This is a genomic window from Bradyrhizobium sp. RD5-C2 (genome assembly GCF_019972155.1).
In the GTDB taxonomy this organism is placed as follows: domain Bacteria; phylum Pseudomonadota; class Alphaproteobacteria; order Rhizobiales; family Xanthobacteraceae; genus Bradyrhizobium.
Genome location: NZ_BOVL01000010.1, coordinates 215,985 through 329,201, shown reverse-complemented (window position 1 = coordinate 329,201; position 113,217 = coordinate 215,985). Strand labels below are relative to the sequence as shown.

At 64.0% G+C, this 113,217-nt stretch carries 99 protein-coding genes, 2 pseudogenes and 1 riboswitch (1 of these 102 cut by a window edge); of the genes and pseudogenes, 31 read left to right on the top strand and 70 right to left on the bottom strand.

The window, feature by feature from the left end:
• The 3 genes from BraRD5C2_RS12225 to BraRD5C2_RS12215 form a co-directional block, all read left to right on the top strand.
• Nucleotides 1-582, top strand: the 3' portion of a protein-coding gene (locus tag BraRD5C2_RS12225; protein WP_223968618.1) for a response regulator transcription factor. The gene continues 345 nt to the left of window position 1, outside the view; 582 of the gene's 927 nt are visible here — the last part of the coding sequence; the start codon falls outside the window, past its left edge; its stop codon occupies nt 580-582.
• Nucleotides 583-678: 96 nt separating this feature from the next.
• Nucleotides 679-1,557, top strand: coding sequence for a LysR family transcriptional regulator (locus BraRD5C2_RS12220; RefSeq protein WP_223968616.1), 879 nt, complete (start codon nt 679-681; stop codon nt 1,555-1,557).
• A 165-nt stretch (nt 1,558-1,722) separates the two neighbouring features.
• On the top strand, nt 1,723-2,397 hold the full coding sequence (locus tag BraRD5C2_RS12215) for a peroxiredoxin-like family protein (protein WP_223968614.1): 675 nt from the start codon (nt 1,723-1,725) through the stop codon (nt 2,395-2,397).
• 53 nt (nt 2,398-2,450) lie between these two features.
• Here BraRD5C2_RS12215 and BraRD5C2_RS12210 read toward each other — a convergent pair whose 3' ends face one another.
• Nucleotides 2,451-3,437 (bottom strand): AraC family transcriptional regulator, encoded by a 987-nt coding sequence (locus tag BraRD5C2_RS12210; RefSeq protein WP_223968612.1) that lies wholly within the window; start codon nt 3,435-3,437, stop codon nt 2,451-2,453.
• A gap of 129 nt (nt 3,438-3,566) precedes the next feature.
• On the opposite strand from BraRD5C2_RS12210, the gene BraRD5C2_RS12205 reads away from it, so the two are divergent.
• The 3 genes from BraRD5C2_RS12205 (at nt 3,567) to BraRD5C2_RS12195 (ending at nt 5,195) form a co-directional block, all read left to right on the top strand.
• Nucleotides 3,567-4,103 carry a carboxymuconolactone decarboxylase family protein gene (locus tag BraRD5C2_RS12205; protein ID WP_223968610.1) on the top strand — a complete coding sequence of 179 codons (537 nt, stop codon included), beginning with the start codon at nt 3,567-3,569 and terminating at the stop codon, nt 4,101-4,103.
• A 36-nt stretch (nt 4,104-4,139) separates the two neighbouring features.
• The gene (locus BraRD5C2_RS12200) at nt 4,140-4,646 is read left to right on the top strand and encodes a YkgB family protein (RefSeq protein WP_223968608.1); all 507 of its coding nucleotides are present in this window, start codon (nt 4,140-4,142) and stop codon (nt 4,644-4,646) included.
• A gap of 354 nt (nt 4,647-5,000) precedes the next feature.
• Nucleotides 5,001-5,195: a hypothetical protein gene (locus tag BraRD5C2_RS12195; protein ID WP_223968606.1), complete on the top strand. Its 195-nt coding sequence runs from the start codon at nt 5,001-5,003 to the stop codon at nt 5,193-5,195.
• A 36-nt stretch (nt 5,196-5,231) separates the two neighbouring features.
• Here the strand turns inward: BraRD5C2_RS12195 and cobF are convergent, their stop codons facing one another.
• Genes cobF through cbiE form a run of 6 tightly spaced genes read right to left on the bottom strand, consistent with a single transcriptional unit; the run spans nt 5,232 to nt 10,349 of the window.
• Nucleotides 5,232-5,981 carry a precorrin-6A synthase (deacetylating) gene (gene cobF, locus BraRD5C2_RS12190; RefSeq protein ID WP_223968605.1) on the bottom strand — a complete coding sequence of 250 codons (750 nt, stop codon included), beginning with the start codon at nt 5,979-5,981 and terminating at the stop codon, nt 5,232-5,234.
• Between the two features lie 7 nt (nt 5,982-5,988).
• On the bottom strand, nt 5,989-6,717 hold the full coding sequence (cobA, locus tag BraRD5C2_RS12185) for a uroporphyrinogen-III C-methyltransferase (RefSeq protein WP_223968603.1): 729 nt from the start codon (nt 6,715-6,717) through the stop codon (nt 5,989-5,991).
• The gene (locus tag BraRD5C2_RS12180) at nt 6,714-8,024 is read right to left on the bottom strand and encodes a cobyrinate a,c-diamide synthase (RefSeq protein WP_223968601.1); all 1,311 of its coding nucleotides are present in this window, start codon (nt 8,022-8,024) and stop codon (nt 6,714-6,716) included. Before BraRD5C2_RS12180 ends, cobA begins: the two co-directional genes overlap by 4 nt.
• Nucleotides 8,021-8,806 (bottom strand): precorrin-4 C(11)-methyltransferase, encoded by a 786-nt coding sequence (gene cobM / locus BraRD5C2_RS12175; protein WP_223968599.1) that lies wholly within the window; start codon nt 8,804-8,806, stop codon nt 8,021-8,023. The genes BraRD5C2_RS12180 and cobM overlap by 4 nt, the downstream gene beginning before the upstream one ends.
• Nucleotides 8,803-9,171: a cobalamin biosynthesis protein gene (locus BraRD5C2_RS12170; protein WP_223968597.1), complete on the bottom strand. Its 369-nt coding sequence runs from the start codon at nt 9,169-9,171 to the stop codon at nt 8,803-8,805. Before BraRD5C2_RS12170 ends, cobM begins: the two co-directional genes overlap by 4 nt.
• Complete coding sequence (cbiE, locus tag BraRD5C2_RS12165) at nt 9,168-10,349, bottom strand: precorrin-6y C5,15-methyltransferase (decarboxylating) subunit CbiE (protein ID WP_223968595.1); 1,182 nt, start codon at nt 10,347-10,349, stop codon at nt 9,168-9,170. Before cbiE ends, BraRD5C2_RS12170 begins: the two co-directional genes overlap by 4 nt.
• Between cbiE and BraRD5C2_RS12160 the strand changes: the two genes are divergently transcribed.
• Nucleotides 10,348-11,097: a cobalt-precorrin-6A reductase gene (locus BraRD5C2_RS12160; RefSeq protein ID WP_223968593.1), complete on the top strand. Its 750-nt coding sequence runs from the start codon at nt 10,348-10,350 to the stop codon at nt 11,095-11,097. The genes cbiE and BraRD5C2_RS12160 overlap by 2 nt on opposite strands.
• Here the strand turns inward: BraRD5C2_RS12160 and cobJ are convergent.
• The 7 genes from cobJ to BraRD5C2_RS12125 are packed head-to-tail and all read right to left on the bottom strand — an operon-like array spanning nt 11,073 to nt 18,980.
• Nucleotides 11,073-11,807, bottom strand: a complete 735-nt coding sequence (cobJ, locus tag BraRD5C2_RS12155) for a precorrin-3B C(17)-methyltransferase (RefSeq protein ID WP_223968591.1) — start codon at nt 11,805-11,807, stop codon at nt 11,073-11,075. The genes BraRD5C2_RS12160 and cobJ overlap by 25 nt on opposite strands.
• Entirely contained in the window at nt 11,804-12,535 is a 732-nt protein-coding gene (locus BraRD5C2_RS12150) for a precorrin-2 C(20)-methyltransferase (RefSeq protein WP_223968589.1), read from the bottom strand. The genes cobJ and BraRD5C2_RS12150 overlap by 4 nt, the downstream gene beginning before the upstream one ends.
• 2 nt (nt 12,536-12,537) lie before the next feature.
• Nucleotides 12,538-13,167, bottom strand: coding sequence for a precorrin-8X methylmutase (locus BraRD5C2_RS12145; RefSeq protein WP_223968587.1), 630 nt, complete (start codon nt 13,165-13,167; stop codon nt 12,538-12,540).
• The gene (gene cobG, locus BraRD5C2_RS12140; protein WP_223968585.1) at nt 13,167-14,330 is read right to left on the bottom strand and encodes a precorrin-3B synthase; all 1,164 of its coding nucleotides are present in this window, start codon (nt 14,328-14,330) and stop codon (nt 13,167-13,169) included. The genes BraRD5C2_RS12145 and cobG overlap by 1 nt, the downstream gene beginning before the upstream one ends.
• Nucleotides 14,327-17,575 (bottom strand): cobaltochelatase subunit CobN, encoded by a 3,249-nt coding sequence (gene cobN, locus BraRD5C2_RS12135; protein ID WP_223968583.1) that lies wholly within the window; start codon nt 17,573-17,575, stop codon nt 14,327-14,329. The genes cobG and cobN overlap by 4 nt, the downstream gene beginning before the upstream one ends.
• Nucleotides 17,575-18,609 (bottom strand): cobalamin biosynthesis protein CobW, encoded by a 1,035-nt coding sequence (cobW, locus tag BraRD5C2_RS12130; protein ID WP_223968581.1) that lies wholly within the window; start codon nt 18,607-18,609, stop codon nt 17,575-17,577. Before cobW ends, cobN begins: the two co-directional genes overlap by 1 nt.
• On the bottom strand, nt 18,606-18,980 hold the full coding sequence (locus tag BraRD5C2_RS12125) for a DUF1636 family protein (protein WP_223968579.1): 375 nt from the start codon (nt 18,978-18,980) through the stop codon (nt 18,606-18,608). The genes cobW and BraRD5C2_RS12125 overlap by 4 nt, the downstream gene beginning before the upstream one ends.
• Nucleotides 18,981-19,073: 93 nt before the next feature.
• A riboswitch (cobalamin riboswitch) is annotated at nt 19,074-19,290 on the bottom strand.
• 36 nt (nt 19,291-19,326) lie between these two features.
• On the opposite strand from BraRD5C2_RS12125, the gene cobO reads away from it, so the two are divergent.
• Together cobO and BraRD5C2_RS12115 are read left to right on the top strand one after the other, a co-directional pair.
• Nucleotides 19,327-19,980, top strand: coding sequence for a cob(I)yrinic acid a,c-diamide adenosyltransferase (cobO, locus tag BraRD5C2_RS12120; protein ID WP_223968577.1), 654 nt, complete (start codon nt 19,327-19,329; stop codon nt 19,978-19,980).
• Nucleotides 19,981-19,994: 14 nt separating this feature from the next.
• A complete protein-coding gene (locus BraRD5C2_RS12115; RefSeq protein WP_223968575.1) occupies nt 19,995-21,443 on the top strand; it encodes a cobyric acid synthase in 1,449 nt (482 codons plus the stop codon).
• Here BraRD5C2_RS12115 and cobD read toward each other — a convergent pair.
• Nucleotides 21,440-22,405, bottom strand: a complete 966-nt coding sequence (gene cobD, locus BraRD5C2_RS12110) for a threonine-phosphate decarboxylase CobD (protein WP_223968573.1) — start codon at nt 22,403-22,405, stop codon at nt 21,440-21,442. The genes BraRD5C2_RS12115 and cobD overlap by 4 nt on opposite strands.
• 11 nt (nt 22,406-22,416) lie before the next feature.
• Nucleotides 22,417-23,358: an adenosylcobinamide-phosphate synthase CbiB gene (gene cbiB / locus BraRD5C2_RS12105; protein ID WP_374707982.1), complete on the bottom strand. Its 942-nt coding sequence runs from the start codon at nt 23,356-23,358 to the stop codon at nt 22,417-22,419.
• A 149-nt stretch (nt 23,359-23,507) separates the two neighbouring features.
• Here cbiB and cobU point away from each other — a divergent pair, with 149 nt between their 5' ends.
• From cobU to BraRD5C2_RS12080, 5 genes are read left to right on the top strand one after another with little or no spacing between them, the layout of a single operon-like run.
• Nucleotides 23,508-24,011, top strand: a complete 504-nt coding sequence (gene cobU, locus BraRD5C2_RS12100; RefSeq protein ID WP_223968570.1) for a bifunctional adenosylcobinamide kinase/adenosylcobinamide-phosphate guanylyltransferase — start codon at nt 23,508-23,510, stop codon at nt 24,009-24,011.
• A 32-nt stretch (nt 24,012-24,043) separates the two neighbouring features.
• Nucleotides 24,044-24,676 carry a 5,6-dimethylbenzimidazole synthase gene (gene bluB / locus BraRD5C2_RS12095; protein ID WP_223968829.1) on the top strand — a complete coding sequence of 211 codons (633 nt, stop codon included), beginning with the start codon at nt 24,044-24,046 and terminating at the stop codon, nt 24,674-24,676.
• Nucleotides 24,654-24,998, top strand: coding sequence for a hypothetical protein (locus BraRD5C2_RS12090; RefSeq protein ID WP_223968568.1), 345 nt, complete (start codon nt 24,654-24,656; stop codon nt 24,996-24,998). Before bluB ends, BraRD5C2_RS12090 begins: the two co-directional genes overlap by 23 nt.
• A gap of 29 nt (nt 24,999-25,027) precedes the next feature.
• Nucleotides 25,028-25,207: a CbtB domain-containing protein gene (locus tag BraRD5C2_RS12085; protein WP_223968828.1), complete on the top strand. Its 180-nt coding sequence runs from the start codon at nt 25,028-25,030 to the stop codon at nt 25,205-25,207.
• 10 nt (nt 25,208-25,217) lie between these two features.
• On the top strand, nt 25,218-25,955 hold the full coding sequence (locus BraRD5C2_RS12080; RefSeq protein WP_223968566.1) for a CbtA family protein: 738 nt from the start codon (nt 25,218-25,220) through the stop codon (nt 25,953-25,955).
• A gap of 25 nt (nt 25,956-25,980) precedes the next feature.
• Here BraRD5C2_RS12080 and BraRD5C2_RS12075 read toward each other — a convergent pair whose 3' ends face one another.
• Genes BraRD5C2_RS12075 through BraRD5C2_RS12055 form a run of 5 tightly spaced genes read right to left on the bottom strand, consistent with a single transcriptional unit; the run spans nt 25,981 to nt 31,163 of the window.
• Nucleotides 25,981-27,252 carry a CaiB/BaiF CoA transferase family protein gene (locus BraRD5C2_RS12075; protein ID WP_223968564.1) on the bottom strand — a complete coding sequence of 424 codons (1,272 nt, stop codon included), beginning with the start codon at nt 27,250-27,252 and terminating at the stop codon, nt 25,981-25,983.
• 1 nt (nt 27,253) lies between these two features.
• Nucleotides 27,254-27,988, bottom strand: a complete 735-nt coding sequence (locus BraRD5C2_RS12070; protein WP_223968562.1) for a glutathione S-transferase N-terminal domain-containing protein — start codon at nt 27,986-27,988, stop codon at nt 27,254-27,256.
• A gap of 18 nt (nt 27,989-28,006) precedes the next feature.
• Nucleotides 28,007-28,624 carry a DsbA family protein gene (locus tag BraRD5C2_RS12065; protein ID WP_223968560.1) on the bottom strand — a complete coding sequence of 206 codons (618 nt, stop codon included), beginning with the start codon at nt 28,622-28,624 and terminating at the stop codon, nt 28,007-28,009.
• A gap of 20 nt (nt 28,625-28,644) precedes the next feature.
• The gene (locus BraRD5C2_RS12060) at nt 28,645-29,868 is read right to left on the bottom strand and encodes an ABC transporter substrate-binding protein (RefSeq protein WP_223968558.1); all 1,224 of its coding nucleotides are present in this window, start codon (nt 29,866-29,868) and stop codon (nt 28,645-28,647) included.
• 56 nt (nt 29,869-29,924) lie between these two features.
• Nucleotides 29,925-31,163, bottom strand: a complete 1,239-nt coding sequence (locus BraRD5C2_RS12055) for a CaiB/BaiF CoA transferase family protein (RefSeq protein WP_223968556.1) — start codon at nt 31,161-31,163, stop codon at nt 29,925-29,927.
• Between the two features lie 131 nt (nt 31,164-31,294).
• Here BraRD5C2_RS12055 and BraRD5C2_RS12050 point away from each other — a divergent pair, with 131 nt between their 5' ends.
• Both BraRD5C2_RS12050 and BraRD5C2_RS12045 read left to right on the top strand, forming a co-directional pair.
• Entirely contained in the window at nt 31,295-32,221 is a 927-nt protein-coding gene (locus tag BraRD5C2_RS12050; RefSeq protein ID WP_223968554.1) for a LysR family transcriptional regulator, read from the top strand.
• Between the two features lie 128 nt (nt 32,222-32,349).
• Nucleotides 32,350-33,396: a LacI family DNA-binding transcriptional regulator gene (locus BraRD5C2_RS12045; RefSeq protein WP_223968552.1), complete on the top strand. Its 1,047-nt coding sequence runs from the start codon at nt 32,350-32,352 to the stop codon at nt 33,394-33,396.
• Between the two features lie 11 nt (nt 33,397-33,407).
• On the opposite strand, the gene BraRD5C2_RS12040 is transcribed toward BraRD5C2_RS12045, so the two are convergent.
• Both BraRD5C2_RS12040 and BraRD5C2_RS12035 read right to left on the bottom strand, forming a co-directional pair.
• Nucleotides 33,408-33,818 (bottom strand): (R)-mandelonitrile lyase, encoded by a 411-nt coding sequence (locus BraRD5C2_RS12040; protein WP_223968550.1) that lies wholly within the window; start codon nt 33,816-33,818, stop codon nt 33,408-33,410.
• 177 nt (nt 33,819-33,995) lie between these two features.
• The gene (locus BraRD5C2_RS12035) at nt 33,996-35,627 is read right to left on the bottom strand and encodes a flavin-containing monooxygenase (RefSeq protein WP_223968548.1); all 1,632 of its coding nucleotides are present in this window, start codon (nt 35,625-35,627) and stop codon (nt 33,996-33,998) included.
• A 182-nt stretch (nt 35,628-35,809) separates the two neighbouring features.
• Between BraRD5C2_RS12035 and BraRD5C2_RS12030 the strand changes: the two genes are divergently transcribed.
• Nucleotides 35,810-36,988 carry an ABC transporter substrate-binding protein gene (locus BraRD5C2_RS12030; protein WP_223968546.1) on the top strand — a complete coding sequence of 393 codons (1,179 nt, stop codon included), beginning with the start codon at nt 35,810-35,812 and terminating at the stop codon, nt 36,986-36,988.
• On the opposite strand, the gene BraRD5C2_RS12025 is transcribed toward BraRD5C2_RS12030, so the two are convergent.
• Together BraRD5C2_RS12025 and BraRD5C2_RS12020 are read right to left on the bottom strand one after the other, a co-directional pair.
• Nucleotides 36,923-37,894: a tyrosine-type recombinase/integrase gene (locus tag BraRD5C2_RS12025; protein WP_223968544.1), complete on the bottom strand. Its 972-nt coding sequence runs from the start codon at nt 37,892-37,894 to the stop codon at nt 36,923-36,925. The two genes, BraRD5C2_RS12030 and BraRD5C2_RS12025, sit on opposite strands and share 66 nt — an antisense overlap.
• Nucleotides 37,895-38,016: 122 nt before the next feature.
• The gene (locus BraRD5C2_RS12020) at nt 38,017-38,163 is read right to left on the bottom strand and encodes a hypothetical protein (protein ID WP_223968542.1); all 147 of its coding nucleotides are present in this window, start codon (nt 38,161-38,163) and stop codon (nt 38,017-38,019) included.
• 1,083 nt (nt 38,164-39,246) lie between these two features.
• On the opposite strand from BraRD5C2_RS12020, the gene BraRD5C2_RS12015 reads away from it, so the two are divergent.
• Together BraRD5C2_RS12015 and BraRD5C2_RS12010 are read left to right on the top strand one after the other, a co-directional pair.
• Nucleotides 39,247-40,746, top strand: coding sequence for a hypothetical protein (locus tag BraRD5C2_RS12015; protein ID WP_223968540.1), 1,500 nt, complete (start codon nt 39,247-39,249; stop codon nt 40,744-40,746).
• 1,140 nt (nt 40,747-41,886) lie between these two features.
• The gene (locus BraRD5C2_RS12010; RefSeq protein ID WP_223968538.1) at nt 41,887-42,912 is read left to right on the top strand and encodes a hypothetical protein; all 1,026 of its coding nucleotides are present in this window, start codon (nt 41,887-41,889) and stop codon (nt 42,910-42,912) included.
• 347 nt (nt 42,913-43,259) lie between these two features.
• On the opposite strand, the gene BraRD5C2_RS12005 is transcribed toward BraRD5C2_RS12010, so the two are convergent.
• The 14 genes from BraRD5C2_RS12005 to BraRD5C2_RS11940 form a co-directional block, all read right to left on the bottom strand.
• The gene (locus BraRD5C2_RS12005; protein WP_223968536.1) at nt 43,260-43,889 is read right to left on the bottom strand and encodes a recombinase family protein; all 630 of its coding nucleotides are present in this window, start codon (nt 43,887-43,889) and stop codon (nt 43,260-43,262) included.
• 543 nt (nt 43,890-44,432) lie between these two features.
• Nucleotides 44,433-46,355, bottom strand: coding sequence for an adenylate/guanylate cyclase domain-containing protein (locus BraRD5C2_RS12000; RefSeq protein WP_223968534.1), 1,923 nt, complete (start codon nt 46,353-46,355; stop codon nt 44,433-44,435).
• 166 nt (nt 46,356-46,521) lie between these two features.
• Nucleotides 46,522-46,866, bottom strand: coding sequence for an HdeA/HdeB family chaperone (locus BraRD5C2_RS11995; protein ID WP_223968532.1), 345 nt, complete (start codon nt 46,864-46,866; stop codon nt 46,522-46,524).
• 138 nt (nt 46,867-47,004) lie between these two features.
• Nucleotides 47,005-48,474, bottom strand: coding sequence for an MltF family protein (locus tag BraRD5C2_RS11990; RefSeq protein ID WP_223968530.1), 1,470 nt, complete (start codon nt 48,472-48,474; stop codon nt 47,005-47,007).
• 88 nt (nt 48,475-48,562) lie between these two features.
• Complete coding sequence (locus BraRD5C2_RS11985; RefSeq protein WP_223968528.1) at nt 48,563-49,702, bottom strand: HlyD family secretion protein; 1,140 nt, start codon at nt 49,700-49,702, stop codon at nt 48,563-48,565.
• Nucleotides 49,699-49,893: an ABC transporter C-terminal domain-containing protein gene (locus BraRD5C2_RS11980; protein ID WP_223968525.1), complete on the bottom strand. Its 195-nt coding sequence runs from the start codon at nt 49,891-49,893 to the stop codon at nt 49,699-49,701. The genes BraRD5C2_RS11985 and BraRD5C2_RS11980 overlap by 4 nt, the downstream gene beginning before the upstream one ends.
• Before the next feature lies 1 nt (nt 49,894).
• Nucleotides 49,895-50,260 (bottom strand): DUF3302 domain-containing protein, encoded by a 366-nt coding sequence (locus tag BraRD5C2_RS11975; protein WP_223968524.1) that lies wholly within the window; start codon nt 50,258-50,260, stop codon nt 49,895-49,897.
• A 93-nt stretch (nt 50,261-50,353) separates the two neighbouring features.
• Nucleotides 50,354-52,795 carry an arylsulfatase gene (locus BraRD5C2_RS11970; RefSeq protein WP_223968522.1) on the bottom strand — a complete coding sequence of 814 codons (2,442 nt, stop codon included), beginning with the start codon at nt 52,793-52,795 and terminating at the stop codon, nt 50,354-50,356.
• Nucleotides 52,796-52,869: 74 nt separating this feature from the next.
• Nucleotides 52,870-55,239 (bottom strand): arylsulfatase, encoded by a 2,370-nt coding sequence (locus BraRD5C2_RS11965; RefSeq protein ID WP_223968520.1) that lies wholly within the window; start codon nt 55,237-55,239, stop codon nt 52,870-52,872.
• Nucleotides 55,240-55,348: 109 nt separating this feature from the next.
• Nucleotides 55,349-56,644: a DUF3300 domain-containing protein gene (locus BraRD5C2_RS39385; RefSeq protein WP_263009974.1), complete on the bottom strand. Its 1,296-nt coding sequence runs from the start codon at nt 56,642-56,644 to the stop codon at nt 55,349-55,351.
• Nucleotides 56,645-56,683: 39 nt separating this feature from the next.
• Entirely contained in the window at nt 56,684-57,655 is a 972-nt protein-coding gene (locus BraRD5C2_RS11955) for an HAD family hydrolase (RefSeq protein ID WP_223968518.1), read from the bottom strand.
• Between the two features lie 112 nt (nt 57,656-57,767).
• Nucleotides 57,768-59,387, bottom strand: a complete 1,620-nt coding sequence (locus BraRD5C2_RS11950) for an arylsulfatase (RefSeq protein ID WP_374707985.1) — start codon at nt 59,385-59,387, stop codon at nt 57,768-57,770.
• Between the two features lie 86 nt (nt 59,388-59,473).
• Nucleotides 59,474-60,448, bottom strand: a complete 975-nt coding sequence (locus BraRD5C2_RS11945) for a formylglycine-generating enzyme family protein (protein WP_223968514.1) — start codon at nt 60,446-60,448, stop codon at nt 59,474-59,476.
• 125 nt (nt 60,449-60,573) lie between these two features.
• Nucleotides 60,574-60,819: a hypothetical protein gene (locus BraRD5C2_RS11940; protein ID WP_223968512.1), complete on the bottom strand. Its 246-nt coding sequence runs from the start codon at nt 60,817-60,819 to the stop codon at nt 60,574-60,576.
• A gap of 720 nt (nt 60,820-61,539) precedes the next feature.
• On the opposite strand from BraRD5C2_RS11940, the gene BraRD5C2_RS11935 reads away from it, so the two are divergent.
• The gene (locus BraRD5C2_RS11935; protein ID WP_223968510.1) at nt 61,540-63,249 is read left to right on the top strand and encodes a tetratricopeptide repeat protein; all 1,710 of its coding nucleotides are present in this window, start codon (nt 61,540-61,542) and stop codon (nt 63,247-63,249) included.
• A gap of 330 nt (nt 63,250-63,579) precedes the next feature.
• Here the strand turns inward: BraRD5C2_RS11935 and BraRD5C2_RS39645 are convergent, their stop codons facing one another.
• A complete protein-coding gene (locus BraRD5C2_RS39645) occupies nt 63,580-63,708 on the bottom strand; it encodes an autotransporter outer membrane beta-barrel domain-containing protein (protein WP_223968826.1) in 129 nt (42 codons plus the stop codon).
• Nucleotides 63,709-65,405: 1,697 nt separating this feature from the next.
• On the opposite strand from BraRD5C2_RS39645, the pseudogene BraRD5C2_RS11925 reads away from it, so the two are divergent.
• Nucleotides 65,406-65,540 (top strand): annotated as a pseudogene (locus BraRD5C2_RS11925) (ABC transporter substrate-binding protein); the annotation flags it as partial.
• A 314-nt stretch (nt 65,541-65,854) separates the two neighbouring features.
• On the opposite strand, the gene BraRD5C2_RS11920 reads toward BraRD5C2_RS11925, so the two are convergent.
• The 12 genes and pseudogenes from BraRD5C2_RS11920 to BraRD5C2_RS11865 all read right to left on the bottom strand — a co-directional run bounded on the left by BraRD5C2_RS11920 (nt 65,855) and on the right by BraRD5C2_RS11865 (nt 79,971).
• Nucleotides 65,855-66,688, bottom strand: coding sequence for an inositol monophosphatase family protein (locus BraRD5C2_RS11920; RefSeq protein WP_223968508.1), 834 nt, complete (start codon nt 66,686-66,688; stop codon nt 65,855-65,857).
• 57 nt (nt 66,689-66,745) lie between these two features.
• The gene (mmsB, locus tag BraRD5C2_RS11915; protein ID WP_223968507.1) at nt 66,746-67,936 is read right to left on the bottom strand and encodes a multiple monosaccharide ABC transporter permease; all 1,191 of its coding nucleotides are present in this window, start codon (nt 67,934-67,936) and stop codon (nt 66,746-66,748) included.
• Nucleotides 67,933-69,513 carry a multiple monosaccharide ABC transporter ATP-binding protein gene (gene mmsA / locus BraRD5C2_RS11910; protein WP_223968505.1) on the bottom strand — a complete coding sequence of 527 codons (1,581 nt, stop codon included), beginning with the start codon at nt 69,511-69,513 and terminating at the stop codon, nt 67,933-67,935. The genes mmsB and mmsA overlap by 4 nt, the downstream gene beginning before the upstream one ends.
• A gap of 58 nt (nt 69,514-69,571) precedes the next feature.
• On the bottom strand, nt 69,572-70,645 hold the full coding sequence (gene chvE, locus BraRD5C2_RS11905; RefSeq protein ID WP_223968503.1) for a multiple monosaccharide ABC transporter substrate-binding protein: 1,074 nt from the start codon (nt 70,643-70,645) through the stop codon (nt 69,572-69,574).
• A gap of 603 nt (nt 70,646-71,248) precedes the next feature.
• A pseudogene (locus BraRD5C2_RS11900) lies at nt 71,249-71,966 on the bottom strand (HAD family hydrolase).
• On the bottom strand, nt 71,966-72,892 hold the full coding sequence (gene cbbX, locus BraRD5C2_RS11895) for a CbbX protein (protein WP_223968501.1): 927 nt from the start codon (nt 72,890-72,892) through the stop codon (nt 71,966-71,968). The pseudogene BraRD5C2_RS11900 and the gene cbbX overlap by 1 nt, the downstream one beginning before the upstream one ends.
• Before the next feature lie 109 nt (nt 72,893-73,001).
• Entirely contained in the window at nt 73,002-73,427 is a 426-nt protein-coding gene (locus BraRD5C2_RS11890; RefSeq protein WP_223968499.1) for a ribulose bisphosphate carboxylase small subunit, read from the bottom strand.
• Between the two features lie 12 nt (nt 73,428-73,439).
• Nucleotides 73,440-74,903: a form I ribulose bisphosphate carboxylase large subunit gene (locus BraRD5C2_RS11885; RefSeq protein WP_173641928.1), complete on the bottom strand. Its 1,464-nt coding sequence runs from the start codon at nt 74,901-74,903 to the stop codon at nt 73,440-73,442.
• Between the two features lie 34 nt (nt 74,904-74,937).
• Nucleotides 74,938-76,020 carry a class II fructose-bisphosphate aldolase gene (fba, locus tag BraRD5C2_RS11880; protein ID WP_223968496.1) on the bottom strand — a complete coding sequence of 361 codons (1,083 nt, stop codon included), beginning with the start codon at nt 76,018-76,020 and terminating at the stop codon, nt 74,938-74,940.
• Nucleotides 76,021-76,035: 15 nt separating this feature from the next.
• The gene (tkt, locus tag BraRD5C2_RS11875) at nt 76,036-78,057 is read right to left on the bottom strand and encodes a transketolase (RefSeq protein ID WP_223968493.1); all 2,022 of its coding nucleotides are present in this window, start codon (nt 78,055-78,057) and stop codon (nt 76,036-76,038) included.
• Entirely contained in the window at nt 78,054-78,929 is an 876-nt protein-coding gene (locus tag BraRD5C2_RS11870; RefSeq protein WP_223968491.1) for a phosphoribulokinase, read from the bottom strand. The genes tkt and BraRD5C2_RS11870 overlap by 4 nt, the downstream gene beginning before the upstream one ends.
• 10 nt (nt 78,930-78,939) lie before the next feature.
• A complete protein-coding gene (locus BraRD5C2_RS11865) occupies nt 78,940-79,971 on the bottom strand; it encodes a class 1 fructose-bisphosphatase (protein WP_374707984.1) in 1,032 nt (343 codons plus the stop codon).
• A 154-nt stretch (nt 79,972-80,125) separates the two neighbouring features.
• On the opposite strand from BraRD5C2_RS11865, the gene BraRD5C2_RS11860 reads away from it, so the two are divergent.
• Together BraRD5C2_RS11860 and BraRD5C2_RS11855 are read left to right on the top strand one after the other, a co-directional pair.
• Nucleotides 80,126-81,052, top strand: coding sequence for a LysR family transcriptional regulator (locus BraRD5C2_RS11860; protein ID WP_173641924.1), 927 nt, complete (start codon nt 80,126-80,128; stop codon nt 81,050-81,052).
• A gap of 157 nt (nt 81,053-81,209) precedes the next feature.
• The gene (locus BraRD5C2_RS11855) at nt 81,210-82,907 is read left to right on the top strand and encodes an ATP-binding protein (protein WP_223968489.1); all 1,698 of its coding nucleotides are present in this window, start codon (nt 81,210-81,212) and stop codon (nt 82,905-82,907) included.
• A gap of 23 nt (nt 82,908-82,930) precedes the next feature.
• On the opposite strand, the gene BraRD5C2_RS11850 is transcribed toward BraRD5C2_RS11855, so the two are convergent.
• Together BraRD5C2_RS11850 and BraRD5C2_RS11845 are read right to left on the bottom strand one after the other, a co-directional pair.
• Entirely contained in the window at nt 82,931-83,353 is a 423-nt protein-coding gene (locus tag BraRD5C2_RS11850) for a hypothetical protein (RefSeq protein WP_223968487.1), read from the bottom strand.
• Nucleotides 83,353-84,057, bottom strand: a complete 705-nt coding sequence (locus tag BraRD5C2_RS11845) for a TetR/AcrR family transcriptional regulator (RefSeq protein ID WP_223968485.1) — start codon at nt 84,055-84,057, stop codon at nt 83,353-83,355. The genes BraRD5C2_RS11850 and BraRD5C2_RS11845 overlap by 1 nt, the downstream gene beginning before the upstream one ends.
• Before the next feature lie 156 nt (nt 84,058-84,213).
• Here BraRD5C2_RS11845 and BraRD5C2_RS11840 point away from each other — a divergent pair, with 156 nt between their 5' ends.
• A complete protein-coding gene (locus BraRD5C2_RS11840; protein WP_223968483.1) occupies nt 84,214-85,401 on the top strand; it encodes an HlyD family secretion protein in 1,188 nt (395 codons plus the stop codon).
• A gap of 8 nt (nt 85,402-85,409) precedes the next feature.
• Nucleotides 85,410-87,023, top strand: coding sequence for a DHA2 family efflux MFS transporter permease subunit (locus tag BraRD5C2_RS11835; protein WP_374707981.1), 1,614 nt, complete (start codon nt 85,410-85,412; stop codon nt 87,021-87,023).
• 37 nt (nt 87,024-87,060) lie between these two features.
• Here the strand turns inward: BraRD5C2_RS11835 and BraRD5C2_RS11830 are convergent, their stop codons facing one another.
• The 3 genes from BraRD5C2_RS11830 to BraRD5C2_RS11820 form a co-directional block, all read right to left on the bottom strand.
• Nucleotides 87,061-88,704 (bottom strand): benzoate-CoA ligase family protein, encoded by a 1,644-nt coding sequence (locus BraRD5C2_RS11830; protein WP_223968481.1) that lies wholly within the window; start codon nt 88,702-88,704, stop codon nt 87,061-87,063.
• Between the two features lie 171 nt (nt 88,705-88,875).
• A complete protein-coding gene (locus BraRD5C2_RS11825) occupies nt 88,876-89,691 on the bottom strand; it encodes an alpha/beta hydrolase (RefSeq protein ID WP_223968479.1) in 816 nt (271 codons plus the stop codon).
• A 3-nt stretch (nt 89,692-89,694) separates the two neighbouring features.
• Nucleotides 89,695-90,189, bottom strand: coding sequence for a MarR family winged helix-turn-helix transcriptional regulator (locus tag BraRD5C2_RS11820; protein WP_223968477.1), 495 nt, complete (start codon nt 90,187-90,189; stop codon nt 89,695-89,697).
• 292 nt (nt 90,190-90,481) lie between these two features.
• Here BraRD5C2_RS11820 and BraRD5C2_RS11815 point away from each other — a divergent pair, with 292 nt between their 5' ends.
• Both BraRD5C2_RS11815 and BraRD5C2_RS11810 read left to right on the top strand, forming a co-directional pair.
• Complete coding sequence (locus tag BraRD5C2_RS11815) at nt 90,482-91,648, top strand: ABC transporter substrate-binding protein (RefSeq protein ID WP_223968475.1); 1,167 nt, start codon at nt 90,482-90,484, stop codon at nt 91,646-91,648.
• A gap of 21 nt (nt 91,649-91,669) precedes the next feature.
• Entirely contained in the window at nt 91,670-92,122 is a 453-nt protein-coding gene (locus tag BraRD5C2_RS11810) for a cupin domain-containing protein (RefSeq protein ID WP_223968820.1), read from the top strand.
• A gap of 136 nt (nt 92,123-92,258) precedes the next feature.
• On the opposite strand, the gene BraRD5C2_RS11805 is transcribed toward BraRD5C2_RS11810, so the two are convergent.
• The 10 genes from BraRD5C2_RS11805 to BraRD5C2_RS11760 all read right to left on the bottom strand — a co-directional run bounded on the left by BraRD5C2_RS11805 (nt 92,259) and on the right by BraRD5C2_RS11760 (nt 105,587).
• Nucleotides 92,259-93,500, bottom strand: a complete 1,242-nt coding sequence (locus BraRD5C2_RS11805) for a flavin-dependent oxidoreductase (protein ID WP_223968474.1) — start codon at nt 93,498-93,500, stop codon at nt 92,259-92,261.
• A 279-nt stretch (nt 93,501-93,779) separates the two neighbouring features.
• Complete coding sequence (locus BraRD5C2_RS11800) at nt 93,780-94,175, bottom strand: RidA family protein (RefSeq protein WP_223968472.1); 396 nt, start codon at nt 94,173-94,175, stop codon at nt 93,780-93,782.
• A gap of 1 nt (nt 94,176) precedes the next feature.
• Entirely contained in the window at nt 94,177-95,016 is an 840-nt protein-coding gene (locus BraRD5C2_RS11795; RefSeq protein WP_223968470.1) for an enoyl-CoA hydratase family protein, read from the bottom strand.
• 11 nt (nt 95,017-95,027) lie between these two features.
• Complete coding sequence (locus tag BraRD5C2_RS11790) at nt 95,028-95,807, bottom strand: SDR family NAD(P)-dependent oxidoreductase (RefSeq protein ID WP_223968468.1); 780 nt, start codon at nt 95,805-95,807, stop codon at nt 95,028-95,030.
• Nucleotides 95,804-98,119, bottom strand: a complete 2,316-nt coding sequence (locus BraRD5C2_RS11785; protein ID WP_223968466.1) for a bifunctional salicylyl-CoA 5-hydroxylase/oxidoreductase — start codon at nt 98,117-98,119, stop codon at nt 95,804-95,806. Before BraRD5C2_RS11785 ends, BraRD5C2_RS11790 begins: the two co-directional genes overlap by 4 nt.
• A gap of 539 nt (nt 98,120-98,658) precedes the next feature.
• Nucleotides 98,659-100,197, bottom strand: a complete 1,539-nt coding sequence (locus BraRD5C2_RS11780) for a sugar ABC transporter ATP-binding protein (RefSeq protein ID WP_223968464.1) — start codon at nt 100,195-100,197, stop codon at nt 98,659-98,661.
• Entirely contained in the window at nt 100,194-101,315 is a 1,122-nt protein-coding gene (locus BraRD5C2_RS11775) for an SMP-30/gluconolactonase/LRE family protein (protein WP_223968462.1), read from the bottom strand. Before BraRD5C2_RS11775 ends, BraRD5C2_RS11780 begins: the two co-directional genes overlap by 4 nt.
• Nucleotides 101,315-103,453, bottom strand: coding sequence for an ABC transporter permease (locus BraRD5C2_RS11770; protein ID WP_223968460.1), 2,139 nt, complete (start codon nt 103,451-103,453; stop codon nt 101,315-101,317). The genes BraRD5C2_RS11775 and BraRD5C2_RS11770 overlap by 1 nt, the downstream gene beginning before the upstream one ends.
• Nucleotides 103,454-103,551: 98 nt before the next feature.
• Complete coding sequence (locus BraRD5C2_RS11765; RefSeq protein ID WP_223968458.1) at nt 103,552-104,577, bottom strand: sugar ABC transporter substrate-binding protein; 1,026 nt, start codon at nt 104,575-104,577, stop codon at nt 103,552-103,554.
• Nucleotides 104,578-104,654: 77 nt separating this feature from the next.
• A complete protein-coding gene (locus tag BraRD5C2_RS11760) occupies nt 104,655-105,587 on the bottom strand; it encodes an ABC transporter permease (RefSeq protein WP_223968456.1) in 933 nt (310 codons plus the stop codon).
• A 172-nt stretch (nt 105,588-105,759) separates the two neighbouring features.
• Here BraRD5C2_RS11760 and BraRD5C2_RS11755 point away from each other — a divergent pair, with 172 nt between their 5' ends.
• Nucleotides 105,760-106,767: a LysR family transcriptional regulator gene (locus BraRD5C2_RS11755; RefSeq protein WP_223968454.1), complete on the top strand. Its 1,008-nt coding sequence runs from the start codon at nt 105,760-105,762 to the stop codon at nt 106,765-106,767.
• Nucleotides 106,768-106,785: 18 nt separating this feature from the next.
• Here the strand turns inward: BraRD5C2_RS11755 and BraRD5C2_RS11750 are convergent, their stop codons facing one another.
• Genes BraRD5C2_RS11750 through BraRD5C2_RS11740 form a run of 3 tightly spaced genes read right to left on the bottom strand, consistent with a single transcriptional unit; the run spans nt 106,786 to nt 108,902 of the window.
• Nucleotides 106,786-107,661: an SDR family NAD(P)-dependent oxidoreductase gene (locus BraRD5C2_RS11750; RefSeq protein WP_223968452.1), complete on the bottom strand. Its 876-nt coding sequence runs from the start codon at nt 107,659-107,661 to the stop codon at nt 106,786-106,788.
• 4 nt (nt 107,662-107,665) lie between these two features.
• Complete coding sequence (locus BraRD5C2_RS11745; RefSeq protein ID WP_223968450.1) at nt 107,666-108,223, bottom strand: carboxymuconolactone decarboxylase family protein; 558 nt, start codon at nt 108,221-108,223, stop codon at nt 107,666-107,668.
• Nucleotides 108,201-108,902, bottom strand: a complete 702-nt coding sequence (locus BraRD5C2_RS11740) for a TetR/AcrR family transcriptional regulator (RefSeq protein WP_223968449.1) — start codon at nt 108,900-108,902, stop codon at nt 108,201-108,203. The genes BraRD5C2_RS11745 and BraRD5C2_RS11740 overlap by 23 nt, the downstream gene beginning before the upstream one ends.
• Nucleotides 108,903-109,061: 159 nt before the next feature.
• Here BraRD5C2_RS11740 and BraRD5C2_RS11735 point away from each other — a divergent pair, with 159 nt between their 5' ends.
• The 3 genes from BraRD5C2_RS11735 to ilvD all read left to right on the top strand — a co-directional run bounded on the left by BraRD5C2_RS11735 (nt 109,062) and on the right by ilvD (nt 113,163).
• A complete protein-coding gene (locus BraRD5C2_RS11735; protein ID WP_223968447.1) occupies nt 109,062-110,273 on the top strand; it encodes an ABC transporter substrate-binding protein in 1,212 nt (403 codons plus the stop codon).
• Between the two features lie 7 nt (nt 110,274-110,280).
• A complete protein-coding gene (locus BraRD5C2_RS11730; RefSeq protein WP_223968446.1) occupies nt 110,281-111,174 on the top strand; it encodes an MBL fold metallo-hydrolase in 894 nt (297 codons plus the stop codon).
• 144 nt (nt 111,175-111,318) lie between these two features.
• Nucleotides 111,319-113,163, top strand: coding sequence for a dihydroxy-acid dehydratase (gene ilvD, locus BraRD5C2_RS11725; protein ID WP_223968445.1), 1,845 nt, complete (start codon nt 111,319-111,321; stop codon nt 113,161-113,163).
• The last annotated feature ends 54 nt before the right edge of the window (nt 113,164-113,217 follow it).

Below are 113,217 nucleotides of genomic sequence, written 5' to 3'. Positions count from 1 at the left end.
GAGGAAATGCTGGCGCGCATCCGGGTCCATCTCGCCAATGCACGGATGACCCAGAGCGCCCGCGCCGCGCTCGACGTCTCCGGCCGCTATCTGCTCGCAGTCAACAGTTCAGGCGCGCTGCTGTGGGCGACGCCGCAGGCACAAAGACTGCTGTCGGATACGCTCGCCGACGCCGCCGACAATTTCGTGCTGCCGGAGCCGATGCCGCAATGGCTAGACCAGGCTCAGAAAGGCAAGGCCGGAGCGAAGACCGCGGCCGTGGCGTCATTCCCCGGCAGCGAGCAGCTTCGGCTGCAATTCATGGGCAAGCTCGGGCCCAACGAATTCCTGCTGCGGCTGGCCAAGGACACCAGCGGTGACATGCCGGCCGAGTTCTCCAGCGAGCTCGGCCTGACCACCCGCGAGGGCGAAGTGCTGTCCTGGCTCTCCAAGGGCAAGACCAACCGCGACATCGCGCAGATCCTGGGCTTGAGCCCGCGCACCGTCGACAAGCACCTCGAGCAGATCTACGCCAAGCTCGGCGTCGAGAACCGCACCGCCGCCGCCGCGATCGCGGTCAATGCCAGGCATCGCAAGTCGTAGCCTGCCGTCTCCTCTGCCGACGCGCGTCCGGAAATGGCCAATCGCCTCGGACCGTGAGAGGATGGGGATGATCGCTCATTCCTGTGGAGAATAGCCATGGATCGTCTGGCGGCGATGGAGACATTCGTGCGGGTGATCGAGACCGGCTCGTTCTCCGGGGCGGCGCGACAGCTCCGGGTCGGCCAGCCGGCGGTTTCGAAATCAGTCGCGCAGCTCGAGGAATTTCTCGGGGTCAAGCTGCTCACGCGGTCGACCCATGGCCTCACCCCGACCGAAGCAGGGCTCGGCTATCTCGAGCGCGCCAGGCGCGCGCTTGAAGAGGCGGCCGAGGCCGAGATCGCGGCACGCGGCGCGGGTGCGGGCCTCAAGGGCCGATTGCGGATCTGCGCCGCCGTCACCTTCGCCCGGATCCATCTCATTCCGATGCTGCCGAAGTTTCTCGCGCAGCATCCGGAGCTGGAGCTCGAAGTCGTGCTCGACGACCGCCAGATCGATCTCGTGCAGGAAGGCATCGACGTCGCGCTCCGGATGGGCAAGATGCTGGATTCGACGCTGACCGCGCGCCGCGTCGCGAGATGCAAGCGCCTCGTGCTGGGTACGCCGGCCTATTTCGACCGCGTCGGCACGCCGGCCACGCCGAGCGAACTGAGCCGGCACCAGGCCGTCGTTTATCTCCGCGAGGGCAGCGTGTGGTCGTTTCAGCGCGAGAGCACGGAACTCGCCGTCACGGTGCGGAGCCGGTTGCGGGTCACCGCGGCCGAAGGCGTCCGGGCTGCGGTGCTCGCCGATGCCGGGCTCGCGATCGCCTCGGAGTGGATGTTCACCCCCGAACTCCAAGCGGGCGCTGTGCGTGCGGTCCTGCCGGAATGGAGCCTCCCCGCGCTCGATCTCTGGGCCGTGCTTCCGACCGGGCGCGCCGCGACCGCCAAGGCCCGCGCATTCGTGAACTTCTTCGAGCGCAGCTTCAATGCATGACGCGTGATCCGCCGGTTGAAGCGGTTCGCCCCCATTCCAGCTAGGAATAAACGCTAGTCCAGCGGTAGCGCTACCCTGCGCGGCCATCTCCTTTAGCTTCCTGTGTGTGATTTCAACAAACGGACGGCGCTGCCGTCCACCACGCAGAAGCCAAGGAGAACCGCCATGTCGCTGCAAGCCAAGCTCGACGCTTTCAAGGCCGATTTCGAGGCCGGAAAGCCGCCGTACAACGTTCCGCCAGCCGTCATCGAGATCATGCACCGCGCCACCGCGGAGCTGATCGCATCCGGTGCCGCCCAGCGCGCCAAAAAGGCGGGCGATGTCGCCCCTGCCTTCTCGCTCCGGGATCCCGACGGCAATATCGTCAACTCGGCCGATTTGTTGAAGCGCGGCCCGCTGGTGCTCAGCTTCTACCGCGGCGTCTGGTGCCCGTATTGCAACATGGAGCTGCAGGCGCTGGAGGCCGCCAAGCCGGAATTCGACAAATATGGCGCGTCGCTGATCGCGATCTCGCCGCAGACCGCGCCGAACAGCCGGAAGTCGGTGCGCCAGAACAAGCTCTCGTTCCCGATCCTGTCCGACGCGAAGGGCCAGATCGGCGACGCCTTCGGACTGCGCTTCCATCTGCCCGACTATCTGGTCGAGCTCTACAAGCAGCTGAAGAACGATCTGCCGACCTTCAACGACGATCCGAGCTGGACGTTGCCGATGCCGGCCCGCTACGTCATCGGACGGGACGGCGTGATCCTCTACTCGGAGGTGAACCCCGACTATACCCGCCGCCCCGAGCCCGAGGACATGATCGCAGTTCTCCAGCAGGCCGCTGCCGTGAAGGCGTGACAGCGCGCAGAGCGGCCGGTGGCGATCGCCCATCGGCCGCTGCCCGACGTGGGTCAGGCTTGTGCGGCGCCTGGCGGATCACCCGGTGCGGCGAGACCCATCACGGCATCCGGTTCGGACGGCTGCGTCTTCCGCCACTGCGCCGGCGTCACGCCCATGTGGCTCTTGAAGGCGCGCTGAAACGCGGCCTCGGATTGGTAGCCGACCTTCTCCGCAACGGCGCCGGTCGAAAGCGATGATCTCTTCAACTCGTTCGCCGCAAGCGTCATCCTGATATCGGTTTGCAGATCGCTCGGCGATCGCCCAAGCTTGTCCTGGAACTGGCGCGCTAGCGTGGCGCGCGACATGTTGCAGAGACGCGCAAGCTCCGGCAGCGACCATGCGCGCGCAGGCTGGTTGAACATGGCCGCCACCGCCGGCGCAAGTCGGGGATCGCCGACCAGTGCGAGCAGGCCGCTTGACCTGTCATCGGTCTCGCTCGCAAGCCGCAGCACAAGCGCAAACATCGCCGTGGACAGCGCGTCCAGCATGGCGCGGCCGCCCAGATGATCGTCGGCCGTTTCGCTGCGCATCAGGGACACGAGGCCAGCGAGCCGTGCGGCCGTACCCTTTCCCATACGCGAGCCGGCATGCACGACAAGACGCGGCGGAAGATAAGTGCGCAACAGACGGTCGTGCGGAGGTGCAATCGCGAAGTGTCCGCACAGCAGATCAAGCCGCTCGTCCGAACCCAGGTTTTCGCTGATCGTGAAATTCTGCGCCGCCCGGTTGCGCGCCGGCAGCGGTGTCGCGCCGCTGCCGTCATGCATCACGTGCCGGGGGTTGCCGGGCAGCAGAAGAATGTCGCCGGTCTTCAGCAGCAACGGCCGGCCGCCAGCGGGATCGTCAAGGATCGCCGAGCCGGCGAGCACCGCATGATAGGGGATCTCGTTGGTCGCGCCCGGCCCCTGGTCGATGCGCCAGGGCACGCTGTAGCTGCAACGAAGGTCGAGCCGCCCGCGCACCGGCATCATCTCGAATAGCCGGCTGAGCCAATCCATGGCCAATCCCCCGAAGCAGAGCATGAGACGATTGAGCATATAATCGAGCAATATGAACATTCAGTGTCTCACGTCTCGTTCCTATTGTCACTCCGCAATCGTTCACCACCCCAAACAAGGAGTGCCACCATGTCGCGTCTCTCAGTTCCCAATCTCGAAACCGATACCGGCCCGTCGGGCCAGATCTACGCCCAGATCAAGAAGGCTGCCGGCAGCGTGCCGAACGCCTACGCGGCAATCGCCGCCCACGGTCCGGCCGCCCTCAAGTCGATGCTCGCGGCCGATGCGGTGCTTGCCAGCGGAAGCCTTTCCAAGCGCGATCGGGAGATCATCAAGCTCGTGGTCAGCGCCGCCGGCGGCTGCGACTATTGTGTCGCCGCGCATTCTCATCTCGCCAAGCTCGCCGGTGTGAAGGCAGACGCACTGAAGCAGATTCGCGACGGCGCGCCGACCGGTGATGCCAAGTCCGACGTGTTGATCGGCTTTGTCCGCAAGCTCGCACAGTCGAGCGGCACCGTCAGTGCCGAGGACTTCGCCGCGATCAAGGCCGCCGGCTACAGCGACGCGCAGCTGGTCGAAATCAGCCTGGCGTTTGCGACCATCGTCTTCACCAACGTCTTCAACCGCATCAACGACACCGACATCGACTTCCCCGCGGTCGCCTAGAGCGACCGAACGATGTCGCACGAAGGGATCACGACCATGACCACGCTTACCAACACCACACAGAATCCACTTGTCCGCGCGCTCGACAGATCAGGCCTGCTCGCGGATGACCTCGACTACCACGTCGTTCGCGCCGCGATGGTGATCATGTTCCTGTTCTTCGGTTACCAGAAATGGTTTCCGTACGAATTCGAACGGCTGGTCCCGTTCATCAGCAACGGGCCGCTGATCTGGTGGCTCTATCCAGCCTTCGGCCATGCCGGCGCCAGCTACTTTCTGGGCGCCTCGGAGTGGACGTTCGGCTCGCTGCTGCTGGCGGGTTTCAGGGACAAGCGGCTCGGCGTTCTCGGCGCCCTCGGCTCGACCGGCACCTTCATCGCGACCGTCACCATCATCCCGTTCATGCCGGATGGTTGGGACGTTGCCGCCGGAGGCTTCCCCGCAATGACCGGCAACGTGCCCTTCCTGATGAAGGACGTCGTTCTGCTCGCTGTCTCGCTCTACCTGCTGAGGCAGGACCTGGTTCGCCTTATCAGGCAATAGGTGGCATCCGCTGATGGCGATGGATCGCCGGCGAACCCTGCGTTCGCCGGCGATCACGCGTTGATCGGGGGTCGGGGAAACCGCTGATGTCGCGACATCGCAGCCATTGTTGCGGTGCAGGCAAGGTCAGATCGTGTTTCGGCGCTACGCCATAAGCTGTTGCCGAGTTTGCGGAATGCGTTGCAGTTGCCGGTCCGTTCCTGTGCGGGATCGGGTTGGCGGTGCGGCATGTTCAATCTGGATCGCGTCGGCATTGCCATGCAGGAATGATCGGTCGCTCTCCCGGCCATGACCATAGTTCTGCCGTGCGGTCTAGGTTACAAAATACCGCCGGTGTTGTTCTGGGGTGGGTTGATGAAGAAGGACGACGTCACGTGTCCGCGCTGCGGGGCTGGATTCCGGCGCCTTGAGCTGTCATCCGGATCGGGAAGCAAGGGCGAGTATCGCTGCCCGGTCTGCGAGACAACCCTCGAGCAGTTCGATGGTGACAAGCTCGTGGCCTACCGCCTGACGATCCAACCCTCAATTCGCGGATTGAAGACCGGATAGCCCCCCGCTGCGTCGACTGCCGACGCAATCCCTCGATCACGATCGCCGCTTGAGGACATAACTGTCCATGATCCAGCCGTGCCGCTCACGCGCATCACGGCGCGTGGCAACGATGCGAGGGCCCACCTCGGCCAATTCACCCGCCATGAGGATCTGATCGGGCATACCGAGATAGGCGCCCCACCAGATCTTCAAGCCCTCCGGATCCAGCGTCTGGAATGCCGCGCCGCCGTCGAGCATCACGACGATTGTGTCGACGCCGGGCGGCCAGCCGGCCTCGCGGAGCCGCCGGCCGGTCGTGACCAGGAACGGCTCGCCGATCTCGTTGAGCGGCAGCGCATGCGCCGCGCACAGCGCCTGGATCGACGTGATGCCCGGGATCACCTCGATCGACGGCGGCGGATCGAGCCGTTGCGCGATCCGCAGGCTCGAATCGTAGAGCGAGGGATCGCCCCAGATCAGCAGGGCGACGCGACCCTCGCCGCCGAGATGGCGCGCGATTTCCTGTGACCAGGTTGCGGCGATCGCATCGTGCCAATCGTCGACACCCTTGCGATAGTCCTCCTCTCCGGCATCACGCACCGGCAGGTCGAACTCGGCAACGCGCGTGCGATCGTTGTTCAACGCCTCTGCGCAGATCGTTCGACGCAAGTCCGCGAGATCCGACTTCGCGGTCCCCTTGCGCGGGATCAGCACCAGGTCGGCGGCATTGATCGCGGCGATCGCAGCAAGTGTGAGCTGCTGCGGATCGCCGCAACCGATACCGATCAGGGAAAGCGTCAACATCGCCGTATCAACCTTGCTCCGGTGCCAGCGCACCGAACAGGATGACGGCAGCCGCAGTGGCAGCGTCGGCAAGCGTGAGCCGTTCGGCGAGTTCCGCGATCGTGGTGCGGACCAGCCGCTCGTCGGCGTGGCCGAGCGACTCCGCCAGCAGTGCGGGCGTCTCGGGGGAAAGGCCATGCGCGATCAGCTTCGCGGCCAAGGCCGGAAACGTCCGCCGGCCCATATAGACGACGGTGGTGGCTTCCGGATCGGCCAGCGCCGCCCAGTTCAGATCCGCGGGCAACTCGCCGGTGACATCGGCGCCGGTCACGAACTGGACCCGGCGCGAGGTCAGCCGCCGCGTCAGCGGAATGCCGGCTTGCGCCGCGGCGACCGAGGCCGAGGTCACGCCGGGAATGATCTCGTAGCCGATGCCGGCCGCGCGCAACGCCTCGATCTCCTCCTCGAGCCGTCCGAAGATGCCGGCGTCACCGGATTTCAGCCGCACCACGCGCACGCCGGCCGCCGCGTAATCGACCAGCAGCCGGCTGACATGATGCTGCTTCGCCGAGAGACGGCCGGCGCGCTTGCCGACTGCGACGAGATTGGCGCCGGAGCGCGCGAGATCAAGGATCGCGCCCGAGGCAAGGTCATCATAGAGAACCACATCCGCCTCGCGCAGCCGCGCGGCTCCCTTCATGGTCAGGAGCTCGGGATCGCCGGGGCCGGCCGAGACGAAGGAAACGAATCCGCTCATCGATCCTCCGCAATCAGATGGAAGAATGTACCCGTGGCGTTACCGCGCCGCGATCCGGTTTCGGCCACGATCGCGCCGGTCGCATCGCGCACCACCGCGAGCGGCGTGTCCGGCTGCGCGATGATCGTCGAATAGTGAAATTCGTGACCGCGCAGACGAGAGCCCGGACCGTGCCCGGGCATCGCCGCGGCAAGCTCGGCGAGCCGGTAGCCGAGGTGCATGCGGCGCTTGGCATAGCTGGTCTCGAGGCCGAGTAAGCCCGCCATCGGGTGGCGTGTGCCTTCGGCATCGGTCAACGCGGTGCCCAGCACCATGTAGCCGCCGCACTCGCCGTGCACCGGCCTCGTCTCCGCGAAAGCGCGCAATTGCCCAAGAAACCGCGTGTTGGAAGCAAGCCGGCCGGCATGCAGCTCAGGGTAACCACCGGGCAGCCAGCACACATCGGCGTCCGCATCGGGGCCTTCGTCGGCGAGCGGCGAGAACGTCACGATCTCGGCGCCGGCCGCGCGCCAGGCCTCCAGCATGTGCGGATAGACGAAGGAGAATGCGGCATCGCGCGCGAGCGCAATCCGCTGGCCGGGCGGCGTGATCTTGAGGCCCTGCGCGGCTGATTGCGGCGACCAGGCGCGCGCCGATTGCAACACGGCGTCGAGATCGACATGCTCGGCGACGAAGCGTGCGGCCTCGTCGATCAGACCGTCGATCTGAACCTGCTCTTCGGCCTGCACCAGGCCGAGATGCCGCTTCGGCAACGCGATCTCGGCGTGGCGGGGAAGCGCACCCAGCACCGGAATGCCCGCACCCGCCATGGCACTGCGCACCAACGCTTCGTGCCGCGGACTGGCGACACGGTTAAGCACGACACCCGCGAGCTGCACGCCGGCGCGAAAATCACGCAATCCCGCTGCAACCGCCGCCGCGGTCTGTGCTTGGCCGGAGGGATCGATCACCAGCAGCACCGGCCATCCCATCATCTCGGCAATATCGGCGGTGGCGCCGGTACCCGAGACGCCGCGCGTCGCGACCCCGTCGAACAATCCCATCGAGCCTTCGGCCAGCACGAGATCCGCGTCCGCGCCGCGGCCTGCCAGATGCGCGATCGCATCTGATGCCATCGCCCAGCTGTCGATGTTGACGGATGCGCGTCCCGTCGCGACCGCATGAAAGGCCGGATCGATATAATCCGGCCCGCTCTTGAGGCATTGTACGCTCAGCCCGCGATTGCGATAGGCGCGCGCCAGCGCCAGGGTCAGCGTCGTCTTGCCGACACCCGATGCCGGCGCCGAGATCACGAGCCCCGCGGTCATCGCGATGGTTCCGGAAAGCGTGGCTCGGCGCCGACCGGCCGGTAGCGGCGGTCGTAGTCGGCCGCATAGAGACGGCTCTCGGCGAATTCGCCGGCGCCGAGCGTCTTGCCGACCAGGATAAGCGCCGTCCGTTCGAGCTCCGGGCCGACCGCGGCATCAAGCGTTGCGAGCGTGGCGCGCACGATGCGCTGCTCCGGCCAACTCGCGCGCCAGACGATCGCCACCGGGCAATCCGCGCCATAGTGCGGCGTGAGCTCGGCGACGACCTTGTCGAGCAGATGGATCGACAGATGGATCGCCAGCACCGCGCCGGTCGCGGCAAAGGCTGCGAGCGTCTCGCCGTCAGGCATCGCGCTCGCCCTGCCCGGCGTGCGCGTCAGCACCACCGATTGCGCAAGACCGGGCAGCGTCAGTTCGGCCTCCAGTGCGGCCGCGGCCGCCGAGAAGGCCGGCACGCCGGGCGTGACCGAATAGGGAATCTGCAACGCGCGCAACCGGCGCAGCTGCTCGCCCATCGCCGACCAAATCGAGAGATCGCCCGAATGCAGCCGCGCGACGTCCTTGCCTTCGGCATGCGCCGCAGCGATCTCGGCGACGATGTCGTCGAGCGACAGCGGCGCCGTGTTGACGATGCGCGCATCCTTCGGGCAATGCGCCAGCACGCCCTCGGGGACCAACGACCCTGCGTAGAGACAGACCGGGCAAGCGGCGATGAGATCGCGGCCGCGCAAGGTCAGAAGGTCGGCAGCACCCGGCCCCGCGCCGATGAAATGCACCGTCATTCGCCGTCTCCTTCCGCGATCGCCGCAGTGGCCATCCGATCCTGCGACACGGCCCTCGCCGAAATCAGGCGCGCACCGCGCCCGGCGGCCGCGACCGCGGCAGCTTCCGCGACCGAACCCGTCCGAAATCTGGCCTTGACGAATTCGGATTGCGTCACGGTTTCTATCTCAGCCAACATTTCGGCGGGAATGCTCCGGATCGGCAATCCCAATTGCTGGGCCAGCGCCTTCAATGCCACCGCACCGGCCTTGTCGCTCACCGTCGCAACCGCCGCAAGGCCGTTGGGCCCGCCGGCCGCATCGAGGGCTTCGCGCAAGGACGCGACACTGGCATTGCTCCTGAACCCCAGACCCGCGACCTTCATCGGACCGCGCTCCATTGCACGATCGGCCGCACGGCCTTCCAGGAGCGATAGCGGCCCAACGGCTCGGCCTGCGCGATCTCCACTCGCATCAATTCGCCGCCGTGGCGCTGATGCAGATCGGACAGCAGCGCCTCGGTTTCCAGGGTCACTGCGTGGGCGACCAGCCGCGTTCCCGGCGCGATGCGCGACCAGATGGCATCGAACATATCAGCATCGAGGCCGCCACCGATGAACACGGCATCAGGCGCTTCGAGGTTCGACAGGACGCCGGGCGCATCGCCTTCGATGACGGTGATCCGGTGGGTTAAGCCGAAGCTTGCCGCATTGCCGCGGATGTTGGCGGCTCGTTCGCTGCGGGCCTCGGCGGCGATCGCCGTCCCGCCGCAGAGCGCCCATTCGATCGAGATCGAGCCCGAGCCGGCGCCGACATCCCACAGCCTCTCACCAGGCCGTGGCGAAAGCGCCGACAGCGCCAGCGCGCGGACCGGCCGCTTGGTCAATTGCCCGTCATGCATGAAGAGTGCGTCGGGAAGACCCGAGCTGCGCGCGATCCCCTGCGATCCCGCCGCCTCCAGCGCAACGGTGACCAGACTGTCGCCGGAATCGCCGGCATAGCCGTCGGCCCGATGCTGCGTGATGGATTCACGCGGTCCGCCAAGCGCTGAAAGCGTCCACATCGCCGACGAACCCCAACCGCGCTCGGTGAGCCGTTGCGCAAGATCGGACGCCGCACTGCCATCGCGCACCAGGCAGATGATCCGTGCATCGCGCACCAGATGCGGCAGCAGCCGTTCGAACGGTGCGGCATGAAGGCCGAGGCAGACGACATTCTCGAGACGCCAGCCGAGACGCGCGGCGGCCAGCGAGAATGTCGACGGCGCGGAATGCGCGACCCACTCGCCGGCCTGCAATTTCCCGACAAGGCTGCCGCCGACGCCATGCCAGAACGGATCGCCCGAGGCGAGCACCGCGGTCGGTCGCCCCCGGCATGCAAGCACGATGTCCGCATCGAACGGCACCGGCCAGACGCGGCCGCGGCCGGTGATCCCAGCCAACGCCAGATGCCGTTCACCGCCGAACACCGTTTCGGCTTCACCAAGCGCCTTTCGGCTTGCGTCGGAGAGGCCGGCAAGGCCATCTTCGCCGATACCGATGACGGTCAACCAGGGATTACCCATGATGCGCGCCCTGATCCTGGGCGGAACGGCCGACGCCAATTCGCTGGCCGCGACGATCGCGCGCGCGGGCATCGACGCGGTCTATTCCTACGGCGGGCGCACCACAGCTCCTGCCGAACAACCGCTGCCGACCCGGATCGGCGGCTTCGGCGGCGTCAGCGGTCTTGCCGACTATCTGCGTCGCGAAGGCATAACCCATGTGATCGACGCGACACATCCCTTCGCAGCCGAGATGAGCCGCAACGCGATCGCCGCCTGCGCGCAAACCGCAACGCCGCTGCTCGCGCTCGAACGCGTGCCCTGGAATAGAACATCCGGCGATCGCTGGATCGAGGTCGCGGATGTCGTCTCGGCGGTCGCGGCGTTGCCGGACGGCCGCGCCAACGTGTTCCTCGCGATCGGCCGCCAGCACGTCGCGCCGTTCGGCAGCCGGCCACAGCATGCCTATACGTTGCGGTTCGTCGACCCGCCCGACGAGAGGCTGCCATTGCCCGGTGCCGACGTCATCGTCTCGCGCGGGCCATTCACGCTCGACAACGAGCTGGAGATGATGCGTGCGCGCTCTATCGAATGGATCGTCGCCCGCAACTCTGGCGGGGCCGGCGCACGCGCCAAGATCGATGCCGCCCGCACGCTTGGCCTTCCCGTCATCATGATCACGCGGCCGCCGCTGCCCGAGCGGCCGCGTGTGGAACGTGTGAGCGAGGTGATGGAATGGCTCGGTCATCGGACCTGCCTCGGCGCATAGACCCAGCGGCCGACCCGCCGCGTCGTCGAATTACAGACGATCACAAGCGTCCGCATATCGGCCATCTCGGGCTTGGCGTCGCGCAGTTCGACGGTCTCGATCCGCTGCTCGGGCGTACTGACAGCGCGGGCGAAAATCACGATGCGCTCGCCGCAGCCCGCCTCTTTCAAAATCTCGAGCGTCCGCGCAAAGCCATGAGGGCGGCTCGCCGAGCGCGGATTGTACATCGCGATCGCGAAGTCGGCTTCGGCCGCGAGCCGCAGGCGCTGCTCGATCAGCGGCCATGGCTTGAGATTGTCGGACAGGTTGATCGCGCAAAAATCATGGCCGAGCGGCGCGCCAACACTTGCCGCTGCCGCCAGCATCGCGGTCACGCCGGGCAAAATGCGGATCGGCAGGTCGTGCCATTGCGGCGCGTCGTCGAGCGCCTCGAACACGGCAGACGCCATCGCGAACACACCGGGATCGCCTGAAGACACGACGACGACGTGGTGGCCTTCGGACGCCAGCCGCAGTGCCTCGGCGGCGCGCTGTAGCTCCACGCGATTATCCGAGGGATGCAGCGTGAGCCCGTCGCGCGGCTGCACGCGGGTCACATAGGGCGCGTAGCCGACGATGTCGGTCGCCATTGCGAGTGCAGCGGAGACCTCCGGCGTGATCAGCGCCTCGTCACCCGGCCCCAGTCCCGCGATGGTCAACGTGCCGGTCATTGCGCGGCCTCCCTGCGCCGCCCCTGCCCGTGCACCAGCACGATCGCAAAATACGGACAGTCCGCCTCAGCGAGGTCGGCGAGCCGGGCGACCCGCTGATCGGGCATGGTGCCGCGTTCGACGAGCCACGCATCGTCGAGGCGGCCCGCGGAGGCGAGCGCGCGGCGGATCTTCGTCAAGTTGCGGCCGGTCTTCATGACGACCAGCGCGTCGGAGCTGCGCATCCGCTGTTCGAGCTCAGCCTCCGGCAACGTGCCCATCAGCACGGTGGTCACATCGTCGGCAAGCGCGATCGGCTGGCCGACCGCATTCCAGCAACCGACCATGCCGGGAATACCGGCAATCACCTCGATCTCGACACGACCTTGCAAGCGCGCATGCAGGTGCATGAACGAGCCATAGAAATAGGGATCGCCCTCGCAGAGCACGACGATGTCGACCGCGCGCGCAAGCCGCGCCAGGCGCTCGGTCCATTCGTCGTAGAAGCCCGCCAGCAGCCGCGCATAGTCCGGACTGTCGAAACTGATCTCCGTGGTGACCGGATACTCCATCGGATATTCGCTGACGCCGGCGGCGAGCATGCCTTCGACGATGCGCCGCGCCTGTCCGAGCTGCCCCTTCTTGCGAAAATAGGCGACATGCTTCGCCGCGCGCACCGTCCGGTCGGAACGCACGCTCATCAGGTCCGGATCGCCTGGGCCAAGCCCGCAGCAGATGATGCGTCCCATCGCTATTCGCTCCGGCTCGCCAGCGCATTGACGGCGGCGACCGTGATCGCCGACCCACCGAGACGTCCCTCGACCGTCAGCGCCGGTACCGGCGGCGCGGCCATCAAGGCCGCCTTGGACTCGGCCGCTCCGACGAAGCCGACCGGACAGCCGATGATCGCCGCCGGTCGCGGACAGTCGGAATTCTCCAGCATGTTGAGCAGATGAAACAGCGCCGTCGGCGCATTGCCGATCGCAACGATCGCGCCGGCCAGATGTGGCCGCCACAGCTCGAGTGCCGCCGCCGAGCGCGTGTTGTGCATCGACTGCGCGAGTGCCGGAATCCTGACATCGCCGAGCGTGCAGATCACGGCGTTGCCGGCCGGCAGCCGCGCGCGCGTGATGCCCTCCGACACCATGCGCGCATCGCAGAGGATCGGCGCGCCGTTCTGCAAGGCGGTACGCGCGCGCGCGGCCATGCCGGATGTGAAGCGGACATGCGCTTCCAGACCCACCATCCCCGCGGCATGGATCATGCGCACAACCACCGGTTCCTCGTCTGATGTAAAGCGCGCAAGGTCGGCCTCGGACCGGATGGTGGCAAAGGACTGACGATAGATCGCCGCTCCATCAGTCTCATAGACATGCGGCATCAGCGGCCTCCCATCAGCGCGGAGGGATTTGCGAGTAGGTACGAACAGGTCAGCCCGCGCAGGACCGGCGCATCCCGCGTCGTGCCGCGACGGATCAGGTCAAAGCCCTCGCCTGACGCAACCAGGGTGACGTCAGCAGAACCGGACTGGGCGCAGCCCTTGGCGCAGCCGGACACGTGAAGCCGGGCATCGGCCGGGATAAACGACGCAAGCGCCGATGCCAATGCGCGCGTATCGGCATGCGCCTCACGACAACGCGGTGCGCCGCTGCATGCAATCACGCGGAGCGCCGGATCATAGGGATCAGTGACCAAGTCCGCCCCACGGGGCATCTCATGCATCCCCTCAACCAGCACCATCCGCCACGGCGTCATGCGGAGAGCCGGCCCGCACCCGGCGAGATAACCGAGCGCTTGCTGCGTCAGTTGTCCGAAGGTTACGCCAACCATCGCACCAGTCGGATAGAGGCCGGGCACAGGGTCCGGCGATCGGGCCGCGGGCTCCGCATCACCGCTAAGCGACTGCGGCAAGCTCGCGCCGCCAGCGAGATGAGCCGCCATCCGTCGCTTCTCACCCTTGGCTCCGCCGGAGGCGACGTACCATTCGGCCAACGCCAGCGCGATATCCACCGCCTCTCCGCGCGAGACAGAGCGGCCGCGCCGCGTGCCATCGGCACGCACTAGAAGTCCTCGGTTGCGATCGCGCTCGATCCTGATATCGGCAGACGCGCCAACCAAGACCCGCTCGTTGCCGTCATCGATTGCGAAACCGAACTTGGTCGGAAGATCGAGCGACGCGCCGGCGAGCGCCTGCTCAAGCTCGGCCGCGAGCGAACGCGTGTCGGCATCGGGCGTCCAGAACGGCGTCACCAGAATGTTGCGCTGCGCCTCGGTATCCGAATCCTGGTCCAGCAACGCGAGTTCGGCGAGCCCATCGATCAAGGCCGGATAACCTTCATCGCCGACGCCGCGGATCTGGAGATTGGCGCGGCTGGTCAGATCGATCAAGCCGTTGCCGTATCGCGCAGCGAGATCGGCAATTCCCGCCGCCTGCGCCGCATCCAACCGCCCGCCGCGCGGGCGGATGCGCACCACGAGGCCATCGCCCGACTGCATCGGCCGCAGCGCGCCGGGACACCAGCCCTTGATCGCGATGGCGCTCATGAGACCTCCTGCAACGCTGCCGCAATCGAATTACGCCGCGTCTGCCAGAGCGACGCGTCATGCAGCCGGGTGAAGCAGGTTTCGATCGCAGCCAGCGCCGCCGGATTCTCGCGCGCCATGAAGGCGCGGACATCGTCATTGCCAAGCGTCGCGTCGTAATAGAGGTCGAACAGATGCGGCGGCACCGCACCGGCGAGATGCGCGAACGCCGCCATGTGCTCCAGCGTTGCCGATATTTCGGCGGCGCCACGGAAGCCATGGCGCATCATGCCGGCGATCCATGCGGGATTGGCCGCGCGCGCCCGCACCACCCGCGAGATTTCCTCGGTCAACGAGCGGGCCTGCGGTTGATCCGGCCGCGTTGCATCGAGGTGATAGAGCGACGGGACCTTTGCGCCGAGCCGCCGCGCCGCCGCGGCGATGCCGGCCTCATGCGCGGCATAGTCCGCTGCGAGCAGCAGATCGGTCTCCGGCAAATCCTGGGTATGCACGAAGCTGTCGGCCGCGGCGAGCCGCGCTTCGATGCCGGCGCGGTCGGGCCGGATCTCGCCGTCCGATGCAAAGGCCCAGGACGATGCCGACAGCCACGCTTCGCCGGCCGCGTCGCGCGCCTCCTGTGTGAAAACGTCAAGGACAGACGCGATCCCGGCGCCATAATGTCCGGGGCGAGGCCCGAACACGCGCGAGATGCGTTGCCGGTAAGGATTCTCGTCATCCTCATCGCTGCGCTCGGACAATGCCTCCGCCGCAGCTTCGAACAACTGCGCAAGCCCGGAGAAGACGTCGCGGAACAGCCCCGACACGCGCAGCGTCACGTCGATCCGCGGCCGGCCGAGCTCCGCCGGCGCGATGATGTCGTAGCCCGACACCCGGCCCGATCCATGATCCCAGCGCGGCGCGATGCCGGCGAGATGCAGCGCCATCGCAAAATCCTCGCCGGCGGTGCGCATCGTCGAGGAGCCCCAGAGATCGACGACCAACCCTTTCGGCCAGTCACCGTGATCCTGCAAATGACGGCGCAGCAGCTCCTCGGCGAGCTTCACGCCTTGCGCATGCGCCGACGGCGTCGGCACCGCGCGCGGATCGACCGCAAACAGATTGCGTCCGGTCGGCAGCACATCTCTGCGCCCGCGATAGGGCGAGCCCGACGGCCCCGGCGCAACACGCCGGCCTGCGAGCGCATCGCGCAACGCCGCCCGCTCCGCCTCGCCGCAAGTGCCCTGCCCGAACACATGCAGGCCGTCGCCGAACTGGCTTTCCTTGAGATCGCATACAAAGCGATCGATCTGCGGAATGGCCTCGGCCGCGGAGACTGACGCCGCGAGACCGAGATCGTCCTCCAGCCCGGCGATGCGCGCTTCCTCGCGGATCGCCGCAATCAGGCGCTGCCGCCGCGCCGGATCGAGACCGTCCGCGGTCGAATACTCATCGAGCAATCGTTCGAGATTACGCAAGCCCTCCGGTACCGCCGCCTGCGCGAGCGGCGGCGGCAGATGGCCGATCGTCACGGCGCCGATCCGGCGCTTGGCCTGCGCGGCCTCGCCGGGGTCGTTGACGATGAAGGGATAGACGACGGGCAGATCGCCGATCAGCGCCTCCGGCCAGCACGCGGATGACAGCGCAACCGATTTGCCGGGCAGCCATTCCAGCGTTCCATGCGCGCCCATGTGGACGACGGCATCGATGCCTTGCTGCCTGAGCCACAGATGGAACGCAACATAGGCATGGCGCGGCGTGCGCGAGAGATCGTGATAGTCGGCATCACGCTGACCGACATCACCGCGCTCCGGCTGAACCGCGATGATCGACTTGCCACTCCGGATCGCCGCGAAATGAAATGCGCCGTCACGGCATTCGGGATCAGCCTCCGGCGCACCCCATGCGCGCGCAAGATCGTCCTGGAGCGGCTGCGGGAGGCTGGAGACCAGTGCGCGATATTCGGCAACGTCCCATGTCAGCCTCCGGTGCAGCAGCACGAGCCCCAGCGACTCCACCGGCTCAAGATCAAAGCCTGCAGCCGCGAGATCGGCCAGCAGCGTCTCAACCGAGGCAAGTGCATCGAGGCCGACCGCGTGCGCGATCTGGTGCGGGCGCCCCGGATAGTTCGAGAGCACGAGCGCGACCTGCTTGTCCTGCGCCGGCCTGCCGGCAAGCCGATGCCAGGCCGTGACGCGCGCAACGATCGCAGCGACGCGTTCGGCATCCGGCCGATGCGCAAGATGCGCGAATTGCAGATCGGGATCGCGATCGCCCGGTTGCTTGAAACTCACGACGCCCGCGAACAGGCGACCGTCGACCTCCGGCAACACCACATGCATCGCGAGATCGCCGGGCGACAGGCCGCGCAGCGACAAGTCCCAATCCTCCCGCCGCGCCGTCGACAACGCGACCTGGAACACCGGACACGAGGTGGCGTCGAACGGCGTCGTGCCGTCATCGCCGGCCGCGGAGAACGCGGTCGCATTGACGATGGCGGCCGGCGGGCATTGCGCGAATTGAGCGCGCATCCAATCGGCCACGCCCGCCGCCTTCAGCGAGGTGACGAACACGCCGTGGGCATCGAATCCCTTTTCGCGTAACGCATCGATCAGCGCATCGACCGGCGCGGTGTCGCCGGCCACCAGATAGGAGCGATAGAAGGTCACGAGAGCCCGCGGCCGGCCATCCGAAGCTGGCAGCGCCGCCACGGCGCCTCGCCTTGAATCGTAGACGCCGATCTCGGGAAGATCGATCTCACCGACGACAGGCCCGGCGTAGAGCCCGGACGCCAGCGCCAGTTGCGCGATCACGGCCTGCGCGGCAACCGGGCCGCCCTTGTCGCACAGCACCTTCAGGCGGCGCAGCGTCGAGACCGGCAAGGTCGAGAATTCATCCAGCCGCAAATCGTCGCGGCCATCCGCCGGCAGCACGACCAGGGCGATGCCGCGCTCCTTCGCCAGCCGATGCACTGCGGCCAGGCCGTATGACCAATAGGGTTCGCCGCCGATCAGCCGCACCAGGATGCCGCGCGCATGCGACAAGGTCCGCTCGATATAGGTATCGACCGACAGCGGATGGCGCAGCTCGGCGAGATTGGCGAGCCGCAACGACGGCAATGCGGCACGGCCCCGCCGCCAGCCGGCCGCGAACGCAGCGAGATCGCTGTCCGAAAACGACAACACCACGAGATCGGCCGGATCCTGGCCGAGGTCCCTTGGCGTCGCGGTCTCCTCAAGGCCGCGGCTCTCGCGGAAGACGACGTGCATCAGACACCTAGTCGTGCCCTGATCGCGGCTTCATCGATATCGCCGTGTTCGCCGATCACGACGAGCTTTGATTGTCTCGCCCGCACGCCCCAGGGCATGTCGAACTGATGCCTCACCCGCTCGCCGACCGATTGCACCAATAGCCGCATCGGCTTGCCTTCGACCGCGATGTAGCCCTTGGCACGCAGCACGTTCTGCTCGCGCGCCAGCCCCTTGATCGACGCGATCAGCGCATCGACATCCGCGATTTCCGGAAGATCGATCACGACGGAGTTGAAGTCGTTGTGCTCGTGCTCGTCCTCGCCGTCATGGTGGGACGGCCGCGACGCGAGGTCATCCTCCGCCGCAGCCTCAAGGCCCAGGATCACGCGGGCATCGATCGCGCCGTCGACGATGGGCAACATCGGCACCTCGCGCGGCATCTCGGCCGCGATCAGCTCTTTAGCCGCTTTGATCCCCTCCGCTCCGGCGAGATCGGCCTTGGTCAGCAGTACGATATCGGCGCAGGCGATCTGGTCCTCGAACACCTCCGACAGCGGCGTCTCATGATCGAGATTGTCGTCGGCCGCCCGCTGTGCATCCACCGCGGCGGGATCAGGCGCAAACCGGCCCGCCGCAACGGCCTCGGCATCGGCCAGCGCAATCACGCCATCGACCGTGATCCGCGAGCGGATCTCGGGCCAGTCGAACGCTTTCAGCAGCGGCTTCGGCAGCGCGAGGCCCGATGTCTCGATCACGATGTGATCGGGCCGCACAGGGCGTGCGAGCAATTGCTCCATCGCCGGGATGAAATCGTCGGCGACGGTGCAGCAGATGCAGCCATTGGCGAGCTCGACGATGTTCTCGGTCGGGCAATTGGCGTCAGCGCACGACTTCAGGATGTCGCCGTCGACGCCTTCGCTGCCGAACTCGTTCACCAGTACCGCGAGCTTCTTGCCGTTGGCATTGCGGATCAGATGCTGGATCAGCGTCGTCTTGCCGGACCCGAGAAAGCCGGTCACGACGGTGACCGGAACCTTGGCGAGCGTGGTCATTCTGCGGCCTCCGGCACGACGGCGATGGGTGGGATTCGGGCAAGCGATTGCTTGCGAAAGATTTCGGGACGGCTGCGCCACGGCACGATGCCGTCAGGCGCCGACGCATAGGCAGAGGCGCCGACGATCACATCCTTGGCATTGTCCGCGGACAGGCGGCCGTAGACATAGGACCACCGCCCCGGCGCGCTGAGTGCGACCGAGCAGCCCTGGCTGCAGGCCGACAGGCATTCGACGGGAACCAGATTGACATCATCGGGCACGCCGGCCTCAACAAGCGCGGCATGCAGGCGCGCACCGGGCGCGACCTCACCGTCCGCGAGCGTCTGGCCCGCGCGACAGGTGATACAGACATGAAGTGTAACGCTCATCGCCCTTCCTGGATTGACTGCGGGAAGCGATGAGGCACACGAACCTGACGTGAACAGGTTCGTTCCCCGTCGCGGAACACCCCGTCCGCCGGTCTCAAACACACTGCGTCGGCAGGTCTCCCGGCTTGCGGAGCAGGATTTCTCCCTTGATGCCCACCTTCCCGACTCCATCAGGGAATCAGTGGCTTGGGCATCTCTCCGGTCACGGTCGCGGGGGCGGCTGCGCTTTGGGGCAAACCCTGCGGTCTGGGCCCTATCGCATTCCCTCTTCGCCTGTCGTAGGACAGGAACCAACGCGGGGTCACCATTCGGCCTAGCCTCGCACTTGTCAAGCCGAAGGAACGTGATGATTTCTGATGGAAATGACGCTGAGAACGACGCCGTCGGCAGCGACCCCTCGCTGGATGCGCGCCATGCGGCCAAGATGGCGAAAAAGAAGGTCGCCCGCGACAAGATCATGGCGACCAAGAGCGGCGAAAAGGGCCTGGTCATCGTTCATACCGGCGCCGGTAAAGGAAAATCCTCCTCCGCCTTCGGTATGATCGTGCGCTGCGTGGCGCACGGCTTCCCCTGCGCCGTGGTGCAATTCATCAAGGGCGCCTGGGATACCGGCGAACGCCGCCTGCTCACCGGGCATTTCGGCGACCTCTGTCAATTCCACGCCATGGGCGAAGGTTTCACCTGGGAGACGCAGGATCGCGCCCGCGACATCGCGGCAGCGCAGGCCGGCTGGGAAAAAGCCAAGCAGCTGATCGCGGATCCGAGCCTGCGCATGGTCGTGCTCGACGAGATCAACATCGCGCTTCGCTACGACTATCTGGCGATCGCCGATGTCGTCGACTTTCTGACCAATTCGAAGCCGCCGATGACGCATGTCGTGCTCACCGGACGCAACGCCAAGGACGAGTTGATCGAGATCGCCGATCTCGTCACCGAGATGACGCTGGTGAAGCACCCCTTCCGCTCCGGCATCAAGGCCCAGCCGGGCGTCGAGTTCTGATGCGATAATCGATCATGGCGCGCGCATTGATGATCCAGGGAGCCGGTTCGGACGTGGGCAAGTCGCTCATCGTCGCCGGCCTCGCGCGTGCCGCCCGACAACGCGGCCTGCGCGTGCTGCCCTTCAAGCCGCAGAACATGTCCAACAATGCCGCCGTGACCGTCGACGGCGGCGAGATCGGACGCGCGCAGGCGCTGCAGGCGCTCGCCGCCGGCGTCGAGCCGCACACCGACATGAACCCGGTGCTGCTGAAACCGGAAACCGATGTCGGTGCGCAGGTCATCGTGCACGGCAAGCGGATCGCAACCGCCCGCGCGCGCGAATATGCCGGCATGAAGCCATCGCTGATGGGCGCGGTGCTGGAGAGCTTTGAGCGCCTAAAGGCGCGCGCCGACCTGGTGCTGGTTGAAGGCGCCGGCAGCCCCGGCGAGGTCAATCTGCGCAAGTCAGATATCGCCAATATGGGCTTTGCGCGCCGGGCCGATGTGCCCGTGGTCTTGGTCGGCGACATCGACCGCGGCGGCGTCATTGCGCAGCTCGTCGGTATCCAGGCGGTGATCGATCCTGATGATGCCGCGATGATCCAGGGCTTTGTCATCAACAAGTTCCGCGGCGATCCGACGCTGTTCGACGACGGCTACCGCCTGATCGAGGCCCGCACCACGTGGCGCGGCTTTGGCGTGCTGCCCTGGTTCGCGCGCGCCGGCGAGCTTCCGGCCGAAGACGCGCTCGGGCTCGGCGACGCGCGCAGGCCTGGCCAGTGCAAGATCGCCTTTCTGGCGCTGTCGCGGATTGCGAATTTCGACGATCTCGATCCGCTGAAGCTCGAACCCGGCGTCGATCTCGTGATGGTGCGGCCGGGTGAAGCGATTCCGGGCGACGCGAAGCTCGTCATCCTGCCCGGCTCGAAATCGACCCGCGGCGACCTCGCCTTCCTGCGCGCGCAAGGCTGGGACATCGATCTGCTGGCGCATCATCGCCGCGGCGGCCACATCCTCGGCCTGTGCGGCGGATACCAGATGCTTGGGCAGAGCGTCACCGACCCTGATGGGATCGAGGGTCCCGCCGGCGAAACGCCCGGGCTCGGGCTTCTCGATGTCACCACCACCATGACCGAACAGAAGACACTGACCCGCGTCAGCGCGGTGCATGCTGCGACCGGTCAACCGATCAGCGCCTACGAAATCCACATCGGGCGCACCGATGGCCCGGATCGCGCGCGGCCTTTCTCAATGCTTGACGGCGCGCCGGAAGGCGCCATGTCGCGTGACGGCCGCGTTCACGGCAGCTATCTGCACGGCCTGTTCACCTCGGACGAATTTCGCAAGGCGTTCCTTGCCCAGCTCGATATCCCTGCGGCGGATCAGCCGTACGGTGACAGGGTCGAGAGCGCGCTCGACGCGCTTGCCGAGCACATCGAGACCCATCTCGATGTCGAAGGCCTGCTCGCTCTGGCACGCTAAACCGACAACGCGGCAGAAAGGCGGGACCATTCGGCCTCGCTGCCCGGCAAGCCCAAACGCAGCCATCCCGGCTTTTGCTGGAACACCCGCGACCAGATCTGCGCGCGGGCAAGCTTCTCCTGCGCGGCCAACGCGTCGCCGGTGTCGAAGAGACGGAACAGCGGCGTGCCGCCGAGCAGCGTCCAGCCCTGCGATCGCGCCGCCGCATCGAGCCTGACACAGTCGTCCGCCAGCCGCGCAATCGTCGCTGTTGCCCAGTCGTGATCGAGCAAGGCGCGCCGCCCGATCGCTATTGCGGCGCCCGAAACCGGCCATGGGCCCGCCATCGCCGCAAGCGCGGCGATATCCGGCTCGCTGCCGACAGCGAAGCCGAGCCGCAAGCCGGCAAGCCCGTAAAACTTGCCGAATGAACGCAGGATCAGGAGGCCCGGCTGTCCGGCCTCCGGCGCAAGCGAGATGCCGGGTACCGCGTCTGCAAAACTCTCATCTACGACAAGCCGGCCAACGCGCGGCAGCAGCGCGAGCAGCTCGTGTCGATCATGGTGTGTTCCATCGGGATTGTTCGGATTGACGACGACGGCAATGTCCGCTCCCGCAAGCGCTGCGAGATCGGACACCTCGGTCACGTCCCAACCGGCCGTCGAGAACATGGCAGCATACTCATTGTAGGTCGGTGCAAGGATGCGTGCCCGCCCCCGGGACGCCAGATGCGATATCAGTTGAATCGCGGCCTGCGCGCCGCCCATTGCCACGATCGGCGCGTCAGTGCCATAGGCCTGCCGCGCGGCGTGATGAAGAGATTCAATGTCCGATCGCGACGGCAACGCGCGCCACTGCCGTGGCTCAACATCGACGTCAGGATACGGCACCCGATTGATCCCCGTCGACAGGTCGATCCAGTCTTCCGCGGCGCCGCCGAAGCGCTGCTGGGCGACATCGAGATTTCCGCCGTGCTCACGCATGCGCCGCTCCTTCACGCCAGCGCCAGCGCCACGAACGCCGTGGCCAGCAGCATCATGGCGTAGCGATAGAGTTTCAACCCGGTGAGGACGTCGGCGGCAGCCGGATCGCGCGCGCCCTCGTTCAGCCAGGGCTCATCTGCGATGCTGCCGTGATAGATGCGGGGCCCGCTGAGGCGCACGCCGAGCGCGCCGGCCATCGCCGCTTCCGGCCAGCCGGCATTCGGCGAGCGATGGCGCCGCGCATCGCGCAACATGCACGACCAGGCCTGCGAACGATGCGGCGCAAGCAGCACGAACAGCAGGCCGGTCAGCCGCGCCGGAATGAGATTGGCGAGATCGTCGATACGGGCAGCGGCCCAGCCGAACGCCTCGTGCCGCTCGGTGCGATGGCCGATCATGGAATCCAGCGTGTTGATTGCCTTGTAGCCGAGGATTCCCGGCAGGCCGAACAGCGCGCCCCAGAACACCGGCGCCACGATGCCGTCGGAGGCATTCTCGGCGAGGCTCTCGATGGTCGCGCGCGCGATGCCGGCGTCGTCGAGCGTTGCCGGATCGCGTCCGACGATCTGCGCGACCGCCGTACGCGCGGCCGCGATGTCGCCGGAGGCAAGCGGATGTGCCACCGCCGCGACATGATCATGCAGCGAGCGTAGTGCGACCAGCGGCCACGCCAGCACACCGACAAGGACGACGTGAACCCATCCGGATGGGAGCAAAGACTGCACGGCCCAACCGAGCGCCGTCGCCAGCGCGATCACCAGGATGGCAGCCGCGACACCAGCCGCGCGACGAAACGCCGGCGGATCGGAGGCCCGGTTCCAGGCGGTATCGACAAGATGGATCAGCCGGCCGAGCCAGGTCACGGGATGGCCGATGCGGGCAAACAGCCAATCCGGCCAGCCGATCAAGGCGTCCACAGCCATCGCCACCGCCATCGCTCCTGCAAAACCCACGCGCCGCTCCTCACCGCGATCCCCCTGATGCGCAAGACGTCGGCCGAGTGCAAGCCCTCCGGGACGGATTTCGGCTTTGTCTTTTGCCGCGATTGGTGGTTAGAGCGTTTTCGAGGCGAAGCGGATACCGGTTCGCAACGGGAGACCAAATGGCCGTCATTCTGATCACCGGCGGGGCCCGGTCCGGAAAAAGCCGGCGCGCCGAATTGCGCGCGCGCAGCTTTCCAGGTCAGCCGGTCTATGTTGCGACCGCCGAGGCGCTCGACGCGGAAATGGATGAGCGCATTGCCAGGCATCGCGCGCGGCGCGGCAATGACTGGATCGAACGCGAGGTGCCGCTCGACCTCGTGGAGGCACTGGCCGAGACCGATGGCGGCGGCGCAAGGCTGGTTGATTGCCTGACGCTCTGGCTGTCCAACCTGCTGCATGCGGAGCGCGACTGGTCGCAGGAAGTCACGCGGCTGGCGGACGCGTTGTCGCGCCAGCGCAGCCCGGTCATCATGGTCACCAACGAGGTTGGCCTCGGCATCGTGCCTGATAACGCACTGGCGCGGACCTTCCGCGACGCCGCAGGTCTCATGAACCAGAGCATTGCCGGCGCGGCAGACGAGGTCGAGTTCGTCGTTGCGGGTCTGCCGATGAAGCTGAAATGAGCAACACGATCGATCCCGCCAAAGGCCCCGCGATGGTCTCGTTCGACGATACGTTTCGCCGGCAACTGCACGAGCTGTTCGTGTGGCGGCGCGACGTACGCCGCTTCCAAACCGATCCGCTGCCGGATGGTACGATCGAGTGGCTGATCGAGGTCGCCTGCCTCTCGCCATCGGTCGGGCTGAGCCAGCCCTGGCGATTCGTCATTGTCGACGATGCGGCGCGGCGCCGCGCTGTCATCGAGGACTTCAAGACCTGCAACGCCGACGCGTTGCGATCCTATTCCGGTGAGCGTGCGGCGAAATATGCCGCATTGAAACTATCAGGTCTCGAAGAGGCGCCAGGCCATCTGGCCGTGTTCGCCGAGAAGAGCGACCAGATCGGCTCCGGTCTCGGGCGCGCGACGATGCCGGAGACGACAGAATATTCGGTGGTGGCCGCAATCTGTTCGATGTGGCTGGCCGCGCGCGCGGACGGCATCGGGCTCGGCTGGGTCTCGATCTTCAATCCAGGTCGCGTTCACGAGATTCTGGAAATACCTGATACGTGGAAATTCATCGGCTACCTCTGCATCGGTTACCCCCAGGCGGAATGCGACCGTCCGGAGCTCGAGCAGGCCAAGTGGGAATCGCGGCGAGGTCCCGATGAATTCACCATCCGGCGCTGAACAATCCCCGACCGGCAGCGGCGCCGAGAACAGCGCCGCCCACTGGCGCGCCGACATCGCCTCCCTGGTTTTTCCGCTCCCGGAGCACGGCGCCATCTGCGCGGTGCATCGGGGCGCGCTTCGGACTCTGCTTGGCGCCGACCCGACGCCGGAAGGCTGCCTCGGTTATTTCGCGCGGTTTGAAGGCGCGTTCAGGGCGGCAGCGAGCGCCAAGATCCTGCGCAAGCGCATCCCCCTTGGAACAAATCTGCATCTTACCAGTCGCGACATCGCTCGAAAGCTGCTAGAAGCCGACCAAATCGAATGTGGAGAACGACCATGAGCCAGTCCCCGGCCGCGCAAACCCAGGTCATGCAATCCCAGGTCACGCATCTGCCGGTCGCCGCCCGACAGGTCGGACGGCTTGCCCAGTCCCTGATGGCGATGACGCTCGGCCTGTTCATCGTCGGCGTGGTCGGCTTCTCGCACATCGACGTGATCCACAACGCCGCGCACGATGTGCGCCATTCCAACGCTTTCCCCTGCCACTGATCTCGTCGGCATGAGCACGTTTCGCTCGATCGTCTTCTCCTCGGTCATTGCCGGATTCATCGTTGGCCTGATCGTCACCGCGGTCCAGCAGTTCGGCACCGTCCCGCTGATCCTCAAGGCCGAGGTCTATGAGAAGGCGGCCGAGCACAAGCACGAAGCCGCCGCGCCACCGCAAGTGACCCTCGTCCACGATCATGCGGAACATGATCACGGCGCCGAGGCGTGGGAGCCGCGCGACGGCCTGGAGCGCAATCTCTATACCGCGGGAGCGAACATCCTGACCGGGATCGGATTTGCGCTGCTGCTTTGCGGCTTCTTTTCGGTCCGCAGCGGCGCGACCGGCGAGCCGATCTCGTGGCACGAAGGCTTGATGTGGGGCCTCGCAGGCTTTGCCGTTTTCACGATTGCGCCGGGCCTTGGGCTGCCGCCTGAACTGCCGGGCGTCCCCGCCGCCCCACTGCTCTCGCGTCAAATCTGGTGGACGACAGCGGTGCTGGCGACATCGGCCGGCCTCGGGCTGATCGTGTTCCGGCGCTCGATGCCGGCCGCGATCGCCGGCGTGGTCCTGATCATGCTGCCGCATTTGATCGGCGCGCCCGAGCTGGAACATGTCGAGACCAACGTGCCCTCGTCATTGTCGCATCAATTCGTGGTCGCGGTCACACTGACCAGCCTGGTGTTCTGGTCCTTGCTCGGCGGCCTGACCAGCGCCGCGTTCGCCTATTTCGACCGGCCCGCATCGGCGTAGCGCCGCTGCCTGACAGCGTGGCCGCTCAGCGCGCCTGCCTGAGCGGCTTGCCGGCCCGCAGCTCCCTGTCCTGCACCAGCACCTTCTCGGCATAGAGCTGGTCGATCTCCTGCCCGGACAGCCCGAGTTCGCCCAGGATCTCCTCATTGTGTTCACCGAGCAGGTCGGCCCTCAGCTCCGTGCGCTGCGGCCATTCCGAGAAGCGCATCGGCGCGCCCGGGATCGCAAATTGGCCGATCCGGGGATCGCTGACATGGCGGACCGTGCCGCGCTCGATCAGATGCGGCTGGGCCATGGCGTCATTCAGTGTCAGCACCGGCGCGCAGGGGATCCGCTCCTGCTCCAGCGCGGCGATCGCCGCATCGCGTGACGGAAACGTCTTGAGCCAGGCTTCGACGATCTCCCCCACCAGCTCCCTGTTGTCGGCCCGGGCGCGCGCGGACTCGAAACGCGGATCCTTCTCGAGCTCCGGCCGCCCCAGCGCACGGACCATTTGCGGCCATTGATGCGCCAGTGCGCAGATCACGAGAAACTCACCCCGGCTACAGTCGAACACGCCCACCGGGCCACCATTCGGGTGCAGCGAGCCCTCCCGCTGCGGCACGAAGCTGTCCCCGCGCAGCGAGACCTTCGGCACATTTGCCTCGTGCATGTGGAAGTAGGTGTCCAGCAGCGTCGATTCGATGAACTGGCCTTCTCCGGTGCGCTCGCGGTGAAGCAGCGCAAAGCCGACCGCCATCGCTGCGGCAACGCCGGTCGAGGCGTCCCCGATTGCCACCGGCACCTGCGCCGGCTTGCCATCGGGATCGCCGATCACCCCGGTGATGCCGGCAAAGGCCTGCGCGATGTAGTCGAAGCCGGGCTTGTCGCTCAGCGGCCCGGTCTGTCCGGCGAATGAGATCGAGCACATGACCAGCCGCGGATTGATTTTCCTCAGCGTCTCGTAACCAAGTCCGGCGCGCTCCATCACGCCGGGCGTAAAGTTCTCCACCAGAACGTCGGCCTTGGCGGCGAGCCGGGTCAGGATCTCGCGGCTTTTCTCATGCTTGAAGTCGAGCGCCAGGCTGCGCTTCGAATGATTCTGCTGGAAGAAATACGTACTCTGCGAGGTGTTCCTGTGCGTGGGATCGCGTGGCTTCAGGCCCTGGAAGCGCGATCGGTCCCCAAATGGCGCGAGCTCGATCTTGATGACGTCAGCGCCGGCTTCGGCCAGCAGACGCGTGCAGGTCGGGCCTGCGACGAACTGGGTGATATCGAGCACGCGATAGCCGGTCAGCATTTTCGGAGGCAGGGTCATCTCAATTGTCCAGTTGTTGTGATTGCAGAGTTCCGGCGGGCGCGTCTCCGCCCGCGGGCCTCGTTCCAAACAGATTGCTGCGGGCCTGCTCGTCGAGCGCCTTGCGAATGCCACGCCGCCCGACCGAGAGCCCCTTCTGGAGCAGCGGCCGCGCGCGCAGCTCAGCGAACCAGCGCTTGACATGTGGGACATCGTCGAGCGTGAAACCTTGCGCCTTGTGGGTCATCACCCAGGGGAAACAAGCGATATCGGCAATCGAATAGTCGTCGCCGGCGACATAGGTGCTCTCGCCCAGCCGATCGTTGAGCACGCCGTAGAGACGCTGCGCCTCGTTCCCGTAACGCTCGACCGCATAGGGAATCTTGTCTGGCGCATAGAGCGAGAAGTGCCCGTTCTGGCCCAGCATCGGCCCGAGCGCGCTCATCTGCCACATCAGCCATTGCTGCACGCGGGTGCGGCCATGCAGATCACGCGGAACGAACCTGCCGGTCTTCTCCGCGAGGTAAAGCAGGATCGCCCCGGACTCGAAGATCGTCAGCGGTCCGCCTCCGCCGGGCGGATCCCTGTCGACCATGACGGGGATCCGGCCATTCGGATTGAGCTTTCGGAAGGCGGGCCTGAACTGATCGCCGCGCGTGATGTTGACCGGCACGACGGTGTACGGCAGCCCGCATTCCTCGAGCATGATCGAGATCTTCCAGCCATTCGGTGTCGGCGCGAAATGAAGATCGATCATCGGAGCCTCCCGCACCGCTCAGGCCAGTTGCCTTTCGCGCGACAGCGACAGCCCGGCCTCCTGCAGCCGCCGCTCCAGCATCGGCACCCGGTCGTTGCCCCAGAACTGCTCGCCGCGGAAGACGCAGATCGGCACGCCGAAGATGTGATCGCCCTGGCTCTCCTGCTGCGCTTCCTCATATTCGCGGCGGCCGTCTCCTTCGAAATAGCTGCGGAATTCAGCGCCGGACATCCCGAGCGACTCAATGAAGCGCTCCACCGCATCGACCTCGTCGACCGCGAGCTCGCGGCGGAAGAACAGCTCATAGACCAGGCGGCTGTATTCGATCAGACGTCCGTGCTTTTCCGCGAACAGTCCGCCGATCAGCGCCGGCGCGGTGTCGAAGATCTTCAGCGGGCCGCGGATGATCTTCTTGTCGCCGCGCTCGTTCGCGCTCCGCCGCGCATCCATGTAGGAATACTTGACCTTGTATTCCGAATAGACGCTGCGCTGGCCGGAACCCTTGATCCGGAGCTGGAACGGCCGCCACTGCACCTTGATGTCGAACTTCTTCTCCAGCTCGAACACCGGATCGAATGCCAGCCAGGCATAGGGGCTCTTATAGTCCGAATACATCTTGAGAATTTCGCGGGACATTGTCTCTCCTTTGTCGATTGTCATTGCGATTGAGCGACGAGCGGGCACTGGCTCTCCGACAACGGCTGCGCCGCCTCGGATGCCGGAATGACCTTCTCGATGGTGTAGTAGTCCCAGGGCTTCCTGACCTCGCCGGGGGCCTTGATGCTCGCCATGTAGAACGGATGCATCAGCCAGCCATCGGCGCGCACAAAACCGTTCTCGACATACATGTCGTTGACCGGCAGCTTCCGGATCTCGTCGGCGACCTTCAGGCCATCGAGCGTCCTGGCGGCAGCGACGGCCTGGAGATAATGCAGCGTTCCCGAGTAGACCGCGGCCTGGTCCATGGTCGGCATCGCATGATGCTGTCTGAAGAAGCGCTCCGACCAGGCGCGCGTCTTGTCGGTGCGATCCCAGTAGAACGGGGTTGCGAAGGTCAGGCCCTGCACATTGGCAATGCCGAGTGCGTGCACATTGGTGATGTAGGTCAGGGGCACCACGATGTGCTGGCCGCCCTCGGCGATGCCGAACTCCTTGGCCTGCTTCAGGGCATTGGTGGTGTCCTCTGCGGCAGAGATCAGCCAGATCACCTTGGCCTTCGACGCCACCGCCTGCAGCAGGAACGAGCTGAAGTCGGGATTGTTCTGCGGGAAGCGCACCGAGCCCAGCACCTTGCCCCCGGCCGCCTTGATCGCGCCCGCCGCGGCATCCTCCATCGCTTTGCCGAAGGAATAGTCGGCCGAGAGAAAGAAGAACGTATCGAGCCCGCGCTCGATCAGCGGCTTCGGCAGCGGCGCCGAAATCGCGTAGGCATTGAGCGACCACGAGAAAGCGGTCGCCGCGCAGGCTTGCTGCGTGATCGCCGGGCTTCCGGTCACGCCGTGGATGACGATCTTGTTGCGCGTCCGCGCCAGCTCCTGAACGGCGAGCGCCACGGCCGATTGCGCCACGTCGACGACGACGTCCGCACCGCCATTGTCGAACCAGTTGCGGGCGATCGCAGCGCCCACGTCGGCCTTCGCCTGGTGATCGCCCGAGATCACTTCGATCGGACGATCCAGCACCTTGCCGCCGAAATCCTCGACCGCCATCCTGGCGGCGAGCACCGAGCCCGGCCCCATGATGTCGCGATACATCCCCGACATGTCGGTGAGCACCCCGATCCTGACCGGCTGCGCATCCTCAGCCTGTACCGGCGTCAGCATCGCGCTGCCGACCAGCAACGCGATCGCCGCAGCCGTGATTGCTCGTTTCTTCGCCATGACTATCCTCGACGCTCCCGCTTGGGACGGCATGCATGTGCCGGCCTTCTTTGCTTTCAGATGATCCGCCTCGACGTCAGATCGTCGATCCGTTGCCCCGAGAGGCCGAGCAAGCCGCCATAGATCTCCTGATTGTTCTGACCGAGCGTCGGCGCCGGCGCGGTGTATCCCTTGTGCGTTCGTCCCATCTTGATCGGGAACCCGGCGCTGATGACGCGCTGCTCCAGCGGCTCGGTCGGATGCACGACCGGCTGCAGCATGTCCCGCGCGTCGAGATGCTCCCAGGCCAGGATGTCGTCGATGTCGCGGATCGGGCTCGCGGCGACGTCGCCGCGATTGAGCGCCTCGATCGCCTCGATCGTGGTGCGGCCCAGCGTCCATTCGCTGACGATCGCATCGACGATGCTGTTGTTGGCGACGCGCCAGCCGGTGTTCATGAACTTCGCGTCAGCGGCGAGGTCGAGCCGGTCCATCACACCCAGCAGCGCCAGCCAGTCCTCATTCGTGGCGGCGCCAAGCGCGATCGCGCCGTCGCGCGTGGCATAGGTGTTGAAGGGCGAGAATCGCATGATGCGATTGCCCTGCCGTGGCGCCATCCCCATCTGCTTGTAGCAATCCAAGGGCTCGTCGAGCACCAGCGACAGCAGGCAGTCGGCCATCGCGACATCGACGAACTGGCCTCGTCCCGACATGCGCTGCTCGGTCAGCGCGGCCAGGATGCCGGAGACGGCGAAGGCGCCGGTGATGCCGTCGGCGAGCGCGGTGCCAGCCTTGCTTGGGGTGCCGTCGGGTGCACCGGTGATCGACATCAGGCCGGACGCCGCCTGGATCATCAAATCGTAGGCCTTGAGACGCCGGTCGGTGCCGGTCGAGCCGTAGCCGGTCAGCGCACAATGCACGATAGCGGGGTTGACCTGACGGTTTGCTTCATAGTCGATCCCCAGCCGCTCGGCAGCGCCGGGACGCAGATTCTCGACCAGGATGTCGGACTTGCACAGCAGCGCATGGAACAGCTCCATGCCCTCCGCCGTCCGCATGTTCAGCGTGATCGACTTCTTGTCGCGGCAGCGCTTCAGATAGGCGAGGCCGAGATCGCTGTCATGCTTGCGGTCGAGCGAGACGCCGTCCTTGCCGAGAAACGGCGGCCCGGTCATGGTGGGATCGCCCTGCTCCGGGGTATCGATACGAATGACCTCTGCGCCGAAGCCCGCCAGCATCAAGGTCGCAAACGGGCCTGAATAGAACCGCGTGAGATCGAGAACGCGGACCCCGTGCAGCGCGCCTTGCCTCGTCATCGTCGGGCTCGCCGTCATCCGCAATTTCCCTTCCCGCTTGCTGCCCTGCCGTTGTCTTCATCGTTGACGCGGCGGGCATATAGATCAAATATTTTCCGATCCGGATTATTGATGCGAAAATGGAATGAATGATGCGCGAGCGACGCCCACGCCGGTTCGAAGTCAGCCTCAAACATCTTCGCGCGGCCAACTCGGTCGCGGTGTATGGCAGCTTCACCGCAGCCGCCGCCGACCTCGGCATGACGCAGTCGGCGGTGAGCCGCCTCGTTCTTCAGCTCGAACGGCAGCTCGGCGTCTCGCTGTTCCTCAGGTCAACGCGCAACGTCATCCTGACCGCACCGGGCCGCGAATTCACGGCATCGACGCAGCGCCTGCTCGCCGATCTCGGCGCCCAGGTCGACAACGCCCGAGCGCTCGGCGAGCAGATCAAGGGACGCCTGATCATCTCCTGCCTGTTGTCACTCACGCATCACGTGGTGCCGGAGGCCGTGCTGAAATACAGGAAGGCGCATCCCGGCGTCGAGATCCACCTGCGCGAGGGCCTCGGCAGCGAGGTCTATGAGGATGTCCGCAGCGGCCTCGCCGATTTCGGCGTCGGCAACGTCACCGCGCTCGGCCAGGAGGTCGTCAGCGACGACGCGGTGCAGGAGTCCTGCTTCGCGATCCTGCCCTCGCGCCATCCGCTGCGCAACAAGGCCACGCTGAGCCTCCGCGAGCTGCGCAACGAAACCTTCGTCTCGCTTCCGACCGGCTCGGGCCTGCGCAAGCAGATCGACAGCGCCGCGACCGCAAGCGGCATCGTGCTCAATCACAGCACCATCGTCGAGCAGTTCGGCACGCTCTACGACTTTGTCGCAGCCAATGTCGGCATCTCGATCGTTCCGGCCTCGGCGGTGCCGCCGCGCGCCCCGCGCGGCGTGATCGTCAAGCGGCTGGTGTCGCCGCCGCTGGTTCGCAAGATCGGGATCCTGCGGCTGAAGAACCGCCCGCTGACGCCGGCCGCGACGGGATTTCTCGACATCTTCCGGCCGCTGTTCCTGAGCGCGTCACGCCGATAGCCTAAGACTCCCAAGAATCATTTGAGATTCGCAGCGGAGCCTGATTAGGTTCGGCGATGCCGTCTGCTGCCCGCCGCAACTGGCGCGCCTGACCGCGGCAATACCGAACCGACAGGACCCGACCACCGATGACCAGGACGCGACGGACACGACCGACGATTCGTGACGTCGCGGCCGAGGCCGGCGTCTCCGTCTCAAGCGTCAGCCGCGCGCTCAATGGCGGCATCTATACCAGCGCGGAACTGCATGCCCGCATCATGCGCGCGGTGAAGCGTCTGGGCTTCGAGCCCGACCAGGCGGCGCAGGCGCTGCGCTCAGGGGCATCCAACACGATCGGCTGCATGGTCGCCGATTTCTCCAATCCGCACTACACCGGCATGGTGAGCGCGGCGGAGGAGGAATTCCAGCGCGCCGGCTTCCTGCTGATGCTGGCGGCGACCAAGCACGAGGAGGCGCGCGAGGCGGCGTTCCTGTCGGCGGTGCGGCGGCGCCAGATGGATGGCTTGCTGCTGTTCGCCGGCGACAATTCGCACAAGGATTTCATGAAGGGGCTGGCCATGCTCGACCTGCCCTGCGTCACCGTCGACCGCGACGTGCCTGATAGTGTGATGGTTCGCGTCGATCACCGCGGCGGCGCGCTGGAGGCGACGCGCTACCTGATCGGCCTCGGCCATCGCCGGATCGCGTTGCTCACCGGCAGCGCCGCGGTGCTACCGAGCTCGGAGCGGCTCGCAGGCTACCGGCAGGCGCATCAGGAAGCGAAGATCGATGTCGATCCAACCCTGATCCGTCCGCACATGCAGGGCACCAACACGGCCTTCAGCTCGGTGTGCCAGCTGCTGCAAATGACAAAACCGCCGACCGCGATCATCTCGCTCGGCACCAGCATGCTGGCCGAGGTGCTGGAGGCAATCACCAGCAACGGCCTGCGCTATCCGCAGGACGTGTCGATCGTGTGCAGCGGCGACACCGACCTCGCCCGCCACGCGACGCCGGCGATCTCGGCCTTGAGCTGGGACATGAACGAGGTCGGCCGCACCGCCGCGCGGCTGCTGCTGGAGCAGATCCGCGAGCCCGACAAGGCCGGCAGCAGCGCCCCGGTGTTCCTGCCAACGCGCCTCATCCTGCGGCATTCCTGCGCCGCGCCGGCAACGCCCGTGCGCGGCCGGAAGTAACACTGCGCCGATCAATCGGCCTGCGGTGCGGCCGCGTACTGCGCGTCGGAGACGTGCTCCATCCAGGTCGCGTAGTCGCCATCGAGCGCCTCGTGAATCGCGATATGGCTCATGCCCGTGGTTGGCGCCGCGCCGTGCCAGTGTTTCTCGCCCGGCGGAATCCACACCACGTCACCCGGACGGATCACGCGGATCGGGCCGTCCCAGCTCTGCACATATCCGACGCCGGCGGTGACGTAGAGCGTCTGGCCGAGCGGATGGGCGTGCCACGCCGTGCGCGCGCCCGGCTCGAAGGTGACGCGTGCCGCCTGCATCCGGGCCGGCGCGGGCGCACTGACGATCGCGTCCGCCCATACCGTGCCGCTGAACCAATCGGCGCTGCCGCGCCGGCTTGCAATCGATCCTGCGCGCTTGATGTCCATCTGTGATCCTTTCATCTTTTCAAACTGGAAACGGTTCCAGTGCAACGTCATTGCGAGAAGCTCGCGACAAAATTGCAAGGCAATTTTGCGCTGTAGCGACGAAGCAATCCATCGTCCCGCATATGCCGCGCGATGGATTGCCTCGCTGCGCTCGCAATGACGGAGCGAGACGCTGCCTCAGCGGAGCACAAACCCTTCATAGCCGCGCTGCGCGATCTGCGCGATGCGGTGGCGGTAACCCTGGCCGACATAGGGCATGAACACCCGCGGCTTGCCCGCGATGTTGGCGCCCTGGTACCAGGAATTGGCCTTCGGATAGAGCGTGCGGCTGGCGGCGTCGGCGACATGCGCCATCCAGGCCCGCTCGGCGTCGGGCTCCGGCTCGATCCGCGTCAATCCCTTGGCGCGCATGCTGCCGAGGCAGGTCGCGATCCACTCGACATGGTTCTCGCAGGCGTGGATCACATTGCCGATGACAGAAGGGCTGCCCGGTCCGGTCACGACGAACAGGTTCGGAAAGCCTGTCACCATCAGGCCGAGATAGGCGCTGGGCCCGTCGGCCCAGGCCTCCTTCAACGTCGCGCCATCCCGCCCGCGGATTTGCATCGCGGCGAGCGCCCCGGTCATCGCGTCATAGCCCGTCGCCAGCACCAGCGCATCGAGCGCAAAGGACCGCGTCGCGGTCTCGACGCCCGTCTCGGTGACCGATGTCAGCGGCTCCGTGCGCAAATCGACCAGCTCGACATGTGGCAGATTATAGGTCGCGAAATACCCGGTATCGATGCAGATGCGTTTGACGCCGAGCGGATAATCCTTCGGTGACAGCGCCTCCGCCGTCGCCCCGTCGTGCACGATGCCGCGGATCTTGTTGCGCACGAAATCGCAGGCGACGTCGTTGACGGCCGCATCGGTCAGGATGTTCGGGTACGCGGTCAGGATGCCGCCGCCGCCTTGCTCCCACAGCTGTTCATAACGCGCCCATTGCACGTCCCGCTCGGGCACCGGCGCGTCGAAGGCATTCGCAGGCACCCGCCCGAACTCCGGCGTCTCGAGGCTCTCGCGATATTTCGCGATCACCGGCTCTGCGGCGGCGATATCGGCATCGCCCAGCGGCGCATTCCGTGCCGGCACCGAATAATTCGGCGTGCGCTGGAACACGGTCAGTCGGCTCGCAGCCTTTGCGACCATCGGGACCGTCTGCACACCCGACGAGCCAGTACCGATCACGGCAACGCGCAAGCCGGAAAAGTCGACCTCCTGATGCGGCCACTGCCCAGTGTGATAGACCGGTCCGCCAAAGCGTTCGAGGCCCGCGAGCTTGGGCTTGTTGGGCACCGAGAGATTGCCGGTCGCCATCACGCAAGTCGATGCGACGATGCAATCGTCGCGATCGGTGCGCAACGTCCAGCTCTCGCCGGCCTCGTCCCAGTCGGCGCTCGTCACGCGGGTGTCGAAGCGGATCAGCGAGCGCAGATCGAACCGGTCGGCGACGCGCTGCGCGTAGCGCAGGATCTCCGGCTGGGCGGCGTATTTCTCGCTCCAGCGCCATTCCTGCCGCAGCTCCTCCGACCAGGTGTAGGAATAGAACAGGCTCGGTATGTCGCAGCGCGCGCCGGGATAGCGATTCCAGTACCAGGTGCCGCCGACGTCGGACCCCGCCTCGATGCCGATCACCTTCAGCCCGAGCTCGCGCAACCGATAGATCGCATAGAGCCCGCCGAAGCCGGCACCGACCACGACCGCATCGCATTCGGCGACCAGCGGCGGCCTCGCGCCATGGTCCGGGCTCGTCTGCTCCAGTCTGCTCATTTGTCACATCTCTCCGGCCGCGGGAATATTGCCATCGGTGGGAACGCGCGCTAGTCTGGAAACGTTTCCAGACTGGAACCGCATACGATAATTGTCGCCGGGCGTCAACGCACCGGCCGTCGACCGGGGAACCGCGCGCACGCCACACGGCGATCAGCGGACAATCAGGGAGTGACTGAGGGATGTTGGACGGATTCTGTCTTCGTGCGTGCCTGACGGCCGCGGTAACGATCGGCGCGCTGTCGCCGGCGCTGGCGCAGAAGAACTACGGCCCGGGGGTCTCGGATACCGAGATCAAGATCGGCAACATCATGCCCTATAGCGGTCCTGCTTCGGCCTACGGCGCGATCGGCAGGACCGAGGCGGCCTATTTCAAGATGATCAACGACCAGGGCGGCATCAACGGACGCAAGATCAACTTCGTCAGCTATGACGACGGCTTCTCGCCGCCGAAATCGGTCGAGCAGGCGCGCAAGCTGGTCGAGGGCGACGAGGTGCTGCTGGTGTTCCAGCCGCTCGGCACCGCGCCCAATGTCGCGATCCAGAAATATTTGAACGCCAAGAAGGTCCCCCACCTCTTCATCGCATCGGGCGCGACGCGCTTCGGCGATCCCCAGGGCTTTCCCTGGACGATGGGCTGGCAGCCGAACTACCAGAGCGAAGGACGAATCTACGCCAGATACATCCTCGACAAATTCCCGAACGGCAAGATCGCGGTTCTCTGGCAGAACGACGATGCCGGCAAGGATGCGCTCAAGGGGCTGCGCGACGGCCTCGGCGACAAGGCAACCGGCATGATCGTCGCCGACAAATCCTACGAGCTGACCGATCCGACGCTGGATTCGCAGATCGTCGCGCTGCGCGCCTCCGGCGCCGACATCCTGTTCACCTGGGCGGCGCCGAAGGGCGCGGCGCAGACCATCAAGAAGGTCGCCGAGCTCGGCTGGAAGCCGACTTTCTTCCTGACCTCGACGGCGACGTCGGTCGCTTCCGTCATGCGCGCCGCCGGCATTGAGCATTCGCAGGGCATCATCTCGGTCGCCTACCTCAAGGATCCGACCGACACGATCTGGAACGACGATGCCGAAACCAGGGAATGGCGGGCGTTCATGGACAAGTACATGCCCGACGGCGACAAGACCAACGGCAATCACGTCTATGGCTACGCCGCCGCGCAAACGCTGGCGCAGGTGCTCAAGCAGTGCGGCGACGATCTCACACGCGAGAACGTGATGAAGCAGGCCGCCGGCCTGAAGGACTTCGCGCCGAAGATGATCCTGCCCGGGATCGCCACGTCATTTTCCTGCTCCAGTCTTCTCAATGGGTTCCGATTGGTTTTGGCTCACCGGGTCAGAAGGTGAGCCAATGCCTGTTCCTGAAATGAGCTTCGCCCCCTCGCGAGCCATGCGCTTCCGGTTCGCTGCCCTCGTATAGACCTGCGCCTGCGAGATCGACGTCCAGCCGAACCACGCCATCAACTGGTGGTCGGTGAAGCCGCGCTCCGCCAGGTACGTCGCGGCGAACTTCCTGAGGCCGTGCGATGTGCAACGCTCCGGCAAGCCGGCCTCACGACAACAATCTCGGAAGTAATTGCCGAATCCAGCTGCGGTGAATGGCTTGCCCTGCGCGGTGACCAGGAAGGTCAAGTGATCGCTGGCGGGCATCGCGTCGACCGCGGCCTGCAACCGCGGCATGATTTCGACATTAAACGGCACGCCGGTCTTCTGGCGTCCCATCGTCATTATCCCGCTGCGGATATGCTGTCGCCCCATCCGGACGACGTCGCAGCGCGACTGTCCGGCCTGCAGCAACAGTTCGTAGGCCAACCGCGCTCTCGTACCGATCGTGTGGCGCTTCTCGAACTGCTCGCATTCGCTCAGCTCCCAAGGGTGATGGCCGCCGGTTCGAGGCATCTTCGCGAGTTTCACCTCGGCGAGCGGATTGCTCCTTATCATCCTCAAGGTAAGGCAATGGTCGACCCATCCGCGTAGCGCCTTCAGCCAGTTGCGCTGCGCCGCCGGCGTCTTCCGATTCAAGATGTTCTGGATCGCGACTGAAGGCATGCTTGCGACCGGAAGGGTTCCACACTCCTCGCGAAACCGCTCGAGAATTGCGCGACGGCTCGATCGCGTACTATCGCCGAGAGCCTTCCAAGCCGCACCCGAGTAGTAGCTGGCGAGCGCGGCGTTCACCGTGCCGGGCTTCAGCCGGCTAGCGCCGATCTGGGGCGACAGCTTGTCAGCCTTGGCCTCGGTGTAGGCCTTCATGAATTCAGGTGAACCGGGGTGGCCGGGAAGCCTGACCTTAGGAAGGCCAGACCGGCGAAGGTAGAACACGGCCTTGCCATGTCGGGTCTCATACCCGTGAACTCCAGCCGGAAGCCTCCACCTCATTTGACGCGATCCCAGCCTTCGACGTCGGCGGGATCGGTGCTGGGCTCCGCTTGCCCGGACACGACAACCATCTTGCCATCAAGCGTGAATTCGATCCGCTCGACGACAAGGCCGGCCGCTTTGGTCGCCTTGACGACCTTCACGATATCGGTGAGCCGAAACCTCTGAGGTCCGCGGGACATCACGCCACCGCCATGGACAAAGCACATCTACAACTACGTACCATCGCACCCTCCCGCCCGTAGGGCGAAAACAGCCAACAAAGGACGGAGTTTCCCCCCGCACCCTGGGGCGAGCTGCGATAGCTCACGGGGTGTTTAAGCCCCGGTTGTAGCTATTTGGGGTCTTTCTTGCCGAAACGCAATATTTGCAGTCAAAGGTGCGCCAGCGGGTGAAAAACCGTCATAAGCAACGTCGACCAAGACGCGGATCAGATCGGCCCCGGCGGTCAATCCTGAACGCCACAAGCCCGGGGAGCCATGTGAATAGCCGGGATTGCGCTGCGATTCCGCGGCGTGCGAACCCCTTATGCGTCACCCTACGATCGTTCCGATTCACCCGTCCTGGGAGACATCTATGGCGCCTTCCCGAACGTTCAGAACGCTCCGCGCGCTGCTGACGACATATCGCCTCGACACGTTTCAGAAGGCCTTTGCTCGCCTGGCGCCGGCGGTGGTGACAGTGGTCATGTTCGCGGTGGTGTTCCCGACGGAGCTTGCCGCTCATTGGGGGAAGGTTGCGTCGGCGGCGATCGCCTGGCTGATTGTCGCATCTATTATCTACATTTGGGGGTTTCGCACGCTCCCAGAAGTATCGAGGGCCGGATACGGGCTCAGCCCGCTCTACACAGTCGCTGGCCGGCAGCAATTCCCGCCGAGCAGGCCTTCATCAAGCAACAGATCGTGCAGCTCTCGTCTCGATCTGCGCGGCTGGACGCTGAGATGGCAGGAGTAGATCTCGCGACGGTACAGGGCCAAGAGAGATTGAGGTTACTTTCAAATAAGAAAACGGACGTCGACGAGGTCCTGGTGAAACTCAATCCATCCATAAGCGATGGTATCGGATTCACGATTGATCGATAATGAGGTGCCCAGCTATCGAACCAACCGCAGCTTTGTTGGCTTTGCCGCGCGCGACATCAGACCGCCGCCGCTGCACGTCTCCGAGCTAACAAAGCCGTGAGCAGACTACGTCGCGATAGAGCTCGGAAACGCCTGAGCGAAGTTTTGTCTCTCGCTGATGACAAGTCGTTTATTGTTATGGTCTGGGCCGTTGACGCTCTGCAATCAGGTCGCGTTGAGGAGGCGAGACCATTCCTCCGTAGCTTTCCCAAGGAGGCCGCCATCGCAAACCTCGGCGACCGCTTCTTCGTCTATAAGTGGGCGCTGGAAACATTGGTCAACGAGCTGCTAATCACGCCTAAAAAAGCTACGCCGCAAAATAAGCCGTTCCGCTTTCTCGACTGCAAGAGGTTCGAGACAGTCGCGACATGTGTCAACATCCTTCGCGACCTCGAGGATGCGGAAGACGGGATGACGCTGAAGCGTTTCAGCGTGCTCGATGTCATGCACAAAATTGGGCATCGGCAGTTCGAGTGGCAGCGAGGCTTCTTCAGCTATGCGCAGACCTATCGGGCGCTAACTGTATACGGTGGAGAGCTAGCAGCGGAGCATTTCAAATCGACAAACGGACTCTCGCTTGCGGAGTTCTTTATATGCGGGTTTGCGTTCTATGCTCTTTACCAAGACAAACCCGGCATTGACGCGGAAGTCGACCTCTCGGAAATCGGGGTATCATGGCAAACGCGCGACGCCGCCTTTAGATTACTTTCGGCGCCCTTGCCCGAAGTCCGCAAGCACGCGCGCTCTATCAGGCAGACCATAGGTCGCTCGACAGCCTACCAGCAGAGCATTCTTCGCAAGATCCCCATGGCGATCGACGAAGGAAGTGTTCGACGCACCGTGCTGGCTCCCTTGCCATCGCTGATCTGGCAACGAATGACGGCCGGTCTGTACTATGATCTCGTGGGCGGCGGTCCGCGCATTTGGCGTGAGATTGGCGACAGGTTTGAGAAATATTGCCTTGAGCTGGCTCGAGCCCTACTTCCCGACGCCAAGCCTGCTGGCAGCTTCAAATATAAATTGGGAAAGATCTTCGACTCGCCCGATTTATTTCTCCATGCCCCTGACGGCTCCGCAATGACCATCGGCGAATGCAAAGCCAAGAAAATGTCCATCGTCGCGAAGTTCTCCGATAATCCGCTAGATGATGCTCAGAGCGCGTTCTCAGAGATCATCAAGGGGGCGCTACAGCTTTGGCGATTCTTCTCCCATTGCCGTCGCAATCCAGGAATTAAGGCGATTCACCCTGGTGCTAGCGGCGTGGTCCTTACTCTAGATCCCTGGCTGGAGGTTTCTAATCACCTTGATCGACTCTTAGCGGAGGCTCAAAGATGGGCCGACCTTGATCCGGACATCCTTGAGGAAGACCGTCGACCGATCCTGTTTTGCTCGATTGACGATCTCGAAAAAACGCTCGAAATCGCCACAGAGGCATCGCTTTTTGAAGCAATTCGCGCGACATCGGAGCCAGAGTTTCGCGGGTGGCACCTCTTCAGCGTACATCAGAAGGTCTCAAACGTGCAGCAGCAAAACCCTTATCCTTTCAGCGATCGCATTGGGGAAATCATCCCTACTTGGCGGCTGTTCGATGTCGATGCGGTATAGCGGGCGCACCCGCCGAGCCGCTGGGCGCCACCCGGCATCGCCACCGCCCTAGAAGCGGATGTCGCAACTGCTTTGACGAAGCTGCAGTGTTTCTCGGCCTCCGTCAGACGATTTGGCTCCAGATCGTGGTTATCTAGGCTTCACGAACCCAATGAGATCCAAATGCCACGCCGCCGCGAGCGTGTCTGTCTCCAAGACGGACTTTATCTCGATCTCCCTTGGCTGGTGCGGAACCACTTCATTCATCTCACCGCGACTCGCCAAGGCTCTACGGTCAATTGGACTAGGCCAAGTGTCGGCGTAATAGCATCGGCATTTATCTGTGCTGATGTAGGGAAAGCTGAAGGTTGCCTACACGTGTCGATCGGCGGTATCTGGCAAGAGCTTGCGCTCGCACCGCAGCCGAGGAATTTCGGCGGTCAACAGTGGTACTTCGTCTGTCCCGTAACGGGTCGTCTCGCATCAGTGGTCTGGAGGCCCCCGGCGCTACGATGTTCGCCAGCCGGCACGCTTGGCCCTCCCAGGTCGCATATCGCTCCCAGTTCGGAAGCTGGGTTGATCGTGCCACCTCAGGCAAGTCAAAAATCGGAGCGCGCTTGTCGAGCAATTGCGCGCCAGAGAGTTGTATTCCGCCTCCCCGGCCGAAAGGAATGAGGCTGCGAACCTACAACCGATTAGCATCTCGCTTTGCAGATTATCAGGCAAAGCTGGATCACGGATTGACAAACCTGGCGTCAAAATGGGCGTCACGATACGCAAGAGATTTCGAATAGTAATAGCAAGGAAGCAGCGGAAGCGCACGGCTTCGCGGCCGGCAAGATGTCGGCCTTGCGACTGCGCGGTTTGCCATCCTTTGCTCCGTAGCGCGGACCTGACGAAGCTGCTTAATATATCTACTCGCATGGTTCGGTGAGTCCTGGTTGGTTGCGTGATTGCCTGGACGAAGTCTGAAGGCGACGGCGCGGGTCGAGCAACTCAGGAACTAGAAACGGGGCACGAGCGCTGAGCGATCACGTCGCGTGGCGAGATGCCGCGATGCAAAAGTTGTTTCTACAGTTTTCCGTGGGCTGTCTCGATCAAACCAAGTCGCCCTAACGCGCGACACCATCGTGATCACGATGGAAATTGGCGGAGTCGTCCATGCCGATAGAACGTCGTCCAAATCCAAAAGCCTTGGCGCCGCGGCGCCCGCCGGGGCACAACAATCCATACCGCCCCGGCGAAGATCCAAACCGGCCAGAAGACTGGAAAACAGTCGCTGCGGACCACCACGTACACGTGGACTATTTGATCTACTACAATTTCCGGACACACAATCCGGACATTGTGAATTGGTACTTGAGGCACTACGTCGGCTGCACAAAGTCAAGAGATGGACGCAACTGGGCATTTAGTCCCGGCATGAAACCCGGCGTCATATACATTCCCATCGAAACGCTCGTTTTCGAGGAAATAGTTGTTCCGGGCCCGAGCGGACGCAATCGGTTAGCCAAGTATATTCGCGGCATGGAAGGCGATATCGAGCATAGCGAGTCAAAAGCCTGGGAGCTGAGGCACTTTAAGCTCGACATCGCTGAGTTCGTTCACATCGGAACTGCAGTGATTGCGGCGGAAGCCGTAGAATTAAGTATCGCCAGCCTCGCCTTGGAAGTCGCTGGCCCGTTCATGACACTCGCAGGCACATTCTTGTCCCTCGGCGGCGCCGTTTTGGGAGCCGTAGATCACAACAAACAGGACCAAACATTGCGGGGCTTAAGCTACGGCGTGGTTTTGGGCGCGAACGGAGCGAGCGCTGAATGGATACGTTCGAGTTGGTTTATGCGTGGCCAATACTTCAACGATGTGCAGTATCCGCGATATGTAAATCAGTACAAACTCGCCTACTACTCCGGTCTCGTTCACGGCATCGCTTACGGCAGAATGCTCAACGGTCCTGAAGCCGCGGTACTCATGAAAATGTTGTCGATCAAGGCGCGTCGTGACGACGACGACTACATTCTCTATTGGGATCGGCGCGGCGGCGAGCTTCCACTCATGAGCTTCATTAAATGGAAACAGGAGAACTTCTCCGCTAAACACGATGCATTGGGCGATGGTCAGCGAGTCGACTACTTCATGGACTGTGCAGCCAAGTTCCGAAGAGATTTCTTGCCCAGCCCGGATTAGCGCTGGCAAGATACACGAGATTTCGTGCACCTTACGGCGCGGACTCCATGCATCTCGGGAAGATCACGCTGGGGCGCGCTAAGCTGTTGGTGATATCGTATCGGGAACGTTGTCGATGGACGTCGGCGCATTGCTACCCCTGACGTAGCATTCCAGTCGGAAAGGTCGGCCTCAACGAATTCGCGATCATCCTCGCCGCCACAATCGGCAGCGCGCGTGAACCGGCGACGTCTGCAGAGTTGAATGACGCGGCGGATGAACCGCGCTCCGGTGATCAGAACGATGCGCCATTGGCAGGTTGTTTAAGCGAGTATCCGAACCTACCGCCAGTTCCAAGTTTGCTCAATTCAAAGATCTGGGACAGTCGCGCTCTGTCGTTTAGCGATCTTGGCTATTGTGGCTCGACTACATCCAGTCATCCGTTGAATGGTGGACCAGCTTTGCTTGGCCTTAAGCATGGTTGCGATACCGTCATTGCGATTGGTGTCCTCCCGCCTTCCTTTGTACCGCCCGTTTGCCTTCGCCTTCGCTTGCCCTTGCGCCTGCCGACGCCGCCGATCATCGTAGTCTTTCCGCGCGACGGCGGCGAGCATGTCGAGCAACATTCCAATAATCGCTTCGAACATGCGCCCCGTAAATTCGTCGGCCGTGTTCGTTGCCATCATCCACGACGTTGGTAGGTCGAGAGCCACAACACGAACGCGACGCGATGTCAGTTCAGTCTTTAGGCGCTCCCAATCCGCCGCAGCGAGACGTGACAATCGATCAACCTGCTCGACCAGCAGAACGTCCCCTGACTGCGCATCCCCGAGCAGCCGAAACAGTTCAGGCCGCGCAAGCTTGGCACCAGACTCATTCTCGACGTACCAGGAGGCGATGGCTAAGCCCCGATCCTTGGCAAAGCTGAGCAACTGATCACGGGCGCGGCCGGCATCCTGCGCGCTGGTCGATGCTCTGAGATAAGCCCTGACAAACACCCTGAGCCTCTTGTCGGTTTAGTTTGAATGGTTCACATCGTGGCGGTTCAGTTTGGTTTGTCAAATTTGATTAGTGAACCAAGCCGTCAGCGGTTCTGTTAAGGCACAGCCAAACTGAACTACACCTACGTCGGTCAATGCCAGGACGTTTCGTCAATCCAGCTCAGCGCGCCGCCGTTCTGGTACTCGATCACGCAGCCACGCAGATGCAGCCTTGTTCATGCGACGAGGGTCAGTTCCGGAGGACTAGAAGGTCGGCCCACGTAGCCTCCTAGCGGCACCGCCCCGGTTCAGGAGAGCATTCTCGTTCATGGACCTCCTCCAAGCCCACCCTCTTGTGGTCGCCTTTTCTTCGCCTGACCGACCGAGATGCTGCCGATTCCCTCGACTTCCGGATGTTCAAACCAGAGTCGAAACTTCCTAACCCATTGCGGCGTGTAGTTTTCCTACTTGGGCTCAACCTTTGGACCCACGTGTGGACCCAAGCACATCAAAGCACGCAGGAACCCCTTCCCTTGATGCTCACGCCGGGGTCTCTCGACCTCATGGAGCGCCAGCATCTGCCGCGCCATTCGAAATCTCCCCAAGAAGCTCGTAAACTCTTGTCTCTGCCGCCATTCCCTTTGCCACGACCGTGTCGACGAACCGGCAGCGGAAGCTCTGCTTGACGCGCACGTAGACGCTCTCGCTGACGAGAATTTGAGTGTCGTATTGCTTGTTGAGCCCTTCGAGTCGGGCCGCGAGATTAACGACGTTCCCGAGCGCGGTGTAGTTCATCCGCTCCGACGAGCCGAGATTTCCGACGACGGCTTCGCCAACGTGAATGCCGAACCGCGTGAAGAAGGATGGCAGCCCTTCCGCTTCGAATTGCCGGTTGACCGCTTCATTCGCGGCTTTTGCCTGCAAGGCGGCGCGGCACGCGCGCTCGCAGTGATCGCTTTGCGGGTTCGGCGCGTTCCAGAATGCCATCACGGCATCGCCGATGAATTTGTCAACAGTGCCGCCCTGACGCAGGATGACGTCAGTCAGAGCGGTGAAATAGCGAGACGTCTGCTGCATCAGCCGATCGGGATCGGCTTTCTCCGCTATCGTCGTGAATCCCCGCACGTCGGTGAACAGCGCCGTGATTTCCTGGCGCGTCCCGCCGAGCTCGGTCGAGATCGAATTGTCGAGCACGCCGCTCACGATCGCGCGCGGCGCGAGCCTGGAGAACAGCCAGATCGCCCTTTGCGATTTGTGAATTGTTCGCGCCAGAATATCCAGCTCCTTGATCACCGAGCCGATCGCCTGTTTGGGCGGCGGCGCCATCGTTTGCAATCGCGCAGCCTCGCCCGTGATATCGCGGATCGTCGTCGACATGCGCGTTCCGAATATCCAGGCCGCGGGAATAAACAGGAGGCAGGCCAGCAGTGCGATGATTCTGGCTTTTCGGTCGAGCTCCCGGATACCGGAGGCGAATTCGTCCTCGGGAGCAATCAGAAGCACGTTCGCCGAGAGGTTTGGCCCGAGCGCAATGGTTTCAAGACGCGCGAAATACTCCCTGCCGTCCTTCCAGGATAGCTTGTGCCTGTAGGGGCTGCTCTTGTCCCAATCGGCCACGACGCGTCCTTCGATCGTATCGCGAAGATCACTTGTACTGGGAAGTCTTGGACCTGCCGCATCCGTCGACGTACGCGCGAACAGCGCCGCGTAGTTGGGGTGGATAATCAACGCGCCCTGGTCGTCAAAAATCAGCAGATAGCCATACTTGCCGAACTTCATGATTGGCGCTGATCTGCTGTAGCTGTCGAGCTTGAGATCCAGCCCGACGACACCATGCGCCTTCCCGTCAAACGGCACGCTGAAGGTGAGCATAGGGACGCCGAGGTTGAATGAGAGATAAGGCTCAGACGTGATCAAATGGCCTGCCTTGCGGGCGTTCATGTACCAGTCGCGCTCGCGTGCATCGTAGCCTCGTGACGAAATCTCAATCTGCTCTATGCGGTTACCGTCCTTGTCCAGAAACACGCGCGTCGTCGGCATCTCCTCGCCGCCAGCCCATTGCGTGATTGTCGTGGCGTAGGCCGCGTCGGCCGGACCGCCGACGCGCTCGCGCTGCACCCCTCTCAACCCGTCCAATCGCTGCACCTGAAGCCAATAGCCGTTGTCGTAGCCGACATAGATACTGTCCAGTGCCGGCCATTGCGACAGATTTCCCCTGATGAGGGCCGCCGTCGGGCTTGCGTCGCCAGGGTCGGACGAATCCATGATGGCCGGGGTGAAAGCCAGCGAACGAGCCAAGCGCGACAGCATTTCGACCTGGAGCTGAAGTGAGGAGACCGTGCTGCGGCTTGTCGTGTCCATGGTCGATGTCGCTGCATTCTCGGTCACGAGCTCGAGTGTCAGAACCTGGACGACAATCAGCAACGCGGCCAAAAGGCCGATCATGAACATGACGCAAGCCGTCAGGGTGAGGCGAAAACTCATCAACCACCCAACCGTTTGCCGCTCGAGACCATTGCACGCGCTCCGTCAACGCCGCTTGGACGGCAGATGCACTCGAACTGCACGCCGCTTGTCTTGCTTCCTCGGGAGCACGATGCGGCGAGACGCTCATGTCTCGCTGCACCGACCTTCATCAGTGCATCACCAATCACTTCTCGTTCTTGAAAAGCACGTCGATGGCCTGGATGACCTTGAGCTCAGGGTGCGCCTTGCAATAGACGATCACCTGGTGCTCGCCGGATTTTGCTCGCGTGACGTGGGCAAAATGCTTCTGCGCCAGGCCGTTGTACCAGCCGCTGTACCATGCCGCGAGATAGTCGGCGTCTTCCTGATAGGTGTTGGCGAGCTGCGCACAGGTCAGAGCCTGAACGTCGATGAATCCTTTCGAATCCATGTAGCTGGAGAGCGGGACCTGCGCCTGAGTGGGAGCGAACGAGATGGTCAGCGCGACAACAGCGAGCCCGATCTTGCACGTAAACATTTTGAGTTTCATGGTCTGGTATCCTTCTGATTGAATTTGTTCTCAAGCGGAAGCGCTAGACCGCCTCATAAGGGATGTCTTCAGCGGATCAGTTTTGTTCGTCGTCATTCCTTCATCCTCCTTCCCCGTCGCTGAGGCCGTGACACCCGATCATTTTTGCGACGGCTCGGCCGTTACGCTTGCCGGTGCGGGCGAACGGATCGCCTCGTAGGCGACGTAATATTTGTAGATCTTGCCGACGTACTGGACCGTCTCCTGCCCGACAATCGCCGCGGCGCCATTCTCGACATTGCCAAACCAGATGGTCGCGTCGAAGCCGTGCTTGCTCGCATAGTCCCGGAAGCGCTTGAGATTGCCCGGGCCGGCATTGTAGGCGGCCAGGGCCATCAACACGCGCTCACGCGGGTCGACGACCGCGGGATCGACATAGGTGTCGGCGAGGTAGCGCAGGTATTTTGAGCCCGCGTGAATGTTAGTGTCGGCGCTGGCTGCGATACCGGTGATCTCGATCGGTTTCTCTTTCGCAGTACTGGGCTTGATCTGCATGATGCCCGTCGCGCCTGAGGCGTTGTGGCAGGCCTGGTCGAGCTCGGATTCCTGGTAGCCCTGGGCAGCAAGCAGGACCGGATCGATGAAATACTGTCCGCCGTATTTTTCGAACGACGCGCGCAGCGCCCTGAATTTATCCGCCTCGCTATGCGCAAGCGCGTTCTTCAGCGGCTTTGCCGTCCTAAAATAGCTAGCGCGTAGATCATTGCCGAACTCGGTTCCTATCTTGTGTGTGCGGACGAACTCGGCCAGCTCCTTCTTGAATCCCGGACTGTTCTTTCGGATCGCCCAGGCGATGTCGCCGCCTTCGTTGATGGCGATGTCGTCGCGCACCGTCAGCCCCTTCAAGAGGCCCGCCCACGCCTGCGCCTTGAAACGGTCGACGACGGCCCAAGGCAACAGGCCGACGCTGACCATCTCCAGCAAGTCCTCGTCCTCGAGATTCCTGTCGGCCGGCTTTATGATGATGGGCTCCAGTCCCTTGACCTTCCGGTCCGCATTGAGTGCCGTCAGGTGCTCGAAATAGCTGCTCGATTGCCGGACCTGAATCGTCTTTCCACCGAGATCGTTCGGCGAGCCAACGCTCGGCGCGGCGGAGCCCGTCACGAGCACCTCGCGAATACCGGAGGCCCATGGATCGGTGAAGTCCACCAGCTTGCTCCGCTCCGGCGTAACCGTGAGCAAGCCCGCGGCAACATCGCCCTTTCCTGCGACGAGGTCGCTCAGCAATCTGTCGCGCGGCGTCGGAACAAAGCCGACATAGAACCTCTGCTTTTTCTTGCCATAGCGCTTGTTCAGCCAGTTCTCGAACTCGGCGCCTAGCTCGGCCTCGAAGCCGAGTTGCTCACCTTCGTCGATGAAGAACGACGTCCTGTCTGTCGGCACGAGAATTCGCACAAGTTTGCGCTTCTGCATGCCGTCAAAGTCGCCCTGCCAGGCCTTCAGCGCGGGGAGCGCAAGGACCTGCGGTTCGGCGTCGGCCGAACAGTTTGCAAGCAGCAACGCGCCGAGCACGAGAATCTGCCCCGCCGCCAGATTGCGAAGCTTTAAACAATTTGAATATGCGAACATCGTCATTACCCAATTGTCGCTTCATCAAGAGTGGAAAAAAGTTGGTCGTCGGTGTCGTGAGCACCGCTTGGCTAATTTCCCCCCGCCGTCATGACGTAAAGAACAGATAGTTCAGCCAACTGTTGGCGCGCAGGACTGCCATCCTGATCACACCGGCGATTTGCACGTCGCCACTGAACACAGCCGCGCTTCCCTGCATACCCGCGGGCAATCTCAAATCATCGCCGTCATCCAGCTTGATGCGGACGGCGAAACGCGCGTTGTGAGGAGTGTCGATCCCCGGGAACAAGCCGGTTGCAGTGAGCTGGCCCTCGGATGCGAGATCGATCGTAGTCAGCACTTTGCCGGGAAACACCCGCCCAGGGTACATCGGAAACACGACCTCGGCGTAAGCCCCCGGCTTGATGGCCAGATAGGGCCCCTGCATGAACGTCGCGACGACCACGCCGCGGTTGCCTTCGTCGCGGTTACAGACAAAAGGCATAACGGATGCCGCGGCGCTGACGACCGTGCCCGGTAGAAGCTGCAGGTTTGTCACATAGCCGTCGCAGGGCGCGCGGACGGTTGCTTCTCCCAGATTGTATTTTGCTTGGTCGAGCTGCTGCCGCGCCTGCGCGACGGTGGTGTTCTCGTCTCCAATGTTCGATTCGTAGGCAAGCCGAGCTTTCGTCTCGACCGCCTTCGCTCCCGTGACCGCCTCTTGGGCGGACTCGAGGTTACGCTGATATTTGTCGAGCGCGGCCTGCGCGATATCGCCTTTGGTGAACAGCACGTTCTGGCGATCGAAGTCGGCTTGAGCCAAACTCAACTGCGCCCCGGCACGTTCAACGCCTGCCGTCGCCTGGTCCAGCGCCGCCTTCAACTGCGGGACAGACTGCGTGGCAGCCGCGACGGCAGCCTCCAGGCGATTGACCTCGAACTGAAAGGGCCTTGGGTCGATCGTGAAGAGCACGTCGCCCTTCGTCAGCGGTGTGTTGGCCTGCGCTACGACAGTCTGAACCCGACCCGGGACGGTGATGTGCGGCGTGATCTGCACCACCCGCTGGAACACCCGCGCGTCGGTCGAGGACGGATGATCATTGTTCATCGACAGGATGATGTAGAAAGCAAAGAGCGGTCCGACCGCGGCCAGAACGATTGCGATAGGTAAAGTCAGCGGAATCAGCCTGAGCTTCGCGAAGACGAGCCAGATCAGCGCCGCGTAACTTCCGAAAATGGCCGGCATCATGGCTTGACGCCTCCGCCGCCCGAGCCCGCAATTTTGGTTTCGAGTGCTGCAATTTGCGCATTCAATGCGGCGATCTCGGCTTCGATCGTGCCGGCGGGGGCGCCTCCCGATGCAGTAGCAGGAGTGCTCGGCGCGTTGAGCTGGCGATAGAGGTAGATCACGACGATCGAGCTCGCGATGGCCCAGAGCATGTCAGCCCCCTGCCCGCTGCTGCTGCGGAAGTCTGCCTTCGATCGCCGCGAGCCGCCGCCGGGCGTCCTGAAGCTGGGCGATCAATGCCGTGTCATTGGCTCCCGCCGCAGCACCGCCGGTCAATGGCTTGCTTGGCGCGAGATAAGCCCAGATCAGCGCCAACGGCCACAGCACCAATGTGAGGATACCCATCCAGCCACAGATGTTGATGGCCTCCGCCTGCGGATGATTGCGTGAGCGCGCGATCGCCCCGGGAAGCCCCCCGAGGCGGTAAATCACATACGCCAGCACGACCGGCATGATGCAAAGCACGATCAGCGTCAGCCAGTGCAGAAATGGCCCGAACGCCTGAAGCTTGAAGTCCATTCTATCGACCTCTCGCCAAGTTAGGTGAAGCTTCACCCCCAAGCGGGCCGTGGCCCACCTGGAACGTACGATCGAACGACATCTAGTAGCCGTCTACTCCTGTGCACCGACGAACATCGTCTGCATCTCATGCAGCTTCGCTTCGTCTTCCGGTTTCAAACTTTGCGGGCCGAGTTCGATATCGACGCGTTTGATCTTGCCGGTGAACGGGAAGGGAGCGGTGTAGGCGTCGGATACCGGAGCGCCCGTATCTGAGCCGACACCAAACGTATCGATGCCGAAGCGACCTGCCACCGTGTTGGGGATGCGGCCTCGGCCGACCTCCTTGCCGTTGATTCCGATCACGGCCTCACCTCCCTTGCCGAGACCACCGCCGTCGTAGGCAAACTCGAGGGCGACCGTGGACTCGCCGGTCGGCAACGGCACGTTGGAGGTGATGCTGGTGCGCTCGCGACCAAACCAATTGTAGTGATAGATCAGCATGCCGTCTTTCACGTACAGCGCATATCCCGCCGATTGACCACCAGAGGCAACGATGACGCCTTCGCCGCCTTTATCGGGCATCTCGACGACGGCCGTGATCCGATGCGAGCGATTCTTCGTGTTCGGTGACGCAGTCTCAGGCAGGCGCGACGCGCCCGCGTAATAGGTGAACTTGGTTCGATTGGGGTCCGTCCCACCGGGCGAGGGCTTGGGCACCGCGAGACGCGCTGCGCCGCGATCATCAAACGGGTAGACGTGGTTCTTTTCCGCCTCCGCATCGAACAGCTTCTTCAGTTCCGCCAACTTCGCGGGATTTTTTGCCGCCAGATCGTTGGCTTCGCTGTAGTCCTCGTCAATGTTGTAAAGTTCCCACTTGTCGTTTTCCCAATGTCCAGGCGCCAGATCCTGCCGCCAGGGCAGCGTATGCTGGGCGGCCGCAATCCAGCCGTGATCATAGATTGCCCGGTTGGTGAAGACCTCGAAGTACTGCCGCTCTCGAACCGGCTTTGCGTTGGCATCGCCGAACGTACTCGCGATCGACACCCCGTCCATGGGCTTCTGCACGATACCATCGACGGTCTGGGGCGCGGGGATGTGGGCTACATCGAGAATCGTCGGGACGATGTCGATCAGATGCGTGAACTGGCTGCGCATCCCGCCGGCATCCTTGATCCGTGCTGGCCACGATACGACCATTGGATTTCGGGAGCCGCCAAAATGCGAAGCGACCTGCTTCACCCATTGGAACGGCGCATTGCCAGCCCAGGCCCAGCCCAACGGGTAATGCGGCTCGGTGTCGGGGCCTCCGATTTTGTCGATTTCCTTGAGATTGTCTTCCAGACGCGCCTGGATACCACTCAGGCTCGCCACCTCGTTAACCGTGCCCTGCATGCCGCCTTCAGAACTCGCACCATTGTCACCGACGATGTAGAAGATCAGCGTGTTGTCGGCATCCGGTAGCTCCTTGATCGCGCTGAGCAGCCGTCCGCATTCCGAGTCGGCGAACGATAGATACCCGGCGTAGTTCTCCATGAAGCGCGCATAGAGCTTCTTCTCGTCGGCGGCGAGCGAATCCCATGGCTTCACCCAGTCCGGCCGCGGCGTGAGCTCCGTGCCGGCGGGAATGATCCCCTTCTGCAACTGCCGTTGATAGGTAGCTTCACGCACCGCATCCCAGCCTGCGTCAAACTGCCCCTTAAACTTGTCTCGCCATTCCTTGGGTGCGTGATGCGGCGCGTGGGCCGCGCCCGGCGCGAAATAGAGAAGTACAGGCTTCTGAGGTGCGACGGATTTATTGTAGCGCAGCCAATTGATGGCCCTGTCGATCATATCCGTCATAAAGTGATAGCCCTGCTCGGGCGTCTTGTCAGGCTCGACAGGCGAGGTGTTTTCGAAAAGCACCGGATAGTATTGATGAGTCTCGCCGCCGATGAAGCCGTAGAAGTAGTCGAAGCCCATGCCCGTGGGCCACCGGTCATAAGGCCCGGCAACACTGCTTTCCCAATCGGGAGTATTGTGATCCTTGCCAAACCACGATGTGTTGTAACCGTTGTACTTCAATATCGAACCAACTGTCGCGGTCGTCCGCGGGATCATGTTGTTGTAGCTGGGGAAGCCTGTCGCCCACTCGGCAAGGAAGCCGGTCGCCACGTTGTGGTGATTACGTCCGGTGATCAACGCTGCACGCGATGGGCCGCAAATCGCTGTTGTGTGGAAGCGATTGTAGCGAAGCCCCTCCGCAGCAAGCTTGTCCAGATTGGGTGTAGGGACCGGACCGCCAAATGTGCTCACCTGACCAAACCCGACGTCATCCAGAACGATAATGACGACATTCGGCGCCCCCTGAAGCGGAGCCGGAACGGGCGGCCAGGCGGCAACCGAATCCTGGTAGGTTTTGCCGATCTTCCCGGTGAAGGGAGGATCAGCAAGCGGGAGCTTGCTCCGGTCCCAGACCGGTGGGCTTGCAGATTGCGTCTGAGCCTGAACGGCTGACGTCAAATTCGTAGTTGCGAGCAGAACGGTTGCTGCGATCAAGGCTTTCGACGTTCGCATGAATGCCTCCATTTTCTTGTTGTCGACAACGTAAACGAAGTGGCCGCCAACGAGCAGCGGAGCACGACGCTTGCCTATTTCTCCAGGTCCACCACGACCTCATCGATCTTGCCCTCAAATGGGAAGGGCTCCTGATAGTCCCTGACGACCGCCGTGCCGGTATCCTCTCCGATGTCCTGGTTCTCCGAGAGCGAATATTTGAACGGCGTAGTCTGATCGACCTTGCCCGAACCGACTTTGTTGCCGTCGACCGACAGCGTGATGATGCCGCTCTTGCCCATCTCCTTGCCGCCCTCATAGCTGAAGGCCATCTTGAGTTCGTGCTTGCCGGCAGGTACGGGCTGGTCGCTCGCGACTATGAACGACTTGACGTCGAGGAAGTTGTGCGCGCCGACGAGCTTGCCGTTCTTCATGTAGAAGCCCCAGCCGCCGGTGTTGCCCCCCTGGGTGAAGATCACTCCGTTGGCACTGTCGCTGATCTCAACCTTGGCCGCGACGCTGAACGACTTGTTCTTAAGGTCGGGGGCCGAGGCCTCGGGCAATCCGCTGAGGTCGCCGGGATAGACGAACCTCTTGCGATCACCTGCGAGATTGGGCTTGCCGGTCAGCTCGGCGCTGAAGCGCTCGGCGCCGCGCCAATCCAGCGGCAGCACCTTGTTAGCGGATGCCTGTGCCCACCAGAGCGCGACAATCTCCTGAAGCCTGTCCGGATTCTTGTCGGCGACGTCGTCGGCCTGGCTGAAGTCCTTGTCGAGATTGTACAGCTCCCATTTAGCCTTGAACGGATCGAACTCGCCGCGTACGGCCTGCCAGGGTTCGAACGCCAGGGATGCCGCCCACCAGCCGTCCTTGTACATGGCCCGGTTGCCGAACATCTCGAAATACTGGCTGGTTCGCATCTCCGGGGCCTTGGCGTCGTTGAAGGTACCGAGCATGCTTCGCCCCTGGATCGGCTCCTGCGGTGTGCCGTTCACGCTGCGCGGCTCGTTGACACCGGCCGCAGCAAGGATCGTCGGCGCGATGTCGATGATGTGGGTGAACTGCGTCCGGATCGCATGGTGGTCCTTGATCTTCGCCGGCCATTTGATGATCAGGGGATTGCGCGTGCCGCCGAGATGGCTGGCGATCTGCTTGGTCCATTGGAACGGCGTGTCCATCGCCCAAGCCCACTCCGCCGGAAAATGATTGAAATGCTTCTCGGTGCCGATCTCGTCGATCAGCGGAAGCATCTGCTGATAGGTCATCTGATATGTGTTGAAGAACGCGTTCTCGTTCAGCGTGCCGTCCAGGCCGCCTTCGGCTGACGAACCGTTGTCGCCGACGATGTAGATGATCAGCGTGTTGTCGGCGTCAGGCCGTGAGGCAACGTAATCCAGAACCCGGCCCACCTCTTGATCGACCTGATAGCCGTAAGCGGCGAACGTCTCCATCATGCGCGCATACAGTTTCTTCTGGTCGGCGTTCAGGCTGTCCCAGGCCGGCAGGCTTTGCGGCCGTGCCGTCAGCTTCGCATCCTGCGGGATGATGCCGAGCTTCTTTTGCCGCTCGAAGGTCTGCTTGCGATACTCGTCCCAGCCCATGTCGAATTGGCCCTTGAACTTGGCAATCAAGTCCTTCGGCGCCTGATGCGGGCTGTGGGTCGCCGCCGGCGCGAGATACATGAACCACGGCTTGCTCGGGGCGATGGCTTCCGCCTTCCTGAGCCAGTCGATGGATCTATTGGCGAGGTCCGTGCTGAGGTAGTAATCCGACTGGCTCGGCGTGCCGACCGGCGTCTGGTTCTCGAAGATGAATGGCCTGATCTGGTTAGTGTCGCCGGCCATGAAGCCATAGAAGTAGTCAAAGCCGAGGCTATTGGGCCAATGATCGAACGGACCGATCGTGCTCGTCTCATAGATCGGCGTATTATGGTTCTTGCCGATCCACGCCGTGGCGTAGCCATTCTGACGCAGCACCTCAGCGACAGTCGCCGTGCTCTTGGGAATGACGCCGGTATAGCCGTCATATCCGGTCGCGAGCTCCGTGATGACTCCGGTTCCCGCAACCTGGTGGTTGCGCCCCGTCAGCAAAGCCGCCCGCGACGGCGAGCAGAGCGCCGTCGTGTGGAAACGGTCGTAGAACAGTCCGTCGTTGGCGAGCTTCTCCATGTTGGGCGACGGCACGCCGCCGCCGGCGACCGAGAACTGACCGAACCCGACGTCGTCAAGCAACACGAGCAGGACGTTGGGGGCGCCTTGCGGCGCCTGCACGCCCTTGGGAAACGGGGCCGGGTCGGAATCCTTGAAGGTCGTGCCGACGTTGCCTCTGAAGCGAGGCTCTGCATATGGCAGAACCGTTTGCCCGTTCGAGGAAGACGAGACCGCCTGGGCGTAGGCACTCGTTCCGAGCAGCCAGGAAGCCACGAATGCGTTGAGTACGGTTGAAAGCGGTTTGGTACGATTCATTTCGCCAACTCCGTCTTGCTTCGATTGTTGTTCTTCTCAGCCGGTCCGGCCATCGTTGTTAAGTCGGGCGATCCGGCTTGTCGGGGTCGTGCCTTCCAGTGCTGCGCCCCTAGCGCCGACGGCCTCCACCATGAAAACCGCCGCCACCACGGCCACCTCCGTGGAATCCGCCGCCTCCACGACCGCCCCCGTGAAAGCCGCCTCCCCGCATGCCGCCACCGCCGCGCATCGCTGCCGGACGCCCACCACCGCCGACACGACCGCTGACGCGTGAGTGCGTCACGCTTGTGTGCGAGATCGCGGCGCGATTGCCGGCGCCGGTGCGGGCGCGGGTGACGCTTCGACTGCTGGTGCGGCGGGAGACGCTGGCGCCGCGATTGCCGGCGCGCTGCGAGACTGCGCTCTTGGCCCGGCCTGCGCCGGCGTTCGAAAACTTGCCGCCGCCGGGACCACCCGTACGATTGCGCAGGGCTTCGCGCGCGGCCGGCGTATTGCCGCTGCCGAAGCGCCGCGCCACGCCGGCGTCGCGATATGCAACGCCGCCGCGATGGGCGGGATTGTGGGCCCAGGTGTTGGTTCTGATGTTGGTGCGGTTGAAGCTGTTGTAGCGATTGACGTTGACGTAGACGTTGCGGTTCCACCAGTTGCAGCCACCCCAGATGGCAGCCCCGACGGCAACGCCCGTTGCAAAGCCGATCACGCCTGCGGCGGCGTAACCGGGCGGAGACCAGTAGAACGGCTGGTAGGCGGGGTAATCCCACGCGCCGTAGACGACACCGGGATCGTAGACCGGCACATAGTAAGTGTCCGGATCGACCGGTTCGATCGAGATCGCTTGCGACATGCCTGATGGCGCCGACACACCGGCCGGCGGCGTGCTCTTGGTCACCTTCTGCTGCGGCGTCGACTTCAGATTGCCGGCGGCATCGGCGCGCTGGCGCAGCTTCTGCACCGCGCTCATCACGTCCGCCTCCTGGGCAAGGAACGCATCGCCGAGCTGCTGCACCCATTCGAGCTTGTCGTTCATCATCTGCAGCACCTGTGGCACCGAGGTCAGCGCCTTGACGCTCGGATCCCAGGATTGCTTCTGCATGGCGTCTTCGAGCGCCTTGCCGGTGAGGCTCTTGTTGTCCTGCGACCAGCGCGCGGCCTCAACGACTTCCAACGGATAGGTCGAGGCCATCAGGATCTGCGACAGCAACGCATCCGGATAGAGCGCTATGGGTGCCACCAGTTGCTCGATCTGTCCGTCCGGGAGCTTGGCAACCGCCGGCGCTGCGGCCTGAACCGGCGCGGGCTGCTGGTCCGCCGGCGCCTGCGCATGCGCGCGAGCGAGGATTATAAGGCCGACAGCCAGAGCACCCAGAAAATTGAACGTGCGCAGTTTGGAAGTGCGTTTCTTCATTTTTGCTTCCCTGTAGCTCTTACAACCAATGTCTCCGGCTTACTGGAAGGCAAATATCCGCTTCCAATCGTCCTTCATGCTGACAACGGTCCAGCCATTGGCGCTCGCGGCGTCGAGGCCCTTGTCGAGCTTGCCGAAGGGCGACTTGCGGTCGTACGCGTATTCGCGCTCAGCATCCGTGTGATGCACGATCAGGCCGAAGCGGCGGTCGCGCGCGGCCGTGGTCCATTGCAGCATCTGGAAATCGCCGTCGGAATTGCCAAAGGCCGCGATCGGGCGCCGGCCGATATGAGAGTTGATGCCGACCGGCTTGCCGGGACCGTCATCGACCAGATCGATCGTCGGCAGGCGAACCAGGACCGGGCCGTCCTTGTCGATCTTGAACTGCGTCTTGATGCTCGATCCGACGACCTGCTCGGGTGGAATGCCGTAGACACGTTCACTCCACGGCCGCATGAACTCGATGCCGCCGCCCGAGACGATGAACGTCTTGAATCCGTTGGCTCGGAGATATACGAGCACTTCCAGCATTGGCTGGTAGACGAGATCGGTGTAGGGCCAGTTGAACTTCGGATGACGCGCCGTCTTGATCCAGTCGCTGGCGATCCGCTCGAACTCGGATGTTGTCATACCGGCGTGGGTCGCCATGACGAGCTCAACCAGGCCCTTCTCGCCGGCCTTGGCAAGCGTTGCGATATCCTTGTCGAGAACGGCTTTGAAGGGTTGCTTCTGCTTCCATTCCGGATGCTTGGCGGACAAGGTCTTGACCCGGTCCAGCACAAACGCGAGTTGCACATACATCGGCTGCTCGCACCAGAGCGTGCCGTCATTGTCGAAGGTCGCGATACGCTCCGACGCGGGGACAAAGTCCGGCGCGCCCTCCTTCGTCACCGCCGAGACAAAGTCGAGGATCGACTTCTTCGGCTGGCCGTCGTTCCAGGACGGGAGAGGATCGCTCTGGGCCCGCGCGGACCGGCCGAAGACCGTCAGCGTAGCCGCCGACACCAGCATACTTGTAAGGATCGTACGGCGATCAACAGAGCTTCCCTTCACAGGCCCTTGTCCTCATCCGTTCACGACTGCGGAACGGCCCCGCGATCCAGGGCCGTTCCGTAGATCCAGTTCAGTTCCCGTTGGGCAGACCGATGGAAAAGCCTTCCTTCGCGAGCGCGTCCCTGAAGAACTGGAAACGTTCGTACTGTTGAATCGTGATCGGTCCCGAGTAGGACTCGCTCTGAATCTTTCGTGGCGGATATTTCACATAGGTCTTCATCAGATCCTTGATCGAGTCACTAATCGTGACCATGATCCAGGTGCGTTCCGTGTAATTGTTCATGAAGATATCGTAGCGCTCCTGCGGGTCCTGCCAGAGATCGAAGACCTGCGGAACGGTTGCCACATAGGCCTCCGCTCCCTTCCAGCCGAGATTGCTGTCAACCGCGAGACCGCCTGTCTTGGCGCCGTCATCGCCGCGCAGGTTGAACACCGCCTTGTAGTTGCCGACGCGCGCGGCACCGGGCGTGAGCTCAGACTCGGTAAAGTAGAACCAGTTCTTGCGTTCCGACTTTCCGGTCCCGAACAGGATCGAGGACATGTCGATGCTGTCGAAGATGATGGGCTTACCTTCGCGGTCGTTCTCCGGCAGCTTCACGCCGGCGAGCTTCGCGAACGTCGCCATGTAATCGAGGCCGCCGACGATGTCGGAGTTCTTCGTACCGGCCTTGATCCCCGGCCCCCATGCGATGGAGGGGACACGGTTGCCGCCTTCGCGAACCGTACCCTTGGTGCCGCGGAACGGCGTATAGCCCGCATCCGGATAGACATCCTGCCAGGCGCCGTTGTCGGTGGTCCAGAACACATAGGTGTTCTTGTCGAGCCCGAGCGACCGCACCTTGTCCATGATACGACCGATCCGGGTGTCGTTCTCCACGATTGAATCGGCGTACTTGCTCTTCGACATCGACTTGCCCTGGAATTCGGGCGCCGGCATGTTGGGCTGGTGCACTTTCATGAAGTTGATGCTCATGAAGAACGGGCCTGACGACTTGTTACGATCGAGATATTCGAGCGAGGCCTTCTCGACATAGTCGTCGAAGAAGGGGATGCCGACCACGCCCTTGTCCGGCGTGTTGACGTACTGGCCGTTGATCTTGAAGTCCTCCTTCGCCTTCTCGCCTGCGTTGCCGGACAACGCGCCTTTGGTGACCTTCGTGAACATTGCCCTGAGTTCGGGGTCCATGTCGGGAAACCAGGTCGGGTCGGCGTAGGTGTAGGCGTTGAGATGATAGAGTCCGCAATACTTCATCTCGTCATAGCCCTGGGCATTCGGGATCGCGTAATCGTCCTCGCCGAGATGCCATTTGCCGGTGAAGAACGTCTTGTAGCCGCCGGTCTTCAAAACCGAGGCCAGTGTCCATTCCGCGGCGGGAAGGCCGCCACCCTGGCCCTGGAACGCCACGGTGGTCATGCCGCTGCGGTTCGGAATGCGACCGGTCTGCACTGCCGCACGTCCGGGCGTGCAGCTCGGCTGCGCATAGAATGACATGAACTGCAGTCCTTCGGACGCCAGGCGATCAATGCTCGGCGTCGGCATGCCGCGATTTTCGCCGCCACCGTAAGGCCCGGAATCACCGTAACCGAAGTCATCCGACAGGATCAGGATGATGTTCGGCTTTGCTCCTCCCGCAGAGGACGACGGCTGCGGGGTGGTCGCCTGCGCTTGCGCAGATTGGACGGGTGCCATGGCCGAGAAGGCGGCAATGGTAGCAAGCGAGCTGGAGGCCGCGAGCAGTTTGCGGCGGCTGACGTCTTTTGTCGTCTTCTCAGTCATCACCTTCTCCCTGGACGTGTCACACAACGAAATCCAAGATGGCTGGTTGACGTGTCGATCGGCTCGGCATGGCGCGCAGCCGGCCGGTACCGCCGACAATAGTTTGGCGCGCAGAGATGCGAGCCGCCCTTGATCACCTTGCGCGGGATCCGGCTGAGCGGCAGCGACGGATCGTGACTGTCATGCTCGACGCCGCCCCGCGGGTTCTGCGGAATGCAACAGGCCTTCTTTGCGTCGGCGGAATGCTTCGGCGCCCACCAATCGCTGGTCCACTCCCAGACATTGCCGATCATGTCGAACACGCCGTAGCCGTTCGGCGGATAGGTCCTGACAGGCGAGGTCCGCGCATGGCCGTCCTCGCACCGGTTCTCGAACGGAAAGTGACCTTGCCACGTATTGGCTTGATGCACGCCGCCCGGTACGAATTCATCGCCCCAGGCATACTCAGCGCCGTCGAGGCCGCCGCGCGCGGCAAACTCCCACTCTGCTTCCGTCGGCAGATCCTTGCCGGCCCATAGCGCATAGGCGAGTGCGTCGGCGTGGGTGACATGCACGACGGGATGATCGTCCAGCGACTTGATGTTGCTTTTCGGGCCATAGGGATGGCGCCAGTTCGAACCTTTGAGCAGCGTCCACCACTGGCTGTAGTCACGCAGATCGACGGGATGGTCCGGCGGCGTGAAGGTGAGTGACCCCGCGTAGATCATGTGCGGCAGCGCATCCGGATAGTCCTTCGGGTCCGGAGCGACCTCTGCGAACGTGACATAGCCGGTGGCGCGCACGAACGCCTTGAATTGTCGGTTCGTCACCGGCGTGCGGTCGATCCAGAACCCGTCGACGCTCACCCTGTGCGACGGAGCTTCCTCCGGATAATGCCGGTCCGATCCCATCCGAAACGTGCCGCCGGGAACGAAAATGCTGCCGGAGGCGAGAGTTTCGTCTACGTTCGCGACCGTTCTCTGCGCGATATTCACGAACCTTGCCTCCACTTCTTCGTTGTGGCGATCTCATGCGCCAAGGCTTCGTTGGGTTTGTTGTCGTGGACTGCCGGCGGAACTTGGATCACGGCCGACCTACCGACCCAAGGCTTTCCTGCCGACTATGGCCCGTTCAAATGCGCCAAGACCTCCTCCTCCAATTCGCCAACCAGACGTTCATAATCGGCGGCCCTTGGGCCGGCTTCGGGATCGTTCTGCCTGGCAGCCTGTTGCCAGCGCCGCAGCGCTTTCATCGCCTCGTCATAATCCGCACACACCGCTCGAAACTGCGCGTCGCGATTGAAGCAGCGGCGAATGTCCAGTTCGCGCCGCGGGAAGCGTGCCACTATCGAGCGAATTACCTCCATGGCATGTCCATGGCTTGAATTCGTATGTCATCCCCGAGCAGCATCGTTTTAGGAGCGGCCTCGTCAAGGTACGAACATGTTCGCACTCCGCGCTACCTGCGCCTGACACGGGTGGGCGACGAATGCCGCGAACAAGCGCCGCACCACGCGCAGCCGCGCTGCAACTGGTCTTCATTCGCGTTTGCGCGAATAAGTAACGACTACTTCCGGTAAGCGCGCACACCAGGGCCAACCATGTGAATGATCTGGCTGGGTTGCGATCTCACCTCGAGATCTGTCTGGACTGGATCGTCGTTTTCAAGCTCGGACCTCGTTCAAACGGAAGCCCCGTGCGGATCACAAACGATGGCGTGCGAACACCGTGTCGAAAGGCCGCAGGATGGCTCGACTTCGCAAAATTCGCATCAAACCTGCAAGAATCCGATATGCAGTTTGTGCCAGCAACACCGGCGCGCCGAACAAAAATGCCGACGCGCAGAGGATCTTGGAAGAAGGCTGGGTGTTGAAGCATTGCCTCGCGCCCGCTGATGCAACAGCAACACATCATCAGCAACACATCCCTCGGATAACGGAACTCGCTTACGCGTTGCAATCGCGACCCGGAGCACTTACTTTCTTTGACGTAATCGTGAGCTCGTTGGCTCGATGCGTAATCCGTCTCTCTCGTCTGCGCAGGGGAAGCCTTCTGCCGGTTCAGTCGGTCGGGAAGGAAGCATCGTGTTGCCGGCGGACGTGTCCGCCGAGTTGGAGCGCATCCTCTCGAACCTGCGATTCCAGGCAAGCGAACGACGTCGCGCATTTCTTCGCTTCATTGTCGATGAGACGCTTGCGGGCCGGGGCGAGAGCTTGAAAGGCTACACAATTGCGTTAGCCGTGTTTCGTCGCGACGACTCTTTTGATCCGCAGGCCGATCCCGTCGTACGTCTTGAAGCCCGGCGACTACGCCGCGATCTCGACAGCTACTATATGGACGCGGGCCGTGACGATCCGATACGGATCTCGATTCCAAAGGGCTCGTATGTTCCCAATTTCGAATGGCACCACGCACAAGTTGCCGCTGCGCCGCCCCGCGAAACGATCTTGGACATTCAGGGTCAATCGACGCCGGCTGCCGCGAAGACGACTTCCGCGATCGGCAGGCTCCGCTTGCGCCGCAATACGCTGATCGCTGCGATCCTGGCGACCGTCCTGGCAACATCGATATGGCTCGGAACAAGGCCGCCGCCTGCCACGCCGCCGCGCGAGCCGGCGGTCCTGGTCCTGCCGTTCGAGGCGCTGAGCTCCGGGGAGAATGCTCGCTATTTTGCCACCGGCATCGGTCAGGAGCTGATCGGCAATCTGTTTCGCTTCGCGGGCTTTCGGCTCTACATGTCGCAAGCAGGATCGGGCCAGCCATCAAGCGAAGAGACTCTGCAACTCGGTCGTGGGCTCGGCCTCTCTTATATCGTCAAGGGAAGCGTACAAATGAGTGCTGATGAAGTGCGGGTCATCACGACCGTCCTGAACGCAACGAGTGGCGAGATCGTCTGGGCGCGGACGCTTGCCCGGTCGTTCGATCCTCGCTCTCTCGCCGACGCCCAGCGCGAGCTCGCAAATCAGATCGCAATCGCCGTCGGCCAGTCTTCTGGCGTGGTCAAGAACGATGTCGGCAGCACGCCGCCGCAAAACATGGACAGCTATGCCTGCGTGCTGCGCGCTTTCGGCTACCGGCGCACCTTCGCGCGTGCGGGTTTCGATCCGGTTCTGCAATGCCTCGAGCAAACTGTACGGCGCGATCCGGAGTATAGTGATGCCTGGGCCATGCTCGGGTGGTTACATGTCGACGCAGGCCGCCTGGGTTATCTTGGCGACGGCACCGAACAAAGCGAATACGCGAAGGCTCTCGCTGCCGCGGATCGCGCAGTGAATCTTCAACCGAACAACTCGCTTGCAGTCAAGGCGCTGGCCGCGGTCTATCATTTCACAGGACGATACGCCGAGAGTGATCGCCTCAGCCGTCAAGCGATCGATCTCAACCCGAACGATCCCGACGTGTTCGCTCAGTTCGGCTGGCGGCTTGCCATCCGCGGCAATTTCGCGGAAGGAGTTCCGATGCTCCAGCGCGCGATCAGGCGGACCGTCAATCCTCCCGGCTGGTACTTTCATATGATCGCGATCGACCATCTCTTCAGGCGTGAGTATCAGGACATGCTCAGCGTCGGCGAGAAGGCTGCTTTCCGCGATTCCGGCTTCAGCCAATTGTTGATTGCGGTAGCGAACGGCGAGTTGGGGCATCGCGACGCCACGCAGGCCGCGCTGGAGAAGATGTTACAATACAAACCACTGGCTGACGATCCCGCTGGCTTCTTGCGTCGCAACGGCGCCGCCGATCAGGTTGTTGACGCTCTGATGGCAGGCTTACACAAAGCCCAGGCCCTCGTCGCAAACTGACGTTCCCCACCGCGACCGGCTGCTCAGCCTGGCACTTGGCAACGGGCGCCAACCGATGGCCCGAGACCGATCTTCTGGCTGTTGGAGCTTTGCGGCTGGCGCGCAATTGCGCGACGCGCTCGGCACATGCATTTCAGCTCTCGGAGGCCATGCCGCCCCACGTTTCTCACTTGCCGCATCTGCGCTTGGAATAGACCGCCCGCAGCGCGGCGTTCCATAGGTTTGCGGTAACCATGGTGGCGTCGCTCGGTAGGCGGCCTTGCGTCTGAGGTCCGCGCGAATGCGAGGACCGATCCGTCATGACCGGCATTTCGCTCTCGCGCCCCTCTTCTACCAGTTGACGCGCAGTCCGGCCTTTCCGCTGTACGAGAACCCGCCACCGTCGAAGCGGCTCTGATAGGAAGCGCTGGCATAAAGCGTCGTGGTGGTGGTGACCTGTCCGCTGATGCCAGCATTGATCTCGCCCCACAGGCCGCCCAGGCTGGCTACGCTTCGTCCGTCGGCGAATCAGAGGCGGGCATCAGTGCCATCGCGCTCGCCATTCCGGGCGGCAGCCCATTCTCAGCAGCCTCAATCTGATCTTCTTCTCATCGTCTATGACTCCTGAGGTTGCCGCCCAAAGGTATCTACCCGGTATGAAGACCGCAGAGATCGAACGCCGGTGGTCCGCTGCAAACGAGGCCCGCGGTAAGGTCTCTTGAACACGGACTCGACGACTCGTGAGCGAGCGAGAGCGGCGGCGCGCTTGACCTTGGTCAATTGCGCCCGAAAGCGGACATTCCAGCTTTCTGAGCAAAGGTCGGCTATGCTGGATGGTCGGACCCTGGTTGGCCGGATCAGGTCTATCTCGGTGCGCCGCGAACGTTCGAACTGTCGGCATAGGCGAACTTGTGAGTGTGGGAAGACGCGTGCAACTGAGCATTCCCAGCAGGCATTCCAAGACAAAGTTTCCGTGTACGCATTATGGGGCCAGTCTTGAGTCCACAGCTCCGCCCTTTCCCTCCCTCCGGTCTGACTTCCGGCTGGCCACTGACGAAGTGGAGCCCATCATGTTGACGGACTAGGTACTCGCTTCCCTTTGGCATCCGCCCACCGCATTGTCCCTGCAGTGCCTCCTGAGAGCTTTTTTGGGCGCCCTCGCAGATCATCATGTCGGTGCGGGTGGTCATCCCGTTGACAACATGTCCTGCCTCTCGACCCCACCCGGGTTGCCGGGTTACCGCTTGGTCGCAGGTCGCAATGGGCACAGCGTTGCCTGCACTTTTGTTTCCGTTCGCGCGAAGGCGTGTGGCGTCCGGCTCGCCTCTGCGTTTTGAGAGTGCAGTGCTCTGCGGTCATCATCGGCGGGGCGAAGAACTTCGCTTTCCGGCGACGGGGCCATGGCCGATCTCGACCCGTCGCTACTCTCACGCTAGCTGCCAAAGGTGTGTTGATGGCGCCGGGACCTCCGAGCGGACAGTCCTCGTCCACACCAATGCCAAGCAGGCGTGGTGGTGACGTCAGCGCTCGCGCGCCGAACCGTTGCTCAGATAGTCCCGGGTGAGCGTCTGACTTGAAGTCGACGTTTCCTCGGTATAATTGGAACCTAATGCAGCGTTATCCGAAGTCGAATTGGCCCTCGCACTGGCGGTGCGGGGGCTTCGTCTTTTTGGAGGTGGGTCGACCACGGAGAGCGGTCTGTTTGAGCTGCTGCTGGCGTCCTGTTCGCATAGGGAGGCGTTAGGGCTTTCCGATGGTAGGGTAGCCTCCCCCTCGGAATAGCGCTTCTGAGCGCCGACCGCCGACGAGGAAAAGGCCTTCCAGCGAGCGAGGCGCGCCTTGTACTCATCGATTGTAAACGTCGCCGCCGTTCCTAGCCGGGCTCGCAGGGCCCAGGTCGCCTCGCCCCTCCGCCAGCCGACCAGCACCGAGTCGGGGCTGGCGCCGGCCGAGATCAGCACCCGGGCAGCGACCAGGAAAGGCTGCCGGCTCAGACACAGACACGTGCCATCCGCAAGTTCGGCTCGGTAACGGCCGTGGCGGCCTACCGCGACCAAGAAAATATCGATCCGGCATGTGTTTTTCGGTGAGCCAGCCCCGAAAATTCCGCTTAGGTTACAATTTCGTCCCTTAAGCCGGTGAGCCGGCTTAAGTAATTGATCCGTCTTAGTGTGCCTGTTCTGCCCGGGATCAGGATCAACACCAGCGCAACGGACTTCCGTCCGATCGAGCAGTCGCAGCTGATGCGGTTCGAAGGCGAGAGCTGGAAGCTGTTCGGCAACATCATCACCGGCGAGGTCGGCAGCGAATAGTGCCTCTGTGCACACTGTTCGATGAGAAGCGGGACGAGACGCAAAGCTCGGGCGGATCACGTCGCGAGAACGCGGATCCGAGTTCACGGGTCTTACATCAAGTTCAGTGTCGTCCTGGCGAAAGCCAGGACGACCTGTGGAAGGAGCCGTGCGTGCATGCTCTCCGATGTCATGCACGCGAATGTGTACATCAGATACGCCGCAGCCCCTCCGCTCAAGCATTGACGCCTCTGGAATACTGGATCACCCGCTTGCGCGGGTGATGACACCGAACAAGCTGTTTGACAGTTGAATCGGAACTCGCACACCCGCCTCTACCCGGACGGCGTCAGGATCGCCTGCTGTACCGCATGCCAGCTCGCTTCGTCGGGCGCGCAGAGCAAGCCGCCGGTCAGATTGACCGGCTTGTATGGCGATCCGTCGAAATGCGCGCTGTAGCCACCGGCCTCGCGATGCAATAGCCAGCCCGCGGCGTGATCCCACGGCATCAGCTTGTTGTAGAACAGGAGATGGCAATGGCCGGACGCCGCCATGCGGTATTCATGCGCGGCGCATCGGAGCCATGCGCTGGCGCCAAGCCTGGACAGATTGCCGGCGACAGTTGCGCGCAGCGGCTCGGGCAGGAAGTTGACGCCGACCACCGCGTCCATCTGCTTGACCGGCACCGCCGGGGCGACCTTCAAATCATGCCGCCGGCCATCCGGCATCTCGAGCCACGCTCCCTCGCCGCGCAGCGCGAACGCGGTGTCGTTGCTGACGGGATCATGGATCGCGCCGAGCACGATCTCGCCGCGCATCGTGGCGGCCACCATGGAGCCGAACAGCGGCAGGCTCGAGGTGAAGTTCCGCGTGCCGTCGATCGGATCGATGATGAAGGCGAGCTCCGCGGTCCCAACCAGATCGAGCGCGGCCGGATCGCGTGCCGTGCCTTCCTCGCCGATCACGACTGCATTCGGAAACGCCCGGAGCAGCGCCGCCGAGATCGCCTGCTCGGCAAGTTCGTCGGCCTCGGTCACCACGTCGAATGCCGACGTCTTGGTTCGGACCTCGATCTCCCGGACGCGGCGGAACCGCGGCATGATCTCGGTGCGGCCGACTTCGGCGAGGATGTTTCCGATGTTCAGTGCATCGGCATGGGACAGTTTCACGCGGCATTCTCCTGCGTTGCACCGCCATCCTATCGCAGGATCATGACCGCGCGGCAGTCAGCGGCGCTGGTTGTAGACATCGATGCAGACGGCACCCAGCAGCACGAGGCCCTTGATCACCTGCTGATAATCGATGCCGATGCCGAGGATCGACATGCCGTTGTTCATCACGCCCATGATCATGGCGCCGACCACCGCGCCGCCGACCCGGCCGACGCCGCCATAGGCCGAGGCGCCACCGATGAAGCAGGCGGCGATCACGTCGAGCTCGAAGCCGAGGCCTGCCTTCGGCGTCGCAGTGTTGAGCCGGGCTGCGAACACCAGCCCGGCAAGCGCCGCCAGCACGCCCATGTTGACGAAGGTGAAGAAGGTCAGCCGCTCGGTCTTGACGCCCGACAGCTTCGCGGCCTTGGCGTTGCCACCAACCGCATAGATCTGCCGGCCGATCACGGTCCGCCGCGTGACGAAACCGTACAGCGCGATCAGCACCGTCATGATGACGAGCACGTTCGGCAGGCCGCGATGCGAGGCGATCAGATAGGTGAAGTAGAGCACCGCGCCCGCCAGCGCGATGTTCTTGGCGATGAAGAACGCGTAGGGTTCGACCTCGATGCCGTGCGACTGCTCGCGCGCCCGGCTCTTGGCGCTCGCCAGCACCAGCGCGAACGCCAGCACGACGCCGATCAGGAGCGAAGTCGGATAGAGCGTGCCGGCACCCGGAAACAGCTCGGGGATGAAGCCCGACGACAGTTTCTGGAAGGTCGGCGGAAACGGCCCCACCGACCGGCCCTGCAGCACCGCGAGCGCAAGGCCCTTGAACACCAGCATGCCCGCCAGCGTCACGATGAAGGACGGAATCTTGAAATAGGCGACCCAGTAGCCCTGCGCCGCGCCGATCGCGGCACCGACCAGAAGACAGACGATGAAGGCGGTCGGATAGTCGACATGGTAGGTCACCATCAGCACCGCCGCGACCGCGCCGATGAATCCCGCGACCGAGCCGACCGACAGGTCGATATGCCCGGTGACGATCACGAGCAGCATGCCGAGCGCCATGATCACGATATAGCTGTTCTGCAGCACGAGGTTAGTGAGATTGACCGGCTGCAACAGCGTGCCGTCGGTGACGATCTCGAAGAACAGCATGATCGCGAGCAGCGACAGCAGCATGCCGTAGTTGCGCAGATTGTTCTTGATGAAGCCGGAATGCTTCGGAGTCTCGGGAAGTGATACCGTCTTGTCGGTCATTGTGCTCCGCCTCCCGCCCGCGCCTCACTGGCAGGGGCGCCGTTCCCGGACATCCTGACATTGCGCATGATGGCGCGCATGATCTTCTCCTGCGTCGCGTCGCCTTTCGCGAACTCGCCGACAAAGGCGCCGTCATTCATCACGCAGATCCGGTCGCAGATGCCGAGCAATTCCGGCATTTCCGACGAGATCACCACGACGCCTTTGCCGGCGTCCGCGAGCTCGTTGATGATACAATAAATCTCGTATTTTGCCCCGACGTCGATGCCGCGGGTCGGCTCGTCCAGCAGCAGCACCTGTGGATCGGTCATCAGCCATTTCGACAGCACGACCTTCTGCTGGTTGCCGCCCGAGAGCTGTCCGGCCTCCTGATAGACGTCGGAACAGCGGATCCGCATCCGGTTGCGATAATCGCTCGCGGCCTTCAGCTCGACGACATCGTCGATCACGCCGCGATCCGACACCTGGCGAAGGCTCGCCAGCGTCACGTTCTTGCGGACGTCGTCGGCGAGGATCAACCCGAGCTGCTTGCGGTCCTCGGTGACATAGGCGAGGCCGGCCTGGATCGCAGCCGGCACGCCGGCGAGGTTCGCCTCACGTCCGTCAAGGCTGATCCTGCCGGAGATATTGTAGCCCCAGGCCTTGCCGAACAGGCTCATGGCGAACTCGGTGCGGCCGGCGCCCATCAGGCCGGCGATGCCGACCACCTCGCCGCGGCGCACCCTGAAATCGACGTTCTTGATCACCTGCCGGGCGGTATGCAGCGGGTGATACACCGACCAGTTCTCGACCGTCATCACGGGATCGCCGATCTCGACGTTTCGCTCCGGGAAGCGATGCGCGAGATCGCGGTTGACCATGCTGCGGATGATGCGGTCCTCGTCGACCTGCTCGGTCCGGCAATCGATGCTGTCGACGGTGCGGCCGTCGCGCAGCACCGTGATCCGGTCGGCGACGCGCGCGACTTCGTTCAGCTTGTGCGAGATCAGGATCGAGGCGATGCCCTGCTCGCGGAACACCAGCAGCCGGTCCAGCAGCGCAGCACTGTCGGCCTCGTTGAGGCTCGCGGTCGGCTCGTCCAGGATCAGGAGGCGCACCTTCTTCGATAACGCCTTGGCGATCTCGACGAGTTGCTGCTTGCCGACGCCGAGGTCGGTGATCAGCGTATCCGGCGATTCCCGCAGGCCGACCTGCGCCAGCAGTTCGGACGTCCGCCGGTACACCGCATTGCGGTCCACCACCCCGAACCGCGACGGCGCGCGCGACAGAAAGATGTTCTCGGCGATCGACATCAGCGGGATCAGCGCCAGCTCCTGGTGGATGATGATGATCCCCAGCGCCTCGGAGTCGTTAATGTCGCGGAAGCGGCGCTCCTCACCGTCGAACAGGATCGCCCCTTCGTAGCTGCCGGCGGGATAGACCCCGCTCAGCACCTTCATCAGGGTCGACTTGCCCGCACCATTCTCGCCGACCAGCGCATGGATCTGCCCGGCTTCCACGGTGAGGCTGACGTCGCGCAATGCCTGCACGCCGGCAAAGCTCTTGCTGACGCCACGCATCTCAAGCATCGCCGTCATCGCATCATGTCCCGCAACGTCACTCGGCCTCGGCGCTATCAGTCCCGTTCACCTGCCCCTAGTCGAATTGCGAGCGCTTGTAGTAGCCGCTGTCAATCAGGACTTTCTCCCAATTGGTCTTATCCACCACGACTGGCTTGAGCAGATAGGACGGAACCACCTTGACCCCGTTGTTGTAGGTCTTGGTGTCGTTGACGGTGACCTCCTTCTTGCTCAGCACGGCATCGACCATGTCGGCCGTGACCTTGGCGAGATCGCGGGTGTCCTTGAAGATGGTCGAGTATTGCTCGCCGCGCAGCATCGCCTTGATCGAGGGCACTTCGGCGTCCTGACCGCTGACGAACGGCATCGGCTGGTCCTTGCTGCCGTAGCCGACCCCCTTCAGCGAGGAGATGATGCCGATCGACAGGCCGTCATAGGGCGACAGCACCGCGTCGACGCGCTTCTTGCCGTAGAAGGCGCTGAGCAGATTGTCCATCCGCGCCTGCGCGGTGGCGCCGTCCCAGCGCAAGGTCGCGACCTTGCCCATGCCCGTCTGGCCGCTCGCGACCACGAGCTTGCCGCTGTCGATATACGGCTTCAGCACCGACATCGCGCCGTCGTAGAAGAAATAGGCATTGTTGTCGTCGGGCGAGCCGCCGAACAGCTCGATGTTGAATGGCCCTTTGCCGTCCTTCAGCCCGAGCGCATTCACGAGCGAGCTCGCCTGCAGCACGCCGACCTGGAAATTGTCGAAGGTCGCGTAATAGTCGACATTGGGGGTATCCCGGATCAGGCGATCATAGGCGATCACCGTGATGCCTTGCGCCTTGGCCTGCTTCAGCGCATCGGACAGCGTGGTGCCGTCAATCGCCGCAATGACCAGCACCTTGGCGCCCTTGGTCACCATGTTCTCGACCTGAGAGAGCTGGTTCGGGATATCGTCGTCGGCATATTGCAGGTCGGTGCCGTAGCCGCGTTCCTTCAGTACCTTGACGATGTTGTTGCCGTCGTCAATCCAGCGCGCCGAGGATTTGGTCGGCATCGCGATCCCGACGGTCGGCTTGGCCTGGGCCATGGCGTCGCGATCGGACACCGTCGCGGCAACGCCGGCCAGTGCGAGCGCGAACAAGGTGGTCTTCAATTTGAACATGCTTCACTCCCTAGGTTTTTTTGAGTTGGGGTACCGTTGCCGTGGACAGCGTCAATCGACGGCTATCATTCGTGGGCTGGCCGCAAATCTACGGCGATATCGGATCGGCGTCGGGGCCATCACGAACCGAAATTGCGGAATGTCGATTGAACCCGTCAACAGCGCCAATGTCCGCACGACCAGTCGATCCTGCAATGCCGGGTTCATCCGCGAGTCAAGTCGTGCGACTGACGAGGCGCAGAGATGACGTGGAGGATCATGAAGCGCCCATCTCCCGGAATCGTCCGCGAGCGCCGGTCTCCGCCAGAACTTCTGGCGGTGCGGCACTTTGCTTCTGGCAACCTTTGGTGGACGTCGTCCCACCATATGGGTGCAAGCGCCAACTGGTCATTTATTTAAGCATCCGAATAAATTGACCGGAGAGCGGCGGATCATAGGGCGTTGTCTCCCGAAATTGTTGGCAAAGCCCACAGACCGCTGGGGTGCGGCAGGGCTTCTCGCAACCTTTGGTGAGATTGTGCCTCTACTATGCGATGGACGCAAGTACCATTTATTTCACTGCATAAATAAATTAATCGAACTGCCGCGTGGCAGCGGCGGCCTTCAGGCGTCGATCTGCGAGAGATCGTCAACAACCAGCAACGCTCCGGCGAAATCGTCGTCGCTGAAATAGGTGCTGCGGGTGATGACCACGGGGATGCCCGCCTGAGCGGCGGCGGCGAGGCCGTTGCCGGAATCCTCGACCGCGATGCAATCCGCCGGTCCGAGCCCGAGCCGCGCCAGCACCTCGACATAGACATCGGGGGCCGGCTTCTTGCGCGGCACATCATCCCCGGCGACAACAGCCTCGAACAGATCGGCCCAGTCCAGCCCCAGCGCGACCGACAGCAGCGCATCGATATTGCCATGCGACGTCGTCGTGGCGATCGCCAGGCGCTGGCCGCGGCTACGCGCGCCCAGCGAGCCAGGCCCTCACGCCCGGCCGCAACGGGCAGCCGCCCGCCGCAATCAGCGCGGCGTAGCGCTTGGTCTTGATCCCCTGCAGGTCGGCAATGTCGGCGAAGGTCAGCGACGGAACCGCGTTTCGCTGATCGAAGGCGCGGATGCGCTCCTTGCCTCCGGCGACCCGAAGCAGCCGCGCGTAGGCGACCTGGTCCCAGAACCAATCGAGGCCGGCCTCGGCGAACGCCTCATTGAAGGCGCGGCGGTGCACCTCCTCAGTTTCGGCGAGCGTGCCGTCGACATCGAAGATCAAGGCGCGGGCGCCCGCAATGATGTCGCGCATCCCGGCGCTCCGGATCGCTGCGAGCGCCTGGTTCATCACCCCTCGCCCGCCGCGCCGGTCGCTTTCGCGAACACGCGGCTGGCAAGCACGTCGCCGGCCTCGATCGACATCACGTCGTCGGCCGTGAGCGTGCGGTCGAGCTTGGCCACGATCCGGTTGGCCTGGCGCAGCCGGATGCGGTCGAGCGCGTTGCGGATCGAGCGTGCATTGGAAAACAGCGGCTGTTCCTTGCGGATGCCGATGTACCGGGTGAAGGCCTCGCGTGCTTTCGGGGAGAAACGATAATTCTGCTGCTGCAACATCAGCTCGGCGATCCAGAGCAGTTCGCCGTCGGAATAGTCCGGGAAGTCGATGTGATGCGCGATGCGGGAGCGGAACCCCGGATTGCTCTGGAAGAACTTCTCCATGCGGTCGCCGTAGCCGGCCAGGATCACCACCAGATCCTCACGCTGCGCTTCCATGATCTGCAGCAGGATCTCGATCGCCTCCTGCCCGTAGTCGCGCTCGTTCTCGGGGCGGTACAGGTAATAGGCCTCGTCGATGAACAGCACGCCGCCCATCGCCTTCTTCAAGATCTCTTTCGTTTTCGGCGCGGTGTGGCCGATATATTGCCCGACAAGGTCATCGCGCGTGACGCTGATGACGTGGCCGCGGCGCACGAACCCGAGCTTGTGCAGGATGCCGGCCATCCGCAGCGCGACCGTGGTCTTGCCGGTACCGGGATTGCCGGTGAACGACATGTGCAGGGTCGGGAATGTCGTTGCCAGCGCCATCTTCTGCCTGATGCGTTCGACCAGCAGCAGCGAGGCGATCTCCCGGATGCGGGTCTTCACCGGCTTCAGGCCGATCAATTCGGAATCGAGCTGGTCGAGCACGTTACCTATGCCGAGGTCGGCGAATTCATGCCGGAGGTCGATGGTCTCGGGCGGCGTCTCGTGGATTTGTTCTTGCGCTTGGGTCATCATCCTCTCGCTTCGAAAAGGCTCCGTCGCCGCGGCGGCGACGACGGAGAAGTGCATCCGGACCAGACGGTCGAGGGAGCAATCCGCCTGGCTTACAAGCCGGACGCGGTCACTGATCGGCGTAGCGCTCGCCCTCGGGGCGACCAGCCGCATAGGAATGCGTCGCGTAACGCAGGTTGCGTCCGGTGCCTTCCGCACGATCGAGCCGGAAGCCGGGTTCCTCGCGCGGCCGGTTGACGATGAAGGACAGCCGCACCGACTCCCAGCCATGGCCGGAATCGAAGCCGGAGATCCGGATGTAGCGGTCGCCATAGACCCGCCGGCAATCGGCGAGCTCCTTCATGATGCCGGCCGCGTCGCGCAGGTCGAACATCGGCAGGCCCCACATGTCCCAGTAGGTGTTGCGGGGATGCGGGTCGTCGGTGAACTCGATGTTCACCGCCCAGCCCTTGTCGAGGCAGTATTGCACCTGCGCGGCGATCTGCTCATCGGTGAGATCGGGCAGGAAAGAAAAGCAACCTTGGGTCACGCGCATGAGAAACTCCTGTCAGACCGCCATGCTCGGCGTGGGAACGAAATCGGGGGCGTCGGTCGACTCATAGTTGAAGGTGACGTCCTTCCAGACGTCGAGCGCCTCGCGCAGCGGCGTGCAGGTCTGCGCCGCCTTGGCCAGGATCTCCGGCCCCTCATGGACGTAGTCGCGTCCCTCGTTGCGGGCGAGGATCATGGCTTCCAGCGCGACGCGGTTGGCGGTGGCGCCGGCCTGGATGCCGCGGGGGTGGCCGATCGTGCCGCCGCCGAATTGCAGCACGACGTCCTCGCCGAGCAGGTCGAGCAGCTGGTGCATCTGGCCGGCATGAATGCCGCCGGAGGCCACCGGCATCAGCTTGTTGAGGCTCGCCCAGTTCTGGTCGAAGAACACGCCGTGCTCGAGCTGCATCGGGTTGAAGTCCTCGCGGCAGATATCGTAGTAGCCGCGCGTGGTGTTCGGATCGCCCTCGAGCTTGCCGACCACCGTGCCGGCATGGATGTGGTCGACACCGGCCAATCGCATCCATTTCGCGATCACGCGGAACGAGACGCCATGGCTGCGCTGCCGCGTGTAGGTCGAATGGCCTGCCCGATGCAGATGCAGAATCATGTTGTTCCTGCGCGCCCACTTCGCCATCGACTGGATCGCGGTGTAGCCGATCACAAGGTCGATCATGACGATGTTGGAACCGAGCTCATGGGCGAACTCGGCGCGCTCGTACATGTCCTCCATGGTCGCCGCGGTGACGTTGAGATAAGTGCCCTTGATCTCGCCGGTCGCGGCCTGCGCGCGGTTGACCGCCTCCATGCAGTACAGGAAGCGCTCGCGCCAGTGCATGAAGGGCTGCGAGTTGATGTTCTCGTCGTCCTTGGTGAAGTCGAGCCCGCCTTTCAGCGCTTCATAGACGACGCGACCATAGTTGCGGCCGGACAGGCCGAGCTTCGGCTTCACGGTGGCGCCGAGCAAGGGACGGCCAAACTTGTCGAGCCGCTCGCGCTCCACCACGATGCCGGTCGCCGGGCCCTGGAACGTCTTCACATAGGCGATCGGCAGCCGCATGTCCTCGAGGCGTAGCGCCTTCAGCGGCTTGAAGCCGAACACGTTGCCGATGATCGAGGCGGTCAGGTTCGAGATCGAGCCTGGCTCGAACAGGTCGAGATCATAGGCGATATAGGCGAAGTAGCTGCCGGGCGAGTTCGGCACCGGATCGACGCGATAGCACTTCGCCCGGTACTTCTCTGCGGCGGTCAGCCGATCGGTCCACACCACGGTCCAGGTCGCAGTCGAGGATTCGCCCGCCACCGCCGCACAGGCTTCGGTCGGATCGACGCCGTCCTGCGGCGTGACGCGGAACAAGGCGATGACGTCGGTGTCCTTGGGCTCGTAGTTCGGCTCCCAATAGCCCATCCGCTTGTATTCCATCACGCCGGACTTGTAGCGATCCTTGCCACGCACCGTGATCGACTGCTGTATGTTCATCTCAATCTCCTTGTCGTCGTTCGCCGCCATTTGCTCAGGCGGCCTGGGTGATCTTTCCAATCTGCGGATCGAGTGCACCGGCGCGATAGCGTCGGGCCATCTCCGGCAGTGCAACCACCTTGATCCGGGCGGCATTGCCGGCCGTGCCGAACTGCTCGAAGCGGTCACGGCAGAGTTCGCGCAGCGCATCCATCGCCGGCTTGAGGAATTTGCGCGGATCGAACTCGCTCTTCGACTGCACGGCGACCTTGCGGAACGCCGCGGCCATAGCCAGCCGGCAATCGGTGTCGATGTTAACCTTGCGCACGCCGTGCTTGATGCCGCGGACGATCTCCTCGACCGGCACGCCCCAGGTCTGCGGCATCTCGCCGCCGAACTGGTTGAACATGTCCTGCAGCGGTTGCGGCACCGAGGACGAGCCGTGCATCACCAGATGCGTGTTCGGCAGCCGCGCATGGATATCCTCGACCACGCGCATCGCCAGGATCTCGCCGTCGGGCCGCCGCGTGAACTTGTAGGCGCCGTGCGAGGTGCCCATCGCGATCGCGAGCGCATCGACCTTGGTGGCGCGGACGAAATCAACCGCCTGGTCCGGGTCGGTGAGCAGCTGATCGTGGCTGATCTTTCCTTCGACGCCGTGACCATCCTCCTGCTCGCCGCCGCCATGTTCGAGCGAGCCGAGCACGCCGAGCTCGCCTTCGACCGACGCGCCGACCCAGTGCGCCATGTCGACCACCCGGCGGGTGATATCGACATTGTAGTCGTAGTCGGCCGCGGTCTTGGCGTCGGCCTTGAGCGAGCCGTCCATCATGACGGAAGTGAAGCCGTAGCGGATCGCGGTGGCGCAGGTCGCCTCCTCGTTGCCGTGATCGAGATGCAGGCAGAGCGGGATCTGCGGATACATCTCCTCCAGCGCATCGATCATCTTCGCCAGCATGATGTCGTTGGCGTAGGACCGCGCGCCGCGCGAGGCCTGGATGATGACAGGCGCATCGCAGGAAGCCGCGGCCTCCATGATGGCGAGGCCCTGCTCCATGTTGTTGATGTTGAAGGCCGGCACGCCGTAGCCGCGTTCGGCGGCGTGGTCCAGCAATTGCCTCAGTGTGATCCGCGCCATGTTGGCGTCCTCCTCTCAATTCGCTCGTTGAATGAGCTGTTTTGCCGCCGCGGCAATCGCCGCCGGCGTGATACCGAATTCGCGGTACAGCACGTCGGCCGGCGCCGAGGCGCCGAAGCCGCTCATGCCGACGAATACGCCGTCGTCGCCGAGCCAGCGCGCCCAGTCGCCCTCGACTGCGGCTTCCACGCCCACGCGCGGCGCACTGCCCAGCACCTCGGCGCGATAGTCGCGCGGCTGCTGACGGAACAGGTCGAAGCACGGGGCCGAGACGACCGCGGCCTTCACCCCTGCTTCCGCCAGCAGCTTTGCGGCTTCGAGCGCGATCGACACCTCCGAACCCGTTGCAATCAGGGTGACGTCACGCCCGAAGGCCGGCTCGACGAGAACGTAGGCGCCGAGCGCGACCTGGTTGTCCTTGCTGCCGTCGCGGACCGTCGGCAGCGCTTGCCGCGACAGGCAGAGGATCGACGGCGAGGTCTCTGCCTTCAACGCGCAGTCCCAGGCTTCAGCCGTCTCGACCGCATCGGCCGGGCGGAACACCAGCACGTTCGGGATCGCCCGGAGCGCCGCTAGATGCTCGACCGGCTGATGCGTCGGGCCGTCCTCGCCGAGCCCGATCGAGTCATGGGTCATCACGTGGATGACGCGGATCCCCATCAATGCCGCCAGGCGGATCGCCGGCCGGCTGTAATCGGCGAAGCTGAGGAAGGTGCCGCCATAGGGGATGAATCCGCCATGCAGCGCGATGCCGTTCATCGCCGCCGCCATGCCATGCTCGCGGATGCCGTAGTGGATGTAGCTGCCGTCGAGTGTTTCCGGCCGCACCGAAACCTGAGACTTCGCCAGCGTCAGGTTGGAGTGCGTGAGGTCGGCCGAGCCGCCCAGGAGATTCGGCAATGCCTCCGCGATCACATCGATGACCTGCTGCGAGGCCTGCCGCGTGGCGAGCTTCGGCTGCTCAGTCGCGAACCGCTCCACGAGCTTGGCCATCGCCTCGACATAGGCACAGGGCAATTTCCGATTCAGCGCGTCGTGGAACGCGGACCGCTCGCCTCTGTCGGCCTTGCAGGCGCTGCGCGAGCGCTCGATCCAGGCCCGCCGTGCGTCGCGGCCGCGGCCACCGAGGTCGCGCCACTCGGCCAGCACCGCATCGGGGACTTCGAATGCCGGATAAGGCCAGCGCAGTGCGGCGCGGGTCTTCGCCGTCTCATCAGTGCCGAGCGGCGCGCCGTGCACCTTCTCGCTGCCCTGCCGGTTCGGCGCACCGAACCCGATCACCGTGCGGCAGGCGATCAGCGACGGACGGTCGCTCGCGCGTGCCTGCCTGATCGCCGCAGAGATCGCCCGCTGATCGTGGCCGTCGATGCGGCAGACGTTCCAGCCGCTGGCCGCAAACCGCGCCGTCTGGTCGTCCGAACAGGACAGCGAGGTGGCGCCGTCGATCGAGATCTGGTTGTCGTCGAACAGCACGATCAGCCGGTTCAGCCGCAAATGGCCGGCGAGCGAAATCGCCTCATGGCTGAGGCCTTCCATCAGGCAGCCATCGCCGGCGATCACGTAGGTGTAGTGATCGACCAGATCGTCGCCGAAGCGCGCGTTCATCAAGCGCTCGGCGAGCGCCATGCCGACCGCGGTCGCGATCCCCTGCCCGAGCGGCCCCGTCGTGGTCTCGACACCAGGCGTATGCCCGTATTCAGGGTGGCCCGGGGTTTGCGATCCCCATTGCCGGAACGCCTTGAGCTGATCGAGCGTCATGCGCTCGTAACCCGTCAGATAGAGCAGCGCATAGAGCAGCATCGAGCCGTGCCCTGCCGACAGCACGAAGCGGTCGCGATCGGGCCAGGCCGGATCGGCCGGATCGAACTTCAGGAAGTCGGAGAACAGCACGGTCGCGACATCGGCCATGCCCATCGGCATGCCGGGATGGCCGGATTTCGCCTGCTCCACCGCGTCGATGGCGAGGAAGCGGATGGCGTTGGCCATCTCGTCGTGGCTGACGTCGGGCCGGCTGGCAACGGACGCAAGTGCGGTCATATCGTTCGCCTCTTTCGTTCGATCAGTTGCAGGATCAGCGGGGTCAGGATCAGCTGCATCGCGAGATCGAGCTTGGCGCCATGAATCACGATCGAATTGGCGCGCGACATGAAGCTGTTCGGGATCATCGAGAGCAGATAGGGAAAATCGATGCCACGCGGGTTCTTCAACCGGATCACGACCATCGATTCATCCGGCGTCGGGATCCAGCGCGCGATGAACGGGTTCGACGTGTCGACCGTCGGGACGCGCTGGAAGTTGATGTCGGTCTCGCTGAATTGCGGACAGATGTAGTTCACATAGTCCGGCATGCGGCGCAGGATGGTGTCGGTCACCGCCTCGGTGGAGTAGCCGCGATGGCTGCGGTCGCGATGCAGCTTCTGGATCCATTCGAGGTTGATGACAGGCACGACACCGATCTTGAGGTCGGCGTGTTGCGCGACGTTCACCTTGTCGGTGACCACGGCGCCGTGCAGGCCCTCGTAGAACAAGAGGTCGGAATCCTCCGGTAACGCTTCCCACGCGGTGAAGGTGCCGGGCTTGGCGCCGTAGAGCCGCGATTCCTCCTCGTCGTGCACATAGTGCCGCGTCGTTCCGCTGCCGGTCTCGGCATAGTCGCTGAACAGCCTCTCCAGCTCCTCGAACAGATTGGTCTCGGGGCTGAAATGACTGAAATGCTTGTCGCCGCGCTCGGCCTTATCCAGCATCTGGCTGCGCATCTCGGCGCGGTCGTAGCGATGGAAGGCGTCGCCCTCGATATAGGCCGCGACCACATTCTCGCGGCGGAAGATGTTCTCGAACGTCTTTTTCACCGAGGTGGTGCCGGCGCCGGACGAGCCGGTGATCGAGATGATGGGATGTCGACGAGACATGCGCTCCCCCTCAGCGGAACAGGCCGCGCCGCGCGAACAGCGGGGCATCGCTGCTCTCGAACAACGGCTCGACGGTCAGGTGGATCGCATCGACGTCGCGCACGGCGCGCGCCGATCCCATGATCAGCGGCACGCGCTGATGCGGCGTACGTGCCGAGAGATCGAGAATGCGCGACCGGCCGCTCGAGGCGGCACCGCCTGCCCATTCCATGATCAGCGCGATCGGGTGCGCCTCATACAGCAGGCGCAGCCGGCCTTCGCGGTAGCCCTGGCGCGCATCCGCCGGATACAGAAACACGCCGCCGCGCATCAGGATGCGGTAGGCCTCGGCCACCAGCGAGCCGATCCAGCGCATGTTGAAGTCCTGGCCGCGCTCGCCGTTCACGCCGGCAAGGCACTCGTCGATGTAGTTGCGCACCGGGCCGCTCCAGTGCCGCCGGTTCGAGGCGTTGATGGCGAACTCCGACGCGTCCTGCGGCACCCGCAGCTCACGCGCAGTCAGGACGAACTCGCCGGTTCGCGGGTCCAGCGTGAAACAGTCGACGCACTTGTCGAGCGCCAGCACCAGCACGGTCTGCGGACCGTAGATGAAGCAGCCTGCGGCACATTGCGCCGTGCCGGGCTCGAAGAAGGTCGACAGGATGTCGTTGCCCTTCGGCCGGATCGAGAAGATCGTGCCGATCGAGATGTTGTTTTCGAGATTGGCCGATCCATCGAGCGGATCGATCGCGACACAGAGCGGCGCATCGATATCGAGCGTCTCCGGCAGCTCGACCTCCTCCGACAGCACAGCGGCGACCGGAGCAGTGCGCAACGCGTCGCGCATCAGGCCGTCGGCGACGATGTCGATGGTCTTCTGACGATCGCCGTCGGGGTTGATGCCTCCGCTCTCGCCGCCGATGCCGGCAAGCGGTCCGGCGGCGATGATACGCGAGAGCTCGATCGCGGCGCCGGCAAGGGCTTCGATCACCGCAACGGTCGCGGCGCGCAGCGGGTTGTGCTGCGTCGGCCACTCCAGATGGGCATGCAATGCAGGACGAATCTCCACCGGCCTCTCCCTTGATCGCGCCCTCTGTCCCGAGGTGTCGAGAGGCGACCTCAGGGGAGTCGCCTTGGCCGTATCAACGCGCGAATTGCCCAATTAGGGAAATTTCATTATCTTTGGTCTGGGCAAAGTATTTCTTATGGAGCTTGTGATGGCCGGGAACTTCTCGCGGGACCTCACCATCCGCCAGCTGCGCGCGCTGTCGGCCGTGCACGGAGCCGGCTCAATCACGTCGGCAGCCAACCAGTTGAACCTGACGCAGCCGGCGGTGACGCTGCAGCTCCGCAACCTGCAGGCACTCGCGGGATTGCCGCTGATCCAGCGCACCGGCGACGGCATGGCGCTGACGGATGCCGGCGCGCACGTGCTGGCGCTCATCGAGCGGATCGAGGCCGCGCTGAAGGACTGCGAGCAGTCGCTCGACATGATCGCAGGCCGCAGCGGCGGCCGCGTCGCGATGGGCGCGGTCTCGACCGCGAAGTACTTCGTGCCGTTCGCGATCGCGGCGTTCTCGCGCCGCTTTCCCAAGATCGAGGTGACGCTCAGGATCGGCAACCGTGAGGAAATCCGCGACGCGCTGCGCGGCTACGATCTCGATATCGCGGTGATGGGCCGGCCGCCGGCCGATGTCGAGGTCGAGATGAAGCCGCTCGGCCGGCATCCGCACTTCATCATCGCCGCACCCGATCATCGGCTGGCGCGGCGGCGGCACGTCGCGACATCGGAGCTCGCCAATGAAACCTTCATCACCCGCGAGCAGGGATCCGGCACGCGGATGCTGATGCAGCAATACTTCGAGCGGGTCGGGCTGGAGCCGAAGCTCGGCATGGCGATGGACAGCAACGAGACCATCAAGCAGGCTGTCATGGCCGGGCTCGGCATCGCCTTCATTTCCCAGCACACGGTGTTCCATGAACTGGAGGATGGCCGGCTGGTGGTGCTCAAGGTGAAGGGCCTGCCCATCGTCCGGCAGTGGCACGCCATCAGGCGTACCGACAAGATCCTGCTGCCACCGGCCCAGGCCATGCTGGACTTCCTGGGCAAGGAGGGCTGGCGCTACCTCCCGAATTCGCGCTGACGCCGCGACGTTGCGACACCGGCCCGTTCGGAAAAATCGAGTTAACGCCGTATGTTAAGCATTGAAGTTCCCGCGAACGCGTGCCACATCTTGATTGCGGTCACTGGGGGACCGTATCCCTGCGAGGGAGGATGAACTGCAAAACCAGTCCCCGCCGATGCCTGACTTCAAGGCGTTATTCGAGGCGGCACCCGGCCTTTATCTGGTGCTGACGCAGCCTGACTTCTGCATCGTGGCAGTAAGCGACGCCTACCTGCGCGCCACCAAGACCGAGCGCGCCGCGATCCTTGGGCGCGGGCTGTTCGAAGTTTTTCCCGATAATCCGGACGATCCGGCCGCCGACGGCGTGCGCAACCTGCGCGCCTCGCTGGAACGTGTGGTCCAGTTCCGCCGCCCCGACACCATGTCGGTGCAGAAATACGATATCCGCAAGCCCGAGTCAGAGGGCGGCGGATTCGAGGAACGCTACTGGAGCCCGCGCAATACGCCGGTGTTCGGACCGAGCGGACAGTTCAGCTACATCATCCATCGGGTGGAAGACGTCACCGGATTCATTCACCTGAAACAGCGCGGCGCCGAGCAGGACAAGCTGACCGACCGGCTGCGCGAGCGCACCGAGCAGATGGAAGCTGAAATCTTCATGCGCGCGCGCGAAGTCGAGGTCGCGCGGGAACAGCTCGAGGCCGAGCAGAAGCTGCGCCAGGTGCAGAAGATGGAGGCCGTCGGGCACCTCACAGGCGGCATCGCCCACGACTTCAACAACATCCTGACCGTGATCACCGGTCTGATCGACATCCTCGCCGAGGCCGTGGAACACGACGCCGCGCTGTCGTCGGTGACAAAGATGATCAGCGACGCCGCCTTTCGCGGCGCCGAGGTGACCAAGCATCTGCTGGCCTTCTCGCGGCAGCAGCCGCTGCAACCGCGTGAAGCCAACCTCAACACGCTGGTGCAGGACACCGCGCGGCTGCTGCGCCCGTCGCTCGGCGAGCAGATCGAAATCGATACCGCGCTCGAAGCCGACGCCTGGCCAGCCTTCATCGACCCCAACCACATGTCGACCGCGCTGCTCAATCTCGCCCTCAATGCCCGCGATGCGATGCCTGACGGCGGCAAGCTGATGCTGGAGACCAGCAACGTCATCCTCGACGAGGTTTATGCCGCCGCCAACCTCGATGTGCGCGCGGGTGAATATGTGATGGTCGCGGTCAGCGACACCGGCGCCGGAATCCCGGAACCGATCCGCGAAAAGGTGTTCGAGCCGTTCTTCACCACCAAGGATACCGGCAAAGGCACCGGTCTCGGGCTGAGCATGGTCTACGGCTTCATCAAGCAATCCGACGGGCATCTCAAGATTTATTCCGAAGAGGGCCACGGCACATCGATCAAGCTCTATTTGCCGCGCAGCATGGGCGACATGGTCGACGTCGAGCCGCCTCCTCCGGTCGACATGCGTGGCGGCCACGAATCCATCCTGGTCGTCGAGGACGATCCGCTGGTCCGCAATTACGTCAGCGCCCAGCTCGAGCAGCTCGGCTACCGCACAATGGTCACCGCCAACGGCCCGGAGGCATTGGCCGCCGTCGACAAGGGGTTCGTCTGCGACGTGCTGTTCACCGACGTCATCATGTCCGGCGGCATGAACGGCCGGCAGGTGGCCGATGCCGTGATCGCCAGACTGCCCTCGGTCCGCGTGCTGTTCACCTCCGGCTATACCGAGGATGCGATCATCCATCACGGCCGGCTCGACCCGGACGTCACGCTATTGCCAAAACCCTATCGCAAGGCCGATCTCGCCCGCATGATCCGCCAGGTGCTGACGCAGCCTCCCGCATCGGCGGTGGCGGCCAAATAACGCGGCTTGTAACGCAGGCCCGCTCAGGGACCAAAGCTCGAGCGGCTCTGGATTTTCCAAGCGCCGCCGAGCAGGCTCAGCACATAGAGGGAATCGTAGACCCCGATAACCGATCCGTCCTCGCGGTAGCGCGTATAGCGGACGGCGTAATGTGTTTTCGCCGGCGAGGACTGCACGAGCTTCGTTTCGTTCCAGACGCTGTGATGCCAGCCGTCCTGTTTGCGCAGCCGCTCGAACAGGTCCATCGGATTGTTGCCGGGCTGCTGATAGACGGTGACCACGCCACCGGCGATCCGCACATGCGGGAAGTGCATCAGCGCGTCCATGGCCGATGCGTCATAGTCGTTGAGCGCAGCCATCCAGCGCGTCAGGACGTCCTCACATCTGGATTGGTCGTCGCGCGCGATCTGCGCCTCGACGGTATAGGTCGCGGCCGGCTCCGGCATCACGCGCCTCCACCTTGCTTGTTGATCTGGTCGGCCGGCATGGCGCATCCGGACAGGAACAGCGCAGCACAGGCCTTGGCGCGTGCTGCCATCTCGCTATGCAGTGGCGCGGGCTTGTGCCCGAACATGACGTCGCGTTGCGGCTTGAACACGAGCATGCCGAGCAACATGCCGGCTGCGGCTTCGGTGTCATCGAGCACGATCCGCCCTCGCCGCTGCTGGACGCCGAGCCAATTCGCCAGCGCGGCGATCGAGCGCTGCATGGCCTTCTCGTAGAACGTCTCGGCGATGTCAGGAAATTTATCGCTCTCGGCCAGGATGATCCGCTGCAGCGCGATGACCTCGGCATCGAGAATGAGCTCGGCGCAGGTCAGCAGCGCCGCCTCCAGCGCCGCCGCAACATTGCGGCCATCGCAGGCGCCGAGATTCACGACGGACACGAACCGCTCGACCCGGTCGGTCACCATGCCTTCGAACAGCGCCAGCTTGGTCGGGATCAAACGATAGAGCGTCTTGGTGGATACGCCGGCGCGGCAGGCCACGTCGGCGATACTGGCCGCAGCGAAGCCGCGCTCCGAGAATTCACGCCGCGCCGCCTCATAGATCAGTGCGCGTGTTTCGTCGTCGGAACGAAGCTGTGGCCGCCCGCGGCCGCGCCGTTCCGGCGCGGTCTGCTCTGTCTGGTCGTTGTCGTTCCGGTTCATGCCCGAGCCATGCTTTTAGATGATGACTGTCATTCTATTGACAGTCCAAATATGGGCTCTATTTTGGAAAACATCAAGTTTCCTAATTATCCCGGGTCGCCGAAGTCAGAATTCGTACGGTTTCCCAGAGGGATAGAACGATCAGGAGCACCTGCCATGAGCCAGCACGAAACGTCCTTCAAGGCCGAGAGCCAGGTTCCGGCCGAGACCGCCAAGCAGTTGATCGCAAGTCCCGAGGCGGCCAAGCCGCCCGCCGCCAAGGGTAAGCTTCGCCGCCTGCTCATGACGGGCGCAGCACTCGCCCTGCTCGCGGGCGGCGCCTGGTATGGCTGGGATTACTGGACGGTCGGCCGCTTTCAGATCTCGACCGACGACGCCTATGTGAAGGCCGACAACACGACGATCGCACCGAAAGTGTCAGGCTATCTCAGCGCGGTGCTGGTCGGCGACAATGAACATGTGCGCGCCGGCCAGATCCTGGCGCGGATCGACGAGCGCGATTTCAAGGTCGCGCTGGATCAGTCGAAGGCTGACGTCGCTGCCGCCGAAGCTGCGATCACCAGCAAACGCGCGCAGCTCGACGTGCAGCACTCGGTGATCGAGGCAGCACGTGCAACGCTCGCCGTGGACACGGCGAACCAGACCTTCGCCGAGCAGGAGAACAAGCGTTACACCGACCTCGCCGGCACCGGCTTCGGCAGTGTGCAGAACGCGCAGCAGGCACAGTCGCGCTACGCCGGCGCGCAGGCCGCTATCGCCCGCGACACCGCAAACCTCGCCTCCGCCGAACGGCAGGTGGAACTGCTCAAAGCCGACATCGCTCAGGCCGTCGCGGCGCAGGCCCGCGCAACCGCGCTCCAGCATCAGGCCGAGTTGAACCTCGGCTACACCACCATCATCGCCCCGATCGACGGCGTGGTCGGCAACCGCACCCTGCGCACCGGCCAATTCGTCCAGGCCGGCACGCAACTGATGTCGCTGGTGCCGGCCACCGGCGCCTATGTGATCGCGAATTACAAGGAGACGCAGCTCACCAATGTCCGCAAGGGCCAGCCGGTGGAGATCGAGGTCGACATGTTCCCCGGTCAGGTCGTGCGCGGTCATGTCGACAGCCTCGCGCCCGCCAGCGGCCAGGAGTTCGCGCTGCTGCCGCCGGACAACGCCACCGGCAACTTCACCAAGGTGGTGCAGCGCATCCCGGTGAAGATCGTGCTCGACGCAACCAATGTCGACCTGCGGCCGGGCATGTCGGTGATCCCGTCGATCGCGACGCTGTCGCATCCCGCCGGGGACACTCCGCGCTCCAGCGCCTCGCCCAAGCTCGCTGTCGCCTCTTTCAAATAGGTGATGTCATGTCCGACCTCGCGCTCTCCTCCCCGGCTGCCGCGCCGCCCGCAGTAGCCGCGGCAGCCGACCCCAACCGCGCCAGCATGGCCGTGTGGATTTCCATCGTCGCCGCGATGATCGGCGCCTTCATGGCGATCCTCAACATCCAGATCACCAACGCCTCGCTGCTCAACATCGAGGGCGGCATCGGCACCGGCGTCGACAACGGCTCCTGGATCTCGACGTCCTATCTGATCGGCGAGATCGTGGTGATCCCGCTCACCGACTTTCTCAGCCGGGTGTTCTCGTTCCGCAAGATCATCATCGGCTTCGCCACCCTGTTTGCGATCTTCTCGGTCGCCTGTGCCTTCACCCACGACCTGCCCTCGATGATCGCGATGCGCGGCCTGCAGGGCTTCTTCGGCGGCGTGTTGATCCCGATGGCCTTCACGCTGGTCTTCACCAAGCTGCCGAAGTTGCAACAGCCGATCGGCCTTGCGATGTTCGCGCTCGCCGTGACGTTTGCCCCGGCGATCGGCCCGACCATCGGCGGCTACCTGACCGAAAACTACGGCTGGCAGACCATCTTCTTCGTCAACGTGGTTCCGACCGCGGTGATGGTCATAACTCTGTCCTTCACGCTGGAACGCCAGCCGATGCAGCTCAATCTGCTGCGCGAGGGCGACTGGCTCGGCATCGCCACGATGGCGATCGGCCTGGCATCGCTTCAGGCCGTGCTCGAGGAAGGCAACAAGGACGACTGGTTCGGCTCGCCCTTCATCGTCAAGCTTGCCGTGATCGCTGCCGTCAGCCTCACTTTGTTCGTCTGGATCGAGCTCGTGGTCGAGAAACCGTTGCTCCGGCTGCGGCTCCTGACTCAGCGCAGCTTCGGCTTCGGCACCATCTCGGCGGTGTTCGTCGGCTTCGCGCTGTTCGGCTCGGTCTATCTGCTGCCGGCCTATCTCGGCCAGGTGCAGCGCTACAATGCGGAGCAGATCGGCCAGGTGCTGGCCTGGACCGGCCTGCCGCAGCTGATCCTGATCCCGCTGGTGCCGAAGCTGATGCAGCGCTTCGACGCGAGATTCATCGCCTTCACCGGCATGATCCTGTTCGCGGTCTCATCCTTCATGAACATACAGATGTCGCTCGACTATTCCGGCGACCAGTTCTTCTACCCGAACATCGTCCGTGCCGTCGGCCAGGCGATCACGCTGGCGCCGTTGTCCGCAATCAGCCTCGGCAGCGTCGCGCCGCAGGATGCGGCGGCAGCCTCCGGCATCTCCAACATGATGCGTAACCTCGGCGGCGCGATCGGCACGGCGCTGCTCGCCACCATCGTCACCAAGCGCGAGCAGTTCCACTCCAACATCATCGGCCAGTCCGTGCATCTGGGCCGCGAGGAGGTGCGTGCCCGGATCGCCGACGTCACCAACTACTTCCTCAGCCACGGCATCTCGGACCCCGCAACCGCACACAGCCAGGCGATCGTTGCGATCGGCAATATCGTGAAGCGCCAGGCGCTGGTGCTCGGCTTCAGCGACGCCTTCGCGGTGATCGGCGTCGTGCTGGCGCTTGCTGCGATCGCGATCGTGCTGACCGGCAAGCCGAAGAACGCGGCGGGCGGCGCCGGCGGGCATTGAACGATCGAGGGCGGCGGCCACGGCCGTCGCCCCGCTCTCAGCTTGCTTCGCGGAGCTTGAAGCGCTGGATCTTCCCGGTCTGGGTCTTCGGCAACGCTTCGACAAACGAGATCGCGCGGGGATATTTGTACGGCGCGATCGTCGCCTTGACGTGATCCTGCAACGCCTTGACTTCGGCATCGTCGCTGCGCGCGCCCTGCTTCAGCACGATGAAGGCAGAGACGATCTGCCCCCGCTCCTCGTCGGGCGCGCCGATGACAGCACATTCCGCGACATCAGGATGTCCGAGCAGCGCCGCCTCAACCTCGGGACCGGCGATGTTGTAGCCCGCCGAGATGATCATGTCGTCGGCGCGCGCCACGAAGGACAGCCTGCCATTCTCGTCGCTGACGAAGGCATCGCCGGTGATGTTCCAGCCATCGCGCACATACTTGGTCTGCCGGGAGTCGGCGAGATAACGGCAGCCGGTCGGGCCGCGAACCGCCAGCTTGCCGACCTGGCCCGGCGGCAGCTCGTTCATGTCCTCGTCGACGATCTTCGCCTGGTAGCCGGAAACAGGCGTGCCCGTGGTCCCGGCGACGGCGCTGCCGGTGCGGTTGGTGATGAAGATGTGCAATAGCTCGGTGCTGCCGATGCCGTCGAGGATCGGCTTGCCGGTCTTTTTAGTCCAGCTCTCGAACACCGGCGCCGGCAGCGTCTCGCCGGCCGAGACGGCAAGCCGGAGTGACGACAGATCGGCGCCCTTGTCCATCGCGGCCATCATCGCCCGGTAGGCGGTCGGCGCCGTGAAGCAGATCGTCGCCTTGTAGGTCTCGATGATCCGGATCATCTCGCTCGGCGCCGCGTTCTCGAGCAGCGTCGCGGTGGCGCCATAGCGCAGCGGGAAGATCGCGAGCCCGCCGAGCCCAAAGGTAAACGCGAGCGGCGGTGAACCGACGAACACGTCGTCCGGTGTCACCTTGAGCACTTCCCTGGCATAGCCGTCCGCGACAATCAGGAGATCGCGGTGGAAATGCATCGTCGCCTTGGGTTCGCCTGTTGTCCCCGACGTGAAGCCGAGCAGCGCGACGTCGTCGCGGCCGGTCTTCACCGCATCGAATTTGACCGGCTTGTTCAGCGCAATCCGGTCGAGCTCGGCATCGTGATTTTGTGTGCCGTCGAAATTGACGACCTGCTTGAGGAATTTGCTGGTCTTCGCGCAGGCTACCAGCTCATCCGCGATGCGGCTGTCGGTCAGTGCCAGCGCAATCTCGGCCTTGTCGACGATCTTGGCCAGTTCGCCGGCGCGCAGCATCGGCATGGTGTTGACGACGACAGCGCCAGCCTTGGTCGCCGCGAGCCAGGCCGCGACCAGTGCCGGGTTGTTGCCCGAGCGGATCAGGACGCGATTGCCGGGCTTGACGCCGTAATTCTCCACCAGCGCATGCGCCAGGCGGTTCGACCAGTCGGTCAATTCCTTGTAGGTGCGCTGGCGACCATTGCCGATCAGCGCGATGCGATCGCCCATGCCCTGCTCGACGATGCGGTCGGTCAGTTCGACCGCGGCGTTGAGATAATCGGGATAGCTGAATTCGGGCCGGTCGAGCAGCAGCTGCGGCCACTGCGCGGATGGCGGCAGATTGCGCCGCGCGAAATCGTCGACATGCCCGGATGGGCCGAGCCCGGGAAATTCACCTGACATTCGATTGCCCCTCGCTTTCTATCCAGAAAGGCCAAGACCAACATCAAGATCAACATCGAGAAAACCAGTATCGAGGACGCCCGGCGGCGTCCCGACCGCCAATCATTTTATACTTAAAATAATTTGGCGCAAGGGTGGAAATCGCGTAGACATGGCGCGGGCCAGCAAACCTCAGAGTTGCGTGAGCTGCTTCAGCCGCGCGACCATCTCCGACTCCGGGTCGGCGAGCGGTGCGATCGCGGTGAAATGATTGGCATTGGGCACGGTGCCGAACCGCGTTGCCACGCCCGCTTTGCCCCAGACGTCCACGATGGTTCGGCTCTGCCGGTGATATTCGGCGCTCTCGGCGCCGCCAACCATCGCATCGAGCGTCGCGCCTGCGGGCGCTTTCCAGAGCAGCGGGCTCGCCGCCCTTGCTGCGTCGCGGTCAAGGCCAAGCGCCTTGTTGATGGAGGTGCCGACCAGCGGCTCGAGCTCGAACAGGCCGGAGATCGCGTAAGCGGCCCTGACCAGATTCGCCGGCAGCGACGCATCGTAGGCCGGCCAATCGGTCGCGAGCATGCATGCGGCCAGATGCCCGCCAGCGGAGTGTCCCGACATGACCAGTGGCCGGCCGAGCTTCGCCAGTTCGCGTGTTGCCGCGCGCATCTCGCCGATGATGTCGCCGACAGTGACATTGGGGCAGAGGTCGTAGCTCGGCACCGCAACGCTGATGCCGTGACCATTGAGGCCCCGCGCGCAGTGGCTCGACGACGAGCCATCAAGCGCCTGCCAGTAGCCGCCATGGATGAAGACCACCAGCGGCCCGTCGCGATCACCCTCAAACAGATCGATGACGTTGCGGCTGCCCGGACCATAGCTCAGCCGCCGCGGCGGATGCTGCTCGCGATAGGCCGCGGAGTCCCTCGCCCAGCCGGCCATCAGCGCCGGATTTTCCGGCACCCGCGCGCGGTTGTTGTATTCGACCTCGTAATCGATCTCGCTCACGGCTTAAGCGGTCCTCGCTTTGGCGGAGCGCTGGGCCGAGCCCTTGGCCTTGGCGAGCAGCCGCATCAATTCGCGGATATCCTTCGGCGACAGGTCGCCGAAGATATCGGCGATCCATTTCTCGTGCTCGGTCGCCATCTTGCGGAATTCGGCCCGGCCGAGCTTGGTCAGCCGGATGAACTGCACGCGGCGGTCGGTCTCCGAAGTGCGGCGATCGAGATGGCCGGACTCGACCAGCCGCTCGACCAACCCGGTGACGTTGCCGTTCGACACCATCATCCGCTTCGACAGGTCCGACAGCGTCATGCCGTCGGAGACCTTGTCGAGCTGGGCCATCAGGTCGAAGCGCGGCAGCGTGACATCGAACTTCTCACGCAATTGGCTGCGCACCTCGCTTTCGATCAGCGTGGTGCAGGTCAAAAGACGCAGCCACAGCCTGAGCTCGGTGCCATGATCGTCGGGCAGTTCGACGGCTTTGGTTTCGGAATCGAGGTTCATGCGGCGATCGTGCCTCCGCGCCGGGTTTCGGTCGGACCGATTGCTTTGAGCTTCAAGCAATTCGCGCTGCGCCGCAAGGACAATTGCGAATCCTGCCCGAAACTCCCGGTCGATCGGTAATTTGTTTAAACTTCAAGCAATTGGCGCGACGCTTGCATGTGCAGCGCCTGCATGGGGCGCGGCGTTTGCCCTGACGCAATGCCACATCGCTTGCAGCGGTCGCGCGCGTCAGACTAAGCTGAGGTCAATGAGGCTGAGACAAGGGCAGCAAGCCGGTGGTTGGGGGAAAGACATGAAACATTTGACGAAGCTCGCGGGACTGGCGGCGCTGCTGGGTATCGCAGTGACCCCGGCGACCGCGCAGGAGAAGATCAAGATCGGCGTGCTGGTAACAACCTCCGGTCCGGCCGCAGCGCTTGGCCAGCAGGTCCGCGACGGGTTTGCGCTCGCGGTCAAGGATCTCGGCGGCAAGATGGCCGGCCGCGAGATCGAGATCGTCAACGCCGACGATGAGCTCAAGCCCGACGGCGCCGTGGTCAAGGTCCGCGGCTTGCTCGAGCGCGACAAGGTCGATTTCGTGGTCGGCCCGATCTTTTCCAACATCCTGCAGGCGATCCACCGCCCGGTCACCGAGAGCAAGACTTTCCTGATCAGCCCGAATGCCGGTCCCTCCAGCTACGCCGGCAAGGAATGCAACCCGTTCTTCTACGTGACGTCGTACCAGAACGATCAGGTGCACGAAGTCCTCGGCAAGGTCGCGCAAGACCGCGGCTACAAGCGCGTCTATCTGCTGGTGCCGAACTATCAGGCCGGCCGCGATTCCGTCGCCGGCTTCAAGCTCGACTACAAAGGCGAGATCGTCGAGGAATCCTACACGCCGATGAACACGCTGGATTTCCAGCCCGAGCTCTCCAAGATCGCCTCCCTGAAGCCGGACGCGCTGTTCACCTTCATGCCGGGCGGCATGGGCGTGAACCTCGTCAAGCAGTACAAGCAGGCCGGCGCGACCGTGCCGGTGCTCTCCGCCTTCACCGTCGACGAATCCACCCTGCCCGCGCAGCAGGATGCCGCGGTCGGCATGTTCGGCGGTGCGAACTGGGCGCCTGATCTGGACAATCCCCAGAGCAAGAAGTTCGTCGCCGCCTATGAGGCGGCCTACAAGGGCGTGCCCGGCACCTACGCCATGCAGGCCTATGACGCAGCGCTGTTGATCGACAGCGCGGTCAAGGCGGTGAAGGGCGACCTCTCCAACAAGGACGCGGTCGCTGCGGCGCTGAGAAAGGCCGACTTCACCTCGCTGCGCGGTAACTTCAAGTTCAACAACAACGGCTATCCGATCCAGGATTTCTACCTCACCAAGGTCGCGAAGCGGCCGGACGGTAAATTCCAGACCGAGATCGTCGAAAAGGTGTTTTCGAACTATGGCGATCGCTACGCCAAGGACTGCGCGTCGAAGTAAAGATCAGGAGGAAACATGACGATGAAAGACGAGATCGCCGGCATCACACGAGCCAATGACGGCATCCAGGGCATTTCCTGGAGCATCCTCGGCCAGACCTATGTGCCGAAGAGCCGTACCGAGCATTCGTTCTCCTGGCACGCCACGTTCCCGCCCGGCACCTTCGTTCCGCCGCACATCCATCCCGACCAGGACGAGTATCTCTACATCCTCGAGGGCAAGCTCGACTTCATGCTCGACGGCGCCGATGAATCAGCCACATCAGGCGATCTGGTGCGGCTGCCGGCGGGCAAGCCGCACGGCATCTTCAACAAGTCGCAGCAGTTGGCCAAGACGCTGTTCTGGGTGTCGCCGACCCGCAGGCTCTATGACCTGTTCTGGGCGATCCACAACATGAAGGAGCAGAACCCGGATGACGTGGTGCGGCTCGCCGCCGAGCACAACATCCACTTCCTGCCGCCGCCGCCGGCGTAGGACGCTCCTCCGTCATCGCGAGCGAAGCGAAGCAATCCGTCGTTCGGCGATCGCGGAACGATGGATTGCTTCGTCGCTACGCTCCTCGCAATGACGATCTAGAGATCGCCGACCGGGCTTCTCTTCCTTGAAAGACCTACTGCCGCGCCACCACGCGCGCGGCGAAGCCGGCCTTCGCGGCATAGCCGCGCACGATCGCCTCGCGCGCTTCGTAATTCAGGATGGTGTCGACGTCGGTAAAGCCCTGCGGCGCGAGCTGCTCGACGGCGTCTATCACGCCCTCCGGGCCGCCGCGGCGGTTGGAGGCGACGATGTCGGCGGTCATCGGCAGCCGCTGCCGTTCATAGGCCGCCAGCGCCTGGCGCGGATGCTCGGCCCGCGCCAGCATGTCGGCGAGGCACCGCGCATCAAGAATGGCCTGCGACGCGCCGTTCGAACCAACCGGATACATCGGATGCGCGGCGTCGCCGAGCAGCGTGACGCGGCCGCTCGACCAATAAGGCAGCGGATCGCGGTCGCAGCATGGATACTCCCAGAACTCCGGCGTCGCGTTGATCAGGCCGGCGAAGTCGACCTGCGGGATGGTGAAACCAGTGACATAGGGCATCATCTCGTCGCGACGGCCGAGATTGGACCAGCCCTCGCGCCGCGGCGGCGGCGAAGAGCCGTCGCCGATCCGCACCAGCACCGCCCAGTTGGTGAGGCGGCTCGCCGGGCTCGATCCCGGCGCGATCGGATAGATCACGGCCTTGGCGTTCAGCCCGCCGGCGATGATCATCGAACGGCCGGTCAGGAAAGCCGGCCAATCGGTCGCGCCGCGCCACAGCATCAGCCCGTTCCAGCACGGCCCGCCCTCATCCGGAAACAGCATCTCGCGCACCTTGGAATGGATGCCGTCGGCGCCGATCAGGATGTCGCCGCGCGCAGTGTGGACATGGCTGCCGCTGCGATCGAAGAAATACGCGGACACGCCGCCCTCATCCTGCGTAAAGGAGCCGAGCCGGCACCCGGTGCGGATCGCATCGGCACCAAGCCGATCGATCACCGCCTGATGGATCACGCCCTGCAGGCGGCCGCGATGAACAGAGAATTGCGGCACGTCGTGGCCGGCATCGAGCCCGCGCTTCTCGTGCCAGACCTGCTGGCCATGCCGCGTCAAATAGAACAGCTCAAAGGTCCGGATCGCGACCTCGTCGAGCTTGTCGAGCAGGCCGAGCCCCGCCAGCTCGCGGATCGCATGCGGCAGTGTGTTGATGCCGACACCGAGCTCGCGGATCGTCTCCGATTGCTCGTACAGCTCGCAACTGATGCCGCGCGAGCGCAGCATCAGCGCAGTGGTGAGGCCTCCGATTCCGCCTCCGACGATAATCGCCTTCATCGTCCCTTACTCCACTCACAACAGGACGTTCTTACGCTTTCGCCTAAGGTCGCACGGCCCTTTGTCCGGCCGCAAGCGGGTTTGTCGCCCGGGACTTGGGCCGGCGGGCGATGATTGAGCTTAGGCTTAACATTGCTTCAGCGAACTCCAATCCATCCCCGTCACCCTGAGGAGCGCGGAACGCGCGTCTCGAAGGGTCGACGGCCACCAGCCGGGCCGTGCATCCTTCGAGACGCCGCTTCGCGGCTCCTCAGGATGACGGACGATCCGGCATCGTCGTTAATCCGGCACCACGGCGATGGCCTGGATTTCCACCTTGGCGCGGTCCTCGATCAGGCCCGCAACCTGGATCGCGGTCATCGCCGGAAAGCGCCGGCCGATCGCGTCGCGATAGACGGCGCCGATCTCCTTCAGCCGCGCGGAGTATTCCTTGCGATCGAGCAGGAACCAGGTCATCGACACGATGTGTTCGGGCCCGGCTCCGCCGGCGGCGGCGACCGCGACGATGTTGTGCAGGGTCTGGCCGATCTGCGCCACGAGATCGTCGCTCTCGAACACGCATTGCCCGTTCCAGCCGATCTGGCCGGCGATGAAGATCTGTTTGCCGCGCGCGGCCATGCCGTTGGCATAGCCGATCGGCTTGGCCCATCCGTCCGGTTGCAGAATTTCGATCATCTCAATTGCCCTCGAAAGCGGGTTTCTGCTTGGCGGCGAAGGCCTCGAAGGCGCGGCGGAAATCGCCGGTCACCATGCAGATCGCCTGCGCCTGCGCTTCGGACTCGATCATCTCGTCGACGCCCATCGCCCATTCCTGGTTGAACATCGTTTTCGTCACGCCATGTGCGAACCACGGTCCATCCCCAAGCGAGCGCGCCAACTCTTGCGCGGCGGCAGCGAGCTCGGCCGGCGGCACCAGGCGGTTGTGGAAGCCCCACGCAAAACCTTCGTCGGCGCTCATCGCGCGTCCGGTATAGAGCAGATCGGCGGCATGGCCCTGCCCGATCACGCGTGGCAATAATCCGCACGCGCCCATGTCGGCGCCGGCAAGCCCGACGCGGGTAAACAGGAACGCGGTCTTGGCCAGCGGCGTCGCCAGCCGCAGGTCGGATGCCAGCGCCAGCATCGCGCCGGCGCCGGCGCAGATGCCGTCGATCGCCGCGACGATGATCTGCGGGCATTTGCGCATCGCCCGCACCACCTCGCCGGTCATCCGGGTAAAGGCGAGCAGGTCCGGCATCGCCATCCGCGTCAACGGCTCGATGATCTCGAACACGTCGCCGCCGGAGCAGAAATTGCCGTCGGCACCAGTCAGCACGATGGTACGGACGTCGGACGCGTATTTGAGGTTGGTGAAGAGATCGCGCAGCTCCTCGTAGGACTCGAAGGTCAGCGGATTCTTCTTGTCCGGCCGGTTCAGTGTGATCGTTGCGACACGGCCACTGGCGTCGGTCGACCAGCGGAAGTGCTTTGCGGGATAATCCCTGAACGGACGGAGCTTTGCTTTCATCTCGGACATGATGTGTTCCTTCACCCGGTAAAGACTTCACCGCCGGCGACCGCGACGGCTTGTCCGTTGATTGACGATGCGCCCTCTGACGCGAGCCAGAGGATGGTGTCGGCGACCTCCTCCGGCGTGACCAGCCGCTGCATCGGATTGACCTTGGCGAGCGTGGCGCGCGCCTCCTGCTCGCTGCGCCCCGTCTTGGCGACGATGTTGGCGGCCGCATCCGCCACCAGCGGCGTGTCGGTGTAGCCGGGGCAGACCGCATTCACGGTGACGCCGCGCCGCGCGTATTCCAGCGCCAGCGAACGCGTCAGGCCGACGACGCCGTGCTTGGCGGCGACATAGGCCGAGACATAGGCGTATCCGGTGAGACCGGCGGTCGAGGCAACGTTGATCACCCGCCCACGGCCGCGCTGCGCCATGGCAGGCAGCACCGCATGCGTCACCAGGAACACGCTGGAGAGATTGCTCGCCAGCATGTCCGCCCACAGCGCCGCGCTCGTCTTGTCGAACGGCGCGCTGGCGGCCTTGCCGGCATTGTTGACGAGGATGTCGATCGGGCCCGCCTCGGCCTCGATCTGCGCGACGCCTTTGGTCACCGCAGCTTCATCGGTCGCGTCGATCGAAACGGCGGCGCCCGCGTGCGCTCCGAGCAACGCCGCCGTCGCCTTCAGTGCGTCGATCCGACGTCCGGCGATGCTGACGCGCACGCCGGCTCTTGCGAGCGCGATTGCCGTCGCGGCCCCGATGCCGGAACCGGCACCCGTGACCAGCGCATGGGCGTTGGGCCAGAACCCTGTCATGCCTTCACTCCCGCGGCTACGCGTTCGAGATTGGCCTCGTATTGCGACTTGCCCGACAGATACTGCTTCGGCCAGGCAACCTGCTTGATGCCGATCTTCGCGGCCTCATGCAGCGTCCACGCCGGATCGGCCAGATGCGGCCGCGCGATGGCGCAGAGATCGGCGCGTCCGGCGGCGATGATCGAATTGGCGTGGTCGGCTTCCGAGATCGCGCCGACCGCGATGGTGGCGATGCCGACCTCGTTGCGGATCTTGTCGGCGAACGGCGTCTGGTAGAGCCGGCCATAGATCGGATGATCGTCGGCCCAGACCTGGCCCGAGGAGCAATCGATCAGGTCGGCACCCGCCGCCTTGAACAGTTTTGCGAAGGCCAGCGCATCCTCGGGCGTGTTGCCGCCCTCGGCCCAATCGTGACAGGACAGGCGGACCGACATCGGCTTGTCCTCCGGCCACACCGCGCGGATCGCACGGAACACTTCCAGCGGATAACGCGCGCGGTTCTCGATCGATCCGCCATAGTCGTCGGTGCGGCGGTTGGTCAGCGGCGACAGGAAGCTCGACAGCAGATAGCCGTGGGCGCAGTGCACCTCCAGAATATCGAAGCCGGCGCTGGCGGCGCGCCTGGCGGCGGCAACGAACTGGTCGCGCACCTCGTCCATCTCGGCGCGGCTCATCGGCTCCGGGATCTGGCCGTCGGGCAGATAAGGCACCGGCGAGGCCGATACCAGCGGCCAGTTATGGTCAGGCAGCGGTTCGTCCATGCCTTCCCAGGCGACGCGCGTCGAGCCCTTGCGGCCGGCATGGCCGAGCTGGATGCCGATCCTGGCTTGCGAATTGCGATGCACGAACTCGACGATGCGCTTGTAGGCCACGGCCTGCGCGTCGTTCCACAGACCGCAGCAGCCGGGCGTGATCCGCGCCTCCGGCGAGACGCAGGTCATCTCGGTGAACAAGAGGCCGGCGCCGCCGAGCGCGCGGGAGCCGAAATGCACCAGGTGGAAGTCGTTGGGCACGCCCTCCTCCGCCGAATACATCGCCATCGGCGAGACGATGATCCGGTTGGCGAGCGACAGGCCGCGGATCTGGAACGGCGTCAGCATCGGCGGCGTGGCGCGCTCGTTGGTGGCCGGCACGCCGCTGCGCTCGGCGAACCAGCGCTCATAGCCTTCGAGCCATGTCTTGTCGCGCAGCCGCAGATTCTCGTGGCTGATGCGCTGCGAGCGGGTCAGCAGCGAATACATGAACTGCTCCGGCTCCAGCGTATCGGCATAACGCGAGCCGACCACCTCGAACCATTCCATCGCATTGCGCGCGGCATTCTGGATCCGCGCCACATCGACCCGGCGCAGTTCCTCGTAAGCCTCCAGCACGGCGGGAATGCTGTCCTTCGTTGCGCCGTGGATCTTGAACTGGTTGGTGAGCTCGATCGCATCTTCCAGCGCGAGTTTGGTCCCCGAGCCGATCGCGAAATGCGCGGTGTGGGCGGCATCGCCCATCAGCACGACATGACTGCTGCCGTTGAACGCGGTCCACTTGCCGCAGATCAGCCGCGGAAATGACAGCCAGGCCGAGCCGCGCAGATGCCGCGCGTTGGAGACCAGATGATGCCCCTCGAGAATCTCAGCGAACACCTTCTCGCAAAACGCGATGGATTCTCCTTGATCCATCTTGTCGAGGCCGTGGGCGAGATACGCCTCTTCGGTGGTCTCGACGATGAAGGTCGCCGCGCCCTCCTCGAACTTGTAGATGTGCGACTGGAACCAGCCATGCTCGGTCTTGCGGAAATCGAAGGTAAAGGCATCGAACGGCCTGACGGTGCCGAGCCAGATATAGCGGTTCGGCCGCATCAGCATGTCGGGCTGGAAGGTTTCGGCATATTTTGCGCGAACCTTCGAGTTGACGCCGTCGCACGCCACGACCAGATCGGCGTCGGGGAATTCGAGATCGGAATTGACCTCGCGTTCGAAGATCAATTCGACGCCGAGCTCCTCGGCGCGCGCCTGCAGGATGTTGAGCAGCCGCTTGCGGCCGATACCGACGAAGCCGTGGCCGGTGGTGCGCATCCGGCGGCCCTTGATCAGGACCTCGATGTCGTCCCAATGGTTGAAGGCCTGCTCGATCGTATCAGCGGTGACCGGGTCCCATTTGCGCATGTTGTCCATGGTCGCATCGGAGAACACCACGCCGAAGCCGAACGTGTCGTAGGGCCGGTTGCGCTCGACCACGGAGATGACATGCGTGGGATCCAGCATCTTCATCAGGATGCCGAAGTAGAGCCCGGCCGGCCCGCCTCCAATGCAAACGATGCGCATGGCGTTCTCGCCTTTCCGTTTGAGCATGATCGCGTCGGAAAACCGGGTGCCACTTTTCCGGATCATGCTCTGGCTTCGGCCGGGGTCAGTTTCCCTGCCAGCCGATACGGCATATTATTTTATACTTAAAATAATTGTCAAGGGTGGTTGTCGGCTCATCCATTGCTGTCGTCCCGGCGCAGGCCGGGACCCATACGCCGCAGCAGGCCTTGCCGGCGGGACTCGTCGTTCCAGCAACGCGCAATAATGACAAATTGTGGTTATGGGTCCCGGCCTTCGCCGGGACGACATCGAGGATGAGGCGCCGCCGACGCGCATGTGTCGACATCAAGGGCGGATTAGCCGACCACGTCCGCCGTAGCTCAACGAGCGAAGGCGGAAGGCGCAATCTGCCCTACTTATCTCGCTGCTCGTCATTCCGGGGCAGCCCAAAGGGCTGAGCCCGGAATCCATCAGGCCGCATCATGTGCGGCGAAATGGATTCCAGGCTCTCGCTTCGCGAGCCCCGGAATGACAGCGGAGAGACGTCGCGCGCGCCCTCAATGCACCGCGGCGTACAGGATCTTGTCCTGGGTCGCGTCCGCCGCATCAAACTCGGCGACGATGCGGCCAGTGCGGGCGACCAGGATGCGGTCGGAGACGGCGAGGATCTCCGGCAGATAGGACGAGATCACCACCACCGCCTTGCCCTCGTCGGCGAGGCGGCGGATTTCGCCGTGGATGTGCGGGATGGTACCGACGTCGACGCCGCGGGTCGGCTCATCGAAGAAGATGATCGACGGTTCCTGCACCAGGGTCTTGGCCAGCACCACCTTCTGCTGGTTGCCGCCGGACAGCTCGACGATCCGCGCCTTGCGTTGCAGCGCGCTGATCTTGAGCCGGTCGACCCAGTAACTGGCGAGCTTGCTGCGCCTGGCGCGCGACAGCAGCAAGCTCCAGCCCTTCCGCGTGGCGAGGCTGCCGATATAGACGTTGTCGTCGACCACCATGGTCTCGAAGAAGCCGTTGGCCTTGCGGTCCTCGGTGATGTAGGCGATGCCGTCATTGATCGCCTGCCGCGGCACGCGATAGCGGATCGGCTTGCCGCGCAGCCGGATCGTGCCGCCATTGACCAGATTGCGTTTCAGCGCGCCATAGACGATCTTGGCGATCTCGGTGCGGCCGGAGCCGATCAGACCGGCAATGCCGACCACCTCGCCGGCATAAACCGAGAACGACATGTTCTTGACCGCCATGCCCATGGTGACGTTCTCGACCGTCAGCACCTTCTCGCGGCGCTGATGGGTCTTCGCTCTTCCGCCATAGACGGCCTGCGCCACCTCGCGCCCGACCATATGCTGCACCAGCGCATCGCGGGTGAGCTGCTTGGCGGGCGCCGTGATCACCAGCTTGCCGTCGCGCAGCACGGTGATGCGGTCGGCGATCTGCAGCGATTCCTCCAGCGCATGGGAGATGTAGATGATCGAGACCCCGCGGGCGCGCAAATCGCGCACAAGGTGGAAGAAGTGGACGATCTCCTCAGGCGTCAGCGATGCGGTCGGCTCGTCGAAAATGATGATGCGCGCCTTGTTGTAGATCGCGCGCGCGATCTCCACCATCTGCTTCTTGGCGGTGCCGAGCAGCGCCACCGGCGTCGCGGGGTCGACGTGGAAATTGAGCGACTGCAACAGCTGCTGGGCCTGGATGTTCAGCGTGCGGAAGCGCGTCAGCAGCTTCTCGTTGCCGAGCTCGATGTTCTGCGCCGCGGTCATGGTCGGCACCAGGCTGGTCTCCTGATAGACCATGCAGATGCCGGCATCGAGCGCGTCGCGCGGCTGCTCGAAATTGGCGGGCTTGCCGTCCAGCAGGTAGTCGCCGGAGGTGAGATTGATCGCACCCGCGATCGCCTTGCACAGCGTCGACTTGCCGGCGCCGTTCTCCCCAACCAGCGCGTGCACCTCGCCGGGATAGAGATCGAAATTGACCCCCTCGATGGCGTGGACACCGCCGTAGATCTTGGAGCCGTTCGTGATTCGCAGCACCGGCTCGCGGGTTGGGGACTGGGTGGCGGGCGCCGCCTGCGTCACACCGTCATTCATCGCAGCTCTCCCGTGTAGCGCAGCAGTCGCCCGGCGCCGCGCGCAGCGATCACGATGCCCGAGGGCGTCGCGCAGGCAGCGGTGATGCCGTGGAAGCGGCCACCGGCGCGGCTGTGCAGGCTGTCGCTGGCCTCGCCTTCGGCATCGAGATGCACGAGCAGGCCATAGGAGCGCGGCGGCGCCCATGGCTTCTGGATGCCGAGCGCCTTGACGCTGCCGATCTGCATCGGCTCCAGGCAATCGCTGCCGCCGACCAGCGCCGGCGCGACCCAGTAATCGGGCGGCATCGTCGCCATCATCTCCTCGCGGAAATCGTCTTCCTTGAGCACGAATTCGATCAGATGGGTGCGGCGCGCGAACACGCCGAGCAGCGCCCCGCCATGGCCGTCCGAATGCAGCCGTGCCGGATAGCCCGCCATGTTGGCGGCGACGGTCTCGCGCGGACCGAGGCCCGTGCCAGCTAGCGCGAACCGGCTGAGGCGATGCGCCCAGCTCTCGGTGAGCCACAGGCTCTTGCCGTCGGCGGAGACCATCACGCCGTAGGGATATGGCAGATCGCGCAGCAGTACCTGCGGATCGTCGAGGCCGGTGCCGCAGCTGATCAGGCGACCGCCGGCGCGCTTCTCCATCAGATCGTGCCGCCACTCGCCCGGGCGGCGGCCGGCGCCGCCTTCGACGGCATAGATGCGGCCATCGGGCGCCGCCGTGACCGACAACAGCCCCGTGAGCGCGCTGCCGCCGGCAGCCTCCAGCCAACGCGGCGCGGGTTTTGCGGGATCGATCGCGGCAAGCCCCCTGCCCGCAACGCAGACCAAAAGGCGGCCGTCCGGATGCAGCGCGAGCCCGCCGGCATCATCCTCGAACTCGGCGACAACCGTGCGGGTCGCGAAATCCGCACCGGTGAGCTTCAGCACCTGGCGGCCGGCGGAGACATAGATCGCGCCGTCGCCAGCGGCGATGACGTCGTCGATTCCGGGCAGCGGCTCGCCGATCGGCACCGCGGTGTCGAGCCGGTCGTTCGGGCTCATCGCGCCATCGAGCGGCGGGATCGCGTTCTGGCCGCCGTCGCGGTCGGTGACGCTGCGGATATCGCGCAGCAGATGATCGAAAAATCCCATTATTTCGTCACCCTGCTTTTGGCGCCCCAATAGGCATCGTAGCCGGTCCAGCTGTCGTCGACGCCGTCGAGCTTGATGCGGCCGATCCGGTTGTTCTCGAGCCCGCCGAGATAGAGATAGCCCTGATGCTCGCGCATCGAGGTCAGGGTCGAATGCGAGATGCCGGTCGGGTCCCACCACGACTCCAGCGCCTCGCCCTTCTCGTTGAACTTCAGCACGCAGCCATGGTTGAGCGCGGGCGCCAGCCACTCGTCGGCCGGCACCTGCTTGACCATGCGCAGGCGGAAGCCGGGCTTGCGCGCAGCAAGGTCGAAGGTTGGTGTGCGGATGCCGACCAGCGCCAGCCAATACGTGCCGTCGGAAGCGCGGTTGATGTTGTCGGGGTTGCCCGGCAACTCGTCCATCAGCACTTCGGTCTTGCCCTTGTTCGGGCCGTCGATCCAGTGGCGGAACACCTTGCACAGCGAGGTCGACGCAATCAGGATCGACTTGCCGTCATGGGAGACGCAGATCCCGTTCGGGAAATAGAAGTGGTTGATCACCGTGCGCGTGGTCTTGGTCGCCGGATCGTAGCAGACCACGCGGCCGTTGGGCCGGCCCTCGAGGATGTCGAGGGTGTTGGTGGTCATCTCGTAGCGCGTGGTGCAGTCGCTGAAATAGATCTTGCCGTCGGGCGCGATGTCGAGATCGTCGGCCATGCGCAGGCGGGAGTCATCATTCAGCTTGTACCAGGTGCGGTTGGTCTCGTCGGTGACCTTGAAGATGCGGCCGTCGGGCGCGATGCCGTAGACGCCCATGCCGGCGACGGCGACGATCAGATTCTCGTCGCGATCGAACTGCATGCCGAGCGGCCGGCCGCCGATATGGGCGAACACCTCGCGGGTCTTGAAGTCAGGCCCGGAGAATCGGATCACATTGCCGTCGCGGGTCGAGCCGTAGAGCCGGCCCTGACGATCGAGGATGACATCCTCGGGCCCCTCGACCTGATCGACGCCGATCGCCTGCGCGTTGATCAGCCGGTCGTTCTGCGCGTAAGGCGAGGCCGCGCCGGGCTGCACCGCCGGCGCCGACGCCAGTGGCACGAAGGCCGGATTGACGTAGATCTTCTGGATCGCCTTGCCGCGGTTCTTCGACCATTTGACGTCGATGCCGACGGCGGCGAGCAGGATCATGCCGGTTACCGCCGAAGTGACGTAACCCGGGATGCCCATGCGCACGAGGCCGTTGATCAAGAGGAAGATGATCAGCGCGCCGATCATCGCCCGCCACACCGTGCCCTTGCCGCCGGCCAGCGACACGCCGCCGAGCACCACGGCGGTCAGCGCCTGGAATTCCCAGCCCACGCCGGTGGTGGAATCCGTGGAGGCCTGACGTGCTGCGTAGAAGATGCCGCTCGCCGCGCACAGCGAGCCCGACAGCACATAGGTCATGAACAGCATCAACCGGACGCGGATGCCGGCATGGCGCGCGGCCTTGCGGCTGGCGCCGATCGCGGTGAGATGCCAGCCATAACGCGAGCGCGACAGGAAGATGTGGCAGATCAAAAGCACCACGAACAGCGTCGCCGCATTGACGGGAATGCCGAGCACGCTGCCACCGCCGATGAAATCCCAGGCGTCGCTCTCGACCGAATTGGTCGCAAACACCTGGGCGTAGCTGGTGTTGAGCAGATTGACCGAGGCGCGCAGGATGATCAGCGTCACCAGCGTGGTCAGGAACGGCCGCGTCTTGAGAAAGCCGATCAAAAAGCCGTTGATGCTGCCGAGCACCGCGCCGACCAGAAGCGTCGCCGGCACGGCAAGCCCGACCGGCCATTCGCGCACCAGCAGGAAGTAGAGCGCCGCGAAATTGCACAGGGCGAAGATCGCGCCGACCGACAGGTCGATGCCGCCGGTGACGAGGCAGAAGCCCATCGCGAGCGCGACAAAGCCGAATTCGGCGAATAGCCGCAGCAGCGAGACCGAGTTCTGCACCGAGGCATAGTCGGGAATGGTGAGCGCGAAATACGCCCACAGCCCGATCATCACGGTGAAGGGAACGACCGGCTCGAACCACTGTTTCAGCAACAGCTCCGACAGCAGGAGCCGGGGTGAGAACCGCCGCACCGAAGCGGAAAAGGAATCAACTGCCATCGACATCGCCAAAGCACTCCTGATCCGGTTTCAACGTCTCCGGATTCTGACCCGTGATACAGCCGGCGCGGGAATGCCCCCCGCGCCGGCTGTCTCGCGCCTTGTTAGTTTTTCTTGGGTAGCGCGAAGCAGGTACCGCCGAGCGAGGCGTTCGACTTATCGATCCAGATCGGGCGCGTGTAATAGGACAGGTTCTTCGAGCCGGGCTTGTCGCCGGACATCAGCAGCGTCTCGGCTGCGAACATCAGGTCGTGGCCCTGCTCGGTTGCCTTGTAGCTGAGGAACTTGCTGAAATTGCCTGACGTGACCTGGTCGCAATCGAGCTGCGAGCCCTCACCCGAGGCGAACACCTTCACGTCGTCGATCTTGCCGGCATTGCGGATCGCCTGCGCGGCGCCCGATTCCATGATGCCCCAGAATCCGATCGAGGCGCAGAGATCAGGATGCTGCTGGATCACGGTGGCGGTGATGTTGAGCGCGGTGTTGGCGTCCCAGTTCGCTGCCTGGTTCGACACCACCTTGATGTTGGGATCCTTGTTCAGGACATCCATGATGGCGCCAACCTGATCGACGCTGGCGGCTGCGGTCAATTCGCCCTGCACGATCTGCACCTTGCCCGATTTGCCGGAGCCGGTGCCGCAGGCCTTGACGGCTTCGTTCGCCAGCATCCGGCCGATCTCGCGCCAGTCGACGCCGACAAAGGCGCCGGACTTGTAGTTGGAGGCCATGTTGACCTGGATCACATGGGTGCCCTGGGCCTCGGCGCGCTTCAGATCCTTCATCAGCAGTGTCACGCTCGGATTCTGCACGATCAGGACGTCGGGCTTCTGGTCGACCAGCGCGGTCAGCGCCTGCTGCATTGCCGATGGATTGTTGTTGGGGTCGCGCACGATGTATTTCATGCCGCGCCACTCGGCCTCTTCCTGCACCACGCGGCCCCATTCGTCGGACAGCGGCACGCCGAGCGCGATCGGCAGATAGGCGACGGTCTTGCCCTGCAGCGACTTGTCGTAGGCGGCGCGCAGCTCGCGCCCGGCCTTGGTACCTTCCTCCTGCGCCGATGCCGCGAACGGCACCGCGGCGAGCGTCACCCCGGCGAGCAGGATCGTCCAGAACTTGGTCGTCTTCATCGTCTCCTCCACAGAAAATTCTTTTGATTGATTGGAATTGTTTTTTTGATTGGCGCAGCGCGCTCAGTCGCCTTGTTTCAGTCTCCTTGCCGCGCGGTCTCCTCGTCACGGGGATGCAGCCAGTTGTCGAGCACGATCGCGGCCAGCAGCACCACGCCCTTGATGATGTTCTGCACCTCGCTGTTGACGTCCATGATGGTGAAGGCGTTGAGCAGCGTGCCGATCAGGACACAGCCGACCACGACGCTGAACACGCTGCCACGGCCGCCGATCAGGCTGATGCCGCCGATCACGACGACCAGCACGACGTCGAAGATCATGGTGCCCTGGGTGATCGCCATCTGCATGCTGCCCGTGGTGCCGACCCAGACCAGGCCTGCAATCCATGCGAGCAGCGCAACCAAGACGTGCTCCAGCACAATCAGCGGACGCAGCGGAATGCCGGTCAGCCGCGCGGCTTCCGGATTGTCGCCCTGTGCATAGATGAAGCGGCCGATCGAGGTGCGCGACAGGAACAGGTGCATCGCGATCGCACAGACCGCGAACACCAGGATCGGAACCGGGATGCCGAACAGCCGTCCAGCGCCGAGATACATCAGGCCCGGCGCGTCCTTCGGCGCGTAGACCACCCAGGCCGGCGCGATCCAGAACGCCAGGCCATAGATCACGAAGCCGGCGGCCAGTGTCACGAACAGCGCCGGCGCCTCGACGAAGGCGACCATGACGCCGTTGACGACGCCGATCAGCACCGCAATGGCCAGCGCCAGCAGCACTGCCGTGAAAAAGGGCATGCCGTTCTGCATGTAGATCAGCGCGATCGCCCAGGAACCGGCCATGATCGCGACCTCGGAGAGGTCGATGCCGCGGCTGATCACGATCAGCCCCATGCCGAGGCCGAGCACGCCGAGGATGGAAATGCTGCGCAACAGGTTGAGGAGATTGGAGACTGTGGCGAAACCGTTCAGCGTCAGGCCGAACACGACCAGAAGCGCAATCGTAATCAGGAGCACGATCTGCTCCTGGCTCGGCTTTGCGAACATTGAGCCCGAGCGAGATGATGCCGCAGGGACAGCAACGCCGCGCGATGGCGATTGCACGCTCATCGTTTCCTCCAGGTATTATTTTGCTTGAGACTTTAAGAGCGCCAACTCATATTCGTCAAATGCATTCGACGGATACGGATTGATTATTTCCATGCATGTGCGCGATATCGATCTCAACCTGTTCGTCGTGTTCGACGCGATTTACACTGAGGGCGGCGTCAGCCGTGCCTGCTTCCGCCTCAATTTGACCCAGCCCGCGGTAAGCCATGCGCTGGGCCGGCTGCGCGCGATGTTCAACGATCCGCTGTTCGTGCGCCGCCATCACGTGATGACGCCGACCCCGCTGGCGCGCCAGATCATCACCACGGTGCGCCAGGCGCTCAACGGCCTGGAGACGACGCTGACCCATACCAACCGCTTCGATCCGGCCAAGACGCCGAAGCGGTTCGTGATCGGCCTGCGCAACAACCTCGAGGCGCCGATGCTGAGCGCGCTGATCAACCGCATCAGCACCGTCGCGCCGCTGGTCGAGATCGCGACCGTGCGCAGCGAGCGCAACAATCTGGAGCGCGAGCTTGCTGCCGGCACGCTTGATGTCGCGATCGATACGCTGCTGCCGCTCTCCACCGAGGTGCGGCGCGAGCAGATCCTGACCGAGCATATCGCGGTGTTCGCCCGGCGCGGCCATCCCGAGCTCGGCAAGCGGCTCGACAAGAAGGCGTACCTGCGCCTGGAACATGTCTGCGTGACGTCGCGGCGCAGCGGCCTGTCGTTCGAGGACTTCCAGTTCCAGCGCCTCGGCTTGACCCGCACCGTGCGCCTGACCTGCCAGAATTTTGCGACCGCCTGCCATGTCGTGAGCCGCAGCAACATGCTGCTGACGGCGTCGGAGAGCGCCGCCTCCGTGCTGGAAGACCCCGGTCTGTTGCAGTGCTTCCCCTGCCCGTTCCCGATCAGCCCGCATGTCAATTATCTCTATTGGCATGCCACTGCCGAGGGCGACACCACCAACCAATGGCTGCGCGAGCAGCTGCGCGCCGCCGCCGCGTTGCTGGCCGGCAGCCGTTTCAGCAAGAACAACCGCCGTGCAGCCAGGACACGCCCCAAGGTGGGCATCCCGGTGCCGACCAGCCTTGCCGCGGAGTAGCGGCGGAGTTCAACTCGGCTAGAGTCCGCTCAGGCCGCTATCCACCGCGAGCGTCTGCGCGGTGACGTAGACGCTTTCATCCGACATGAAGAACAGCACCGCATAGGCGATCTCCCACGCCGTCGCCTGGCGGCCGAACGGAACCTGGCTCTTGCCGCGCGACGGCCGGCCCGCGCCGGCCTCGCGGCCGTTCGGCGTGTCGACCAGCCCGGGATAGACCAGATTGGCACGGATGCCGCGCCGCGCACCGGTATGCGCGATGTTGCGCATCAGCCCGCCGAGCGCCGCCTTGGAGGAATCATAGACCGCCATCTGCGATCCCGCCTTCAGCGCCGCGATCGAGGAGATGAAGACGATCGAACCGCCATCGGCGAATTCGGGCAGGGCCGCGCGGCAGCACAGCATCGGGCCGCGGACATTGACGTCGTAGATCCTGTTCCATTCCTCGGCGCTGACATTGTCGAGCCCGGTCTTGCCGAAGGTGCCGATGTTCAGCACCATGCCGTCGAGACCGCCCATCGCGTGGTGCGCCTCGGCGATCATCCTGATGACATCGGCCTCGCTGGTGACGTCGGCAGCGATCGCGAAGGCTCGGCCGCCGTCAGCCGCGATGCGCGCGACCGTGTCCTCCGCAGAGGCCCGGTTGAGGTCAGCGACCGCGACATGTGCGCCCTCCCGCGCGAACAGCAGGCTCATCGCGCGGCCGTTGCCGATCGGATCGGTCGCGGCATCGAACACGCGCTGGCCGCCGCCGACCACCAGGATGCGGCGGCCGTTGAGGCGGCCCCTGCCCGGCGCGGTGCCTGACGATTCCGCGCTCAGCGGACGGACACAGCGCTCCAGCTTCGTGTCTTGCGAGGTCTCTTGCTTGGCCTCTTGCGAAGTCTCCGACATCCCATCAACCCCGCTTCTTGCCGCCCTCGAACACGGCCATGCCGGCGGCCGGATCGAGATCGGTCTCGGTCGCCTCCGTCAGCCGCGCCATCATCATGTAGAAACCGAGCGTGACGATCGCCTCGACGATCTCCTGATCGCTGAAATGCTCGCGCATGCCGGCAAAAGCCGTCTCGCCGACGCGGACCTTCTCGACCACCTCGCGGCCGAAGCGGAGCAGCGCTCGCTCGGCGGCGTTGAGTGCAGCGTCGTCATAGTCGCCGCGCTCAACGGCATCGATTTGCGCTTGCGTCACGCCGACGCCGAGCGCGATCGGCACATGCTGCCGCCACTCATAAGCGCCGCCCTCGAGCTGCGCGGCCTGCAGGATCAGCAGCTCGCGATTGACCGCCGACAGCTTCTGCTTGTGCAGGATCGAATTGGCAAACCGCATCGCCGGGATCATGTTGGCCTCGGCATGAGCCATCATGCGGAAGATGTTGAGCTTGACCGGCATGCGGTCGAACGCGGCGCGGATGTCGCCGCTCGTGGTGTCCGGATCAATCAGAGGCAGCCTTGCCACGCGTCTCTCCCTTTTTTCGTTGCTTCTTGTCCAATGTGTCTGCGTCCTTTGCCGCAATCAGCGACAGGAAGAACGCGAGATAGCGGTCGATCGCCTCGATCACCTTCGGCCGCGGCGAGGCCTGCGCGCCCATCACATAATGTTCGAGCCTGACATAGATCAGGCCGGCCGCGAACAGCCGTGCCGCCTCGCGCGGGTCTGAGGTCGAGATCAGTCCGGCGAGCGCGAAGCCGCGGAAATAGTCCGTCATCAGGCTCTGTTCGCGCGCGTAGAAATGGTCGGCGAACTTGGCGCGGATGCCGGGCACACGGTTGCGCTCGGCGGTGATGACCTTCTGGAACTGATGCTCGCGCGGATCCGACCATTGTTCGACGAGGTCGAGCGCGAACTGGCGGCAGAACGCCGCCGGCTGCCGCGCGAGCTGCCGGTAGCGCGGCGCCTCGAGCCGGTCGGCCGAACTCGCCGGACCGTGCTCGCTGACGATCGCCTCGAGGATCGCGGCCTTGCCTGGAAAATGATTGTAAAGGCTGCTCTCGCGGATGCCTACGCGGCGCGCGAGCTCGCGCATCGACGCGCCGCCATAGCCGCTTTGCGCGAACAGGCTGAGCGCCTCGCTGAGGATGCGCTCGCGGGTGGAGGTCACGACCGCCTCGGCCGCGCTGGATGTGGAAGCCGCCATACCGTCTTGACTAACGAACGATCGTTCGCTAGTCAACCGTACGAACGATCGTTCGTCTGACGGCAGCGGTCACGACCCGCAAGCCGCGCAGGCAGCGGGCGAAGTATTCGCGTTTCAACTCCGCCCGAAGAGGCGGAGAGCAATCCGGGAGATTCCGTCATGGCTCGCCTCGTCCGCTCTCATTTGCGCGCGACCCTTTTGTTGCTGCCGCTGATCGCCGCCGGCACCGCACGAGCCGAGAGCCCGAAATACGATCCAGGCGCCGACGACAAGACGATCAAGATCGGAACCACCGCACCGCTGTCCGGCCCCGTCTCGGCCTTTGCGCAGATCGCGAAATCGGCGGAGGCCTATTTCCGCAAGGTGAATGACGAGGGCGGCATCAACGGCCGGCGGATCCAGATGATGATCGCCGACGACGCCTACAGTCCGCCCAAGACCGTGGAGCAGACCCGTCGCCTGGTCGAGAGCGACGAGGTGCTGTTGATCTTCGGCGGCGTCGGCACGCCGACCAACAGCGCCGTGCACAAATATCTCAACGACAGGAAGGTGCCGCAGCTCTTCCTCGGCTCGGGCGCGGCGAAGTGGGACGATCCGAAGAACTTTCCGTGGACCGTCGGCTGGCAGCCGACCTATCGCGACGAGGCCATCGCCTACGCCAAGTACATCAAAGCGAACCACCCGAACGCCAGGGTCGGTGTGCTCTATCAGAATGACGACCTCGGCAAGGACTATCTGAAGGCGCTGGAGGAAGGCCTCGGCAGCACCGAGGCGATCGTGGCGCGCGCGGCTTACGAGACCACCGCCCCCACCGTCGATACGCAGATCCTGCTGCTCAAGAGCAGCGGCGCCGACGTCGTGCTGGTCGCGGCGACGCCGAAATTCGCGGCGCAGGCGATCCGCAAGATCGGCGAGATCGGGTGGAAGCCCACCACCATCATCTCCAACGTCTCGGCCTCGATCAGCGGCGTGCTCGAACCCGCCGGAAAGGACAATTCCACCGGCGTGATCTCGAGCCAGTACCTGAACGACTCGACCGACCCCGCGCTCAAGGACGACGCCGGCTACAAGGAATGGCTCGCCTTCATGGACAAATATATGCCCGACGCCAACAAGAGCGACTGGCTCAATGTCTACGGCTACACCATCGCGCAGACGCTGGCCGCGGTGCTGAAGGCCGCCGGCAACGACCTTACCCGCGCCAACGTGATCAAGCAGGCGACCAGCATCAGGGATCTGCATCTGCCGATGCTGATCAATGGAACGGCGGTCAGCAATTCGCCGGAGCGGTATACGCCGATGACCAGCCTGCAACTGATCCGCTACGACGGCACGCGCTGGGTGCCGTTCGGCGAACTCATCAGGAACTGAGCACCGCATGCGCCAGATCACGATCGGCAGCATGCGGATCGATCGGCTGGTCGAAATCCCCTCGCTCGCCTTCGACAAGACATGGCTGTTCGCCAACGTCACCGACGAGGTGATCGCCGCGAACCGAAGCTGGCTCGATCACCGCTATATCGAGCCGGAGACCGGTCGCTTCATCCTGAGCCACCACTCCTATCTGGTGCGGACGCCGCGCTGGACCGCGGTCGTCGACACCTGCTGCGGCAATCACAAGCCGCGCCCGCGCGTGCCTGCCTGGAACAATCTCAACCAGCCCTATCTGGAAAACATGGCCGCGCTCGGCGTGCGGCCCGAACAGGTCGACTTCGTGATGTGCACGCATCTGCATGTCGACCATGTCGGCTGGAACACGCGGCTGATCAATGGACGCTGGGTGCCGACCTTTCCGAAGGCGCGTTATCTGATGGGACGCGCCGAGTTTCGCCACTGGGAGGCGGCGCACCGGGCGAACCCGCCCACACCGGTCAATCACGGCGCGTTCGAGGATTCGGTGCTGCCCGTTGTCGCGGCCGGTCAGGCCGAATTCGTCGACACCGATCACCTGCTGTTCGATGACCGCGACGCGGGCCTGCGCTTTGCGCCGGCGCCGGGCCACACCGCCGGCAACATGCAGATTCATCTCAACGGCGGCGGCGATCATGCCGTGATGTCGGGCGATGTGATCCATCATCCGATCCAGTGCGCGGAGCCATGGCTGTCGAATGCCGCCGATGTCGATCCCGCGGCAGCGCTCGCCACCCGTGTGACGCTGCTGGAGCAATTGGCGGACACGCCGAGCTATCTGCTGACCGGGCACTTCCCCGCCCCGACCGCGGGCCGCGTGGTCCGGCATGGCGAGGCCTTCAGGTTCAGGTTCGAGGGTTGAGCGTGTGAGCCGCGGCCACGGCGGCCGGGATCGAAGTCGGATAGCGGGGTTCAGCCATGCGGTTCCGCGCTTGAATCGGCTGCTGCGGGCGGGCATAAGGGCTGCCATCTCCCCTAAAAAATGGCCATAGCCCAAGGATTTACGATGCCCGCCTATCGCTCCCGCACAACCACCCACGGCCGCAACATGGCGGGTGCACGCGGCCTGTGGCGCGCCACCGGCATGAAGAACGAGGATTTCGGCAAGCCGATCATCGCGGTGGTCAACTCCTTCACCCAGTTCGTGCCCGGACATGTGCATCTGCAGAACCTCGGCCAGCTGGTGGCGCGGGAAATCGAGAAGGCCGGCGGCGTCGCCAAGGAGTTCAATACCATTGCGGTCGATGACGGCATCGCGATGGGCCATGACGGCATGCTCTACAGCCTGCCCTCGCGCGAACTGATCGCCGACAGCGTCGAATACATGGTCAACGCGCATTGCGCCGACGCGATGGTCTGCATCTCCAACTGCGACAAGATCACCCCCGGCATGCTGATGGCGACGCTGCGCCTCAACATCCCGACCGTGTTCGTCTCGGGCGGCCCGATGGAGTCCGGCAAGATCCTGCTCAAGGGCAAGAAGCGCGCGGTCGACCTGATCGATGCGATGGTCGCCGCCGCCGACTCCAACGTGTCGGACGAAGAGGTCGAGGCGATCGAGCGCTCGGCCTGCCCGACCTGCGGCTCCTGCTCCGGCATGTTCACCGCGAATTCGATGAACTGCCTGACCGAGGCGCTCGGCCTCGCGCTGCCCGGCAACGGCTCGGTGCTGGCGACCCATGCCGACCGCAAGAGCCTGTTCGTCGAGGCCGGTCATCTGATCGTCGATCTCGCCCGCCGTTATTACGAGCAGGACGACGCCAAGGTGCTGCCGCGCAACATCGCGAACTTCAAGTCGTTCGAGAATGCGATGACGCTCGACATCGCGATGGGCGGATCGACCAACACCGTGCTGCATCTGCTTGCCGCCGCGCGCGAGGGCGACGTGCCGTTCACGATGGCCGACATCGATCGCCTGTCCCGCAAGGTGCCGGTGCTCTGCAAGGTGGCCCCCTCGGTGCCGGACGTCCACATGGAGGACGTGCATCATGCCGGCGGCATCATGGCGATCCTCGGCGAGCTCGATCGCGCCAGGCTGCTCACGACCGACGGACCGATGGTGCATGCTGAGACGCTCACCGACGCATTGAACCGCTGGGACGTGGTGCGCACCTCGAGCGACAAGGTGCGCAACTTCTACTGCGCCGCGCCGGGCAACGTGCCGACCCAGGAAGCGTTCAGCCAGGATCGCCGCTTCGAAGAAGTCGATCTCGACCGCGCCGAGGGCGTCATCCGCAGCGCCGAGCATGCCTATTCGAAGGACGGCGGTCTCGCCGTGCTGTTCGGCAACCTCGCCGAGGATGGTTGCATCGTGAAGACCGCCGGCGTCGATCAGAGCATTCTGAAATTCTCGGGCCCGGCCCGCATCTTCGAGAGCCAGGACGCCTCGGTCGACGCCATCCTGACCAACAAGGTCAAGGCCGGCGATGTCGTGCTGATCCGCTATGAAGGTCCGCGTGGCGGCCCGGGCATGCAGGAGATGCTCTATCCGACCAGCTATCTGAAGTCGAAGGGCCTCGGAAAGGCCTGCGCGCTGATCACCGACGGCCGCTTCTCCGGCGGATCGTCCGGCCTGTCGATCGGCCACGTCTCGCCGGAAGCCGCCGAAGGCGGCCTGATCGGCCTGGTCGAGGAAGGCGATATCATCGAGTTCGACATCCCGAACCGCAAGGTCAATCTCAAGGTCGACGATGCCGAACTCAAGCGCCGCCGCGCAGCGATGGAAGCCAAGGGCAACGCGGCGTGGAAGCCGGCCGCGCCGCGCAAGCGCGCCGTCTCGACCGCGCTGAAGGCCTATGCGGCCTTCGCGAGCAGCGCGGCAAAGGGTGCCGTGCGCATCCTGCCGGAGTAATGAACGACGAGGTTGCCGTACTTGGCTGCAGTCTCGCGGCAGATTAGCTGCACC

What these genes read in the sequence shown, in the direction of transcription:
- BraRD5C2_RS12220 (WP_223968616.1), top strand. Translation starts at nt 679, where the DNA reads ATGGATCGTCTGGCGGCGATGGAGACATTCGTGCGGGTGATCGAGACC.
- BraRD5C2_RS12215 (WP_223968614.1), top strand. Translation starts at nt 1,723, where the DNA reads ATGTCGCTGCAAGCCAAGCTCGACGCTTTCAAGGCCGATTTCGAGGCC.
- BraRD5C2_RS12210 (WP_223968612.1), bottom strand. Translation starts at nt 3,437, where the DNA reads ATGGATTGGCTCAGCCGGCTATTCGAGATGATGCCGGTGCGCGGGCGG.
- BraRD5C2_RS12205 (WP_223968610.1), top strand. Translation starts at nt 3,567, where the DNA reads ATGTCGCGTCTCTCAGTTCCCAATCTCGAAACCGATACCGGCCCGTCG.
- BraRD5C2_RS12200 (WP_223968608.1), top strand. Translation starts at nt 4,140, where the DNA reads ATGACCACGCTTACCAACACCACACAGAATCCACTTGTCCGCGCGCTC.
- BraRD5C2_RS12195 (WP_223968606.1), top strand. Translation starts at nt 5,001, where the DNA reads ATGAAGAAGGACGACGTCACGTGTCCGCGCTGCGGGGCTGGATTCCGG.
- cobF (WP_223968605.1), bottom strand. Translation starts at nt 5,981, where the DNA reads ATGTTGACGCTTTCCCTGATCGGTATCGGTTGCGGCGATCCGCAGCAG.
- cobA (WP_223968603.1), bottom strand. Translation starts at nt 6,717, where the DNA reads ATGAGCGGATTCGTTTCCTTCGTCTCGGCCGGCCCCGGCGATCCCGAG.
- BraRD5C2_RS12180 (WP_223968601.1), bottom strand. Translation starts at nt 8,024, where the DNA reads ATGACCGCGGGGCTCGTGATCTCGGCGCCGGCATCGGGTGTCGGCAAG.
- cobM (WP_223968599.1), bottom strand. Translation starts at nt 8,806, where the DNA reads ATGACGGTGCATTTCATCGGCGCGGGGCCGGGTGCTGCCGACCTTCTG.
- BraRD5C2_RS12170 (WP_223968597.1), bottom strand. Translation starts at nt 9,171, where the DNA reads ATGAAGGTCGCGGGTCTGGGGTTCAGGAGCAATGCCAGTGTCGCGTCC.
- BraRD5C2_RS12160 (WP_223968593.1), top strand. Translation starts at nt 10,348, where the DNA reads ATGATGCGCGCCCTGATCCTGGGCGGAACGGCCGACGCCAATTCGCTG.
- cbiE (WP_223968595.1), bottom strand. Translation starts at nt 10,349, where the DNA reads ATGGGTAATCCCTGGTTGACCGTCATCGGTATCGGCGAAGATGGCCTT.
- cobJ (WP_223968591.1), bottom strand. Translation starts at nt 11,807, where the DNA reads ATGACCGGCACGTTGACCATCGCGGGACTGGGGCCGGGTGACGAGGCG.
- BraRD5C2_RS12150 (WP_223968589.1), bottom strand. Translation starts at nt 12,535, where the DNA reads ATGGGACGCATCATCTGCTGCGGGCTTGGCCCAGGCGATCCGGACCTG.
- BraRD5C2_RS12145 (WP_223968587.1), bottom strand. Translation starts at nt 13,167, where the DNA reads ATGCCGCATGTCTATGAGACTGATGGAGCGGCGATCTATCGTCAGTCC.
- cobG (WP_223968585.1), bottom strand. Translation starts at nt 14,330, where the DNA reads ATGAGCGCCATCGCGATCAAGGGCTGGTGTCCCGGCGCGCTGCGGCCG.
- cobN (WP_223968583.1), bottom strand. Translation starts at nt 17,575, where the DNA reads ATGCACGTCGTCTTCCGCGAGAGCCGCGGCCTTGAGGAGACCGCGACG.
- cobW (WP_223968581.1), bottom strand. Translation starts at nt 18,609, where the DNA reads ATGACCACGCTCGCCAAGGTTCCGGTCACCGTCGTGACCGGCTTTCTC.
- BraRD5C2_RS12125 (WP_223968579.1), bottom strand. Translation starts at nt 18,980, where the DNA reads ATGAGCGTTACACTTCATGTCTGTATCACCTGTCGCGCGGGCCAGACG.
- cobO (WP_223968577.1), top strand. Translation starts at nt 19,327, where the DNA reads ATGATTTCTGATGGAAATGACGCTGAGAACGACGCCGTCGGCAGCGAC.
- BraRD5C2_RS12115 (WP_223968575.1), top strand. Translation starts at nt 19,995, where the DNA reads ATGGCGCGCGCATTGATGATCCAGGGAGCCGGTTCGGACGTGGGCAAG.
- cobD (WP_223968573.1), bottom strand. Translation starts at nt 22,405, where the DNA reads ATGCGTGAGCACGGCGGAAATCTCGATGTCGCCCAGCAGCGCTTCGGC.
- cobU (WP_223968570.1), top strand. Translation starts at nt 23,508, where the DNA reads ATGGCCGTCATTCTGATCACCGGCGGGGCCCGGTCCGGAAAAAGCCGG.
- bluB (WP_223968829.1), top strand. Translation starts at nt 24,044, where the DNA reads ATGGTCTCGTTCGACGATACGTTTCGCCGGCAACTGCACGAGCTGTTC.
- BraRD5C2_RS12090 (WP_223968568.1), top strand. Translation starts at nt 24,654, where the DNA reads ATGAATTCACCATCCGGCGCTGAACAATCCCCGACCGGCAGCGGCGCC.
- BraRD5C2_RS12085 (WP_223968828.1), top strand. Translation starts at nt 25,028, where the DNA reads ATGCAATCCCAGGTCACGCATCTGCCGGTCGCCGCCCGACAGGTCGGA.
- BraRD5C2_RS12080 (WP_223968566.1), top strand. Translation starts at nt 25,218, where the DNA reads ATGAGCACGTTTCGCTCGATCGTCTTCTCCTCGGTCATTGCCGGATTC.
- BraRD5C2_RS12075 (WP_223968564.1), bottom strand. Translation starts at nt 27,252, where the DNA reads ATGACCCTGCCTCCGAAAATGCTGACCGGCTATCGCGTGCTCGATATC.
- BraRD5C2_RS12070 (WP_223968562.1), bottom strand. Translation starts at nt 27,988, where the DNA reads ATGATCGATCTTCATTTCGCGCCGACACCGAATGGCTGGAAGATCTCG.
- BraRD5C2_RS12065 (WP_223968560.1), bottom strand. Translation starts at nt 28,624, where the DNA reads ATGTCCCGCGAAATTCTCAAGATGTATTCGGACTATAAGAGCCCCTAT.
- BraRD5C2_RS12060 (WP_223968558.1), bottom strand. Translation starts at nt 29,868, where the DNA reads ATGGCGAAGAAACGAGCAATCACGGCTGCGGCGATCGCGTTGCTGGTC.
- BraRD5C2_RS12055 (WP_223968556.1), bottom strand. Translation starts at nt 31,163, where the DNA reads ATGACGAGGCAAGGCGCGCTGCACGGGGTCCGCGTTCTCGATCTCACG.
- BraRD5C2_RS12050 (WP_223968554.1), top strand. Translation starts at nt 31,295, where the DNA reads ATGCGCGAGCGACGCCCACGCCGGTTCGAAGTCAGCCTCAAACATCTT.
- BraRD5C2_RS12045 (WP_223968552.1), top strand. Translation starts at nt 32,350, where the DNA reads ATGACCAGGACGCGACGGACACGACCGACGATTCGTGACGTCGCGGCC.
- BraRD5C2_RS12040 (WP_223968550.1), bottom strand. Translation starts at nt 33,818, where the DNA reads ATGGACATCAAGCGCGCAGGATCGATTGCAAGCCGGCGCGGCAGCGCC.
- BraRD5C2_RS12035 (WP_223968548.1), bottom strand. Translation starts at nt 35,627, where the DNA reads ATGAGCAGACTGGAGCAGACGAGCCCGGACCATGGCGCGAGGCCGCCG.
- BraRD5C2_RS12030 (WP_223968546.1), top strand. Translation starts at nt 35,810, where the DNA reads ATGTTGGACGGATTCTGTCTTCGTGCGTGCCTGACGGCCGCGGTAACG.
- BraRD5C2_RS12025 (WP_223968544.1), bottom strand. Translation starts at nt 37,894, where the DNA reads ATGAAGGCCTACACCGAGGCCAAGGCTGACAAGCTGTCGCCCCAGATC.
- BraRD5C2_RS12010 (WP_223968538.1), top strand. Translation starts at nt 41,887, where the DNA reads ATGCCGATAGAACGTCGTCCAAATCCAAAAGCCTTGGCGCCGCGGCGC.
- BraRD5C2_RS12000 (WP_223968534.1), bottom strand. Translation starts at nt 46,355, where the DNA reads ATGAGTTTTCGCCTCACCCTGACGGCTTGCGTCATGTTCATGATCGGC.
- BraRD5C2_RS11995 (WP_223968532.1), bottom strand. Translation starts at nt 46,866, where the DNA reads ATGAAACTCAAAATGTTTACGTGCAAGATCGGGCTCGCTGTTGTCGCG.
- BraRD5C2_RS11990 (WP_223968530.1), bottom strand. Translation starts at nt 48,474, where the DNA reads ATGTTCGCATATTCAAATTGTTTAAAGCTTCGCAATCTGGCGGCGGGG.
- BraRD5C2_RS11985 (WP_223968528.1), bottom strand. Translation starts at nt 49,702, where the DNA reads ATGATGCCGGCCATTTTCGGAAGTTACGCGGCGCTGATCTGGCTCGTC.
- BraRD5C2_RS11980 (WP_223968525.1), bottom strand. Translation starts at nt 49,893, where the DNA reads ATGCTCTGGGCCATCGCGAGCTCGATCGTCGTGATCTACCTCTATCGC.
- BraRD5C2_RS11975 (WP_223968524.1), bottom strand. Translation starts at nt 50,260, where the DNA reads ATGGACTTCAAGCTTCAGGCGTTCGGGCCATTTCTGCACTGGCTGACG.
- BraRD5C2_RS11970 (WP_223968522.1), bottom strand. Translation starts at nt 52,795, where the DNA reads ATGCGAACGTCGAAAGCCTTGATCGCAGCAACCGTTCTGCTCGCAACT.
- BraRD5C2_RS11965 (WP_223968520.1), bottom strand. Translation starts at nt 55,239, where the DNA reads ATGAATCGTACCAAACCGCTTTCAACCGTACTCAACGCATTCGTGGCT.
- BraRD5C2_RS39385 (WP_263009974.1), bottom strand. Translation starts at nt 56,644, where the DNA reads ATGAAGAAACGCACTTCCAAACTGCGCACGTTCAATTTTCTGGGTGCT.
- BraRD5C2_RS11955 (WP_223968518.1), bottom strand. Translation starts at nt 57,655, where the DNA reads ATGCTGGTGTCGGCGGCTACGCTGACGGTCTTCGGCCGGTCCGCGCGG.
- BraRD5C2_RS11950 (WP_374707985.1), bottom strand. Translation starts at nt 59,387, where the DNA reads ATGGCACCCGTCCAATCTGCGCAAGCGCAGGCGACCACCCCGCAGCCG.
- BraRD5C2_RS11940 (WP_223968512.1), bottom strand. Translation starts at nt 60,819, where the DNA reads ATGGAGGTAATTCGCTCGATAGTGGCACGCTTCCCGCGGCGCGAACTG.
- mmsB (WP_223968507.1), bottom strand. Translation starts at nt 67,936, where the DNA reads ATGACCGACAAGACGGTATCACTTCCCGAGACTCCGAAGCATTCCGGC.
- mmsA (WP_223968505.1), bottom strand. Translation starts at nt 69,513, where the DNA reads ATGACGGCGATGCTTGAGATGCGTGGCGTCAGCAAGAGCTTTGCCGGC.
- chvE (WP_223968503.1), bottom strand. Translation starts at nt 70,645, where the DNA reads ATGTTCAAATTGAAGACCACCTTGTTCGCGCTCGCACTGGCCGGCGTT.
- cbbX (WP_223968501.1), bottom strand. Translation starts at nt 72,892, where the DNA reads ATGACCCAAGCGCAAGAACAAATCCACGAGACGCCGCCCGAGACCATC.
- BraRD5C2_RS11890 (WP_223968499.1), bottom strand. Translation starts at nt 73,427, where the DNA reads ATGCGCGTGACCCAAGGTTGCTTTTCTTTCCTGCCCGATCTCACCGAT.
- BraRD5C2_RS11885 (WP_173641928.1), bottom strand. Translation starts at nt 74,903, where the DNA reads ATGAACATACAGCAGTCGATCACGGTGCGTGGCAAGGATCGCTACAAG.
- fba (WP_223968496.1), bottom strand. Translation starts at nt 76,020, where the DNA reads ATGGCGCGGATCACACTGAGGCAATTGCTGGACCACGCCGCCGAACGC.
- tkt (WP_223968493.1), bottom strand. Translation starts at nt 78,057, where the DNA reads ATGACCGCACTTGCGTCCGTTGCCAGCCGGCCCGACGTCAGCCACGAC.
- BraRD5C2_RS11870 (WP_223968491.1), bottom strand. Translation starts at nt 78,929, where the DNA reads ATGTCTCGTCGACATCCCATCATCTCGATCACCGGCTCGTCCGGCGCC.
- BraRD5C2_RS11860 (WP_173641924.1), top strand. Translation starts at nt 80,126, where the DNA reads ATGGCCGGGAACTTCTCGCGGGACCTCACCATCCGCCAGCTGCGCGCG.
- BraRD5C2_RS11855 (WP_223968489.1), top strand. Translation starts at nt 81,210, where the DNA reads ATGCCTGACTTCAAGGCGTTATTCGAGGCGGCACCCGGCCTTTATCTG.
- BraRD5C2_RS11850 (WP_223968487.1), bottom strand. Translation starts at nt 83,353, where the DNA reads ATGCCGGAGCCGGCCGCGACCTATACCGTCGAGGCGCAGATCGCGCGC.
- BraRD5C2_RS11845 (WP_223968485.1), bottom strand. Translation starts at nt 84,057, where the DNA reads ATGAACCGGAACGACAACGACCAGACAGAGCAGACCGCGCCGGAACGG.
- BraRD5C2_RS11840 (WP_223968483.1), top strand. Translation starts at nt 84,214, where the DNA reads ATGAGCCAGCACGAAACGTCCTTCAAGGCCGAGAGCCAGGTTCCGGCC.
- BraRD5C2_RS11835 (WP_374707981.1), top strand. Translation starts at nt 85,410, where the DNA reads ATGTCCGACCTCGCGCTCTCCTCCCCGGCTGCCGCGCCGCCCGCAGTA.
- BraRD5C2_RS11830 (WP_223968481.1), bottom strand. Translation starts at nt 88,704, where the DNA reads ATGTCAGGTGAATTTCCCGGGCTCGGCCCATCCGGGCATGTCGACGAT.
- BraRD5C2_RS11820 (WP_223968477.1), bottom strand. Translation starts at nt 90,189, where the DNA reads ATGAACCTCGATTCCGAAACCAAAGCCGTCGAACTGCCCGACGATCAT.
- BraRD5C2_RS11815 (WP_223968475.1), top strand. Translation starts at nt 90,482, where the DNA reads ATGAAACATTTGACGAAGCTCGCGGGACTGGCGGCGCTGCTGGGTATC.
- BraRD5C2_RS11810 (WP_223968820.1), top strand. Translation starts at nt 91,670, where the DNA reads ATGAAAGACGAGATCGCCGGCATCACACGAGCCAATGACGGCATCCAG.
- BraRD5C2_RS11805 (WP_223968474.1), bottom strand. Translation starts at nt 93,500, where the DNA reads ATGAAGGCGATTATCGTCGGAGGCGGAATCGGAGGCCTCACCACTGCG.
- BraRD5C2_RS11800 (WP_223968472.1), bottom strand. Translation starts at nt 94,175, where the DNA reads ATGATCGAAATTCTGCAACCGGACGGATGGGCCAAGCCGATCGGCTAT.
- BraRD5C2_RS11795 (WP_223968470.1), bottom strand. Translation starts at nt 95,016, where the DNA reads ATGTCCGAGATGAAAGCAAAGCTCCGTCCGTTCAGGGATTATCCCGCA.
- BraRD5C2_RS11790 (WP_223968468.1), bottom strand. Translation starts at nt 95,807, where the DNA reads ATGACAGGGTTCTGGCCCAACGCCCATGCGCTGGTCACGGGTGCCGGT.
- BraRD5C2_RS11785 (WP_223968466.1), bottom strand. Translation starts at nt 98,119, where the DNA reads ATGCGCATCGTTTGCATTGGAGGCGGGCCGGCCGGGCTCTACTTCGGC.
- BraRD5C2_RS11780 (WP_223968464.1), bottom strand. Translation starts at nt 100,197, where the DNA reads ATGAATGACGGTGTGACGCAGGCGGCGCCCGCCACCCAGTCCCCAACC.
- BraRD5C2_RS11775 (WP_223968462.1), bottom strand. Translation starts at nt 101,315, where the DNA reads ATGGGATTTTTCGATCATCTGCTGCGCGATATCCGCAGCGTCACCGAC.
- BraRD5C2_RS11770 (WP_223968460.1), bottom strand. Translation starts at nt 103,453, where the DNA reads ATGTCGATGGCAGTTGATTCCTTTTCCGCTTCGGTGCGGCGGTTCTCA.
- BraRD5C2_RS11765 (WP_223968458.1), bottom strand. Translation starts at nt 104,577, where the DNA reads ATGAAGACGACCAAGTTCTGGACGATCCTGCTCGCCGGGGTGACGCTC.
- BraRD5C2_RS11750 (WP_223968452.1), bottom strand. Translation starts at nt 107,661, where the DNA reads ATGTCGGAGACTTCGCAAGAGGCCAAGCAAGAGACCTCGCAAGACACG.
- BraRD5C2_RS11740 (WP_223968449.1), bottom strand. Translation starts at nt 108,902, where the DNA reads ATGGCGGCTTCCACATCCAGCGCGGCCGAGGCGGTCGTGACCTCCACC.
- BraRD5C2_RS11735 (WP_223968447.1), top strand. Translation starts at nt 109,062, where the DNA reads ATGGCTCGCCTCGTCCGCTCTCATTTGCGCGCGACCCTTTTGTTGCTG.
- BraRD5C2_RS11730 (WP_223968446.1), top strand. Translation starts at nt 110,281, where the DNA reads ATGCGCCAGATCACGATCGGCAGCATGCGGATCGATCGGCTGGTCGAA.
- ilvD (WP_223968445.1), top strand. Translation starts at nt 111,319, where the DNA reads ATGCCCGCCTATCGCTCCCGCACAACCACCCACGGCCGCAACATGGCG.